We start from the raw sequence: 112,563 nt of genomic DNA on the forward strand, positions 1-112,563 counted from the left end.
CGCGCGCCGCGTCCGTTATGGGTGCAACCCGCTGCGCGTGATGCGTTCGACTTGATGAGCAGGTTGCATCAGGTAGTGCGCAGATATCGTTTGATGCGCGGCTAATGGCTATTGACAATCCAGCCACCTCGTTCTGGATCCCTCATATGATCTTCCAAGGATTTGGCCCGCTGTTGTGGGCCGGCACGGTCGAGACCGTGAAGCTTGCGGTGCTGTCGCTCGCCGCGTCGCTCATACTGGGCCTCGCGGGCGCGGCCGCGAAACTGTCGACCAACCGCGTGCTCAAGTCGATCGGCACGTTCTATACGACGCTGATCCGCGCGGTGCCCGATCTCGTGCTGATGCTGCTGCTGTTCTACGGGATCCAGATCCTGCTGAACAACGTGACCGACATGCTCGGCTGGGACCAGATCGACATCGACCCGTTCGTGGCCGGCGTGATCACGCTCGGCTTCATCTACGGCGCGTATTTCACCGAGACGTTCCGCGGCGCGTTCCTCGCGGTGCCGCGTGGCCAGCTCGAAGCAGGCTTCGCGTACGGGATGAGCGGCTGGCGCGTGTTCCACCGGATCCTGTTCCCGCAGATGATGCGTTTCGCGCTGCCGGGCATCGGCAACAACTGGCAGGTGCTCGTGAAGGCCACCGCGCTCGTGTCGATCATCGGCCTCGCCGATGTCGTGAAGGCGTCGCAGGACGCCGGCAAGAGCACGCTCGATTTCTTCTTCTTCACGCTCGCGGCAGGCGCGATCTACCTCGCGATCACGACGGTGTCGAACGTCGTGCTGCACCACCTCGAGAAGCGTTATTCCGTCGGCGTCCGGAGGCTTGCACTGTGATCGAACTCGTCAGCCAGTACTGGCAAAGCTATCTCTACACCGACGGCTACCGTTTCAGCGGCCTCGCGATCACGCTCTGGCTGCTGGTCGTGTCGATCGCGCTCGGCTTCGCGCTGGCCGTGCCGCTCGCGATCGCGCGCGCATCGTCGAACCGCTGGATCTCCGGCCCGGTGTGGCTCTATACGTACGTGTTCCGCGGCACGCCGCTCTACGTGCAGCTGCTGATGTGCTACACCGGCATCTACAGCCTGCAGGTCGTGCACAACCACGTGCTGCTCGACACGTTCTTCCGCAACGCGATGAACTGCACGCTGCTCGCGTTCGTGCTGAACGAATGCGCGTATGCGACCGAGATCTTCGCGGGCGCGATCAAGGCGACGTCGGCCGGCGAGATCGAGGCCGGCATGGCGTACGGGATGTCGCGCTTCAAGCTCTATACGCGCATCATCCTGCCGTCCGCGCTGCGTCGTTCGCTGCCGAGCTACAGCAACGAAGTGATCCTGATGCTGCACGCGACGACGCTCGCGTTCACGGCAACCGTGCCCGACATCCTGAAGGTCACGCGCGACGTCAATTCCGCGACGTACATGTCGTTCCAGGCCTACGGCATCGCGGCCGCGCTGTACGCCATCGTCGTGTTCACGCTCATCTGGGCGTTCCGCAAGCTCGAGACGCGCTGGCTCGCGTATCTCGCACCGCGCGGCCATTAATGCATTCGCAACGAAGGACCAAGCATGTACAAGCTCACCGTTGAAAATCTCCACAAGAAGTTCGGCGACAACGAGGTGTTGAAGGGCGTGTCGATGAAGGCGAAGGCCGGCGACGTGATCAGCATCATCGGCTCGAGCGGCTCCGGCAAGAGCACGTTCCTGCGCTGCATCAACTTCCTCGAGCAGCCGTGCTCGGGGCAGATCACGATCGGCAGCGAGCCGATCCAGACCACACGCGATCGCAACGGCGCGCTGCGCGTGGCCGACCAGAAGCAGCTGCAGCGGATGCGCACGAAGCTGTCGATGGTGTTCCAGCACTTCAACCTGTGGGCGCACATGACGGTGCTCGAGAACGTGATCGAGGCGCCGATGGCCGTGCTCGGGATCGGCAAGGAAGAGGCCGTCGCGCGGGCGCGCAAGTATCTGGAGAAAGTCGGCCTCGCGCCGCGTGTCGAAGGCATGTACCCGTCGCACCTGTCGGGCGGCCAGCAGCAGCGCGTCGCGATCGCGCGTGCGCTCGCGATGGAACCCGAGGTGATGCTGTTCGACGAGCCGACGTCGGCGCTCGACCCGGAACTCGTCGGTGAAGTGCTGAAGGTGATGCAGAAGCTCGCCGAGGAAGGCCGCACGATGGTCGTCGTCACGCACGAGATGGGCTTCGCGCGCAACGTGTCGAATCACGTGATCTTCCTGCATCAGGGGAAGATCGAGGAAGAAGGCGATCCGCAGGAGATTCTCGTCAATCCGAAGAGCGAGCGGCTCGGGCAATTCCTGTCGGGGCGATTGAAGTAAGTCGCAAGACCGCGTGCGGCGAACGGGCGGTCTCGATGCGCACGTCCGGCACGCGGTGGCTCGTCCGGTTCTTCCTGGTTGTCTCCCGGCGCGATCGGTCATCGCGCCGTTTCTCTTCCTGATCTCTCCTCGCGCGCGTTCGCCCGTGCCGGCGACGCCGCTTCATTCGAATTCCAGACTGTTGCGTTGCTGAAAGCATCGCAAGCATCTGCGTGTGCAACCGTCAGCTTCGCCGCCGTTGCGCGGGGCTTGCCGTCTGCATGGGAACCCGGATGCGGACAGGATCAGGGGCTCGTCCTGGCCGGCTCGACCGCGGGCGGTTTGGTCGTCCTGTTGATGATGAGTTCGCGCGTGAGGTTGTCCGACACATAGTGCGGGCCATCGAACAGATAGACTGGATAGCCCCGATAAGTCGCCAGCTGCTTGCCCAGTTCCTCGGCGCTGGCCGCACGAAATCCACCATGCTCGGCAGGCCGGAAGGCTTCGGCGATCATCCGCACACGTCGTTTTCCGAGGCGCGCGGCCAGCTCGTCGAGGTAGGTGCGCGCGACGTAGGGCTCGCGCGCATAGACGCCGCAGCCATCCTGGAAGAACACACCGACGTCCGCGGGCAGCCACGATGCGAGCCAGTCGGCCAGTGCCTTTCCGCCGATATTGGTCTGATCGTAGACGCTGACCCAAAGCGGATGCGGCAAGCGCTTCAGAATCTCGGCAAGTTTCGGCGCATCCTGCCAGGTCGGATCGATTTCGACCGGGAAGTAGTAACCGGTCACGTGCAGCGGGACGTGCACGCGCGCCACCTCCGCGGACTGGTCCGCAAGCGTCGACAGATGGCTGCGTGCGCGCCTTTCGTCCTGGTAGCCGGCCAGGCCCAGGATGACGTTCCTGGCCCACGGCTCGCGACCGATGCGCTCCCAGTCGGGAAGGTGTGCCGCGGAACGGATGCTGGTGTTCGGCACGTACGCGGTATCGTCGACGACGCTCCACTGGATCAGCAGATCGTGCACGCCGAGCATCTGCCAGTTTCCGACGGGATTCGTCGTCGTGTTGTCCACCTGCCAGACGATTCCGTCGGCATGCACGTCGTGCGCCGTCCAGCTACACGCGGCCATGATGAGCGATGCGCCGATGGCCGCGAGCGTCGTCGCGCGGGACGAGCGCGGCGGCGCCTGCGCGTGCCGGCGTAGCCGACCTGCGAGCCGAAGCCAGCCCATACGCCGTCGAATTCCGCGCAAGGCCAGGATGGCGTACGTGATCATCGCTGCCTCCCCGGAAGCACTCATGCGCATCATCGTAGCCGATCGGATGCAGGCGTGCGACCCGCCTTGCTGCTGCGGGTCGCACGAGGCTTTCTCCGGCGCATGTCACTTGGCGGTCGTGCCGTCCGCCCACGTATAGCCGAGGTTCGTAATGGCGGTCACGAGACTCTGGAAGTCCTTGAACGCCGGCAATTTGAGGTCGGGTTCGAGCCAGTACGGATGGAAGAAGAACGACGCGAAGCCATCCCGTACCGCCAGGCCATACTGCGCATTGGTGACGAGTTGCTGCCACGTGTACGCGATGCACGAGAACGGGTCGATATTGCAGATGTTGTACTGGATGCTGCCCAGGTTCTCCGGAATGATCCGCTCACCGTAGTAATCGGAGTTGATGATGTACGGGAAGAACTGCCCGGCCGAAAAGTCCTGGTTGGCCGCGCCCGTTCCGATTTGCGGATTGGTCGACGTGTAGTAGACGGCCCGCTGGAACGTGGTCGGGAACGTCAGCGCCGTGGCCGCCGCTGCGTTCGGCGACATCTGGTACTGCGGCGCGGCCCAGCCGACGACCTTGTAGCCGTTGTTCGTGAACTCGAGGAGGCCATTGGCCATTCTGCCTTCCGCCCATTGAACGGAGTCCTCATCGACAGGACGATTCTGCACCGCGAACCAGAACTCGTAGTCGCTGCCGCTGACCGCGTTCTGCAGGTTAGGTGTCGAGTCGTACTGGTGCGTATAGCCGTGCATGATGATCGAGCCGCCGCGCGCGATCGCATAGTTCAGCGCACTCTTGAGGCCCGTCGCCTGCGCGAGGTGGATCGTTTCCGGGACGCCGCCGTTGTAATACCCGTTCGGATCGGTATACAGCGGGATGGTCGCCATCGTGAACTTGATCTTCTTCGTGGACAGGTAATCCGTCAGCTGTTTCATCGAGCTCGTCGTCGTGTATGCGTCGAGATCCTCGAGACGAACGAGCGCGCGGTGATTCACCGGTGCATTGGTCTGCAGGATGTCGTGCAGGATGTCGCAGATCACCAGGTAGCGATCCGTCGGGCCGATGTACGAGAACGGCATGTCCGCGAAATACCAGAACTTGCCCGAGCGAACGATGTACGGCGTGGTGGCGCCGCTCTTGCTGTTCTTCATGGTGACGAGCACTTGCGCCTTGGTGGTGTCGACGACCTGGGTCAGTCCGACATCGGGGTCCGCATTGATGACGCCCGTCGATGCGTCATACGCGTAGTACTTGACCATCGACAGGTTCTTGTACGTGACCGTGTCGTAGAAGCCGGGATTCGGATTGCTCGACGAAGGCGGCGCGTTCATCCCGGCAAGGCCCAGGAAGTTGATCCCGTAGGTCTGGTTGAACGTGTAGGCCGTGTTCCATGCGAGCTGCCACAGGTTGTACTTGAACCAGACCACGGTCTTCGTGGCGGTCATCACGTCGCTCATGAACGCCGTCGGAATCGGATTGTTGTAGTAGTCGCCGACATAGAACGTGGCGTCGTGGCTGCCGATCATGCCCGCCGTGTAGTTCTGTATCGGTACCAGATCGACGGTCGTATTGAAGTGACCGAGCAGGTTCCTCAGCATGATGCTGTACATGAGGCCGAGCTTCGAATACGGGTCGTTGGCCGGGTTGTCGTACAGCACGAGCGTGTGTGCGGTGGTGGCCTGCGCGTGCGCCGTGCCCGGCAATGTCATTTGCGCGAGTCCGGCAAGCAGGGCTATGACGATCAAGATCTTTTTCATGGCCGTTTCTCCCTAGTCACGTTCCACGTTGCCGCCGTTTCTCTTGACGAGGCTCCTGTTGAACTTGGGGCGCCCCGTCTCCTTGTATGCCTTGTCCCAATCCTCTTCGGACATGCCGGGTTTCACGTTAGCGTGGGCCGAGCCGTTCGGTAATGGAGGGGGCTTGATCTTGCCGGGAGGCGCCATGTTCGTCTGCTGCGCACTCGCCTCCGGGGCCGTGCCGACGACGAGTGCAGGGATCAATGCGACGAGTAGCCCGACGGCGCTCAACCCGTTTCGAAAAGATTGATTGCGATGCGAAGGCATGATTTTCATCCTTTGATATGCAAATTGAGTTCATCTCGTTCACGAAACGAGCATGGCGAAGTGCCATTCAGTATTCAGAATCGGGGCGTTATGTCGTGTTTTTTCCGCTCTTGATACCGGATAAAAAACGCAGCCGGATAGTCGTGTTTTCAAGCTAGATCCGTACCATCGGCCGCAAATGAGCACCGGGCCGACACGCCGAAATCGGCACGTCACGGCGGTCTGAAATTTGTTTCGATAAACGTTTCACGCATGCAACGCAGCCGTTTTTTTCGCGAATTCACTCCGAAAAACGCGTCACGCTTGTTCGGACGATTCAGGGGAAACCGGTTGCGCGCTGTGCGCCGCAGCAATCGATCCGGTTGGCTTGAACATGCAATATCGATTCGGACACCAGATTTTTTGCGTTCGAAATTGATCCTTCCCGCCACTGGGAGCCGAGCCACGTAACGCCGCCCCGATCGCGGCAACCGGGGTGCGCCGGCCGACCGGTGTCAAGCCGCTTTCGGCGGATCGATCGACCGTGTTTCAGCGCTGAAACATTTGGACTGAATTTGATTCGGAAATTACGCGACGCCCGCGCCGGGGCGCCGAAGGCCAAAGGGTGGCGCGACGATGGCGCACGACTTGCTAGAAGAGCTGTGCGTGGAGAAGACGGTGCACGGGGCGCACTGCGCGGCGCCGGATCGGAAACGGCTGCAAGCGTTGGCGAATGCAGGGGCGAAGGCAAGCAAGCGGGGGAAACCGGCTGTCAAAAGTCATCCACTGAACACGTTGCATTCCTGGTGATGTTACGTGGTCGTATCAATAGCGCTCGATGTGTCACCGAGTCTTTTGAGAGCGACAGATGCCGATGCGGCGCTGGCAACGGAGTGGACGTGACGGGGTCGACGGGGACGGGAAGGGTTTCGTCTTACGTTGGTGCGCGGGAGAAGAAGCCGAACAACAGAAGAAAGCGGAAAAAGTGATGGATAATATGATATGGAGTGCATATTTATATGCGCTCAACATTGTCGCCATTGTGACCGCCATCGTCATCCTGGTCAGTACGCTGGATGACCTCACGCTGGACGCCTGTTACTGGTCATTCGAACTCGGGCGAATCTTGCGTCGCGAGAAATCGCAGACCGTCGATATCGGCATGCTGCGCGCGCTGGACGAGCGCCATCTGGCACTCATGGTGCCGGCGTGGAAAGAGTATGACGTGATCGCCAAGATGATCGAAAACACCCTGGCGACCCTAGAGTACGAGCGCTATGTCATCTTCGTTGGCACCTATCACAACGACGCCGAAACCACGGCGGAAGTCGAACGGATGGTCCGCCGGTATCCCGGCAGGGTGACGCGCGCAACGGTCATGAACGACGGGCCGACCTGCAAGGCCGACTGCCTGAACTGGATCATCGAAGCCATTCTTCGCTACGAAGAAGTCCATCATATCCAGTTTGCAGGCGTCGTCATGCACGACTGTGAAGACGTCATTCATCCGGTCGAACTCAAGTACCTCAATTATGCGGTAGCGGATAGCGACCTGGTCCAGCTCCCGGTTCTGTCATTGCCGCGAAAATGGAACGAGTTCGTCGCCGGCTGCTATCTCGACGATTTCAGCGAGACGCACCAGAAGGACGTACCGGTGCGAGCCCGCCTGACCGGCGTCGTGCCGGGCGCGGGCGTTGCATCGTGCTACAGCCGGCGTTCGATCGAGGCGGCGATGAAGGAGCGCGACGGCAGCCCGTTCAACACGAGTTCACTGACCGAAGATTATGACTTCAGCTTCCGGCTGAGAGACCTCGGCATGAAGGAAGTGTTTGCCCGCTTTCCGCTTTCGGACGTCGCGTGCGATGGCGGCGGGGAGCACGCGGAAGCTGGCGCCGACAATCGAAACCTGCTGGCCACGCGCGAATATTTTCCGAAGACGTTTCGCACCGCCTACCGGCAGCGCGCGCGCTGGATCCTCGGCATTGCCTTCCAGGGCTGGGAACAGCTTGGCTGGAAGGGCGACCTCCTCACCCGCTACATGTTCTTCCACGATCGCAAGGGCATCGTGACGTCGCTGTTTTCGGTGGTGGCCTATGCCGTGCTGCTCAACTTCGTGTTGCTTGCCGTCCTTCAGAAAACCGGCCACGTCATCCCCGCCGGCGCTCAGATCATGATGGCCAGTGCATGGGTGACGCCGCTGCTTTGGGTGAACACCGTCATGCTGTTTGCCCGCGCCGGACAGCGCTTCCACTTCGTCAGCAGGCTGAACGGCCCGCTCCAGGGGGTGCTGTCGATCCCCAGGATGTTCGTGAACAACATGATCAATTTCTGCGCGGTGAGTCGCGCGTGGCGAATCTATGTCGGCCACCTCGTGAGCGGCAGGCCGATCGCGTGGGACAAGACCAGTCACACCTATCTGTCGAACGAAGAACTCGGGAAGGCGCGGCTCAAGATCGGCGAGATCCTGGTCGGCTGGGGCGTGCTCTCTCTGGAACAGTTGCAGGCCGGGCTCGAGAAACAACTGACATGCGGCAGGCGGCTGGGCGAACTGTTGCTCGAATGCAGCGCGCTGTCCACCGAATCGCTGGCCGACGCGATCGCCGAGCAGGCGGAGCTCCCGCGCGTGAGCCTGGGCAACGTCGCGGTAGGCCACTTCGCGGATTCGCTGGCCTTCGAGCTGCAGTATGCGTATCGCGCCGTCCCGTTTTCGACCGCGGACGACGGGACGCTCAATATCGCGGTCGGGCGCCCGCTCTCGCAGGACGAACAGGACGTCGTGCGGCGCGGCGCCAGATCGAACGTCGCTTATTTCATCGCCTGCGATGCCGAGATTGCCGCCGAACTGGCGCGGCACTCGCGCTTCGTCGACATCGCCCGGCTGCGCGACGGCGATGACGCGACGCCGCAGGCATCTCCGGCAAAAAGGCCGTCGGGAGAACAGGCATGAAACGCTCGACACGTCCGATCGCGGCCGGCCTCACGCGCTGCGCACGGTTGAGCGCCCTGGCCATCGCCATGTCGCTCGTCTGGCAGGCGCCGGCATCCGCCGCCCAGCAGCTTTCAGCCAAGGCCTATCGGCTCGCCGACGGCGCATACAAGGCGATCAATGCCGGCGACCTGCCGCGCGCGGAAGTATACGCGTCGCGTGCCGTCAAGATGCAGCCGGGGAGCGAGCAGCTCGGGCTGCTGCTCGCGGATGTGTACCGGCGCGAAGGGAAGGTCGACGAAGCGGACGCGATGCTGGAATCGCTGAGCGTTCGTTTTCCGAAGAGCGCGGCGGTGCTGGCGCAGCATGGCTACCTGGCGCAGCGGCAGATGCGCTACGACGTTGCGTGCCGCGATTTCTCGGCCGCCGTCGCCACCGGAAAATGGAGCAACGAGCAGCAGCGCAACCTGCGTCTCGCATGGTCGGACAGCGCGCTCGCGGCGAATCTCCCGCATGAAGCCGGCATTGCACTGGCGCCGCTGGCCGATGAAAAGTCGGCCGTGGTCCAGGTGCGTATCGCGCAACTGAGCCTGCAGGCCGGTGATCGCGAAAGCGCCATCCGCATGGCGGATCTGGCGGTGAGCGACGCATCGACGGATGCGGAGCGCAACATGGCTGCGTCGATCGCGGCGCAGGCACGGCAAGTCGACCCGCCGCCGCAGACGCCGGTCGACGACAGCGCGCAGCAAAAGCTGCAGCAAGCCTATGACCTCTTGCGCGAACACAAGGATCGCGAGGCGCTCGACGCATTTCAGGAGGGTTTCGCCGGTGGCGCCGGCAACGCGATGAACTACGCGGATGCCGGCTATACCGCCAAGCGGATCGGATTGAACGAGGAGTCCGTCCAGATGTTCGAACACAGTCTCGACGCCGATGAAAACGAACATGCATTCGACACGCAGCGCAAGTTCGGCTATCGACGGGAAGTCGAACAGCTGGAGCGTACCTGGGGTTTCGTGCTGAGTGCGCCATACCAGTCGGCCGCATTCGGCCCGCAAGGCACCATCAGCGTGCTCCAGCCGGGTATCGAGGCGTACTGGCAGCCCCCGAAGATCGGCTATCAGAACGGCCGTATTCTCCAGTTCTTCGTGCGCGGATATGGCACGGCCTACGATGGCAACGGCAACGTGACCGGCATGCCGACGGTACAAGGGTCGGTGGGCATGCGCTACAAGCCGATACCCGATCAGAACGTAGTGGTGACCGCCGAGCGGCTGTTTCATGTCGGCAGCCTGTCGATGACGGACTGGCTGATGCGCCTGGGCTATTCGTCGGAGGCAGGCACCGATCTGCGGGTTACCGAACCGAGCTGGCGGAGCTGGCAGGCTTATGTCGAGGGTGCGTATTTCATCAAGGCGGGCCGCTACATCATCTATTCGGAGCTGCGCTACGGGCACACGTGGCGTTTGCCGATGCTGAGCAACCGGCTGACCGTCTACCCGCACGTCGCGGTGGCAGGCGATCACGATAATCGTCAGCCGAACAGGACGGCAATCGGTGCGGGGCCTGGCGTTCAGTTCAGATACTGGTTTCGCGAAGGCAGGTATACCGCGCCGGCAAGCTATCTCGACGTGACGGTGCAGTACCGTTTTCCATTGACGTCAGCGGCACGCGCACGTGGTCTCGTGGTACGCGCGACATTGTGGTTCTGAGTGACTACGCTGACGCTGGAACGACTCGCGGATGGGGCCCGATCAGTTGGGCGACTTCAGCGGGATGATGGTTTGACGCAACAACTGGAAGTAGGAGCTCGTCGAATACGGGAGCATCTGTTCGGCGTAGTTCCACCAGAAGAATCCGCCGATGAAACGCGGATCGTTCATGCTGTTGACCATCGGGTAATAGGTTTTGATCAGGTTCTGCTGTACCGACGTCGGCGCGGAGAGTTCCGACGTGCCGATTTCGCCGAAGCCGACCTTCGCGTTCGGGAAGATGCTTTCGAGCGCCGCGAAGTCGCTATTCCACGACGGATTCAGTCCCGGGCAATCCTGATACGGGTAGTAGCTGAACAACGCGTAGTCGGCCTGCTGGCGCACCGTTGCCGGCAGGAACGCCGTCGGCCAGGTCTTCCAGTAATCCTGCGGCTTCTCCCAGCAGTTGTTGCCCTTGCTGTCGTCGTTGTAGTACAGCGTGATCGCGGTCTTGCCGCCGTTCGATTTGACGATCGTGTTGGCCGCGGCGACCATCTGGCCGATCTGCTGCTCTTGCGAGTTGACCACGGTGTTCGTGCCGTTCGGATTGGGACGCAACCATTCGCCGTTGATTTCGTTGGCGATTTCCCACACGTCGACCGTGTTCTTCAGCTGCGACACGAGTTCCTGCGTTCGCGCCTTGTAGGTCGTGAGATTCGTCGGGAAATAGTAAGAATCGTAGACCTCGCCCATCACGTACGCGACGGCGTGCAGGCGCAGCAGCGGCGCGTAGTAGTCGGCGGCGGACGTGTCCGGATCGAACACGACACGCACGGTCGGTCGGTAAGGCAGGTTCTGCAGCGACGCGATGATCGCATCCAGCTTCGTCAGGTCGTCGAGCGTGACGCCGTAGACCGGATTCTTCAGCGGTTCGACCTGGGCACTGGCGGATTGGGACAGGGGCATCAGCCCGGCATAGGCAACGCATGCGGCAATTGCCGTTCGTGAGATAGATTTCGTCAGTTTAATCAAAACTTCATTCCATCCTAAGGTAAGAAGAAGCGCGATTTTAGACGAAAATAAAAGGTAATTATCGGATGATATTGAAAGTAAAGGGGCCGGATAACGCGCTGGGGGAAGTTGCGCCGGCAGGCGGCGGCAAGATAAAGACAGCATCCCGAAACAAATGCCGGTGACATCGGTCAGGCTGGCAGGCCGACCGAACGAGCAGGGAAAACCCTGTCGCCGCGCTGTTTTGCTTCCCGCGCATCGTCGTGCTGTCGGTCGGGTGGCGCGCGGTTGCGGATGCATCGCATGGCATCCTCCGGCGATGCGCGTTCGGCCGCAAACGTTTCACTTTGATTTTCGCTGAAAGCGAGTGTGAATTCCCTAAAGGATGCCGGTGCCGATGACGTTATACGGGTACGGGGATGACTGTCGATCGCATGCATGCGACATGCGACGCGCAGTCCGCAACAACCAGCGCAGCAGGGGAACCAACTTGAATCGTCAGCAATCGTGGACGCGTACGGCCGCGCCCGGCGAGATCATCTACTCGGAGGGCTTCGCCGGCGAGCCCGTCATCTTTCTGATCGCCGACGGCAAGGTCGAGCTGTCGACGCGCTGCGAAGACAAGCGCGTCGTCGTCGCGACGCTCGGGCGCGGCGAGTTTTTCGGCGAGTCGGCGCTGCTCGCGTCCGAGCCGCGCGCGCATACGGCGAAGGCGCTGTCGTTTTGTCAGCTCACGGTCGTGCCGGCCACGCTGCTCGACGAGGAAATCGAGCATGTGTCCGCTCTGCTTCGGCATATCGTGCGCACGATGATCCGGCGCGTAAAGCGCAAGGACGACCAGCTCGCGACCTATACGCACGCGGATTTCATGCCGGGCGTGCTGTCGTATGCGCATGTGCTGTCGCTGATGGCGGGCGCCGACACGCGCGGCGCGGACGACGCGTGGTCGCGCCGGCCAATGCAGGCACACGCGGCGGAGGTGTCGGTGCCGCTCGCGGACGTGATTCGCCGCTGCCGCGCGATCGCCGGCCATTCGCGCCCGCACGTGCTCGCGATGCTGCGCCGCATGGAGAAGCTCAATCTCGTCACGATCGAAGCCGCACCGGCCGACCATGCCGGCGGCACGGCCGATTACGCGGTTTCGTCGGATGCGCGCCAGGTCGTCACCTTCGACGCCGCGCGCGTGATCGATCGCGCGCAGCAGGTCGCCGATCATGATCTCGACCTGTCGATCAACAGCGAGCTGGAACTGATCGAGCTGGCCGATCTCGAGGCGCTGATCGGCGTCGACCGGACGCTGCTGCTCAACAAGCTGTCGCACGGCGAGATCGCCGACGAGGTGTTCGCGTTCCGCAAGTCGAAGGTGCTGGGCTACGTCGAGCAGAAAGGCGTCGCGTATTTCTCGCGGCGCAACCCGCGCGCCGGCGGTGCTGTGCATGCGCTCGAGGACATCGTGTGGATCGACCAGCGCACGCTGTTCGACGTGATCAGCGCATTCGATACGTACGATCTCGCGAAGTTGATCGGGAGCCTCGACGATCGCGCGGTGGCCGACAAGCTGTTTTCCGTGATGACGGAAGCGCGGCGCAACGAGGTGTCGTGGGTGATGCGCCGCGAGCTGAAGCTCGATCCGATCGAGATCGAGGAGATCGGGCGGCGCATGCTCGATGCCATTCGCGTTGCCAAGGCGCCGGCGGCATCCGCGCCGTTGACTTCATCCGACGCTTAACGCGCGACCCGACGGAGACGCATATGGACCTGTTGACCCTGGCCGGCGTGGTGCTCGGCGGCGCGGCCATCGTGTTCGGCTTCGCACTGGAAGGCGGACATTTCCCGATGCTGTTCCAGTTCGAGGCGCTCGTCATCGTGCTCGGCGGTACGCTCGGCGCGGTGATGATCCAGAACACGTGGGCGCGGTTCTTCGATGCGGTGAAGCAGTTGCGGCTCGCGTTCGTGCGGGCGCAGGAAGTCGACCGCAAGCACCTGACCGACCTGCTCGAGTGGGGCGATCGCGCGAAGCTCGACGGGTTGCTCGCGTTCGAATCGATGGACGTGAGCGGCATTCATCCGTTCGCGCGGCGCGGGCTGGAACTGCTCGCCAACGGCGTGTCGACCGCCGTGCTCGAGGACGCGCTGCAGCGCGAGCTCGACGCATACGAGCGCAGCCGGCTCGCGGCCGCGCGCGTGTGGCAGCAGGCCGGCGGCTATGCGCCGACGTTCGGCATTCTCGGCTCGGTGCTCGGGCTGGTCCAGGTGACGAGCCATATTCTCGAACCGGCGCAACTCGGGCCAGGCATCGCGGTCGCGTTCATTGCGACGCTCTACGGCCTCGCGTTCGCGAATCTCGTGTTTCTGCCGCTCTATGGCAAGCTGCGCGCGCAGATCGACAGCGAACTGCGCTTTCGTAAGCTGTATCTCGACGGCCTGCTCGCGATCTCGCGCAAGGAATCGCCGCATACGATCGAAACGCGGCTGACCGGCGACGTGCGCGGCCGCGCGGCGGAGTCGCTCGCATGACGCACCGGGAGTGTCGACATGACGGCTCGAACTGACGGCGCGCGGGCGGGCTCGGCCGCAGCCGGGCGCGACGACGATGAAGCCGAAGGCACGCAGTCCGGGCGCTGGCTGATTTCCTATGCGGATCTCATCACGACGCTGATGGTGCTGTTTCTCGCGCTGTACGTGCTGCAGCTCGCGAAATACAACGCGCTCGATGCCCGCTACCAGACGCTCGCGCGGCACGACGGCGGCGCGGCGAGCGCGACCGATTCCGCGACGCCCGCGCGCGCGCCGGCATGGCTGGCATCGCTCGATGCGCTGAAGACGAACGGCCGCATCTCGCTGGTGCGGGCGCCGCACGGCATCGAGATCGGCATCGACGCGAAGATCCTGTTCAACGTCGGCGATGCGCGCCTGCTGCCCGACGCGGCGCCGGTGCTGAGCCAGATCGCGCGGGCGCTGAGCGAGCATGCGACCGGGGACATTCTCGTCGAAGGGCATACCGACAGCGTGCCGATCGCGAACGCGAAATACGAATCGAACTGGGAGCTGTCGTCGGCGCGGGCGGGCAGCGTCGTGCGCTATCTGGCCGATCGCGGCGTCGCGCCGCACCGGCTCGCGGCGATCGGGCGGGCCGATACGCAGCCGCTCGTCGCGGGCGACGATGTGGCCGCGCGGGCGCGCAACCGGCGGGTGACGATCTTCGTCGCGTATTGAGCGTGCGTTCGTTCGCAGGCGAGCAAGCCGGGTTCGTCGTCGATATATCGGATCCGGTATGACTGGCATGTGAACTCGGCGATGCGATTCCGCGCGCGCCTGCCGATAACCCGAACTGGCTCGGGTCGAGCGGTTATCGGGGGTTTCCCATGCATTTCTGGCGCAAGCTGTCCATTCAGAACAAGCTGATTTTCAGCATGACGAGTTGCCTGCTCGTGTTCGTCGCGATTTCGAGCGGGTTGAGCATTCGTCTGATCGGCGACGCCGTGCGCGATCGCGTCGTCCGCGACGAGCTGCCGACCGCCGTGAACGGCATCCGCGCCGACGTGCAGCGGCAGATGGCCGGGCCGATCGCAGCCTCCCGCCTCCTCGCGCGCGATGCGTTCCTGCTGCAATGGGAAGCCGACGGCGAGCCCGACGCCGGCACGCGCAATTGGGTCCAGCTAGCGAAGAGCGTGAAGGACGAGCAGAAGGCTGCGTCCGTGCAGTGGGTGTCGGTGAAGAGCGGCAACTACTACAACGAAGCCGGCCTGCAGCGAAAAGTCGGCGACAAGGATCAGTGGCTGACGAACTTCCTCGCGTCGGGCAAGACCTACGACGTGAACATGGATCGCGAGGTCACGCTCGGCGGCTACATGATGTTCATCAACAGCCGCGTGGAGCTCGACGGCACGCCGATCGGCGCGGCCGGCATGAGCCTGTCCGTCGATGCGCTCGCGAAGGGGATCGCCGCGTACCGGATCGGCGAGACCGGGTTCGCGTATCTCGTGCGGCCGGACGGCGCGATCATGATGCATCGCGATACGTCGCTGATCGACGGCAAGCATTTCCTGAAGGACGAGCCGGGCCTGCCGGACGACGCATCGTCGACGCTGCTCGCCGGCAAGCCGTATGCGTACCTGAGCTACAACGGCGACGGCGGTGCGCGCTTCATCGCGACGTCGTTCATTCCGGAGCTGAATGCGTACGTGGTCGTCGAAGTGCCGCAGGCCGAACTGCTCGGCCCGGTGACGCGCGCGATTCGCAGCGCGGCGCTGGTCGCCGCGGTGGCGGGCCTCGGCGTCGCGCTGGTCGTGATCTGGCTGGTCGGGCGCGCGATTGCCGCGCCGATCCGCCGCGCGGCGACGCTCTTGTCGGAGATCGCGAGCGGCCAGGGCGACCTGACGCGCCGGATGACGGTCGAGGGCCAGGACGAGATCGGTCAATTGTCGGACGCGTTCAATCGCTTCGTGTCGTCGTTGTCGACGCTCGTGCACCGGATCCGCGCGGCGTCCGCGTCGATCGCGACCGGGTCCGCGCAGATCGCGTCGGGCAATGCGGATCTCAGCGAGCGCACCGAAGGGCAGTCGAGCAACCTCGAGCGGACGGCTTCGTCGATGGAGGAAATCACGGCGGTCGTGCGCAACAACACCGAAACCGCGACGACGGCCGCGAAGCTGATCACCGGCGCATCCGATACCGCGACGCGCGGCGGGCAGGTCGTCGGCGAAGTCGTGACCACGATGGAGCAGATCAGCGACGCGTCGCAACGGATCTCCGAGATCATCGTGATGATCGACAGCATCTCGTTCCAGACCAACATCCTCGCGCTGAATGCCGCGGTCGAAGCGGCACGGGCCGGCGAGCAGGGGCGCGGGTTTGCGGTCGTCGCGTCGGAGGTACGGAACCTCGCGCAGCGCAGCGCGCAGGCGGCGAAGGAGATCAAGGCGCTGATCGAGCACAGCGCGGGCACGGTGAACACCGGGTCGCGACTCGTCAGCGAGGCCGGGAAGGTGATGCGCGATGTCGTGTCGCAGGTGCAGGGCGTCAGCGCGATGATGAGCGAGATCGCCGAGGCGAGCCTGGAGCAGAGCGCGGGCATCGACCAGATCGGCGACGCGGTGCAGTCGCTGGACCAGATGACGCAGCAGAATGCGGCGCTGGTCGAGGAAAGCGCGGCGGCCGCGGAAAGCCTCAAGCAGCAGGCGGCGGAACTGACGCTATTGGTATCGGCGTTCAAGGTAGACGAATGAAGCGCGCGCGACGTTAAAATGACGCGTTTCTGAGGGACGGCTGCCGCGGGTGACGGCAGCCGTTTTCGCTGTCGGCGCGGGATTCGGTAACGTCATAAAAATGAAGCGCATATCAAGACTGAAGGTCGGGGTGGGGGCAGTGGTGGTCGCGGCGGTGCTCGTCGCGGTCGGGGCAAAGGTGATCGCATCGCCGGCGGATTCGTATCTGGCCTATCGGAAGAAGGCCGCGGCAGCCGTCGCGGCGGCGCGGACGGAGGATCAGGCGGGCGTCGACAAGCAGTACACGGCCGACGTGAATGCCCGGCTCGTGAAGCTGATCGGCACGGTCCGGGCGAGAGGGTTTGTCGCGAAGGCGGAGGGCACCGTGCAGAGCGTCGGCCCCGTCGACGGGATGCCGCCGGGGCCGGACGGGTTGGCCTTCAAGTCGGTCGACGGGAAGATGAACCTCGTCGTGACGACGGTTCCGCTGCTGAAGGCCTGGGCGAGTACGGCGGATGCGGGTATCAAGCCGACCGACGACGTCGCCGCGATGTTCGACAACGAAACGCTTTATACGAACGTATTCAGCGATGACGCCGCGGCGTTTCGCTTCGCCGAGTTGCCCGTCAAGCGGCAGCCGGCCGACGGCGTCGTGAAGGCGTTGCTGCTGGGCGAAAGCCAGGACGGCGTGCCGGACGGGCCGAATACGCTGGCCGTGTCGGTCCGGCAGGGCGAACGGGTTTATATCCTGTGGAAAAGCGTGACACTGCGCCCGATCGCGGCGTGCGGCGCGCCGCGCGTGCCCGAGGATGCGCGGCAGGCGTGTTTCGCCAAACAGGTGGTGTCCCAGCGGATCTACCCGCGGCTGATCGCGCAGGCGCAATCGATGGCAGATGCCGTGGTCCGGTAGCGGACGGGTAGTGGATGGCGGCGGGCGTCGATCGCACGGCGCGATTCGACGGTGATGGATGGCGGTTCGCGTCGGACGAATGACGGACGGCGACATCGCGCGTCGCCGTCCGTCGGGATGCCGTCAGACGATAGTCTTCAAGGCGAACGCAACGCCTGCAATCCCAGCGTGAGCGCATTGCACGGTATCTCCGCGGCGCCCAGCGAAAAGCTCGTCATGTTTGCGCTCGCGCCTGGCGTGTGCATCAGTGCGTGAACGATCCGCTCGCTTGCATGGCCGTCGCCATATGGATTGCTCGCGCGCGACATTTCGTCATACGCGCTGTCGCTCTCGAACAGCCGCGACGCCTCCCAGACGATCCGCTCCGGGTCCGTGCCGACGAGCCGCGCGGTGCCGGCCTGGATCGCCTCGGGCCGCTCGGTCGTCTCGCGCGTGACGAGCACCGGCTTGCCGAGCGCCGGCCCTTCTTCCTGGATGCCACCCGAGTCGGTGATGATGAAGTGCGCGCGCGACATCAGGAATACGAACGAAAGATATTCCTGGGGCTCGATCAGGTAGATGTTCGGCACGCTGCCGAGCAGCGCGCGCGCCGGCTCGCGCACGTTCGGATTCAGGTGCAGCGGATAGACGAACTGCACATCGCGATAGCGGTTCGCGAGCGTGCAGAGCGCCTCGCAGAAGTGGCGGAACGGCTCGCCGAAGCTCTCGCGACGATGGCCCGTGATCAGCACCACGCGGCGCGACGGATCGAGAAACGGAAAGTGCGCGGCGACCTTGTCGTTGAGCGCGGTATCGTGATCGAGCATCCGTTTGACGTCGTGCAGCGCATCGATCACGGTGTTGCCCGTCATCACGACTGCGCCCACCGGCACGCCTTCGCTGAACAGGTTGTCGCGCGCCTGGCCGGTCGGCGCGAAATGCCATGACGACACCGCGTCGGTCACGCGGCGATTCAATTCCTCGGGCCACGGCGACCAGATGTCGCCGCTGCGCAGGCCCGCTTCCACGTGCCCGACCGGCAGATAGCGATAGAACGCCGCGAGACTGACGGCCAGCGTCGTCGTCGTGTCACCGTGCACCAGGACAACATCCGGATGCAAATCTTCGAAGACTATCCCGATCGCCTGAAGAATGCCGGTTGTCACGTCGGTCAGCGTCTGGCTCTGGCGCATCAGATTGAGATCGTAGTCGGGCTTGATGTCGAACAGCGTGAGGACCTGATCCAGCATTTCCCGATGCTGGGCGGTGACACATACCCGGGCGTCGACATCCCTGCGCGCCTTCAGCGCGCGGACGAGCGGCGCCATCTTGATGGCTTCCGGCCGAGTCCCAAACACAAGCAAGATCTTTTTCATCGTTGTCCTCGTTGAGCTTCTTCGCGCCGGAAAGCCCGGCACCTGGCGCCAACCATGGTTGCAGGCGACACGTCCCGCCCCTGCATGCGGGTCGTGCCGGCCGGCGCCGGCCGCGCGACATGCAGCGGTGTTGCGGGGCGGGCGCACCGTTTTTGTCCGCGCGGTCTCCGCCACGCAATCGTCGGACTACGGACGTAGCCTCGAATCTCGTCAATCACGTCATGAGCGTTCCTCGTTGTGTCGATCGCCACGTCGGTCGGGTTGCATACGTCACCGCCTCGCGACGCACCCGCACTTGTTCCTGCTACCGGTAGAGCAATATTCAAACCAGCGGCCCTGTGAGCGGGCCCGAGTGCCGGCCCGGGTCGCTTCGCACATGCGGATTGCCGAGGAACGTTTCACAATTGCTACGAGCACGAGATCGGCGCTCTGCCGCGACGCGGATAAACATCTGACCGTTCGCGCCGTCGATCCGGTCACGTCATTCGAAGCACGGCGACTTGCATCGCGCGCCGGCTATCGATCGAATTGCATGAGCCGTTCCGGCCACTTTGAATCGTTTCGGCATGCGAATTTTGTATGGACAATGCGCGGGACATCGTCGATTTTCCTGCACTGCTTCGACACGAATGATTGTCCTGATGCATCGCGTCGCGCGCAGCGTCCGGATCGGCCGGTGCGAAACGTTGCGCATCTGTAACGCAAGCCTGGAATGGACCGTCCATATCCGCACGACCGCTGGTCGACGTGCGCCGCGAAGCGCACAGGTATGTGCCGAACCGGGGGCCATGCAGCGACTTTCCGCAGCGATTGGCTTTCCGAAATGATGTTGCGCGGGTGTTGCGCGAGGTCCTCGTATTTTGTAGGCAGAAGATCCCCGCTGGAGGGCGAACGCTGATTCGCCGGTGAATCAAAAAACGCGATCCGTGTGTGGAGTGTGTCGATCGGGTACTCACCGGCCCTTGCACCACGGGGCGGGGCGATCCATGGCTCACCCCTTGCTTGTTTCCGGAGGGACACGCGTGTCTCCACGCGTTTGAGCGACGACGGAAGGACGGGAGTACCAATCCAGGCGAATCCGGAAGGCGACGCGAAACGTGCCGGTCTGGCTGGTGCGCAGACCGTGCCTGATTGCATGTCGCGGCCGGTTGCCGACGCTGTGCAGTGTGTTGGTCATGACGCCGATGTCGATCCGCTCGGGGTCGCCAAATGCGGGTTCACGATGGCGGAGATCGCGGTGACCGGATCGCGCCGACACGACGGCGCCGGTCCATGAATGGAAAAAGGGAGGGAGACGTGTCATGTGTGGCATCGTCGGCGCGGCCGCACAACAGGACATCGTTCCGATTCCGACTCCGGTTCACCCGAACCAAGGTGAACCGAGCCACACCGTCGATACGTTCGCCGGGCGCGACGCGGCCAACGCCGCGTCCGGCGATGATTGCGCAGGACTGCCGCGCAGGAGCCCCCGATCATGAAACGGCCCGCGCTTTTCCCGGCCGCACGCGCGTGCGTGGCGGCTACCGTCAGGCGGTGCCACGCGTGGCGCGTTGCCTGTTGCGTCGCCGCGTGTTGCTCCGTGCTGCACGCGGGCGCCGCCGAACTCCAGCTAAACGGGCTGTATCAACGCACGGACGGCGCGATCACCGTGCGCCTGAACGGTGTCGGCATCGATCCTTATTTCGCCGCGAAGGCCCTGCTGGCTGCCGCCGACACGCAGATGGACGCCCGTCAGGCGGCACTCGCGTGGGTCGCATGGATGTTGCCGCGCCAGCGTCCGGACGGCGGCTTCAACCGCTACTGCGTAAAGGCCGGAATGATCAGCCCGTGCGCGGAAGCCGACGCGGACGACGCGATGATGGCGACCTGGATCGAGCTGCTGTCGCGCTTCGCGCCGCCCGACGGAATGCCAGCCGCGTGGGAACTCAGCCTGAGACGCGCAGGCGAGCGCCTGGATTCGCTGCTCGACAAGGCGACCGGCGTCTACCAGATTTCGTCGTCGCTGCATGTCGCGCTGCTGATGGACAACGTCGAGGTACATAGCGCGTTCCAGGCGCTCGCCGCGTATTACGTACGTCGCGCCGAATACGCGCGCGCGGCTCCGTGGAGCCAGCGCGCCGACCGGCTCTCGGCGGCGATCCTCAAGGTGTTCTGGCGCGGCGCGCAATCGGGTTTTCGTGCCAGCACGCAACGGATCAGCGATGCGAGCTTCTATCCGGCGAAAGTCGCGCAGATCTTCCCGATCCTGTCCGGCATCCAGGTGCCCGACCAGTCGAACGAGACGATCTACGCGCAGTGGATGCAGAAGTACGGCAAGACCTGGATGCAGCTCGCCGGCTCCGATTTTCCATGGGGGCTGATCGCGCTGGTCGCATTCAAGATGAACGACTGGAGCACCGTCGCCTGCTGGTATGCACGATCGGGCCCGTATCGACACGGCACGCACTGGAACGTAATGGAGGAGGCGCTTTACCTGGCATTTGAAAGCCGGACGGTCGATCCGCTCGCACCCGCCAAATGCGGGTTCACGACGGCGTCGGCAACGGTGACCGGATCGCGCTGACGCAACGGCGCACGGTTCATGATTCAACAAAGGGAAGGAGACGTGTCATGTGTGGCATCGTCGGCGCAGTCGCGCAACGGAACATCGTTCCGATTCTGATTGAAGGTTTGCGTCGCCTCGAATATCGCGGCTACGATTCATGCGGCGTGGCGACCGTCGTCGACGGCCAGGCGCGCCGCGAACGCAGTGTGTCGCGCGTCGCCGATCTCGACGCGCACGTGCGCAGCGCCGGGTTGTCCGGCAGCACCGGCATCGCGCATACCCGCTGGGCGACGCATGGCGCGCCCGCAACCTGCAACGCCCATCCGATCTTCTCGCGCGACGAAATCGCGCTCGTGCACAACGGCATCATCGAGAATCACGAAACGTTGCGCAAGCAACTGTCTGACGAACACTACGAATTCGACGGGCAGACCGACACCGAGGTCGTCGCTCACCTCATCCACAGCAAGTATCGCGGCGACCTGCTCGCCGCCGTGCGTGATGCGACGTCGCAACTGCACGGCGCGTACGCGATCGCGGTGTTCAGCAAGCACGAGCCGCAGCGGCTGATCGGCGCGCGCGCCGGCTCGCCGCTGGTGGTCGGTCTGAAGGACGACGAGTGCTTTCTTGCGTCCGACGCGCTCGCCCTGGCCGGCATCACCGACCGCTTCATCTTTCTCGAGGAAGGCGACATCGTCGAACTGACGCCGGGCGGCGTGCGGGTCCTCACGCGCGGCGGCACGCCGGTCGACCGCCCGATCCAGACCGTTGCATCGACGCAAGGTGTGGTCGAACTCGGGCCGTACCGGCATTTCATGCAGAAGGAAATCTTCGAGCAACCGCAGGCCGTGGCCGCGACCATCCCCGATGCGGGGCTGTTCGATCCGGCTGCATTCGGACCGGATGCGGCGCGGGCGTTCGAGCAGATCGACAACGTGCTGATCCTCGCCTGCGGCACGAGCCACTATTCCGGCCTGACTGCCCGCCGCTGGCTCGAGACGATCGCGCGCCTGCCCGCGCAGGTCGAGATCGCGAGCGAATACCGTTACAGCGACGCGCTCGCGCTGCCGAATACGCTGGTGGTCAGCGTGTCGCAATCCGGCGAGACCGCCGACACGCTCGCCGCGCTCAAGTACGCGCAGGCGCTCGGTCATATCGACACGCTCGCAATCTGCAACGTGCCGACCAGCGCGATGATGCGTCAGGCCGGCCTGCGGTTCCTGACGCGCGCCGGCCCGGAAATCGGTGTCGCGTCGACCAAGGCATTCACGACGCAGCTCGTCGCGCTGTTCATACTCGCGGTGACGCTTGGCCGGCTGCGCGGCTACGTCGACGACGCGCAACTCGCGCGTTATACGACGCAGCTGCGGCGGCTGCCCAGCGCGCTCGAGGACGTGCTTGCGCTGGAGCCGCAGATCGAGGGCTGGGCCGCGGAGTTCTCGCAGCACGAGAATGCGCTGTTTCTCGGGCGCGGGCTGCATTACCCGATCGCGCTTGAAGGCGCGCTGAAGCTGAAGGAGATCTCGTATATCCACGCGGAAGCGTATCCGGCCGGCGAGCTGAAGCACGGCCCGCTCGCGCTCGTCACGCATGCGATGCCGGTCGCGACGATCGCGCCGAACGACGCGCTGCTCGAGAAGCTCAAGTCGAACATGCAGGAAGTGCGGGCGCGCGGCGGGCAGCTTTACGTGTTCGCCGATGCCGATACGCGGATCGACAACGGCGAAGGTGTGTCGGTGCTGCGGATGCCGGATTACTACGGGCTGTTGTCGCCGATCCTGCACGTCGTGCCGCTGCAGTTGCTCGCCTATCACGCGGCATGCCTGCGCGGTGCGGATATCGACAAGCCGAGGAACCTGGCGAAATCGGTGACGGTGGAATGACGGGAAGGGGGCGGGGGCCGGTCGGCGGTTGCCGGCCGGCCCCCGCAAGCGATCAACGCAACGCCGCCCGGGCCTTCACGATTTTTCCTCGCTGCAACACGTACGCGACGCTTTCGCCGTTCCCCGCGACGACGCCGATATCGTCGAGCGGGTTCCCGTCGAGCACGACGACGTCCGCGATCGCACCCGCGGCGATCACGCCCAATTGCCCCGGCATGTTGACGATCTCGGCCGCCACCGTCGTCGCCGACCTGAGCGCCGCGAGATTGCCCAGCACGTCGGCCCGGATACGGAACTCTCCGCACTGAAACGCGTGCATTTCGCCGAGCAGGTCGGAGCCGAAGCCCATCTTCACGCCGGCGTTCGCATAGATCTCGAGCGACTCGCGCCCCTTCTGCTGCACGGAAGCCACCTTGGCCACCGAATCCGCCGGCATCCCGAACTGCGCACCGTGTTGGGCAAGCGCGTCGTACGTGACGAGCGTGGGCACGACAAACGCGCCGCGCTCGTGCATGAGCTTTGCGGCCGCCTCGTCGACGAGATTGCCGTGCTCGATCGTCCGCACGCCGCACCGCACCGCGCGCGCAATCGCTCGCCCCGTGTACGCATGTGCCATCACGTAAGTATTGGCGGCGTCGGCTTCATCGACGATCGCGCGAATCTCGTCTTCCGAATACTGCGTGTTCGCGATCGGGTCGGTCGGCGAGGCCACCCCGCCCGACGCCATGATCTTGATCTGCGTCGCGCCTTTCTGGATCTCTTCGCGCACGGCGAGCCGCACGCCGTCGACGCCATCGACGACCCGCGCGATCGCCCCCGTGCGAAAGCAGCACGAACACGGCTCCAGCACGTCCCCGCGCGGCCGGAAATCGCCGTGCCCGCCGGTTTGCGACAGCGCCTTGCCGGACGGAAAGATGCGCGGCCCCGAAACCAGCCCGGTCTCGACCGCCTGCATCAGGCTCCAGTCCGCGCCGCCCGCGTCCCGCACGCTGGTAAATCCGCGCGCCAGCATCGCATCGAGAATCGGCAGCGACCGAATTGCCGCGAGAATGTTCGGCTGCGTCGCGTTGGCGCCCAGGTTCGCATTGGAGGCGAGCACATGCACGTGGCAATCGATGAACCCGGGCATCACGGTCTTGCCGCGCACGTCGATCACGCGCGCATTCGGAAAATCCACGGGTCGATCGGTGACTTCGACGATGCGCTCGCCGTCGATCACGACGTGGTGATGGTCGAGGAGCACGCCCCGTTCGAGGTCGAGCACGTTGCCGCCGTGAAGCACGGTGATGGTCATTGGGGAGGTATCCTTATCGAGTCGTTGACGCATTGCGCCGCGCGTCCTTCACGAAGCGCGTGCCGACGAGGCTGACCGCCGCCGCGACGGTCACGTAGAGCGCGGGCGCCATGTTGCTGCCCGTGCGGGCGATGAGCCACGTAATGAGGAACGGTGCGAACCCGCCGAAGATCGTGACCGCGAAGTTGTACGCGACCGATAACCCGGTCGACAGCACCTTGGTCGGGAACAGTTCGGCAAACGCCGCGAGAATCGGCCCCGTATAGGTGGCGATCAGCACGCCGAACACGGCCTGGAACACGATCAGCGAAGCGAAGCCGGGCGCATGGTTGATCCACGCGAACATCGGCCACGCGAGTACCAGAATTGCGAGCGCCGAGCCTGAGAGGAACACGCGCCGGCCCCACGCGTCGGCGAGCTTGCCGACGATCGGCGAGCAGCACATGATCATCAGGCCACCGGCCATGCCGGCCGCGAAGCCGGTCGACTGCGGCAGGTGCAGCGTGCGCACCGAATAGGTCGGCATGTAGAACAGCAGCACGTACGTGCAGACCGTCCACAGAATCACCATCGAGAAGCTGGCGAACGTCTCGCGCGGGTAGGTCGACAGCACTTCCTTCAGCGGCGAGCTTTCCTTCACCTGCGCTTCGACGGCGCTGAACGCGGGCGTTTCGTCGAGATGGCTGCGGATGAAGTAGCCGACCGGCCCGACGACGATCCCGAGCAGGAACGGCAGCCGCCAGCCCCAGCTGTGCAGTGCCTGCGCATCGAGGGACGTCGTGACGAACGTGCCGGTCGCGGCGCCGAGCAGTACCGCGAAGCCGATGCTCGACTGGATCCAGCTCGAGTAGTACGCGCGCTTCTCCGGCGGCGCGTATTCGGTGAGGAAGGCGGTGGCGCCGCCCATCTCGCCGCCGGCCGAGAAGCCTTGCAGCAGCCGCGCGACGACGATCAGCAGCGGCGCGGCGATGCCGGCCTGCTCGTAGGTCGGCGCGAGCCCGATCAGCGCGGTGCCGAACGCCATCAGCAGGATCGTCAGCGACAGCGCGGCCTTGCGACCGACCTTGTCCGCATAGAAGCCGAGCACGATGCCGCCTACCGGCCGCATGAAGAAGCCGACGCCGAACGTCGCGACGGTGAGCAGCACCGACGTCAGTTCGTTGCCGGTCGGGAAGAACAGCTTCGCGATGATCACCGCGAAGAAGCTGTACACGGTGAAGTCGAACCATTCGAGGCCGTTGCCGATCACGGTCGCGACGATGGCGCGGCGGCGCTGCTGCGCGGCCGCATCGACGGAATGCGCGGCGCGCGGGGAAAGCGTTCCTTGCATGGTCTCTTCCTTTGTCGGATGACGGGACGGGTGCCCCGCGTGAAGCCCATGTTAAGGACAGCCGGATTTTTTTATGAAACGAAAGATTTGCATGCACGCATGCGCACAGCGCATGCATCGCATTCACTGCGCGGTCTGCCGGTCCGCCTGCTCGAACAGCCAGCGCGAGAACAGTCGTGCCGCCTGGTTCTGCGCGCGGTCGTTCGGCGAGATCACGTAGTAGCCGCCGCCGTGGCTCGCGGATGCCTCCGTCACGCGCACGAGCAGGCCGGCCTCGAGGCACGCGTCGATCATGTAGCGCCAGCCGAGCGACACGCCCTGGCCGAGGATGGTCATCTGTACGATCTGCGGATACGAGTTGATCGTGATGTCCTGGGGCTGCGCCTTCTGCCGGTCGATGTCATTCATGTCGAACCATTCGGACCACGACATCCACTGGCGCTGGCCGTCCTCGAGGCGCAGCAGCGTCTCGTTCGCGAGGTCGGCCGCGCACAGCGTGCGGCCGGCCAGGTAACCCGGCGCGCAGACCGGGAAGACTTCCTCGTCGAACAGGCGGCGCGCGGTATATTCGGCCGGCGCTTGCTGGCGCACGTAGTAGACGCCGACGTCGAATTCCGCGGGCGACATCGACGCCAGGCCGTCGCGCACGATCACGCGCAGCTTGATGTTCGGATATGCGGCGCGGAACGCCGGCAGGCGCGGCGTGAGCCACAGCAGTGCGACGCCGGACGAGCAGGCGATCGTCAGTTCGAGATCGCCGTACGGCTTCATCACGTCGTGCGTGGCTTCCGCGCATAGCGTGAGCAGATGATGGACCTGCGCCGCATATTGCTCGCCGGCGATCGTCAGCCGCAGCGAGCGGTGTTCGCGGACGAACAGCGAGCGGCCGAGGAATTCCTCGAGCTGCTGGATCTGGCGGCTGATCGCACTTTGCGTCAGGTGCAGTTCGACGGCGGCCTTCGTGAAGCTCGCATGCCGCACGGCGGCTTCGAACGCGACGAGGCACTGAAGGGGCGGCAGGGGCGTGATGCGCATGGCGGGCGTGAGGGTCGAGGTCGCTGCCGACATGATACGGGCGCACGAGCCGGAAATCGCATGCCGGAACGATGCTGCCGGGCCTTATTCGTGCGAAGATTGAGCGACTTCCACCTGCATTCCATCGAGGCCGTCGTGATCCGATCGAACCCCGAGGGCAACCCGCAAGCCGGCCATCCGCCGTGGATGCCCGTCGCGCTGGACGAGCTGGGCATCCGCCGCTTCCCGCCCGGCAGCATCAATCCGCGCATCGTCGAATACAACAACCACACGAATCTCGTCGGCTACGACGACAAGATTTCGTGGTGCTCGTCGTTCGTCAACTGGTGCATGACGCATGCCGGCATCCGCGGCACGGGGTCGGCGCTCGCGCGCTCATGGCTCGAATGGGGACGCCCGCTGGAGCGTCCGGAGTACGGCTGTATCGCGATCCTGACGCGCGACGACCCCGCAAGCTGGAAGGGGCACGTCGGGTTCTATCTGCGTCACGACGACGACCATGTGCACCTGTTCGGCGGCAATCAGCTGGAAGAGGTGCGCGAACTTGCGTACCCGGTGAGCGAGGTGATCGGATACCGCTGGCCCGACGCCGGCTGATCGCGCCGCACGCGGGCGCCCTGTACACACGGACAATGGAGCCGGCGTCGAATGGCGGCCGCAGTCAGTCCTTCGCGGCAGCGACGGCCACGGCCTCCGTCTCATCCGACGCCGCGTTCCTGCTCCACCCACCCCCGAGCGACCGATACAACGCGACCGCCGCCAGCGCATGCTCGCGCTTGACCTGGTTGAGCGCATCCGAGTCCCGCAGATACACCTCCTGCGCCGACAGCACGTCGAGAAAATCCGTCGCACCGCCCTTGTAGAGCTGGTTTGCCAGCCCGAGCGCCTTGTCCGATGCCGCGAGCGCGCTGTCGAGCCGTCGCGTCGCTTCATCGCTGCTGACGAGGTTCGCACGCGCATCCTCGACTTCCCGCAGTGCTTGCAGCATGGTCTGCCGCAACCCGAGTTCCGACTCGCGCATCCGGCTTTCGCTTTGCGTGATGTCGGCCGTGATCCGCCCGGCATTGAAGATCGGGCTCGTCGCGCTCAACGCCGCGCTGAACAGGTTGTCGGTCAGCGTCGGCAAGCCGAGGTACGACGCGGCAAGAATCCCGTCCGTCAGGTTCAGCGAGAACTTCGGATAACGCTCGGCCTTCGCGACACCCACCTGCGCCGCGCGCCGTTCGACCTGCGCGTAAGCGGTGAGCACATCGGGCCGCCGCAGCAGCGCCTGCGAAGGCAGCGTGGCGGGCGACCCGGCCGGCGGTGCCGGAATCGCGCCGGCCTGCGCGAGCACGAGCCGATCGATCGACTCGGGCGTGCGGCCCGAATACACGGCGATCAGGTTGAGCTGATGCGCGATCTGCGCCTGCGTCGGCGGAATCCGCGCTTCGAGCGCGTCGAGCTGGTTCTGCGCGCGCGTGACGTCGAGTTCCGTCGACAGCCCGAATGCCTGCCGCTTGCGCGTGAGTTCGAGCGCACGTCGACGAATTGCCGCGTTATCCTGAAGGATCTTCAGTTCCTGCTGCGCCCAGCGCAGGTCGACGTACGCGGAGGCCGCATCGGCCGCGAGCGCGAGCCGCATCGCGTCTTCCGCGTGCTGTTGCCCGACCAGCCCGGCCTGCGCGGCCAGCAGGTCGAGCCGTTGCCCGCCGAACACGTCCGGCGACCAGCTCAGCGCGAGCCCGGCGCCGGCCTGCCGCACGTAGCCGAGCGGCGGTGGCGTGTTCTGGCGTGCGTCGGCGGCATGCGCGGTCGCGTCGAGTTCGGGCAGCAGCACCGCCCGCTTCTGCACGGTCAGCGCCTGCGCCTGCTTCACGCGTTCGGCGGCGGCCTGCAGATCGAGGTTGCCGTCGAGCACGGTCGCGATCAGCCGGTCGAGCACGGGATCGTGGAACTGTGCCCACCACGCGGCGGCGTCGATGTCCGCGCGCGGCACGTCGGTGTCCCATGCGGCGGGTGCGAGCGCTTGAACGGAATCGTGCAGCGCGGGATGCTGTGCGGGCTGCACCGCGCAGCCGGCGGCGAATGCGCTGACGGCCAGCGCGGCGAGTAGCTTTTTCATGACGAGTGTCTCGGCTTCAGTGCGCGTCCGGCGGCGGCGCGTTCAGGGTGATGGGGCGGGAAAACGCGACGGCGATCAGCGCCACCACGAAGCACAGCGACAGCGCGTAGTACGCATCCGCATAGGTGAGCGTCAGCGCTTCGCGATAGATCAGGCGGTGCAGGTTCGCGAGGCCGGCCTGCGCGGTATCCAGCGTGTTGCCGGCCACCGAGGTCCAGTACGCGGCCTGGCGATCGAGCAGCGACGCGACCTGAGGCTCGCCGGCGCTCACGTGCTCGTTCAGGCGCAGGTAGTGGAAGTTCAGCCGGTCGTTGAGCATCGTCGCGCTCACCGCGATGCCGATCGCGCCGCCGAGGTTGCGCATCAGGTTGAACAGGCCGCTCGCCGATTTCAGCCGCGACTGCGGCAGCGAACCGAGTGCCATCGTCACGATCGGCGGCACGCTGAACTGCTGGCCGATGCCGCGCAGCGCCTGCGGCAGCAGCAGTTCGCGCCAGCCCCAGTCGTGCGTGATCGGCGTGTACAGGTAGCAGCCGAGGCCGAAGCAGACGAGCCCGAACACGAGCAGTGCGCGCATGCTGAAGTGGCGCGCGGCGAACGCATACGCGCAGAGCGCGAGCAGCTGGAACGCACCGACCGACAGCAATGCGATGCCGATCTGCAGCGAGCTGAATGCACGCACCTGCGACAGGAACAGCGGTGTGAGGAACACCGTCACGAAGATCCCGATGCCCGTCACGAACGACAGCAGGCTGCCGATCCCGAAGTTGCGCACGGCGAGCGCGCGCAGGTCGACGACCGGATCATCCGCGGTCAGCGCATGCACGATGAACAGGAAGCCGCAGATACCGGAGATCCACGCGCAGACGACGATCGCGTCGTCGCCGAACCAGTTCTTGCGCGGGCCTTCCTCGAGCACGTACTCGAGGCAGCCGAGGAAGCCCGACATCAGCGCGATGCCGAGGTAGTCGCCGCGCTTGACGAGGCTCGGGTCCGGCGTGTCGATGTGCACGTAGCGCGGCACCAGCACGGCCACGACGATGCCCGGCACGAGGTTCAGGTAGAACAGCCAGTGCCACGACCATTGATCGGTGATCCAGCCGCCGATCACAGGCCCGATCGCTGGCGCGAGCGATGCGAGCGCGCCGATCGTCGTCGACGCGATCAGCCGCTGCTTGCCCGGGAACAGCACGAACGCGGTGGTGAACACGGTCGGGATCATCGCGGCGCCGAGCGCGCCCTGCAGCCCGCGAAACAGGATCATCGAGTTGATGTCCCACGCGAGCCCGCACAGCATGCTCGTGATCGTGAAGCCGACGGCCGATGCGACGAACAGCCAGCGCGTCGACATCACCTTCGACAGCCAGCCCGACATCGGGATCACGATGATCTCGGCGATCAGGTAGGCGGTCTGCACCCACGACAGCTCGTCCTGGCTGGCGGACAGGCCGCCGCCGATGTCGCGCAGCGACGATGCGACGATCTGGATGTCGAGCGTCGCCATGAAGAAGCCGACGCACATCAGCGCAAACGCGAACACGCGCTGCTTCGTCGGTTGCGACGCGGGGTCGCCGGAAAACGCGGTGGTCATCGTCGGCTCCCGTTCAGTTCGCGCGGCCGGTGTGCACGGTTACGACCGCGGACAGGCCGGGGCGCAGCACGTGCTCGATGCCCGGCTGCGGATCGAGATGCACGCGCACCGGCACGCGCTGGACGATCTTCGTGAAGTTGCCGGTCGCGTTCTCGGGCGGCAGCACGCTGAAGGTCGCGCCGGTCGCCGGCGCGAGACTGTCGACGCGGCCGTGGAGGCGCGTGCTCGACGCATCGAGCGACACGTCGACGCGATCGCCCGCGTGCATCTTGCGAAGCTGGTCCTCCTTGAAGTTCGCATCGATCCATAGCCCCGACGCGGGCACGACCGTCAGCAGCGGCACGCCGACGTTCGCGAGCATCCCGACGCGGCCCGTGCGGTTGCCGACGTAGCCGTCGACCGGCGAGCGGATCGTCGTGTATTCGACGTTCAGCGCCGCGACGCGTTGCGCGGCGAGTGCCGTGTTCACGCGGGCCCGCGCATCGGCGAGCTGCGCGCCGAGCACGTCGAGCTGCCGCTTCGATGCGAGCAGCGCGGCGTCGCTGCGTGCGACGGCGGCATCCGCTTTCGAATAGTCGGCATCCGCACGTTCGACGATCTGGTTCGACACCGCATCGGATTTGACGAGCTCGCGGTAGCGCACGCGGTCGGATGACGCGCGCGTGAGCTCGGCCGACGATGCATTCCTGTCCGCGGCATGCTGACCGATCACCGCGTACTGCAGTTGCTGCTTCGCTTCGAGTTCGGACACCGCGGAGCGCGCGCTGTCGACTTCCGCGGCGGCTTGCGCGAGCTTCGCATCGTAGTCGCGCGCGTCGAGCTGCACGAGCACGTCGCCGGCCTTCACGCGCTGGTTGTCGGTCACGAGGATCTTGTCGACGAAGCCGTTCACCTTGGGCGCGAGCACCGTGACGTCGCCGCCGACATACGCGTCGTCGGTGCTTTCCTGGAAGCGCAGCACGAACAGCCAGTCGAGCGCGGCAGCGGCCACCACGACGATCACCGCGCCCACCGCGATGCGCATCCACGGCACGCGGCGCTGCCTGGCCGGCCGGTCGATTGTGGCTGCCTCGCGGGAGGCAGCGGCTGGGGTCGTTTCCATCGATTCACCTATGTATATGCACTAACTGAGGCGACCGACGATGCGTCGCCGATCGGGGAAGGGGTTAGCGTTCCGGCAGGTTGTGCGTGATCCGGAACAATTCGTCTCTGAGGCGGGCCGCCCGGGCCGGCCCGAATTGCTGCTCGAACGCCTCCTGCGCGGCGAGCCAGTGCACATGCGCGTCGGCGATCTTCGTTTCGCCGTGTGCGGTTAGCGCGAACGTCCGGCGGCGGCAACGCGGCTCGATCCGGCCCGTCACGAGCGCCGCGCCGACCAGCGGCTTGAGTGCGCGCAAGAGCGCCGTGCGCTCGATCACCAGCACCGCCGATAGCGTCGCCATCGTCAGGCCCGGGCGCTCGCGCAGCAGCGCGAGAATGCTGTACTGCGACGGCGTGACGCCCGCCCGCGACAGGTAGCGCTCGTAGAACTGCGAGATTCGCCGGGCGGCTTGCCGAACCGCGAAGCAATCGTCATCGGTAAGCATGGTCGTGTGCATGTGCACATGTTAGGCGGCAATGCGGGGCGAAGCGAGCGGCGGGGCAGGATCAGATTGGTGTCGTGGCTGTACCAATCGGCGGCAGAACGGCGCGTTCCGTGCCGGATCAGGCCGCGGCCGGAACGATCCAGCCTTCGCGGTCGCAATACGCGGCCGTGTAGTCGATGAACGCCTTGACCTTCGCGGGCAGCAGCGCGCGGTTCGCGTAGGCGAGCTTGATCTCCACGAACGCGTCGACGAGATCGGCGCCTTCGAGCAACTGCACGAGCGCGCCCGACGCGAGTTCGGCCTCGACGAGCGTTCTCGGCACGACGCCGATGCCGAAGTCGTGCATCACCATTTCACGGTTGAAGACGGGGCTGTTCGACGAGATGTCGAAGCTCAGCGGCACGGTCAGCAGGTCGCCGTCGACGCGGAACGACAGCGCGGGCCGGCGCAGCGACGGCGACATCGGTACGAATGCATGATCGGCGAGGGCGGCCGGCGTGTCGGGGCGCGCGTGCGCGCGCAGGTACGCCGGGGTCGCGACGATCACCACGGGAATGCGTTCGACCAGCCGCACGACGGTCGTCTCGCTCGTCAGCATGTACGGCACGACGATGCCGATGTCGTAGCCTTCGCCGACGAGGTCGACCGGGCGCTCGGTCAGCGTGACGTCGAGGCGCACCTTCGGATGCGCGGCCTTGAAGCCGGCGATCAGCGGCACGAGCCGGTTCAGCGCGGCCGTCGTATGCGCGACGAGGCGCAGCAGCCCTTCGGGCTCGCGCGTGTGCGACTGTGCCTGCGCTTCCAGCGAGTCGAGTTCGTCGAGCACGGCCGCGCAGCGTTCGTAGATGCGTTCGGCGGTTTCGGTCAGCGAGACCTGGCGCGTGGTCCGGTGCAGCAGACGGCTCCCGAAGCGCGCCTCCAGATCCGCGACCGCCCGCGACACGACCGGCCGCGCGAGGCCGTGCATGTCGGCGGCGCGCGTGAAGCTGCGCGTTTCCACCACCGACCGGAAGATCCGCAGCTTGTCGATGTAGTCCATGTCCGTCTCCTCGGGGCGATGGCGGGGCGCCCGATGCACGCGACCGGCCCGGCCATGTTACGGCGCAGTGTACATTGACTTTATGCATATGCACATATAAATTGCCGATCATGAACGATATCCAGATGGCCCAGGCCTGCAATTGCCTCGCGCTGCGTCAGGCGGCGCGCTTCGTCACGCAACTCTACGAGCGGCATCTGGCCCCGGTTGGCGTCACGCCCGCGCAGTTCTCGATCATGGCGAACCTGTCGCGCCGGCCCGGCCTGGTGATGAGCGAACTTGCCGATAGACTGGTGATGGATCGCACGACGCTGTTGCGCGCGCTGAAGCCGCTGCAGCGCGACGGATTCGTCGCCGCGGCCGCGTCCGAGCATGACGCGCGCGCGCATGCGCTCAGCCTGACGAAGCTCGGCGAGCGTACCTACGCGCAGGCGAAAGTCGCGTGGCAGGCCGCGCAGGACGAGTTCGAGACGCAATTCGGCCGCAGCCGGGCCAAGGCGCTGCGCGACGAACTCTTCAGCCTGACGGCGCAGCGATAGGCGCAATGCGCGCGGTAGTATGACGAAAGCGATCCGGATCCACCGGACGAGACACGAGGAGCACCCCCATGCTGCAGTTGAGCGAGCGTGACGACGCGATGTTGCGCGGCGCATTCGGCGACGGCGTCGCGCGCGCGATGCGGATCGTCGCGCGCACGGCCGAGGTCATGTCGGCGCCGCACTTGATCGACATCACGTCCGCGCATATCGACGGTTGTCTTTACCACGGCCGGACGAGCCTCGACTTCGTCGAGTATTTCGTCGATACCGGCGCGCAAGTCGCGGTGCCGACCACCCTGAACGTCGGGTCGCTCGACCTGATCCATCCCGAGCTGTATCACGGCGACCGCACGATCCAGCGCGACGCGCAGCGCCTGATGGATGCGCACCTGCAACTCGGCTGCGAATCGAGCTTCACGTGCGCGCCGTATCAGCTGAAGCATCGTCCGCGCGTCGGCGAGCAGATCGCGTGGGCCGAATCCAATGCGATCGTGTTCGCGAATTCGGTGCTCGGTGCGCGCACCAGCCGCTACGGCGACTTTCTCGACCTGGCCGCCGCGATTACCGGACGCGCGCCGTATGCGGGCCTGCACGTCGAATCGAATCGCGCGGCGCGGATCGTGTTCAACGCGCCGGACTTCGGCAACCGGTCGTCGCGCGACATCTATTTCGCGGCGCTCGGGTTGCTGATCGGCAGGATCGCGGGCGCGATCGTGCCGGCGATCGTCGGATTGCCCGTCGACACCACCGAAGACGAACTCAAGGCGCTCGGCGCGGCCGCCGCATCGAGCGGGGCCGTCGCGCTGTTTCATGCGGTGGGCGTCACGCCCGAGGCGCCGACGCTCGATGCCGCATTGCACGGGCAGGCGGCGCAGCGAACGGTCGAGGTCGCGATGGCCGATCTCGACGAGATCCGCCGCACGCTGAATCATGGCGCGGCCGGCGATGCGCTCGTCGCGGTCGCACTCGGCACGCCGCATTTCTCGCTGGCCGAATTCCGCACGCTCGACGCGCTGCTCGATCAGTTCGACGGCAAGCCGACGTGCGATTTCTACGTGAACACGAGCCGCTTCATTCTGTGGGAGCTGGGCGAGCTCGGGCTCGCGGACAAGTTCGACGCGCGCGGCATCCAGATCGTCGTCGACACCTGCACGTACATCACGCCGGTGATGAAACAGCTGTCGGGCCTGGTGATGACGAACTCGGGGAAGTGGGCGTCGTATGCGCCCGCGAACATTGGCGTCACGGTGGCGTACGGCAGCATGCGCGAGTGCGTGCGCTCCGCGTTCGAAGGAAGGGTGCGATTCGATGACTGAAGCAACGATCGGGAAACTGACGGGCGACACGCTCGTGCAGGGCAGCGTGTGCGCGAACACGATCGTGCTCGACAAGCCGCTCAGCTTCTGGGGCGGCTACGACTCGGGCGCGGGGCGGATCGTCGATCGCGGGCATCCGCAGGCCGGCGCGAGCCTGGCCGGCCGGATCATGGTGATGCCGCACGCGAAGGGTTCGAGCTCGAGCAGCAGCGTGCTCGCGGAAGCAGTGCGCAACGGCACGGGGCCGATCGGGATCGTGCTGAAGGAGCGGGACCTGATCATCTCGATCGGTGCGATCGTGGCTGCCGAACTGTATGGGATTGCGGTGCCGGTGGTGTGCGTGACGGACGACGTGTATGACGCGATCGTCGCCGCGACCGGCGAGGTGCGGATCGAGGCGGGCGGCGGGGACGGTGGCGCGCGGATTGACGTCGGCGGCTGAAGCGTCTCGCCCATGCCGGCTCAGATGAAGCGGATGCGCGGCGTATCCTCCGGCGCGAGCGAGAGCGCGTTCCTGGCGGCATTCATCTCGCGTTTGCCGCCCGGTTGCTTGAGCCGTCGAATTTCGGGCCACACGATCAGACCGAACACCGAGCGCAGGATCGTACTCGCCACGAAGAAGCCGATCACGGCTGCACCGAACCACGCAAATATGTCGAGCATGCCGTCGGTACTGCGTTGCACGGCGGACAGGATGCCGGTGACGAGCGTCAGGCAGATCAGCGCGCCGATCGTCACGGCTACATCGGTTCGGGCGCCGGCGACCCGCGCGGGGCGAACGAGATACACCGAGCCGTCGGTGACGTTGCGGATTCCGTAGATTGCCAGGCTATCGAGGCCTTCGGCATAGGCGACATTCAGCTGATCGCCCGCGACGAGGAAGAGGTTGCGCGTCCCGCTTGTCCTGAGCGTAAGCGGCGCGTCGAACGCGTCGAGCCGAAGAGCGATCTCCTCGATGCTTTGCGTGGTCCAGCCGAGGTTATTGCTCCAGACCTTCGTATTGATCGTTTTCTGGCTGACCGACATGACGCTGCCGGACGCAATCCGCATGGAGCGATCGGTCATGCGTTGCTCCGTTCGATCGTGAAACGGGACGGCTGGCATTGCCACTGTTCCCTGGCTTCGCGCCGCTGCGGCCGGAACACCCATTCGGACAGGCCGGCAATCGCGAGCAGCGTGCCCAGCATGCTGATGATGCTCGCGAACACGGTCAGTGCGAGGACGAGCGCCCAGCCCGATTTGAACGCGGCGCCGCCGATCAACAGGCTCAGGATGAACACGCACGACGCCCAGGTGAGCAGCGACAGGTTGCGGTCTTTCTGGGCGAATGCATCGTAGGGCGCGATCGCCAGATCGTGGCTTCTGATCCATGCGATCCGGCGACGGCCGCGGTCGTCGAAGACGCATGCGCGTACGGCCATGCCGGGCTTCAACCGATCCACCTGCTTGAACGCTTCGGCGTCGACGTCGCCGGCCGCGATGAAGTAGCAAACATCCTGCATCGTCAGGCGATAAAGCGGCACCTGCTTGATGTCGGTCTTGACGCGGATGAGGTTCGTATCGATACGGTCGATCCTCGCGTCGATCAGCGTGGTGTGATTGCGCATGATTGGAAGAGGGCGTCAGCCGACATCGCGTTGGTGTGGCATTCATCATACCGATGAATGCGCGGGCGAGCGCATCTCCCGCGTTTCCGCATCATTCGCGCGCCGTTCCCGCCGCTGCTTCCCGATACGCACTCGGCGTTTGCCCGGCCCAGCGCCGGAACGCCCGCGTGAAATTCGCCGGGTCGGTGAATTGCAGCCGCTCGGCGATCGTCTTCAGGTCGAGGTCCGATGCAGCGAGCAACTGCTTCGCGTCGCGAAACCGCGCTTCGTCGAGCAGTTGCCGATAGCTCGACCCGGCGTCCTCGAGCCGGCGCCGCAACGTGCGCGTCGACACGAGCAGTGCGTCGGCGAGCGCCTCCGGGCTCGAATAGTCGCCGGCCGTGCGCGCCAGTTCGGCACGCACGCGCTCGACGAGATCGCCTTCCTCCTGGCGCACCTGCGCATACTCGCGCTCGACCTGCACGAGCGCCTGCCGATGCGCGACTTCGTCGGCGAGCGGCAGCGGCCAGTCGAGCACGTCGCGTGCGATCCACAGCGCATTCGCCGGGCAGCCGAATTCGACCGGCGGCAACTGGTCGCGGTAACGCGCGAAATAATCGGGCTCCGGCCACGTGAAGCGCAGCGCAATCGGCGGCGACGCGCGTCCGGACCATTGCGAGACGTTCTGCGCGAGCCCGGTCAACACGAACTCGAACATCACGTGATGCTGCAGCACGGCGCTTGCCTGCACGCCGTGCAGTTCGAGCGTCGCGCCACGTTCGTCCTCCGCGTAGATCAGCCGATATTGACGGTTGCGCATCCGGAAGTAGCGCTGCGTGACGACCAGCGCGTCGCGGATGTCCCGCGCGGTCAGCGTCGCATAGCCGAGGAAGCCGTGCACGGTCGGCTTCAGCAGCAGGCCGAACGCGAGGCCGATGCCCGGGTCGCCGCCGATCTCGATCGCGTTGAGCACGAGCCGGCCCCATTGCGACGGCGCGACGCGCGCGTCCGGTTCGGCCAACACCGCGTCGCGCAGCCCGGTGCCCGCGCGCACCGCGGCCAGATCGACGCCGCGTGCGGCCAGCGCCTGCAGCAGCAGGCGCGTATAGGCGACCGGAATCGTCGGCCGGCGTAGCCCGAGGCGGTCCTTGCGTGGCGGGGAGGTCATGTCGTTTTGGCCGGAAATGACAAGCATTATGGCTGTTTGCCCCCTCACGTTCAAGGCGGCGCGCGGCCTACGATGGCATTCATCGCTCAACCGCGGAACGATCATGACGACCCCCTTTCCCCACCTGCTCGCACCGCTCGACCTCGGCTTCACCACGCTGAAGAATCGCGTGCTGATGGGTTCGATGCACACGGGCCTCGAAGACAGCCGCAAGACGCTGCCGCGGCTCGCCGACTATTTCGCCGAACGCGCGCGCGGCGGCGTCGGCCTGATCGTGACCGGCGGCTTCGCGCCGAACGTGGCCGGCTGGACCAAGCCGTTCGGCGGCACGCTGATGACGTCGGCCGGCGCGCGGCGGCATCGCGTGGTCACCGACGCCGTGCATGCGGACGATGGCAAGATCGCGCTGCAGATCCTGCATACCGGCCGCTACGGCTACCACCCGTTCGCGGTCGCGCCGTCGAAGATCAAGTCGCCCATTTCTCCGTTCGCGCCGCATGAACTCGGCGCGCGCGGCGTCGAGCGTCAGATCCGCGCGTTCGTCCGCTGCGCGCAGCTCGCGCGCGAGGCCGGCTACGACGGCGTCGAGATCATGGGCTCCGAGGGCTACCTGATCAACCAGTTCATCTCGATGCATACGAACAAGCGCACCGACCAGTGGGGCGGTTCATACGAGAACCGGATCCGCCTGCCGATCGAGATCGTCGAGCGCACGCGCGACGCGGTCGGGCGCGATTTCATCCTGATCTACCGGCTGTCGATGCTCGACCTGATTCCGGACGGCAGCGACTGGAGCGAGACCGTGCAGCTCGCGAAGGCCGTCGAGCGCGCGGGCGCAACCATCATCAACACGGGGATCGGCTGGCACGAGGCGCGCGTGCCGACGATCGCGACGTCGGTGCCGCGCGGCGCGTTCGCGTGGGTGACGAAGAAAATGAAGGGCGAGGTCGGTATCCCGCTCGTGACGACCAACCGGATCAACCGGCCCGAAGTGGCCGAGCAGATTCTCGCGGACGGCTGCGCGGACATGGTGTCGATGGCGCGCCCGCTGCTCGCGGATGCCGAGTTCGTCGTCAAGGCCGCACAGGGCCGCGCCGACGAGATCAACACCTGCATCGGCTGCAACCAGGCGTGCCTCGACCACGCGTTCAAGAACCAGATCGCGTCGTGCCTGCTGAACCCGCGTGCCTGCCACGAGACGGAGCTGGTCTACACGCGCGTGCAGCAGCCGAAGCGCATCGCGGTCGTGGGTGCGGGCCCGGCCGGGCTCGCGTGCTCGACCGTGCTCGCGCAGCGCGGCCACCACGTCGACCTGTTCGACGCGGCGCCGGAGATCGGCGGCCAGTTCAACATGGCGAAGCGGATTCCGGGCAAGGAGGAGTTCGACGAAGCGCTGCGTTACTTCGGCCGCCAGGTCGAGCTGACCGGCGTGAACCTGCACCTGAACCGCCGCGTCGACGCGAGCGACCTGATCGCGGGCGGCTACGACGAGATCGTGCTCGCGACCGGCGTGGCGCCGCGCGACCCGAAGATTCCCGGGCAGGACGGGCCGAACGTGCTCAGCTATATCGACGTGCTCGCCGGCAGGCAGCCGGTTGGCCGGCGTGTCGCGGTGGTCGGCGCGGGCGGCATCGGCTTCGATGTCGCCGAGTATCTGGTGCAGGACGGCGAGTCGCCGACGCTCGATCTGGAAGAATGGAAAGCGGAGTGGGGCGTGACCGATCCGGCCGCGACGCGCGGCGGCGTGACGCGCGCGCGGGTCGCGGCGCCGGTGCGCGAAGTGACGCTGCTGCAGCGCAAGGCCGCGCCGCTCGGCAAGGGGCTCGGCAAGACGACCGGCTGGATTCACCGCGCGACGCTGAAGATGAAGCAGGTGAAGATGATCGGCGGCGTGAACTACGAATCGATCGACGCGCGCGGGTTGCACGTGTCGTACGGCGAGCAGCGTACCGATCACGAACTGATCGAAGCCGACACGATCGTGCTGTGCACGGGGCAGGAACCGCAGCGCGCGCTGCTTGCGCCGCTTCAGGCGGCCGGACGCTCGGTGCATCTGATCGGCGGCGCGGAACTGGCGGCCGAACTCGATGCGAAGCGTGCGATCGATCAGGGCTCGCGGCTTGCCGCTCGGCTGTAACGGGCAGGCGTTCCGGGTTTCGAGACGGCGTGCGTCGCGCGGCAGCGCGCTGCGTGCGCGACGGCTCCCGACTTTCCGGCCGATGTGTTGCGGCATCCCGCAACACGCCGGTTGCGTGGACCGGATGTACCGCGGCGCCATGCAACATGGCGACGCGATTCCGGCAGACCGCCATCTGCCACCGGCACGCGTGCCTTAGGCCGCTTCGGCCCGCTCTTCCTCTTCCGCTTCCAGCATTGCCTTGACGATCAGGTAGACGGCCGGCAGGTCGTCGTCGTCGCGGCGCCAGTCGACCGGCTCCTCGACGTCCGCGGCGACCAGCCGGCTGTCGCGCAGGCGGATGAACGCGTCGACGACCGTCGGATCGTTGCGGCTCAGGAAACCGGTATTCGAGAACGCGAGTTCCTCGACGTTCAGCAGCGCCTGCCAGCTCATCGTGCGGACGGCGGCCGGATGAGTGCGGCGCCGCAGGCCGAGCGCGCGTTGCGCAGGGCCGCCGACGACACGCTGAAGATCGACGACCGCCCGCTGCGCGGCACGCTCGAAGTGGACGGGGTTGAAGCCGGGTTGCTCGGGATCGAATGCGGATGACTGGAACATGGTCGCCTCACAGAAGTCCGTCCGTCATGGGTGACGGAATTCGGGTCAAATGGTGCAAAAGCACTGTAAATATATACAGTGTTCGAGGCGGTTTCAAGTGCTGAATGCACGTGTGTTCGTCGCAACCGGTTCGAGCGCGGCGGTGAGGGTGGTCGAAGCGTGCGTCGAGTCGTTCCCGCGCGCGGCTTACACCGACGCGGCGATCGTCTCCCGCAGCCATCGATGCGCCGGATCGCGATGCACGCGTTCGTGCCACAGCATCGACATCTCGTAGCCGGGGACCTCGACGGGCGCCTCCACGACGCGCAACGCGGGCGTATTGCGCACCAGCCGCTCGGGCAGCATTGCCACGAGGTCGGTGGCGGCGACGGCCGACATCACGAACAGGAAATGCGGAACCGACAGCACGACACGCCGCGCGGCGCCCGCTTTCGCGAGCGCTTCGTCCGTCACGCCGAAGAAGCCGCCGCCGTCGGGCGACACGATCACGTGTTCCAGCGCGCCGAACTGCGCGAGCGTAGGGCGTCGCTTCAGTTTCGGATGACCGGCGCGGCCGACGAGCACGTATCGCTCGACGAACAGCGGCAGGCGCCGCATTCCTTCCGGCGAGCCGTCGGTCGTATGGAAAGCCAGGTCGATGCCGTTTCGCTCCGCATCCTGCTCGATGCGCGGCGGCGCGAGTTCGACGACGGCGAGCCGCGTAGCGGGGGCGGCCGAACGCAGCGCGTTCAGTGCAGGCAGGACGATCGTCGATTCGCCATAGTCGGTCGCGGCCACGCGCCATGTGTTCGTCGCGGTTGCCGGATCGAACGGCGTGGCCGTCAGCACCGCGCGTTCGATCGCATCGAGCGCGTCCCGCAGCGGCTCGCGCAGCGTTTCCGCGCGCGCGGTCGGCCGCATCCCGCGCGGCCCCGGCAGCAGCAGCGGATCGCCGAACAGCTCGCGCAATTTCTGCAATTGCACGCTGACCGACGGCTGCGACATGTTCAGCTTTTCAGCCGCCCGCGTGACGTTGTGCTCGGCGAGCAGCACGTCCAGCGTGACCAGCAGGTTCAGGTCCAGCCGTCTGAGATTGTTCATGACTATACCTGGGATATCTAGAATTCATTTCCAATATACCTTTGGCGACGGCATCCTGCAGTCATTCAATCAACGGAGCAATGAACATGAACGTGCTGATCGTCTATGCCCATCCCGAGCCGCGCTCGTTGAACGGCGCGTTGCGGGACTTCGCGGTCGAGCATCTCGAAGCGGCCGGCCACGCCGTGCAGGTGACCGATCTGTATGCGATGAACTGGAAGGCCGCGTTCGACGCGCACGACGTGACGGACGGTGCGCCCGACGCACGCTTCGATCCCGCGCTCGATTCGAAGCGTGCATTCGAGACGGGCACGCAGCGCGACGACATCGTGCGCGAACAGGCCAAGCTGAAGTGGGCCGATGCAGTGATCCTGCAGTTCCCGCTGTGGTGGTTCTCGATGCCGGCGATCATGAAGGGCTGGGTCGAGCGCGTGTATGCGTACGGTTTCGCGTACGGCGTGGGCGAGCATTCCGACCAGCATTGGGGCGACCGTTACGGCGAAGGCTCGCTTGCGGGCAAGCGTGCGATGGTGATCGTCACGACCGGCGGCTGGGAGTCGCACTACAGTGCGCGCGGCATCAACGGGCCGATAGACGACGTGCTGTTCCCGATCCAGCACGGGATCCTGTATTACCCGGGGTTCGACGTGCTGCCGCCGTTCGTGATCTACCGGACGGGGCGGATGAACGACGTGCGTTTCGACGAAACGCGTGCGGCACTCGGCAAGCGTCTCGACGAACTGTGGACCGCTCAACCGATTCCGTTCCGGCGGCAGAATGCGGGAGACTACGAGATTCCGGCGCTGACGTTGAAGGCGGGAATCGCGCCCGAGAAGGTGGGGTTTGCGGCGCATCTGGCGCACGGGCAGTGACGGTGTGCGATCACGACCAGTCGATGCGACGTTCGACGCGCAGGCGCCCCGGCGGTTCGAAGTAGGTGCCGAAGCGCACAAGCCCGGCGTTCTTCAGGTGGCATGTCATCTCGAAGCTGACCAGGATTCCGGGATCGCGGTTGTCGACGATTCCGATGTCGATCGAACGAATGCGCGGCTCGTATTTCAGCAGCGTGGCTTCCATCTGCTGCTTGAGCAAATGCGCCGACGCGGGCAATGCCTTGTAGATGTTCGTGAGGTCGGGCAACCCGTATCCGCCGACGGAAGATCGTTTCCAGTGGCGCGTGCTGTCGCATCTCGCGCCGAATTTCCTGTCGATGATGAACGCAGAGGTGTTGCGTGGCGCTTTGGCGCTGTACGACTGGACGAACGAGGAACTGAACCGGAGGCGGCTTGCCGGCATCCTGCATGTATCGCAGGAATTGATCGAGGAAGTGTCGGGCGGGGCGGTCGAGCGTGGCGTGCTGATCGAGGTCACGCTCGATGCGCATGCGTTCTCGGGCGAGGGCGACGTGATGCTGTTCGGCGAGCTGCTGCATCGGTTCTTCGGCGCATATGCGGAGATCAATCTGTTCACGAAGCTGGCGATCGTCAGCCTGCCGTCCCGGTCGCGGACGGCGTGGCCGCGCAGCAAGGCACAGCGGGCACCGTTATGAGCGCGTCGATGGGTCGGATGAGTGCTGAAGCAGGCGAGTCGAAGGAGTTGCCGACCGTGGCGGTGAGGCTGTTCGAGCGGGCGCCGAAGATGACTTTCATGCAGTTCTGTCGTCTTCTGGAGGCGTGCATGCCTGAACGTCCCGGGTTTGGCACGCGCGACACGCTGGAACACGAGCCGGTGCGGTTCCGGCCGCGTCCGCGGTTGGGGTTTCCGGCCGGTGAGGTGGCCGCAGTCGAATTCGACGACGAGCATATCGATGTGCCGCCGACCGTGCGCACGACCTTCATGGGTCTCTATGGCGTCGATGCAGCCATGCCGTCGCACCTGATCGACGAGATCGTGTTGCGAGAGGAAGGGCATGAGGCGGTCGAGGCGTTTCTCGATCCGTTCAACCACCGGGCGGCGACGCTGCTGTATCGCGCATGGAAGAAGTACCGCTATCCGGAGCGCTTTCGGGCCGGCGGCGTCGACGATTATTCGCAGAGCCTGTTGTGTCTGGCGGGATTTGGATGGGGCGACAAGCCTTTGCGGGCGGGCTTGCCGGATTCGCGGATGCTCGCGTTGCTAGGGCTGCTGATTCAGCGTACGCGCACGTCGGAAGGGCTGGCCGGCGTGGTGGCACTCGCCGCGCCGGGGGCCGATGTTCGTGTCGACGAGTTCTGGGCGGTGACGACGAGTAGCGGTCGACCGAAACCGTTGACGTCGGCGAAGCCGGATGAGGATGTGCTGTCGGACGGGAAGCGCAAAGGGCTCGGTGGCGGGTATGTGCTCGGCAGGCGTCTTGCGTATCGCAGCCGGGCGGTGCGTTTGACGTTGCGACCTGCCGATGCGAAGCAGGCCCAGGATCTGTTACCGGGCGGATGGTTGCATCGAGAGGTGATGGCATTTATCCAGCTGTATGTCGGCATCAAGGCCGACGTGCATTTGCGGATGAACGTGTCGACACGGTTCGTGCCACCCCCGACCGTCGGCGTTGAACGTGCGGCTCCCGCGCCGCGTCTCGGCTGGACGACGGTGTTGCCGTCAGTCGATGAACGCCTGATCGACATCGCGCTCGGTGTGTACGAGGCGTTTCCCATGGCGCAACCCAACCCGCAATTCGCGCCGCGCACAATCTGATTCCGGAGTCTTCATGTTCTATCGAATGAGTGCGGCGACTGCTGCCGCCGTATTGCTGCTGTCGGGGTGTGGTGCTTGGCAGTCGGTATCGGATGCGTCGTCGAATGCATACCGCGCAGTGTTCTTCAAGCAGGTCAAGGTGCTTGATGTCGACCTGACCGCACGCGCGGCGCTGAACCCGGACGACGCGGGACGATCGGCGTCGGTTGTCGTTCGCGTCTACCAGTTGAAGGATCGCAAGATGTTCGATGCGGCATCGTACGACGATCTGTTGAAGAGCGATCGGACTGTGCTGGCCCAGGATATGCAAGCCGACATGTCGACGGTTGTGAACCCCGGGGCTTCTTCCAGCTTGTCGCAACCGCTGCAGCGCGAGACGGAGTATGTGGCGGTCGTTGCGTTGTATCGCGTTCCCGGCGTCGCCGGAGACTGGAAAAGAGTCGTCGAGAAAAAGAAGCTCGATCCGGATAAGCCGCTACGTATTGGATTGATGTCGAATGGACTTCAGATGACGGGAGACATCCCCAAGTGAGTGCGGCCACGTCAGCTTCTCGCGAAAGCCGAGGCGGGAAATGGCGGGAAATGGCGGGGAAGCGGCGACCCATGCGCCGGATAACCGGCAGCACGGGTCGCACGGAAATCACCGATCGTCGTCCCGAATGGAAGAAGGATGCCGACACAGCGCCCGCACCTCCATCTCCATATACGGAAACAACGGCAGCTGACTCAACAGGTCATGCAGCTGCTGCACGCTTTCGACATCGAAGATACTGACGTTCGCATACTGCCCCGCGATCCGCCACAGATGTCGCCAGACGCCTTCGTTCATCAGCCGCTGGCACATCGCCTTTTCTTCGGCCTTCAGCGTGGCCGCCTTGACCGGATCCATGTCCGCCGGCAGACGGACGGTCATCTCCACATGAAACAGCATTCTGCACTCCTTGCGTTGTCGATTCGTCGAACGGGACGGCCGCTCAGGCCCGCGCACGCGCCCGCTCGACTTCGCTCGCCGGCACGTCCTGCTTGTCCTCGAGCAGCGAGAAATCGAAGTCGATCAGCGCGAACTGCCCGTCGACGCCATACGGCTTGCCTTCCGCGCCCTCGGCCTGCTTGACCTTCGGGATCAGCCCTTCGCGGGTCGCGAATGCGAAGTCGTCCCAGATGTGCGGATCGCCTTCGATGTTGATCTGCGTCGTCAGCTTACGATATCCGTCCGCCGAAACGAAGAAGTGGATGTGCGCCGGACGATGGCCGTGGCGGCCGAGCTGGTCGAGCAACTGCTCGGTCTTGCTGCCCGGCGGCACGCTGTAGCCGACCGGCAGCACGCTGCGAAAGCTGTAGCGGCCCTCGGCATCGGTGCGGATCGAGCGGCGCAGGTTGAACGCGGGTTGCGACTGATCGAAGTACGAGTAGCAGCCGAGATGGTTCGCGTGCCATACCTCGACGAGCGCATTCGCGATCGGCGCGCCGTCCTGGCCGAGCACCTGGCCGCGCATGATCAGCGTCTGGCCCGGATCGGTGCCGTCGTCGAGACGCGCATGGCCGACCGATTCCGGTGCGCCCGCGACATACAGCGGCCCTTCGATCGTGCGCGGCGTGCCGCCCTGGAAGCCGGCCTTCTCCTCGGCCTCGTCCATCCGCACGTCGAGGAAGCGCTCGAGGCCGAGGCCTGCGGCGATCAGCCCGAATTCGCGGCCGGCTTCGTTCAGGTAGTTGAGCGCGGTCCAGAACTCGCTCGGCTGCACGTCGAAATCCTCGATCGTGTAGCAGAGGTCCTTCACGATCCGGTTGACGATCGCGCGCACGCGCGGGTTGCCGGGCTTTTCCGCGGCGTCGTCGAAGGTCTTCAGCAGGGCGTCGATGGCTTGCTTGTTCATCTGTGTCTCCGGTTTCGGTTGTCGTGTCGTGTGGGTCAGCGGGCGTCGCGTCGCATCCGTTCGATGCGGGCCCAGTCGAAGGTGATGCCGAGGCCGGGCGCAGCCGGCAGGTGCAGCTTGAAATCCTGGTAACGCAGCGGCTCGACGAGAATCTCCTCGGTGAGCAGCAGCGGGCCGAACAGCTCGGTGCCCCATTTCAGCGAGCCGAACGTGCTGAACAGCTGCGCGGACGCCATCGTGCCGGCCGCGCCTTCGAGCATCGTGCCGCCGTACAGGTCGATGCCGGCAGCCGATGCGATCGATGCGACGCTCGCCGCGCCGAGCAGGCCGCCCGATTGCGCGATCTTCACCGCGAACACGTCGGCCGCGCGGTCCTGCGCGAGGGCGAACGCATCGACGGGGCCGTTCAGCGCTTCGTCGGCCATGATCGGAATCCGCGCGAGCTGCGTGAGGCGTTTCAGCCCCGCGCGATTGGTCGCCGCGATCGGTTGTTCGACGAGGCTCACGCCGGCGTCCGCGAGTCGTGCGCCGGCCCGGATCGCATCGGTTTCGGTCCATGCCTGGTTCACGTCGACGCGCACGTCGCCGCGCTCGCCGAGCGCGCGCTTGATCGCGATCACGTGCGCGACGTCGTCGTCGACGGCGTTCGATCCGATCTTCAGCTTGAAGGCGCGATGGCGACGCGCTTCCAGCATCGCCTCGGCTTCCGCGATGTCGCGCTGCGTGTCGCCGCTCGCGAGCGTCCATGCAACGTCGACCGCATCGGTCGTTCGGCCGCCGAACAGCTCGGACAGCGGCACGCCGAGGCGGCGCGCCTGCGCGTCGAACAGCGCGGTTTCGATCGCGCACTTCGCGAACCGGTTGCCCTGGAACAGCTTGCGGGCACGTGCCATCGCGGCGCCCGGACGCGTCGCATCCATGCCTTGCAGCAGCGGCGCGAAGTAGGTGTCGATGTTGACCTTGATGCTCTCGGGGCTCTCCTCGCCATACGCGAGACCGCCGATCGTGGACGCTTCGCCGACCCCTTCAATACCGTCCGTGCATCGAACACGGACCAGCACGAGGGTCTGGCAATTCATCGTGGCGACCGACAGTTTGTGGGGCCTGATCGTCGGCACGTCGACGAGCAGCGTCTCGATGCGTTCGATGGTGGCGGCAGTTGCTATCATGCGATTCCTCCTGTTGGTGCACATGGTAGGAATTCCCGCCCGGCGTCGTCCAACACTCTTTCCGACTACTTCCATACCTTTGAGGCATGAAATGGAATTGCGCCAGCTCCGGTACTTCATCGCCGTCGCGGAAGAAATGAACATCACGCGAGCGGCGGAGCGGCTGCACATGACGCAGCCGCCGCTGAGCCGCCAGCTCCAGGCGGTCGAGGACGAGGTCGGGTTGGCGCTGTTCGAGCGCGGCGCGCGGCCGTTGAAGCTGACCGACGCGGGCCGCGTGTTCTATGCGCAGGCGAAGCGCGTCGTCGACCAGGCCGACGAGCTCGGCCCGCTGACGCGGCGGCTCGCGCAACTGTCGAAGCGGATCGTGATCGGCTTCGTGCCGTCGACGCTCTATGGCGCGCTGCCGGACGTGATCCGCGCGTTTCGCGAGGCGCAGCCGGACGTCGAGCTGTCGCTGATCGAAATGTTCACGCTCGAACAGCTCGGTGCGCTCAAGGGCGGGCGGATCGACGTAGGATTCGGCCGCCTGCGTTTCGACGACGACCAGCTCGTGCGCGAGGCGCTGATCGAGGAAAAGCTGATCGCGGCGCTGCCGGTCGGGCATCCGCTCGCGGATCCGGACCGGCCGCTGACGCTCGCGGACATCGCGAACGAGACGCTGATCGTCTATCCGAGCACGCCGCGGCCGAGCTTCGCGGACCAGCAGCTGTCCGCACTGCGCGACGGCGCGCTCGTGCCGGCGGCCGTGCACGAGGTGCGGGAATTGCAGACGGCGCTCGGGCTCGTTGCCGCGCAGGTGGGCGTGTCGCTGGTGCCGGAAAGCGTGGAGGGCGTGCGCGTGAAGGGCGTCGTCTACCGGCGGCTGCCGGAACCCACGGCGACATCGCCGATCATCATGAGTCGCCGGCTGCACGGCGAAAGCGCCGCGACGACCGCGTTCTGTGCGATCGCGCGGGAGATGATCGTGCCGGCGGTGTAAGGGCGGGATCGTTTGCGTATCAATTGCAACTAACGGTCAGTTTTGGCGCATCAAGCCGAATCAGCCCGCCGGCCCCCGCCTACCGCTTGCCGTCGAGCGTCTCCGACGGTGATTCGCCGAACTTTTCCCGATACGCGATCGCGAAGCGCCCGAGGTGCGTGAACCCGCAATCGAGTGCGATATCGGCGATCCGTCGCTCGGACACCGACCCGCGCAGCAACTCCCGCGCATGTTCGAGCCGCGTCGCGCGCAGGTATTGCATCGGGCTCATCCCGCGGAACTGCAGGAAGGCGTCGCGCAGCGTCCGCTCCGGCACGTTGGCGGCCTGGACGATATCGGCGAGCTGCAGCGGCTGCGCGTAGTGTGCGTTGACGAACTCCTGCGCGCGCCGCACGAAGCCGGGCGCCGGATCGTGGCGTGTGCTCAGTACCGACGGCGGGTGGCCTTCGATCAGCAGGTCGATCAGCAGGTGCTCGAGCTGCGACGCGACGCGCGGGTTGGCGTTCGCGCGTTCGAGCAGCTCGGGCGAGCGGGCGACGAGCATCAACTGCTGGCGCCACGCGGCGAGCGCGGCGTCGCTGATGTGCAGCACAGGGTCGAGCGTCGCGCGCGGGTCGCCGGTCAGCGAGCCGACGGTGGCCGCGTCGATGCGCAGCACGAACTGCTCGCAGTCGGCGGACAGCACCGCGTCGAAGCGCTCGCCGGGCGCGCACAGCACGCCCGTCTGCCCGTCGACGCCGAGCCGGCGTCCCATCGCGTGGACTTCTGCCTGCCCGGACAGGCAGAACATCAGCAGGTAATACCCGTCGACGGCGTCGACCTGCACGCGCATCGCGTCGCCGAATGCAATGGTGCCGATGCCGAGCCCGCCGAGCCGCACGAAATCCATGTGCGATGCGCCTTGCACGCGGCCGCTCGGCAGCAGCGCGTGCGGCTGCATCACGCGCGAGATTCGCTCGCGCGTCTCGTCGAGATCGCGGGATTCGAACAGCCGGTGCGCGCGCAGCGCATGCGGCTCGAACGACGTTGGGGACATGGGCATCGGCCTTGGTGTGGACGCGCGCTTCGATCCGACGAATGGGTCGCGATCGTGCGCGGGGTCGCGTGTGTCGCCATGCTAGCGCAGAAATCCGCCGAAAGTGGATATTGCGCCGCCGCAATCGCACTTTCCGGATAGACGCCGAATATTAGCTTTTCAAAAATCATCTCCATGCAATCAACGAAATGGAACCACAAGGAGTCCGACATGGAGCAGACAGAATCGCCCGTCGTATTCGCCACGCGTGACGACGCGTCAGATGTGCGTTTTCCGCACGACGACGGCTCGCGCGTACCGTACAAGGTGTTCAGTTCGCGCGCGGTCTACGATCGCGAGCAGGAACGCATTTTCCGCGGGCCGACATGGAACTTCGTCGCGCTGGAAGCGGAAATCCCGAACGCCGGCGACTTCAAGAGCACGTTCGTCGGCGACACGCCGGTGGTCGTCACGCGCACCGAGGACGGCACGCTGTCCGCGTGGGTGAACCGCTGCGCGCACCGCGGCGCACAAGTCTGCCGCAAGTCGCGCGGCAACGCGAGTTCGCACACGTGCGTGTACCACCAGTGGAGCTTCGACAACGAGGGCAACCTGCTCGGCGTGCCGTTCCGGCGCGGCCAGAAGGGGATGACCGGGATGCCGGCCGACTTCGACCCGAAGCAGCACGGGCTGCGCAAGCTGCGCGTCGACAGTTATCGCGGGCTCGTGTTCGCCACCTTCAGCGATGAAGTGATGCCGCTGCCGGATTATCTCGGCGAGCAGATGCGGCCGTGGATCGACCGGATCTTCCACAAGCCGATCGAGTATCTCGGCTGCACGCGCCAGTATTCGAAGTCGAACTGGAAGCTGTACATGGAGAACGTGAAGGATCCGTATCACGCGAGCATGCTGCACCTGTTCCATACGACCTTCAACATCTTCCGCGTCGGGATGAAGGCGCGCTCGATTCCGGATGCGAACCACGGGCTGCACAGCATCATCACGGTGACGAAGACGGGTGACGACACGTCGGCTGCGTACAAGCAGCAGAACATCCGCTCGTTCGACGAGGGCTTCCATCTGGAAGACGAGTCGATCCTCGATCTCGTGTCGGAATACGACGAGGACTGCACGAACCATATCCAGCCGATCTTCCCGCAGCTCGTGATCCAGCAGATCCACAACACGCTGGTCGCGCGGCAGATCCTGCCGAAGGGCCCGGACAACTTCGAGCTGATCTTCCACTTCTTCGGCTACGCGGACGACACGCCCGAACTGCGCGCGCTGCGCATCAAGCAGGCGAACCTGGTCGGGCCGGCCGGCTACATCTCGATGGAAGACACCGAGGCGACCGAACTCGTGCAGCGCGGCACGGTGCGCGACGCCGATGCGACGTCGGTGATCGAGATGTCGCGCGGCAATCCGGACCAGCAGGACACGGTGATCACCGAAAGCCTGATCCGCAAGTTCTGGGTCGGCTACCAGAAGCTGATGGGCTATTGAAGCGGGAGCGCGGAATGATGGAAAACCTGACGGAAGACATGAAGACGTGGTTCGAGATTTACATGCTCCAGAACCGCTACATCGGCCACCTCGACAACGACCGGCTCGAACACTGGCCGGAGATGTTCACCGAGGACTGCACGTACGAGATCGTGCCGAAGGAGAACGCGGATCTCGGGCTGCCGGTCGGAATCGTCCACTGCACGAACCAGCGGATGCTGCGCGACCGCGTGGTATCGCTGCGGCACGCGAACATCTTCGAAGAGCACACGTACCGGCACATGACGTCGGGTCTCACGATCGTCGCGCAGCGCGACGGCGAGATCGACACCGAGAGCAACTACGTGGTCGTGCAGACGCGCAGCAACGGCGAATCGAACGTGTACCAGGCCGGCAAGTACTACGACACGGTCGTGCGCACGCCGGAGGGGCTGCGCTACAAGACCAAGCGCGTGATCTACGACACGTCGCGCGTGCAGACGCTGCTCGCGACGCCGATCTGATACGGAAGCAAGGAACCGACATGACCGAAGCAACGCTGGCCGAGTGGCATCCGCTCGGCGCATTCGACGAATTCTCCGAAGACGAACCGGTGGCGCGCGTCGCCGGCCAGAAGCCGATCGCGGTGTTCCGGATCGGCGACGAACTGTTCGCGATGCACGACCTCTGTTCGCATGGCCACGCACGCCTGTCCGAAGGCTATGTGGAAGACGGCTGCGTCGAGTGCCCGCTGCATCAGGGGTTGATCGACATTCGCACGGGTGCGCCGAAGTGCGCGCCGATTACCGAGCCGGTGCGGACTTATCCGATCCGGATCGTCGACGGGCAGGTGGAAGTCAATGTCGACTGACCCGTTCGTGATCGTCGGCGCCGGCCACGCAGCGCGGCGCACGGCCGAGGCGTTGCGCGCGGGTAACGCCGATGCGCGCATCGTGATGATCGGCGCGGAGCGCGAGCTGCCGTACGACCGGCCCGCGCTGTCGAAGGACGCGCTGCTGAGCGACGGCGGTGAGCAGCGCGCGTTCGTGCGCGATGCCGCATGGTACGACGCGCAGCGCATCGAGCTGCGGCTCGGCACGCGGGTCGATGCGATCGAACGCGATGCGCAGCGTGTGCGGCTCGACGACGGCGCGACATTGCCGTACGCACGGCTCGTGCTCGCGACGGGGTCGCGGGTGCGTGCATTCGGCGGTCCGGTCGACGAAGGCGTGGTTCCGCACTACGTGCGCACCGTGGCCGATGCGCGAGCGTTGCGGGCGCGGCTCGCGCCGGGGCGTCGCGTGGCGGTGCTCGGCGGCGGCTTCATCGGTCTGGAAGTGGCGGCTGCGGCGCGCCAGGTCGGCTGCGACGTGACGGTGATCGACCCGGCGGCGCGTTTGCTGCAGCGTGCGCTGCCGGAAGTCGTCGGCGCCCATGCGCGGCAACTGCATGACGCGCGCGGCGTGAACTTTCAGATGACGACGCTGCCGCGCGCGATTCGCCGTGCTCCGGGCGGTGGCGCGATCGTCGAGACCGATCGCGGCGACGTGCCGGCCGATATCGTCGTGGTCGGGATCGGCGTCGTACCCAACGTCGAACTCGCGCAGGCAGCCGGCCTCGAGGTCGACAACGGGATCCGTGTCGATGCGGGTTGCCGCACGGCCGATCGCGCGATCTTCGCGGCGGGCGAGGTGACGATGCACTTCAATCCGCTGCTCGGGCGTCACGTGCGGATCGAGTCGTGGCAGGTCGCGGAAAACCAGCCGGCCGTCGCGGCCGCGAACCTGCTCGGCGCGGACGAAACCTATGCCGAACTGCCGTGGCTGTGGTCCGATCAGTACGACTGCAACCTGCAGATGCTCGGGCTGTTCGGCAGCGAGCGGGCGACCGTCGTGCGCGGCGATCCGGCGGGCGGGCCGTTCACGGTGTTCGGGCTGGACGACGACGGGAAGATCGTGGCGGTGGCCGCGGTGAACCTCGGGCGCGACATCGGTGCGTCGCGGCGGCTGATCGCGGCGGGGGCTGTACCCGATCCGGTGAAACTCGCCGATCCGGCGGTGAACCTGAAGACGTTCCTCTGACGCAGCGCGCGAACGCGGCCCGCGTGGCCGTGTTCGCGCCGGCGCCTGGCGGCGAATGGCCGGAAGTGGAAGCAACCCCGTGCCGCGCGACATTCCCGGCTCGCGCAATGCGTGCGGGTTTGTCGCGGGCAGGCGTTCGGTGCATATTAGCGGCATTGCCGTTTCACCGGTCGCCCATGACGCCAGACAAAGCCCTCGAACTGAAGCGCAGCAAGCGCCGCGCGCTATGGCTGCTGCTGGCCGCCGTCGCGGTGTTCGTCACGACGATCCTGCTGCCGCGCGGCCCGTGGGTCGATGGTTTCAAGGCGGTGGCCGAGGCCGCGATGGTCGGCGCGCTTGCCGACTGGTTCGCGGTCGTCGCGCTGTTCCGACGCGTGCCGATTTCGTTCGTGTCGCGCCATACCGAGATCATCCCGAAGAGCAAGGACAAGATCGCCGACAACCTCGCGGTGTTCGTGCGCGAGAAATTCCTCGGCCCCGACGCGCTCGCCGCGCAGATTCGCCAGCACGACCCTGCGCAGAAGCTCGGTGCATGGCTCGGCGAACCGGCGAACACCGACGCGCTCGGCGGCTACGTGACGAAGCTGATGAGCTTCGCGCTCGACATGACCGACGATGCGCGGATCCAGTCGTTCGTCCACGATGCGTTCCGCGCGGTGATCGACCGGATCGACCTGTCGCAATCGGCCGGCGCGATCCTCGACACGCTGACGAAGGACGGCCGGCACCAGACGCTGCTCGACGATGCGATCGAGCAGGTGGTCGACGTGCTCGACAAGGAGGAGAACCGCGAGGTGATCGCCGGCTTCATCGTCGAATGGCTGAAGACGCAATATCCGAAGGTCGAGAAGATCATGCCGACGCAGTGGTTCGGCGAGAACGGTGCGCGCATGCTGGCGAGCGCGGTGAGCCGCGTGCTCGAGGGCGTGGCGGCCGATCCCGAACACGAGCTGCGGCAGCGCTTCGACCGCACGGTCGTGCGGCTGACCGAACGATTGAAGCATGATCCGGCATTCATCGCGAAGGGCGACGAGATCAAGCGCTACATCCGCGACGGCGACGCGTTCAACGACTATGTGCGCGATCTGTGGGGCCAGTTGCGTGCGTGGCTGAAGGCCGATCTCGCGCGCCCGGATTCGGCGCTGCACCGGCAGGCCGCGACGCTCGGCGGCTGGCTTGGCGCGCGGCTCTCGGAAAGCCCGGCACTGCGCGCGTCGCTGAACGAGCATATCGAGAGGGCCGTGCACGAGATGGCGCCGGATTTCGCGGATTTCCTGATGCGTCACATTCGCGACACGGTGCGCAACTGGGATGCGCGCGACATGTCGCGGCAGATCGAGCTGAACATCGGCAAGGACCTGCAGTACATCCGCATCAACGGCACGCTGGTCGGCGGGCTGATCGGGCTCGGGCTGTATCTGGTGTCGCTGGTGCCGCGCTGGGCGGGCGGATGGCTGCATTGACGCGGCCGCGGCCCTCGCGCGGATGGCGGGTGCGCCGCCGCGCGCCGCCGAATTACGCGTGCGCCTTCGCGCCGTGCAGTTGCAGGCCGAGCGCCTTGATCACTTTCAGGATCGTGGCGAAGCTCGGATTGCCGTCGTGCGACAACGCCTTGTACAGCCCTTCGCGCGACAGGCCCGCGTCGCGCGCGACCTGCGACATGCCGCGCGCGCGGGCGATCATCCCGAGCGCATGTGCGATGAAGGTCGGGTCGTCGCCGGCTTCCTGCAGACAGGCCTCGAAGTAGTCGGCCATGTCGTCGTCGGTTTTCAGGTGTTCGGCCGAATCCCATGGCCGGGTCTTGATCTTGTCCATCGGTCACTCCAGGTCGAGCCGCTCGAGCATCGCGTGCGCGGCGCGGATGTCCGCCTGTTGCGTCGACTTGTCGCCGCCGCAGAGCAGGATCACCCATATCGTTGCGCGCCTGACGTAATAGACGCGATAGCCGGGCCCGTGGTCGATACGCATTTCGACGACGGGGGAGCCGGCGGATTTCCAGTCGCCCGGATTGCCCATCGACAGGCGGTCGATGCGCGCCTGGATGCGCCGCCGGGCGACGCGATCCGGCAGGCCGGCAAACCACGCGTCGAAGACGTCGGTGGTCCGGATACTGTACGTAGGCGCACTGTAGGGCACGGATTGCAGTATGTCAACCATGGTTCACAGATTCGATGAGTGGCATTCGGTAGCCGCCACAGTAGGGCCGCGCGCGCCGTTTGACGTTGAATTGGCCGTCAGGCCGATCCTGTCGCGAGGCCGGGCCCGGCCATTCGGTCGAACTCGGGATCGCGCGAATCCGTCTACAATCAAAAACGTCCTTGCCGTCCGCGCGCGCTTGCCGCGCGTGGGCGGATCCGTTTGTCCTCCTGCATCAGGGGGCACCGCCACGCATCGCGTGGCGGGCAGTGCCGTGGTCAGTGTCCAGTAGGTAAAGCGTCCGCGTGCCGTAGGCCGGCGCGCGTTCTGAACGTCGCGCGCTCGTAAGCCGGGCAGGCGGCATCAACCGAGAGTCCCCATGAAAGCATCGGATCTGTTCGTGAAGGCGCTGGAAGCCGAAGGCGTCGAGTATGTGTTCGGCATTCCCGGCGAGGAAAACCTCGATCTGCTCGAATCGCTGCGGCGATCGAAGATCAAGCTCGTGCTGACCCGGCATGAGCAGGCGGCCGGGTTCATGGCCGCCACCTACGGCCGCCTGACGGGCCGAACCGGCGTGTGTCTCGCGACGCTCGGGCCGGGCGCGACCAACTTCGTGACGGCCGCCGCGTATGCGCAGCTCGGCGGCATGCCGATGCTGATGATCACCGGGCAGAAGCCGATCAAGTCCAGCAAGCAGGGCCACTTCCAGATCGTCGACGTCGTCGACATGATGCAGCCGCTCACGAAGTTCACGCGGCAGATCGTGTCGATCGGCAACATCCCGTCGGCGGTGCGCGAGGCGTTTCGCCGCGCGGAAGAAGAGCGCCCGGGCGCCGCGCACCTCGAGTTGCCGGAGGACATCGCGCACGAGGAGGGCGACGGCAAGCCGATCCCGCGCAGCTACAGCCGGCGGCCGGTGGCCGAGGAGAAGGCGGTCGCGCATGCGATCGACGCGATCCAGGCCGCGCGTCATCCGCTGCTGATGATCGGTGCGGGTGGCAACCGCAAGACGACCTGCAAGATGCTGCTCGAATTCGTCGACAAGACGGGCATCCCGTTCTTCACGACGCAGATGGGCAAGGGCGTGATCGACGAGACGCATCCGCTGTGGCTCGGCAACGCGACGCTGTCCGACGGCGACTTCGTGCACCGTGCGATCGAGCATGCCGACTGCATCATCAACGTCGGGCACGACGTGATCGAGAAGCCGCCGTTCTTCATGCGCGCGGACGACAAGACCGTGATCCACGTGAACTTCCTCGGCGCGCAGGTCGATCCCGTCTATTTCCCTCAGATCGAGGTGGTCGGCGACATCGCGAACGCGGTGTGGCAGATGAAGGAAGCGGTGACGCCGCAGCCGCACTGGGATTTCGAGCGCTTCGCGATGATCAAGGAGCATTTCGACGCGCATCTGCAGAAGGGCCAGCACGACCCGCGCTTCCCGATGTATCCGGTGCGGATCGTGAACGACCTGTACAACGCGCTGCCGGTCGACGGGATCGTCTGTCTCGACAACGGGATGTACAAGATCTGGTTCGCGCGCTACTGGCGTGCCCACGAACCGAACTCGCTGCTGCTCGACAACGCGCTCGCGTCGATGGGCGCGGGCCTGCCGTCGGCGATCGCGACGAAGATCGTGCATCCGCAGCGCAAGGTGATCGCCGTGTGCGGCGACGGCGGCTTCATGATGAATTCTCAGGAACTCGAAACGGCGGTGCGGCTGAAGCTCGACATCGTCGTGATGATCCTGCGCGACGATGCGTTCGGGATGATCCGCTGGAAGCAGGAGAACATGAATTTCCCCGATTTCGCGATGACGCTGAAGAATCCCGATTTCGTGTCGTATGCGCAGAGCTACGGTGCGCACGGGCATCGCGTCGAATCGGCCGACGATCTCGAGCCGCTGCTGCGCGACTGCTTCGCGACGCCGGGCGTGCACGTGATCGACGTGCCGATCGACTATTCGGACAACGAGCGCGTGCTCAACCGCGAAATCAAGCGCCTGTCGGCGCAACTCTGAATCCGCAGTTCCCCGGAAGGAGCGTTCCATGTTGAAGGATACCTATCCGTACTACCTGGCCAACGAAGCCGTCTACGCGAACACCGATCTCGACGTGACCGACAAGTTCACCGGCAAGGTCGCCACGCGCGTCGCGCTCGCCGACGCGAAGGCGATCGATGCGGCCATCGGCGCGGCGGTCGACGCGGCGAAGCCGATGCGCGAGTTGCCGGCCTACAAGCGGCAGGCGGTGCTCGACCACTGCGTCGCGCGCTTTCGCGAGCGTTTCGACGAGCTGGCCGAGGCGCTGTGCATCGAGGCCGGCAAACCGATCAACGATTCGAAGGGCGAAGTGACGCGGTTGATCGATACGTTCCGCGTCGCGTCCGAGGAGTCGGTGCGCATCGACGGCGAAGTGATCAACCTCGAGATCTCGGCGCGCGCGCAAGGCTATACCGGCTATACGCGGCGCGTGCCGATAGGCCCGTGCTCGTTCATCTCGCCGTTCAACTTCCCGCTGAACCTCGCCGCGCACAAGGTCGCGCCCGCGCTGGCCGCGGGCTGTCCGTTCGTGCTGAAGCCCGCGAGCCGCACGCCGATCGGCGCGCTGATCATCGGCGAGGTGCTCGCGGAAACCGACCTGCCGAAGGGCGCGTTCTCGGTGCTGCCCGCGCATCGCGACGGCGCCGATCTGTTCACGACCGACGAGCGCTTCAAGCTGCTGTCGTTCACGGGCTCGCCAGCCGTGGGCTGGGCGCTGAAGGAGAAGGCCGGCAAGAAGAAGGTCGTGCTGGAGCTCGGCGGCAACGCGGCGGCGATCGTCGACGCGGATCAGCGCGACCAGCTCGACTACGTGGTCGATCGTCTCGCGTTCGGCGCGTATTACCAGTCCGGCCAGAGCTGTATCGGCGTGCAGCGGATCCTCGTGCATGCGGATCTGTACGACGCGCTGCGCGACAAGCTGATCGCGAAGACGCGGTCGCTGAAGATGGGTGATCCGAAGGATCCGTCGACATTCGTCGGCCCGATGATCTCCGAATCCGAATCGCGCCGGTTGTCCGGCTGGATGGATGCGGCCGTCGCGGCGGGCGCGAAGATCGTTGCGGGCGGCAAGGTCGACGGCGCGATGTTCGAGGCGACGCTGCTGGAAAACGTCGGCCGCGAGCAGGACCTGTACCGCAAGGAGGCATTCGGCCCGGTCGCGATCCTCGAGAAGTTCGACCGCTTCGACGACGCGCTCGCGCGCGTGAACGACAGCGACTTCGGGCTGCAGGCCGGCGTGTTCACCGATTCGCTCGCGCATGCGCAGCGTGCGTGGGACGAGCTGGAGGTGGGCGGCGTTGTGATCAACGACGTGCCGTCGTTCCGCGTCGACAACATGCCGTACGGCGGCGTGAAGGATTCGGGGCTCGGCCGCGAAGGGATCCGCTACGCGATCGAGGACATGACCGAGCCGCGGCTGATGGTCGTGCGGCGCCGCTAGCGCGATCTCAGGCGGCATGATGGCACGCGGGCGGGCGATCGCGCCGGCCCGCGTGCCGTTTTCGTTTCGGCGCACGCCGACGGGCACGGCGACTTCCCGCCGTGCGCGATCGAGGCGAAACCGTGCGCCGCGCCTGCCGAACGCGCTCGACTGCAAGCGTCGCATCGTGATGTAATCGCGCGAAATGGCCAACCGGGGTACGACACCGGTTGGCGTGCGCATTCATTCTTCACGAGGTCGATTCATGTCCCCCGTCTCGGCATTCAAGCTGGTTCTGTTGTCATTCCTCGCGATCGTCGCGCTCGAATGCATCGCCAAGCGGTTGCGGTTGCCGCCCGCGGCCGCGCTGCTGATCGGCGGCATCGGCATCGCGTTCATTCCCGGCCTGCCGCCGATCAACCTCGATCCGGAACTCGTGCTGCTCGTGTTCCTGCCGCCGCCGCTGATGGACGGCGCGTATTTCTCCGTGTGGGAGGAGTTCAAGCACAACGTCGGCGGCATCCTGATGCTCGCGATCGGCGCGGTGGTGTTTACGACGTTCGCGGTCGGCTTCGCCGTGCACTGGGTCGTGCCGTCGCTGCCGTGGGCCGCATGCTTCGCGCTCGGCGCGATCGTGTCGCCGCCCGACGCGGTGGCCGCGAAGGCGGTGCTCGAACGCGTCGCGCTGCCGCGTCGGCTGATGGTGCTGCTCGAAGGGGAAAGCCTGCTGAACGACGCGGCCGGCCTGGTGCTGTTTCGCTTCGCGGTCGCCGCCGCGCTGACGGGCGCGTTCAGCCTCGAGCACGCGGTCGTGCGCTTCGCGGAACTCGGGCTCGGCGGCGTCGTGGTCGGTTTCCTGGTCGGCAAGCTCGTCGTGTGGTTCCTGAAACTGCTCGACGACGACTATCTGGTGATTACCGTCGCGGTGATCGCAGGCTGGATCGCGTACATCGCGGGCGAGATGGTCGAGGTGTCGGGCGTGATCTCGACGGTGACGGCCGGCATGATCGTCGGCTGGCATCAGCACGAGGTGTTTTCGGCGGCCGTGCGCACGCGTGGCACCGCGTTCTGGCAGGTCATCGTGTTCCTGCTCGAGGCGATGGTGTTCGTGCTGATCGGGCTGTCGCTGCGCGGCGCGATACACCGGCTCGGCGGCTTCGAGCAGGTGCTCGCCACGATGGTGCCGCCGGTACTCGCGGTGCTGGCGGCGGTGATCGTGTCGCGTTTCGTGTGGGTCTATGCGGTCGAGGTGCTGAAGGTGCCGGTGCGCGGGATCGTCGGGCGCGGTATTCCGCCCGACTGGAAGGCCGCGACGATCATGAGCTGGGCCGGGATGCGCGGGGTCGTGACGCTGGCGATCGCGCTGTCGTTGCCGGAGGCGATGCCGGGCCGCGACGTGATCCTGGTCGCGTCGTTCGCGGTGATCCTCGTCACCGTGCTGCTGCAGGGCACGACCATCGGGCCGCTGATCCGGCTGCTGCGCCTGCCGCAGCAGGAGGAGCGCGCCGCGAATCACCTGACCGAGCCGATGGCGTGGGCGCATATCGAGGCGGCGCAGCTCGCGGCGATCCAGCCGCTGGTGCGCGACGAGCGCGGCAACGTGATTCACCCGCGCCTGCTGGAGCAATACACGTATCGCGCGGAGCTGACCGAGCGGGCGAAGAACGCGCCTGCGTATCCGGCGGAGGTCCGCACCGCGCACTACGACGTCGTGCTGGCCGCGATCAAGGCAGGACGTGTGGAATTGTTGCGCCTGCATCGTTCGGGTCGCATCCACGACGAGATGCTGCATATGCTCGAGCGCGATCTCGACCTGCAGGAAGTGTCCGCGCAGCACGCACGCGGATAACCGGCCGCGCGGGCCGGCCTGCGCGCACGGCCGTCGCTGCCGTGCTTGCCGGTTCCGGCCGGCTGCATCCCGTGCATTCGCGTCGCGGCCGATTCGGTCGCGGCGCGCTATTTCCCCCCTCCGTCCCTCCGATTCCACCGCGTCGGAATCCGGCCCCGATACGTTCGACGCGCGAGACTTGCAGCGCATGCAAACCTCGCGGCGCCGACTTCGCAAACGTTCTCGTCTTTCGCTTCCGGAAATGATCAGATTTATCTGAATCCCGCTCTTTCACCCTATTTGGCAAAACTAAACCGGAAGGAGATAGATGCTGTGTTCTAATTTAATTTAGAATCAGCCAGTTATCTTTATTGAGAGAAAGCACGCGGAGGTAATGCGACCGTCGTCGGGGAAAATCGACGCTCGGATCCCCGTGAGGCAATGCTGATAGGCCAGATCGGCAACAATAGGCGGATTTCTCAACCGCTAAATTAAGATAGCGTCCAAGTCGGATAAACAACTCCCATGAAAGAATCAATTGGAGATTTGGCGTTTGAAACGGTATTTATGAAAGAATCGAGCGGTGAAAATGCGCCGGATTGTCTCGAGTCGGGGCTATCGGTTCTGCTCGTTGACGATCAGCCGTTCGTCGGCGAGGTGATCCGCCGCGCGCTGCGCGGCGAGCACGATATCGATCTGCATGTGTGCACCGACGCACACCGGGCGATGGCGGTCGCGCGCGACGTGAAGCCGACGGTCATCCTGCAGGATCTCGTGATGCCGGACATCGACGGCCTCGACCTCGTCCGCGCGTGGCGCGCCCACGCCGATACCGCACGCGTGCCGATCATCGTGCTGTCGGCGAAGGAGGAGCCGATCGTCAAGCGCGAGGCGTTCATCGCCGGCGCGAACGACTATCTCGTGAAGCTCCCGGACGCGATGGAGCTGACCGCGCGCATCCGCTATCACTCGAATTCGTACCTGATGTCGCGGCAGCGCGACGAAGCGCTGGATTTCCTGTCGCACGACATGCGCTCGCCGCAGACGTCGATTCTCGCGCTGCTCGAGGTCTACCGGAGCGAGCACGGCGACATGCCGCCGATCATGGAGCGCATTGCCGGCCACGCCCGGCGCGCGCTCGCGCTCGCCGACGGCTTCATCCACCTGACTCGCGCACGCTCGGAGCGCCGCGCGCACGAGGTCCTGAGTCTCAACGAGATCGTGCTCGACGCCGTCGATCAGCTGTGGGAGAAGGCGGCTGGATTCGGCAGCCGGGTCGTGGCCCACGTGCCCGACGCCGAGTGCGTGACGATGGGCGACCGCTTGATGCTCACGCGCGCGGTCGTGAACCTGATCGACAACGCGCTGAAATACGGTCCGCCCGGCACGGACGTGCACTGCACGCTGAGCGACGACGGCGGTGCGTGGCTGATCGGCGTCGAGGATGCCGGCAATGGCATCGCGCCCGAGCAGCGCACGGCCGCGACCGAGTCGTTCGTGCGGCTCGAATCCGCGCACGGCGCGGCACGCAGCGGCTTCGGCCTCGGGCTTGCGTTCGTCCGTGCGACGGCCGCGCGGCATCGCGGCCAGATCCTGATGCGCAATACGGCGCGCGGCTTCATGGTTGCGCTTGTGCTGCCGGCACAGGCGGAGCGATGATTTCGCGGCGCGGCCCGCCGGTGCCGTGCCGCCCGCAGACTCCGATGCGCTCGTGGCGCGCCGTGCGGCGCGCAGGCGGGCGCGGTTTTTTTTCAACGCTGACTTTAGAAAGCCCATAACGAACATGGCCACCGTGACGCCCCGCGCGACCAATGAAAGCCTGCATCCGACGATCGGCGCTGGCCGGCTGACGCTCGGCAACCGCATCCTGCTCAGCTTCGGTGTGTTGTTCGTGCTGATGCTGGTGACCGCCGGCGTGTCCTACCAGCGTTTGCGTGCGATCAACGCCGAAGCGGTCAGCATCGAACGCGACTCGCTGCCCGGCGTCTATCTCGCGGCGTCGCTGCGCGGGGCGATCAACGAATCGTTCACGCAGCTGCAGCAGGCGACCTTCGTCGATACCGATCCCGAGCTCGTGCAGCGCGATTTCGCGAAGATCGCCGAGGCGCTCAAGGAAGTCGAGTCGTTGTCGCTCGACTACCAGAACACGACGTTCCGCGATGACGATCGCCAGCGCTTCGCGACGTTCCGCGGCTCCTTCGACCGCTACCTGCCGCTGCTGAACGAGGCGGTGCAGAAGAGCCACGTGTCGCGCGAAGAGGCCATCGCCGCTTATGCGAAGCTGCAGCCGTCGTGGGCCGAGGTCGTGCGCAACGCGAATATCCTGGTGCAGGAGAACCGCAAGTTCGCCGACCAATCCGCGAAGCTGATCCGCGAATCCGTGCAGGACACCGAGGTCGTCCTCGCAACTGCGCTGGCGATCGTGCTGCTGTCCGCGCTCGGGCTGGGCTACGGGCTGTACCGTTCCGTTACCGTGCCGATGGCGCGGCTCGTGGAAGTGCACGACGTGATGCGCACCGGCAACCTGACGCGCCGCCTCGACCTGCGTCGCCGCGACGAATTCGGCACGCTCGAAACGGGCTTCAACCGGATGGCCGACGAACTGACCGAGCTCGTCTCGCGCGCGCAGCAGTCGTCGCTGCAGGTGACGACGTCGGTGGCCGAAATCGCGGCGACGTCGCGCGAGCAGCAGGCGACCGCCAACGAAACCGCGGCGACGACGACCGAGATCGGTGCGACGTCGCGCGAGATCTTCGCGACGTCGCGCGACCTGCTGCGCACGATGAACGAGGTGGCCGGCGTGGCCGAGCAGTCGGCGACGCTCGCGGGCGTGAGCCAGGGCGGGCTCACGCGGATGGGCGAGACGATGCGCAGCGTGATGGACGCGGCCGGCTCGGTGAACGCGAAGCTCGCGATCCTCAACGAGAAGGCGCTGAACATCAACCAGGTCGTCGCGACGATCACCAAGGTGGCCGACCAGACCAACCTGCTGTCGCTGAATGCGGCGATCGAGGCCGAGAAGGCCGGCGAGTACGGCCGCGGCTTCGCGGTCGTCGCGACCGAGATCCGCCGCCTCGCCGACCAGACGGCGGTCGCGACCTACGACATCGAGCAGACGGTGAAGGAGATCCAGTCGGCCGTGTCGGCGGGCGTGATGGGGATGGACAAGTTCTCCGAGGAAGTGCGCCGCGGGATGCTCGACGTGCAGCAGGTCGGCGGCCAGCTGTCGCAGATCATCGCCGAGGTGCAGACGCTCGCGCCGCGCTTCCAGATGGTCAACGAAGGGATGCAGACGCAGGCGAACGGTGCCGAGCAGATCACGCAGGCGCTGTCGCAGCTGTCGGAAGCCGCGCAGCAGACGGCCGAATCGCTGCGCCAGTCGTCGCAGGCGATCGACGACCTGACGCTCGTCGCGAACCAGTTGCGCACCAGCGTGTCGCGCTTCAAGGTCGACGCGTGACGCGCGCCGAATCGCACGGCTGCGCGCATGCGCTGTTCCTGATGTTCGAGCTCGACGGCGAGCGCTATGCGCTCGACGCGGCCGACATCGACGAGGTGTTGCCGCTCGCGACCGCCAAGGCCGTGCCCGGTGCGCCCGAATGGATCGCCGGGCTGCTGATGCGCGGCGGTCAGCCGGTGCCCGTGATCGACGTGCCGATGCTGGCGCTCGGGCGGCGCGCGCATGCGCTGCGTTCGACGCGGCTCGTGATGGTTCGCTACCGCGTCGAGCAGCTCGACCGCGAGCGTGTGATCGGCCTGATCGTCGAGCGCGCGACGCAGACGCTGCGGATCGATCGCACGGCGTTCCATGCCAGCGGCGTGTCGACCGCGCGCACGCGCTGGCTCGGGCGCGTCGCGAACACGCCCGACGGGATCGTGCAGCAGGTCTCGGTATCGGACCTGATCGACGACGTTGCGCGCCTGTATCTGTTCGACGGCCAGCCGGGCCACGGAGGGGAGTCCGCATGAAAGCGTCCGATTCGCGATTTCGCGGCTGGCTGCTGCGCGAGACCGGCATCGACCCCGATTCGCTCGGCAACGATTTCCTGAGCCGCGCGCTGACGGAGCGCGTGCATGCGCTGCACGGCGACGGCGAGCGGCTGCCGTCGGCGGCGCGGCCGCCCGTCACGCCGGAAGCGCTCGACGCATACTGGCAGCAGCTCAACGCGTCGGCCGACGAACGGCGCGCGCTGATCGAACTGTTCGTCGTGCCGGAGACGTGGTTCTTCCGCGATCGCGAGGCCTTCGCGACGCTCGCGCGGCTCGCGGCCGAGCGGCTGGCCGCGACGCCCGGGCGCGTGATCCGCGTGCTGAGCGCACCGTGCTCGACCGGCGAGGAGCCGTATTCGGCGGCGATGGCGCTGCTCGACGCCGGGCTCGATCCGGCCAGCTTCACGATCGATGCGATCGACCTGAGCGTACGCGCGATCGAGCACGCGCGGCTCGGCTGCTACGGGCGCAACGCATTTCGCGGCACGGCGACCGAGTTCCGCACCCGCTACTTCACGCCGGCCGCCGACGGCTGGCTGCTCGACGAGCGCGTGCGCGAATGCGTGCAGTTTCGCCAGGCGAACCTGGTCGAACCGGGCGCCGCTACGGGCATCCGCTACGATTTCGTGTTCTGCCGCAACGTGCTGATCTATTTCGGCCGCGACGCGCAGGATCGCGTGATCGGCACGCTCGAAAGCTGGCTCGCCGACGACGGGATGCTGTTCGTCGGTCCGGCCGAAACGGGTGTCGCGATGCGGCACGGGATGCGCTCGGCGCGCGTGCCGCTGGCGTTTGCGTTTCATCGCATGCATGGCGGTGCGGCGGTGGACGCGGCGATGAACGGTTACGCGGCGCGGCATGCGGCGCCGATGCCCGCGGCCGCGCCGTACCGGCGCGCGGAGCGCTTCACGGTGGCACCGCCGGCCGCGGCGCGCCCGCTGGTGGCCGTCGCGCCGTCGACATGGGGCGGTACCGCGTCTTCGCCGGCGCCGCTCGCGCCGGACGAGCGCCCGACGGCGTTCGAGCCGACGGCCGACATGCGCGCAGACTCGCTGGCCAATGCGACCCAAGCAGCCCAAGCAGCCCAAGCAGCCCAAGCAGCCCACGCGACCCACGCGACCCACGCGACGCAGGCACCGCTCGCCGCCGCCGACGCGCCGACGCTCGAGGAAGCGCAGGCGCTGGCCAACGCTGGTGCATTCGACGAGGCCGAGCGCGTGCTCGCGCAGTTCTCCGCGCACGCCGGGCCGCACGCGGACGCGTTCTACCTGAACGGACTGATCGCGGATGCGCGCGGGCGGGTCGCGGAAGCGGGCGATTTCTACCGCAAGGCGCTGTATCTGCGGCCGACGCACCACGAGGCGCTGACGCATCTCGCAACCTTGCTCGACGTCGGCGGCGATGGTGCCGGCGCGCAATGGCTGCTCGAGCGTGCGCGGCGCTCGGCCGGATAATGAGAGTACGGGTTGGGAGCCGACATCGGGATGACCGAGGAACGAATGAACCGCGACGCCGTTGTCGCTGACGACACGACGATCGGCGTCGACGATTGCTGGAACCGGATCGGCACGCGCGGCGACCGCTCGTGCGAGCGGCTGGCCGACTGCCTGCGCTGCCTGAATTGCCCGGTCTATGCGTATCACGCGGCAAAACTGCTCGAACGCCCGCTCGGCGTCGCCGAGATGGCCGACGCCACGCAGCGGATCAGCGCGTTCGACGCGACCCGCGCGCACGGCGGCGACGATACGCGTCAGGCGGCGCTGGCGTTTCGCGTCGCCGACGAATGGCTCGCGCTGCCGATCGGCGTGCTGCGTGAGATCGCCGGCACGCGTCCGATCCATTCGCTACCGCATCGCCGCCATTCGGCCGTGCGCGGCGTGGTCAACATTCGCGGCACGCTGCGCATCGCGATCTCGATCGGCGCGCTGCTCGGACTCGAAGCGGGCAACGTCGGCCATGCCGGCGCGGACGGCCGGTTCACGCGGCTGCTGGTTGCCGCGCACCAGGGCGATCCGGTGGTGTTCCCGGTCGACGAAGTCGAGGGCGTGCTGCGCTTCGGCGCATCCGAATGGGTACCCGTGCCGGCGACGGTCGGGCGTGCAAGCGCCGGCGTGTCGCGCGGCGTGCTGTCGTGGCGCGGCAAGTCGGTGGGGCTGCTCGACGACGATCGGCTGTTCGACGCCGTCACACGGAGCATGCGATGAGCGGCGATGACGATCTGAGCCACCTGTCGCTGCTCGAGCTGTATCGCGAGGAGACGCGCACGCAGACCCAGTCGCTGTCCGAATGCCTGCTCGCGCTCGAATCGGGCGAACCCGACTCCGTCGCGCTCGAGGCATGCATGCGCGCCGCGCATTCGCTGAAGGGTGCCGCACGCATCGTCGGCGTGCCGCTCGGCGTCGACATCGCGGGGCGGATGGAAGAATGCTTCGTCGCGGCGCAGGCCGGCACGATCGCGCTGACGGCTACGCATGTCGACGTGCTGCTTGCCGGCGTCGACCTGCTGGTGCGCGTCGCCGATCCGCAGGCGCCGCCCGTGTCGTCGGCGGAGATCGACGCGTTTGCGCTGGCGCTGACGGGGGCCGACGGCATGCCCGCGATGCCGGCACCGGCCTTCGCGCCGCCGCCGGCGCTGCCGTCCGTCGCGCCGTTTCGCGAACACGACGGTGCCGCGAACGAGCCCGTAGGGGCCAGTGCCGCAGTGCCGCCGCTCGCCGTGTCGGCGGCCGTGCCCGATCCGGTCCCGGCTGGCCGCGCGGCTGGCGCGGGTGCGATGCGCCGCGTGCGGGCCGATACGCTGAACCGGCTGCTGAGCCTGTCCGGCGAGTCGCTCGTCGAATCGCGCTGGCTCAAGCCGTTCGCGGAATCGATGCTGCGCGTGAAGCGCGCGCAGCGCGACGCGGCCCGCTCGCTCGATCTGTTATACGAACGGTTCGCCGACGATCTCGATGCGGGCGTGCTCGCGTCGATGAACGAAGTGCGGCACATGCTCAACGACCTGCAGCGTTCGCTCGCCGAGCGCATGGACGAGTTCGACCGTTTCGAGCGCCGCAGCACGCATATCGCGGAGCAGCTGTACGACGAGGCACTGCAGTGCCGGATGCGGCCGTTCGGCGACGCGACGCGTGCGTATCCGCGCATCGTCCGCGATCTCGCGCGCTCGCTCGGCAAGCAGGTGCGCTTCTCGATCGTCGGCGAAGGCACGCAGGTCGACCGCGACATCCTCGACCTGCTCGACGCGCCGCTCGGCCATCTGCTGCGCAACGCGATCGATCACGGCGTCGAATCGCCCGACGCGCGCCGCGCGCGCGGCAAGCCGGACGAGGCGAGCGTGACGCTGGAGGCGCGTCACAGCGCCGGCTCGCTGCTCGTCAGCGTGATCGACGACGGGCCGGGCGTCGACATGGACGCGCTGCGCGCGGCGGTCGTGCGCCAGCGCCTGACCGACGACGAGACGGCCGCGCGGCTGTCCGATCCCGAGCTGCTCGAATTCCTGCTGCTGCCGGGCTTCTCGATGCGCGACGCCGTGACCGACGTGTCGGGGCGCGGCGTCGGCCTCGACGCGGTGCAGGAGATGGTGCGCGGCGTGCGCGGCGCGGTGCGCATCTTCAACGAGCCCGGTGCGGGCATGCGCTTCGTGCTGCAACTGCCGCTCACGCTGTCGGTGATCCGCAGCCTGCTGGTCGAGGTCGGCGGCGAGCCGTACGCGTTCCCGCTCGCGCACGTGCGCCGCACGCTCGAACTCTCGCATGACGACATCGACGTGCTCGAAGGCCAGCCGCATTTTCCGTTCGACGGCCGGCGTGCGGGCCTCGTCGCCGCGCATCAGCTGCTCGATGCCGGCGAGCCCGACGCCGCGCGCACGAGCACGGCGGTCGTGGTCGTCGGCGGCGAGCCCGAGCTGTACGGCGTCGCCGTCGACCGCTTCCTCGGCGAGCGGATGCTCGTCGTGCAGCCGCTCGACAGCCGCCTGAACAAGATCCAGAACATCGCGGCCGGTGCGTTGCTCGAGAACGGCGACCCGGTGCTGATCGTCGATGTAGAGGACCTGATCCGCTCCGTCGACAAGCTCGTGCGCGGCGGCCAGCTCGCGAAGCTCACGCGCGATCCGCAGCTCGCGCGTGCCGACCGGCGCCGCCGCGTGCTCGTCGTCGACGATTCGCTGACGGTGCGCGAGCTCGAACGCAAGTTGCTGGAAAAGCGCGGCTACGACGTGACCGTCGCTGTCGACGGGATGGACGGCTGGAACGCGGTGCGCAGCGACGCGTTCGACCTGGTCGTCACCGACGTCGACATGCCGCGCATGGACGGGATCGAACTCGTCACGCTGATCAAGAACGATCCGATGCTCAGGCGCTTGCCGGTGATGATCGTGTCGTACAAGGATCGCGACGAGGATCGCCGGCGCGGGCTCGATGCCGGCGCCGACTACTACCTCGCGAAGAGCAGTTTCCACGACGAAGCGCTGCTCGATGCGGTGCATGACTTGATCGGGGATGCGCGCGGATGAACATCGGCATCGTCAACGATCTGCCGCTTGCCGTCGAGGCGCTGCGCCGCGTGATCGCGCTGCGTACCGATCACCGCGTGCTGTGGGTGGCGACCGACGGCGACGAGGCCGTGGATTTCTGCGTCGCGCATCCGCCCGACCTCGTGCTGATGGATCTCGTGATGCCGAAGCTCGACGGCGTGGCCGCGACGCGGCAGATCATGGCGCGTGCCCCGTGCGCGATCCTGATCGTGACCGCGAGCGTCAGCGCGAACACGTCGTCGGTCTACGAGGCGATGGGCGCCGGCGCGCTCGACGCGGTCGACACGCCGTCGCTCGCGCTCGGCCTGCCGTCGGATGCGGCACCGCAGCCGCTGCTCGCGAAGATCGACCAGATCGGCCGGCTGCTCGAAAGCCGGACCGCGACGCTCGTGCCGTCCGCGCCGGCGCTCGCGCGCGGCCAGCCGACGCTGATCGCGATCGGCGCGTCCGCGGGCGGGCCGACCGCGCTCACCGCGCTGCTGCGCGCGCTGCCGGCCGATTTTCCGGCCGCGCTCGTGATCGTGCAGCACGTGGACCAGGCGTTCGCGCTCGGCATGGCGGATTGGCTCGACGGCTATACGCGGCTGCCCGTGCGCGTCGCGCGGCAGGGCAGCGTGCCGCAGGCGGGCGAGGTGCTGCTCGCGGCGACCAACGATCACCTGTGCCTGTCGCCGCGCGGCGTGCTCGGCTATACGCGGCATCCGGCCGAGACGCCGTACCGGCCGTCGATCGACGTGTTCTTCAACAGCGTCGCCGACGGCTGGGAGGGCGATGCGCTTGGCGTGCTGCTGACCGGGATGGGGCGCGACGGCGCGCTCGGGCTGAAGGCGATGCGCGCGAAGGGTTGCTACACGATCGCGCAGGACGAGGCGACGAGCGCCGTCTACGGGATGCCGAAGGCGGCCGCGGCGATCGGCGCGGCGTCCGCGATCCTGCCGCTCGAGCGGATCGCGCCCCAGCTGATCTCGCGCGTGAAGCGCATGCCGCTCGACTGACGGTGCGCGGCGGGCCGGCCGGCCCGCCGGCCCGCATTGCGTGCGACGCGCGGCGTCGCGTACAATTGCCGCCTGCGGAGATGGCATGCCTCCCTGCGGCCGAGCCCGGCGCGTTGCGCGGTTTGGCCCTCAACCGCCGGTTTGCCCGGCTGATGATGCCTGCGTGTTCCTGGGTTGTCAGGAGGTCGCAGGCCGTCCATGCGGTATTCTGCCGCCCAGGTTTTGATGTCCTGTCGAAACTGGAAATCATGTTTTTCTCGACTTCTGCCGATTTTTTCGCGACCGTGCGCTACGTGTGCCGCTGGCTCGCACTCTCGGCCTTGCTCGGCGCGCTGGCCGGCACGGCTTCCGCGCTGTTCCTGATCGCGCTCGACTGGGCGACCGGCACGCGCGTCGCGCATCCGTGGCTGCTGTGGGGGCTGCCGGCCGCCGGCTTCGCGACCGGCTGGGTCTACCACCGGTTCGGCCAGTCGGTCGCGCGCGGCAACAACCTGCTGATCGACGAGATTCACGACCCGAAGGCGCTCGTGCCGAAGCGCATGGCGCCGCTCGTGCTCGTCGCGACCGTCGTCACGCACCTGTTCGGCGGGTCGGCTGGCCGCGAGGGGACGGCCGTGCAGATGGGCGGCGCGCTCGCCGATCGCGTCACGCACCTGTTCCGGCTCGATCGCGAGCATCGGCGCGTGCTGCTGATGGGCGGCATCGCAGCCGGGTTCTCGTCGGTGTTCGGCACGCCGCTCGCGGGCGCCGTGTTCGGGCTCGAAGTGCTCGCGATCGGCCGCGTACGCTACGACGCGCTGCTGACCTGCGTCGCGTCGGCGATCGTCGCGGATGTCGTGTGCCGTGCGTGGGGCGTGCATCACACCGTTTATGCGATTCCGTTCGTGCCGGCCGTCTCGGCGACGGGGCTGGCCGCGACGGTCGCCGCGGGCATCGCGTTCGGCGTCGTCGGCCGGCTGTTCGCGTTCGCGACGCACGCGCTGACCGCGTGGTTCCGCCGCGTCGTCCGCTACGCGCCGCTGCAGCCGGTGCTCGGCGGTGCGATGGTGGCCGTGGCGGCCACCGTGCTGAACGTGCCGCAGTATCTCGGTCTCGGGATTCCGACGATCGAGGCCGCATTTCACGGGCCGCTGCCGGTTTACGATTTCGCGGGCAAGTTCGCGTTTACGGTCGTCACGCTCGCGTCGGGATTCAAGGGCGGCGAAGTGACGCCGCTGTTCTACATCGGCGCGACGCTCGGCAATGCGCTCGGCCAGGTGCTTGCGCTGCCGGTGCCGGTGCTCGCGGGGCTCGGCTTCGTCGCGGTGTTCGCGGGTGCGGCCAATACGCCGATCGCGTCGACGATCATGGCGATCGAACTGTTCGGCGCGGATGTCGGCGTGTATGCGATCGTGGCTTGCGTGGTCGCGTATCTGTTTTCCGGACACGCAGGGATTTACCGGTCGCAGCGGGTGGCGGTGGGGAAGGGCGTACAGGTGGAGCCGGAGTGACGTCGGCGTACGGGGCGGCCGGCCCGGGCGGGTCGACCGAAACCGATGCCCGGTGATCCCGCCGATCACCGGGAACAGGGTGTCCGTTACTGCTTCGGCAGCCGCGCGACGTTTCGCGCGAGCAGTTCCTCGATGTCGATGCCCTTCTCGGCGAGCAACGTCGTGACGACGCCCGTCAATTCCCCGAGCGTTTCCTTGACCGATTCCCGGATCGTATCCACGACGACCTGGGTGCTGCGCTCGATCTCGATATTGACCTTGTCGTTGACGCCCTTCGCATCGAAGGTGGTGGCGCGGCGCGTTTCGGGGATCAGCCAGACTTCGAACCAGCCTTCGTCGCGATTGACGTCCGACACGGTGAGGCTGCAGCCGTTGATCGCGATATAGCCCTTCGCGAACACATAGCGCTTGAAATCGGCCGGCACGCCGATGCGGATCATCCGGTTGTGTTCGGACGATGCGATGTGCAGGATGGTCCCCATGAAGTCGACGTGACCGGACAGCGGATGTCCGCCGATCTCCGCGCCGTCCTTCGCAGCCCGTTCCACGTTGACGCGGGCGCCGGTCGTCAGGTCGGCCAGCGTGGTGATTCTCAGGCTCGGCAACATCACGTCGAAGTCGATCAGCACCGGGGAGTGGATGGTTGTCACCGTCAGGCAGACGCCGTCGACCGACACGCTCGCGCCGATCTCGATGTCGGCGGTAAATCCGTCGGGGAATTCGATGCTGAACGTTCTCAGCTCGCCGTGATCCTTGATCGCCGCGATGACGCCAACACCCTGAACAATGCCTGTAAACATGATCTGCCTTTCGTCGCAAATTGCCTGGCCCGTATGATAAGTGATCCCGGCGGGCGGCGTTGCGGGCGGGGCTTCGGGGCGCAAGCGACGGCCGTGGCACCGTGTTCGAACGTCGCCGGTGTTCCCCGCGGCTCCGCCATTTCGTGACAGGAAAGGCCGTGCATCGGCACGGCCTCGATCCGAGCCCGAACACCGGCCAGGCCTGGCCCGGCGCGTGCAACCGTCTCGCCGGGCCACGTCGCGTCAGGTCCGCATCACACCGCAGCCGGCTCTCCCAGCGGCCCGGCATCACCGTCCGCCATGCGCCGCGGCGAATCGATCAAGCCCTTCGCCAGCTCCAGCGCCTGCCGCTCGAACAGCCGGCGATACATCCCGCCGTCGATGCGGATCAGCGCGTCGTGGCTGCCTTCCTCGATCACCTTGCCGCGATCGAGCACGAGCAGGCGGTCGAGCGCGCGCACCGTCGACAGCCGGTGCGCGACGACGAGCGTCGTGCGGCCGACCATCAGCCGCTCCATCGCCTGCTGGATCAGCACCTCGCTTTCGCTGTCGAGGCTCGACGTTGCTTCGTCGAGAATCAGGATCGGCGCGTCCGCGAGGAACGCGCGCGCGATCGCGACGCGCTGGCGTTCGCCGCCCGACAGCTTGATCCCGCGCTCGCCGACGAGCGTGTCATAGCCGTCCGGCAGCGCGACGATGAAGTCGTGCGCGCTGGCCAGACGCGCGGCGCGCTCGATCTCCGCGCGGCTCGCATCGGGACGGGCATACGCGATGTTCTCCGCAAGCGTGCGGTGGAACAGCACGGGCTCCTGCTGGACGATCGCGATCTGGCTGCGCAGCGAATCCTGCCGCACCTGCGCGATGTCCTGGCCGTCGATCGTGATGCGGCCGCCCGACACGTCGTACAGGCGCTGGATCAGCTTGATGAACGTCGTCTTGCCCGAACCGGAATGGCCGACGAGGCCCACGCGTTCGCCGGGCGCGATGCGCATCGAGAAGTCGTCGTACAGCGGTACCGGATGATTGCCGTAGCGGAACGTCACGTGCTCGAAGCGGATCTCGCCTTGCCCGATCCGGATCGTCTGCGCGCCGGGACGATCGTCGATGCCGAGCGGCTGGCGCTCGAGCGCGACGAGCTCTTCCATGTCGTTGACCGAACGCTGCAGGTTGCGGATGTGCATGCCGACGTCGCGCAGGTAGCCCTGCAGCATGAAGAACATCGTCAGCGAGAACGCGATGTCGCCGACGCTCGCTTCGTCGTTCGCCCACAGCCGCAGCGCGACGCCGATCATCGCCGCCTGCATCGCAACGAGCATCGCACCCTGCAGCCCGCCGTTGAACGTGCCGCGCACCCACGTGCGGCGCGTGCGCTGACGCCACTTGCCGATCACGCGCGCGAGCCGCGCTTCCTCGCGCGTTTCCGCGCCGAATGCCTTGACGACCGCATTGCAGCTCACTGCGTCCGCGAGTGCGCCGCCCATGCGCGTGTCCCACATGTTGCCGAGCCGCGCGGCCGGCGCGACGATGCCGAGCGACACGGCGACCGTCACCGAGATGTACAGCAGCGAACCCGCGCCGACCACGAGCCCCATCACCGGCCAGTGCGTGCCGAGCAGCACGGTTGCGCCGACGAGCATGGTGATCGACGGCAGCAGCGCGATCAGCACCGTGTCGTTCAGCAGGTCGAGCGCCCAGATGCCGCGCGTGATCTTGCGCACGGTCGACCCCGCGAAGCTGTTCGCATGCCAGTCGGTCGAGAAGCGCTGCACGCGATGGAACGATGCGGCGGCGATTTCGCTCATCATCTTCAGCGTGAGCGTGATGATGTTCAGGTAGACGCCTTGCCGCAGCAACGTCGCGCCGATGCCGAGCGCGGCCAGCGCGCCGAATGCGGTGACGGCCGAATGCCACGCGGCGTCGCGGTTCGTCAGGCCGGCCGACAGCGCATCGACGAGGCGCCCGGCGAACAGCGGCGTGAGCACGTCGGCCAGCGCGCCGAGCAGCGCCAGTGCCGCGATCGCCGCGATGCGCACCGGCTGCTTGCGCCAGTAGCGGAACGTGAAGCCGAAGACGGCCTGGAATGCCTGGCCGCCCAGATGGGTGGTTTTTCTGGTCATGTATCGTTGCCCGGCGCATCGCGCGACGGGACTTTCCGGTTCGGAGAACGTCGAAAACGCAACAGCCGGGCCGCACGGACGACGCGGGCGAAACGAAACGGGCTGTCGGGAAGATGCGCGGGCCGGCGGGTCAGTGAAGCACTCGGGAGCCGGCGCGGACGACGGGCTGGATCAGCCGCGTCGTGGGACCACGTTCGGGAAGGTTGCTGGCATTCGGAACATCTGCACCTCCTCGAAGTGAACGGTTGAAAGGACGCCGAAAAGACGTGAAGGGATTTTATCAGCAGTGCCGGACGCGCCGCAATGTCTGACGAATGCGGCGTTGCAGCGTCGATACGGTTAGTATTCCGGGTTTCGGCCCTTTTTCGTGTGCGTTCCGCGATGTGGCGGCGCACGGGTTAGCGGGCCCCATCGATTACACTTTGCGGTTGCGTGCCGGCCGCTGCGGCCCCGCAGATTCACCACGATACATTTCTGAGGAAACGATGAGCGACGTTCAGCAAGGCATCCTGGCTCCGATCGACACGGCGGCCCGATACCTCACTTTCACGATTTCGAACAACGGCAATGTCGCGGCGGCGCTGACGGCGTTGCGCGAGCTCGTCGACGGGCGCGACACGGTCGCGGGCTTCGGACATGCGCTGGCCGCGCACCTCGGGCACCCGGTGCCGGGCCTCACCGAATACCCGGCGTTCGCGGTGAACGACCGCACGCTGCCGATTACGCCGGCCGACGTATGGGTCTGGCTGCGCGGCGACGATCGCGGCGAACTCGTGCTGCGCGCGCGGGCGATCGAGCGGGCGCTCGCGCCGGCATTCGCGCTGCAGGACGCGGTCGACGGGTTCCGCTATTCGAACGATCGCGACCTGTCGGGTTACGAGGACGGCACCGAGAACCCGAGCGGCGACGATGCGCTGGCCGCGGCGATCGTCACGGGCCAGGGTGCGGGACTCGACGGGTCGAGCTTCGTCGCGGTTCAGCAATGGCTGCACGACTTCGACCAGATGGAGCGCATTGCGTCGGGGGACATGGATAACATCATCGGCCGCCGCCGCTCGGACAACGAGGAACTCGACGATGCGCCGGAGTTCGCGCACGTGAAGCGCACCGCGCAGGAGAGCTTCGAGCCGGAGGCGTTCATGCTGCGCCGTTCGTCGCCGTGGTCCGATGCGCGCCGCGCGGGGCTCTACTTCGTCGCGTTCGGTTGTTCGTTCCGCGCGTTCGACGTGCAGATGCGCCGGATGAGCGGCGCGGACGACGGCATCGTCGACGGCCTGTTCCGCTTCACGCGGCCGCTGACGGGCGCGTATTTCTGGTGCCCGCCGGTGAAGGACGGCAAGCTGGATCTTTCCGCGCTCGGACTCTAGGCCCCTGCGGCATAGGCAAACGGGCGGGCCGCGCATCGTGCGCGGTCCGCCCGTTTTGCTTGTTGCGCGTCGATCGTGTGCGGAGCAGTGCGGTGCGACGCTCGCCGGGCGTCACACACCCGGCACGTAGCGCGTCAGTTCAGCGTCGTTTCGATGCGCGTGCCGCGCTTGATGAACAGCGTCACCGGCGTTTTCTCGCAGATTTCCGCGAGACGCTGGCGCTGCGCGTCGTCGAGCGGGCCGTCGAGCGTCACGACGCGGCGCACGTACTGCTGACCTTCGCGATCGGCATGCAGTTCGGCGTGCACGTCGATGCGCACGGCCGGCCACGTCTTGCGCTGCATATACATGCGCAGTGTCGCGGCCGTGCACTGTGCGAGGCCGGCCAGCACGAACTCGAACGGCGCCGGCCCGAGGCCCTGGCCGCCTTCGCGCGGCGCTTCGTCGCCGGTCAGCGCATGCGTGCCGGCCTGCAGCTGGACGACGTAGTCGGGCGCGTCGGCGGCGAGGGTGGCGGCGGCGTGGATGAGCGGCATGGCAAGTCTCCGGTAAGCGGGAAAGAGGGGCCGCGATGATGCGCGGCGTGCGAGCCGTCAGCATACCGTCCTGGCTGAAACCGCGGGCGCAGTGAGCGTCGACGAGCGTCGATGGGATCAGCCGGCGACGCCGGCAGTCCTGCGTACGAGCGTGGCGACGCGTTCGCGCACCCACTGGTGCGCGCGGTCGGTCTCGCGCGATTCGTGCCAGTACGCGAGTAGCGGAAACGGCTTGAGCCGCAGCGGCAGCGGCTGCACGGCGATCGGCAGCAACGCCGCCATGCGCAGCGCATACGTGCGCGGCAGCGTCAGCAGCAGGTCGCCCGCCGCCGCGATCTGGCAGGCGGCGAAGTAATGCTGGCACACGAGCTGGATGTGCCGGAAGCGTCCGTCGTTGCCGAGCAGCACGTCGAGCGATTGCGGTTCGCCGAGCGACGACACCGCGATATGCCGCGCGGCGAAATAGTCGCTGCGTCGCAGCGGGTCGCTCATCAGCGGATGATCGTGTCGCATCGCGACGACGAGCGAATCGTCGAGCAGGTGTTCGGTCGAGATGCGCGGGCCGGTTTGCACGCGCCGATCGACGGCGAGATCGAGATTGCCCGACGCGAGTTCGCGTTCGATGTCGTGCACCGCGATGCGGCGGCTCACGAATCGCAGGCCGGGCGCTTCGTCGGCGAACGCGGCGGCGATCTGCGGCAGCGCGATCGATTCGAGCACGTCGCGAATGCCGACCGCGATGCTCAGGTCGAGCGTCGCCGGGTCGAATGCAGCCGGGTCGCGCGCGGTGCGCTGCAGTCCGGCGAGATGAAGCTGCACGTCCGCGATGATCGCGCGCGTGCGTTCGGTCGGCACGACGCGGTTGCCCTGGCGGACGAACAGCGGATCGTCGAAATGCGCGCGCAGCCGGTTGAGCGCATGCGTGACGGCCGGCTGCGTCAGGTGCAGCGCGCGGGCGGCTGCACCGATGCCGCCGTGCACGTAGACGGCGTCGAGCACGCGGAACAGGTTCAGGTCGAGACGATGATCGGCGGGCACGGACGAAGTCGGCGTGGTGGACGGTGGAGCGATTCTAATGGATGCGCGGACAACGGAACGCCAGGGCGCGCGTGCGTTCGTTTGCATCGGCGTTGCCGCGAACATCGCCCATATCGGGAATGCCGCGCACGTCGCGCGTCCGCACGTCGCACGCGTATTTCGGCGCGGGATGCGATCGGCCGGCGAAAGCCTGTAGAAATCCGCCATCATGCTGTCACTGTCGGCCATTTCGCGCCAAGGACAGCGCCCGACAGCACCCGTTCGGCTAAGATGCCGTCGCTTCATATTTCGAGATAGCCGTCCTGTCGCACCTGTTCAAACCCAATATAAGCCTGACAGTTCGACGGTATTAGAAGAAGTCGAAACAGTCCGGGGGCTTGGCCAGTGGAAGCAGCAGATCAGAGATGGGTCGTTGTCTATTTGAGTTCGGGGTTTTCCTTGGCCCAGGCCGCGCGTCTCGGCGAGGCCTTCAACCTGGCGAATCGCCTGCACGCGTTCAGTGCGGGTTACCAACTGAAGTACGTATCCGAAAGCGGGGGATTGCTGCAGTCGTCGTCCGGCGTGAAGATCGCCGCCGATGCGCTCGGCGACGAGCACGGCCATCGCGCGCTCGCGTTCTTTCATCTTCACGGTGAGCGCGCGTCGGTCAACTGGAGCGATGCATTGCGGCGGCGCCTGACCGACATTCGCCGGCATGCGCGATGGATTGTCGATGCGACGGACCTGTCGACGCTCGCGGCGTCGCAGCGGCAGGCGGATGCCGGTCACCCGCGAACGGATCGCGCCCGCCGTGCGGCGGCAACGATCGAACTGCAGGGCGGGGAGGCCGACGTGTTCGCGGCCGTGCTCGACATGTTTCGTGCCGATCTCGGCGACAGCGCCGCGCAGGAGATCGCCGGCAACCTGATGCAGCCGGTCGAGCAACGCTACGCGCAGTCGATGTGGGCGTTTCGCGAACTGAGCGCGAGCCCGTCGATCCGGATGTCGGCGCAGCAACTGCGCGCGCAGAGCGCGAACCGCATCTCGATCGCGGAAGTCGCGCGGACGGCCGCGATGAGCGAGCGCAATTTCCTGCGGCGCTTCAAGAAGGAAATCGGCGTGACACCGACCGAGTTCGTGCAGCACGTGCGGCTCGAGCGCGCCTGCCACATGCTGATCCACACGACACTGCCGGCCGACAAGGTCGCGCGGCGCACGGGCTTCGGCAGCGGCGAGCGTCTGGCGAAGCTGTTTCGCCAGCGTCTCCAGGTGTCGCCGACCGAATTTCGCATCGCCGAGCGAGAGCGGATCCTGACGAACGGCGCCGGGGCGCCCGACCCGCAGCCGGCGCCGCAGCAGCCTGCGAAAGCCGATGGCGACCAGGCGAGCCTGGGCATGTGCACCGATACACGGGAGAAAGTAGGGCGGATGACCGTAAAATCATCGTGTCGCGATCACGATCCCCGGTTTCCATGCCCTTGCTTCCCACTACCGCCACCGCCCCCTTCTGCCCGTCGGAAGTAAAGGGCAGCATCACGATCGACGCCGGCGCGTCGCGCTGGATGAAGCTCAAGCGCTTCTTCGGCCCGGGTCTGCTGGTCGCGATCGGCTATATGGATCCCGGCAACTGGGCCACCGACATCCAGGCCGGCTCGCAATTCGGCTATTCACTGCTGTGGGTCGTCGCGTTCTCGAGCCTCGCCGCGATCTTCCTGCAGATGCTCGCCGCGCGGCTCGGCCTCGTCGCGGGCAAGGATCTCGCGCAGGCCAGCTACGACCGTTACGGCCCCTTTGGCCGCGTCGTGCAGTGGGTGACCGCCGAGGTGTCGATCATCGCGTGCGACATCGCCGAAGTGCTCGGCTGCGCGCTCGCGTTCAAGCTGCTGCTCGGCGTGCCGCTCGCGTGGGGGATCGTGCTGACCGCGCTCGACACGGTGATCGTCCTTGGGCTGCAGGGCAAGGGCGTCCGGCAGATCGAGGCGATCGTGCTCGGGCTGATCGCGACGATGGCGTTCTGCTTCGTCGCGCAGGTCGCGATCACGCCCCCCGACTGGCATGCGGTCGCGAAGGGGCTCGTGCCGGGCAACCCCGGCCACGACAGCAAGGACGCGATCGTACTCGCGCTCGGCATCGTCGGCGCGACGATCATGCCGCACAACCTGTATCTGCATTCGTCGGTCGTACAGACGCGCCATGTCGTCGGCGGCGCGCGCGGCCTGGTTCGCGACACGCTCGCGCTGGTGCGGATCGATACCTGCGTATCGCTGTTCGTCGCCATGCTCGTCAACGCGGCGATCCTGGTCGTCGCGGGCGCGGCGTTCCATGCGACCGGCCAGCACAACGTCACCGACATCGAACAGGCGTACCGGCTGATCACGCCGATCGCGGGCGGCGCTGCCGCGCTGCTGTTCGGCATCGCGCTGCTCGCGTCCGGGCAGAGCTCGACGCTGACCGGCACGATCGCCGGCCAGGTGATCATGGACGGCTTCCTGCATACGAAGATCCCGTGCTACCAGCGCCGGCTGATCACGCGCGGGCTCGCGCTCGTGCCCGCGCTGATCGGCGTGCTGTGGCTCGGCGAAAATTCCGTCGGGCAACTGCTCGTCTGGAGCCAGGTGCTGCTGAGCCTGCAACTGCCGTTCGCGATGTGGCCGCTGATCAGGTCGGTCAGCGATCGCAACACGATGGGCGAGCATGCGATCGGCCGCAAGATGCAGGTCGCCGCATGGGCGCTGTTCGGCGTCATCACCGGCACGAACCTGCTGCTGATTACGGGTGTCGCGGGCTGATACAGCCTGTCACAGGCTGATACAGGCACGTCGCACGCTTGCGTTAAACTGCGACCTTTTGCTAGCCGTTCGACGTCCGTTATGTGGAGTGAAATCAGCAACATCGGCGACGCCGCATTGACCCTGCCGGTCGCGCTAACCTGCGCGGCCTGGCTCGCGATGTCCAACTGGCGGCTCGCGGTGCGCTGGATCGTGCTGCTCGCGGCCGGCATGAGCCTCGTCGGGGCGACCAAGATCCTCTATGCGGGCTGCGGTGTCGAGATTCCGCAGTTCGATTTCCGCGTGATCAGCGGCCATACGATGCTGTCGACGTCCGTGTGGACCGTCGCGTTGTCGATGCTGTGGCAGGCGTTTCGTCCGGGCAATGCGCCGGGCGTGGCGGCCGGCCTCGCCGTCGGCGCGGCGACGGCCGTCGCGCGCGTGTTCGACCATTCGCATACGATTCCCGAAGTCGTGGTCGGCTGGCTGCTCGGCGCGCTGGTCGCGCTGGTGTTCCTGCGCACCTACGCCAAGGTGCACAAGCGTTCGTTCTCGCCGCGCATCGCGGCCGTCTGCCTGCTTCTCGTGTCCGGCATCGCGTACGGGCATCGCGCGCCGTTCCAGCAGATGATCGACACGCATTCCCCGCAAGTCTGCGCGTTCATGCGCGCGTCCGGCGACGGGTTCTGACGGCGGTTTGTTCCGGGGCATCGGTGCCCCGGTGTCGAATGCGGTCGTCGCGCGACGGCTGCTCCCGTGTCTCGCTCCATTCGTTCCCGATCATTGGCAAAAGCCGGCATCCGGCGTTCGTCGAACCGGTATCCGCGGTAATCGGCCGCGCCGCGCCGCGCCGTTCCATTCCGCCGGCCGCGGATGCGAAGGTCATCAGGTGTGTCTATGACCGGGCATTACGAATATTCATTTCATCGATTGGCGGCAATCGCGTACGCTGGCGTTCGTTCGATCGGGGCCGGCAGCGGCAGCCTGCCCGATTTGTCCGACGCGGCACGGCCGGCTCGCTATACTCGCGCAAACTGCGCGGCCGTCGGCCGGCGCGCGGCAACCGCCGTCACGGCACCGGTCCGCCACGACGATTCACGATAGGAGCAGGTTCCATGACAGTCGTTTCCTCGCGCCTCGCAGGCAAGTGCGCGTACATCACGGGCGCCGCCGGCGGCCTCGGCCGCGCGATCGCGCGCCGGATGGTCGAGCAGGGCGCGCGCGTGTTCCTGACCGACATCGCCGACGCGGCCGTGCTCGATGCGTTCGCGCATGAGCTCAACGCAGGGCACGCGGCGCCGGTCGCGTTCGCGGCCACGCAGGACGTGCGCGACGAGGCGCGCTGGCAGGCGCTGCTCGTGCAGGCGGTCGACGCGATGGGCGGGCTGTCGGTGCTCGTCAACAACGCAGGTGTCGGGTCGATCGGCTCGCCCGCGCAGATCGAGCTCGACGAATGGCGGCGCGTGATGGCGATCAACGTCGAGAGCATCGTGCTCGGCTGCAAGCATGCGCTGTCGTATCTGGCCGAGAGCAGTCCCGCTTCGATCATCAACATCTCGTCGGTAGCCGCGTTCAAGGTCGAGCCGGATTTCACCGCGTACAACGCGTCGAAGGCCGCGGTCGCGTCGCTGACGAAGTCGGTCGCGATCGATTGCGCGCGCCGCGAGCTCGACGTGCGCTGCAACTCGATTCATCCGGCGTTCATTCGCACGGGGATCGTCGAGCCGCTGTTCCAGTCGCTCGGCGAACGCGATGCGACGCGCAAGCTCGCGCGCGGCATTCCGCTGCGCCGGCTTGGCGAGCCGGACGACGTCGCGCATGCGGCCGTCTATCTGGCGTCCGACGAGAGCCGTTTCGTGACCGCCGCCGAACTCGTGATCGACGGCGGCATGTGCGCGGTCTGACGCGCATCGACGACAACAACCGGAGGAGAACACCGTGTCGACACTCGTGAACCGCCAACTGCTGCTGAAGACGCGCCCGGAAGGGCGGGTTGGCCGCGAACATTTTTCGCTCGTCGAAACACCCGTGCCGGCGCTTGCCGACGGCGAAGTGCTCGTGCGTGTGCTGTATCTGTCGATGGACCCGACCAACCGCGTGTGGATGAGCGACGTGCCGCAATACCTGCCGCCCGTCGCGATCGGCGAAGTGATGCGCGCGCTCGGCATCGGGCGCGTGGTCGCGTCGCGCCATGCGGGTTTTGCGCAAGGCGATCTCGTGCAGGGGCTCGTCGGCTGGCAGGACTATGCGGTTCTCGCGGCCGACCAGGCTGCGCAGCTCGTGAAGCTGCCCGCGCAGTCGGGCCTGCCGCTGCCGACGCTGCTCGGCGCGTGCGGGATGAGCGGCCTGACCGCGTATTACGGGCTGACCGACATCGCACCGGTGCAGCCGGGCGAGACGCTCGTCGTGTCGGCGGCGGCCGGGTCGGTCGGCTCGATCGCCGGCCAGATCGGCAAGATCCACGGCGCACGGGTGGTCGGTATCGCGGGCGGCGCGGACAAGTGCCGCTACCTGACCGAGACGCTCGGCTTCGACGTGGCCGTCGACTACAAAGCCGACGATTTTCGCGAGCAGCTGAAGGCGGCGACGCCGGACGGCGTGCACGTGAACTTCGAGAACGTCGGCGGCGAAGTGATGCGTGCGGTGCTGTCGCGGATGGTGATCGGCGGGCGCGTCGCGCTGTGCGGCGTGATCTCGAACTACAACAGCGGCCGCGCGGCGGATGACGTCGGCGTGCTGATCTCGAAGCGAATCACGATGCGCGGTTTCCTGATCCTCGACTACCGCAAGAGCCGCGAAGCGGTGCAGACGCTTGCCGGATGGCTGCGCGACGGCCGCCTCAAGGCCGAGGAAACCGTGGCCGACGGGCTCGAAAACGCGCCCGACGTGCTGAACCGCCTGTTCGACGGCGATCATCGCGGCAAGCTCGTGCTGCGCGTCGATCCCGACGCATGAGCCGCAGCGCTCGCACGCGCTGAGTTCGAACAGACGGACATCGATTTAGGACGTGTCCCATATATTGTTTCGGTCGCTCTCTTTAAAGTAACCGCAAGCAAACGGCGGCGTGACATGCGCGTCACGCCGCCGTTTTTATTTGAGCGGCGAGAAGGGGGGAACATGCGAACGAAGGCAACGCAGGCGGCATCGGCGGTGGTGCGCGATCGAACGATGCGGCGCGTGTGCGACAGGCTGCGGATCGTCGCAGCGGGTGTCGGCATCGCGTGCGCGATGTCGGGTGCCGGCACGACCGGGCATGCGAACGCGAACGCGGACGGCATCGTGCGATTCACCGGTGCGCTCGTCGATCTGTACGACGTGACATTCGATGCGCCGCCGATCGAAGCGGCAAACAGCGCGATGGCCGCGACGCTCCGGTTCGATGCACACGGCCGGCGCTTGGCCGGAGCGCAGGTGGCGCTGGTCGGGCCGGACGGCCGGCCGCCTGCGCAGTCCGCGGGGGCGGACGTTCGCGCAACATGGCGCGATGCGCGCGACGATCGAAGCGTGCCGCTGGTATCGGGCCGCGCGCATCGTATCGGTCCGTATGGCGGCGTGATGGCGGTGGCAGGACCGGAAATGACGACGGGCGCCGTGGCGCCCGTCGTGATCAGGATCCGTCATCCGTGACGCGCAGCGTCATTCCCCCTGTTCGGAGCGTGCGTAGATGTCCCAGCTCGCCATGAACAGCGCGGCGACGAGCGGCCCGATCACGAAGCCGTTGATCCCGAACAGTGCCATTCCGCCGAGCGTCGAGATCAGCACGACCCAGTCGGGCATCTTCGTGTCCTTGCCGACGAGGATCGGGCGCAGCAGGTTGTCGACGAGGCCGATCACGCCGACGCAGAACGCGACGAGGATCACGCATTTCCAGATATCGCCGATCGCGAGGAAGTAGAGCGCGGCGGGCACCCATACGAGGCTCGCGCCGATCGCCGGCAGCAGCGACAGGAACGCCATCAGCGCGCCCCACAGCACGACGCCCTCGATCCCGAGGATCCAGAAGATCAGGCCGCCGAGCGCGCCCTGCACGAGCGCGACCGCGATGTTGCCTTTCACGGTTGCGCGCACGACCGTCGTGAACTTCGCGAGCAGCAGGTTCTTGTGCTCTTCGTCGAGCGGCAGCGCGCGGCGCACGCGGCGGCCGATCTCGCCGCCGTCGCGCAGCAGGAAGAACACCATGTACAGCATCACGCCGAAGCTGACGACGAACTGGAACGTGTTCTGGCCGATGCTGAGCGCCTGGGTGGCCGCGAACTGGCTGATCTGCGCGGCGCCGTCGGTCAGCTTCTTCTGGATGCCGGGGATGTTGGTCAGCCCGTATTTCTGCAGCAGGTTCTGGATCGACGTCGGCAGCGCGTGAATGATGTCATGGAAGTACTGCGAATAATTCGGCTGCGCGCTCTTCAGTTCCTGGTACACGTATGCGATTTCCTGCACGAGCGTCGCCGTGACGAACACGAGCGGCAGGATCACGATCAGGATGATCAGCGACATCGTCACGAGCGCGGCGAGGTTGCGCCGCTTGCCGAAGCGCGCGGCAAGCCAGCGTTGCACCGGCTGGAACAGGATCGCGAGAATGGTGCCCCAGAAGACGGCGCCGGAGAACGGCGCGAGTATCCAGCATAGTCCGACGGTGACCGCGAACAGCAGGAAATAGAAGAATTTTTGGTGATCGTGTCCGCTATCCATGGATGGTTCGCGCAGATTGATGCCTGGTTTGATTGAATCTCGTTGCCTCGGGCGCGATCGGCGCGCGAACGTCAAGGGTTCGTGGCGAAGCGCGCAGCAGGGCGGCCCGATCGGCAGTATGCCCGCAAAGGTGTCGCCATCATAGCCGCTGCGCGCGGCGCACGCGAAAACGCCGCGGCCGGGGCCGCGGCGTTGCGGGGGAGGCCGACGTGACGGTGCCGCGCCGGATCGTCAGATGTGCAGCCTGGTGACCTTGGTGCCGTTCACCGACAGGTCGCCCATCAGGCCCGCGTTGGTCAGCACCAGTACCTCGACCGGTGCGGTGGCCGTGTTGGAGTCGACCGCGCCGTTCGCACCGACCTTCACGACCGCGACGGAGGCGTCGGCACCGGCCGACCAGCCTTCGGACTTGCGGAACGAGTCGAGCGCATCCTGCGTCATGAACAGGAACACGATCGCCTTCGATTGCGCACCGGCCTGCAGGCCGACCGACAGCGACGACGTGTTGTAGTAGCCGACGGTGCTGCCGCCGACGCGCAGTGCGCCGTTGCCGGACTGGCCGCCGACGATGAAGCCGGCCTGCAGCACGTTCGGGAACACCAGCACGCCGCGCGACTTCGCGACGAGTTCACGCGAGCCCGGCACCGTCGAATAGAGGCGCGACAGCGTCGCGTTCACGCTCGCGTCGATCGACTCGCGTTTGGACGCGCTGGTTGATGCGTTCTCGGGTTTGTCAGGCGTGGTGGTGCAACCGGCAAGTGCGAGACTGCCGAGCATGACGGCGGCGGCGGCTTTCAGGGCGAGGGACTTCTGCATGGCGATTCTCCTTCGTTGTCGGGTTGAGGACGGACGGTGCCGGCAGCGGGGCGGCCGGCACCGTTCAACGGCGGGAAAGGAGCAGGCCGGCGACGAACGCGAGGCCCGCGACGACGCCCGCGGTCTGCCACGGGTTGTCGTGCACGGCTTGCGACACGCGTTCGGCCGAATCGCGCAGCCGGGCGGCCGCGGTGCCCGACGCGTAGTCGAGCGTGCTGCGTGCTTCGTCGAGCCGCGCTTGCACGCGCTTGCGCAGCGCGGCGATATCGCCGTCGCCATCGTTCTTCAGCAGGTCTTCCAGTTCATCGACCAGCCCGCGCAGATCGTCGGACACGTCCGCATGCAGGTCGCGGACGGCCGAGCGCGTCGTGCGTCCCACGCGCCGGCCGGTGCGACGGATGTCGGACAGGCCGCGGTCCAGCTTGTGTTCGATCGAGTCGGTGAGCGCCATGGTGTTTATCCTCCTTCGATTTGATTTGCAGGCCAATTTGAAGATAAGACGAATCCCAGCAACCAGTGTGATTCACATCAGCCAATTGAGTTTCGAGACAAATTTTCAATTCGTCGGCAAGCTTCCCGGGAAGCCCCGCGCGACGGGGCAGGGCGGCGGTTGAAAAAATTTCGCGCTTCGAGCGAAGCAACATGAACGGGCCGTTGCACGACGAGAAAGCCCGGTAAATATGGCGTCGCCCGGTGCGTCAGGTAAATAGTGCCGTTGCACGCGTTGTGCTGATGCAATTGCACTAATTGCCATTTTTTTGTCGAGCAGGGTTTGTGCCCGCGACGGCTCAGGTGGCGTCTCCCTCCAGCGCAAGGTCGATGACGACGGGATCGTGGTCCGACGAACGGTACGCATCGGGCGCGTAATAGGCAGCCTGTTGTGCCGGGGTTTTGTAATCGGGCACGGATTGCAGTGCAATCGGTTCATCGGCGTTGATGTGCCACGCATGTACGGCCCTCACGCGGGCAGCGAGCGGCGACGTGGCGAGTGCGTGATCGAGGTTGCCCGCTTCGCCGCGAAATACATAGCTGTAGCCGGCATGGCCGACGAAGCGGGCGACGAGGTTCGCGTAGCCGCGCGATTCGAGCGCGCGCAGCGGATCCTCCTTCGCGTAGCTGTTCAGGTCGCCGATCAGCAGCACGCCGTCGGCCGCGGCGCCGGTCGGCGACGTGGCGAGCCACGCCGCGACGCGCTCGGCCGCCCGCGTGCGCGTCGCATTCCAGCAGCCCTGACCGTCCGACTGGTCGAGATCCGGGCCGGCGGCGTGCGGGCAGTTCTTTGACTTGAGGTGGTTGACCGCGACCGTGAACGCGCGGGTGCCGCCCTTGCGGCGGAATGTCTGCGCGAGCGGCGGGCGATTCCGGCCGCTGAGCGCGACGGTCGCGGCCCGCCCGACGGGTTCGATCGTCCGGCTGTCATACAGCAGCGCGACCGCGATCGCATCGCGGCCAAGCCGGGCTGTGCCGGGGTCGACCGCGCGCCAGCTGTCGCCGAGCCGCGTCGCGAGCCGTTGCACGGCGCTCGCGGAGCCGTGGCCGTTGTTCGCGATTTCCATCAGGCCGATCACGTCGGCGCGCAGCGCACGCAGCGCGGCCACGATCTTTGCCTCCTGCCGCGCGAAGGCGGCGGGCGACTTCGCGCCGCGATTGGCCGGATCGTCGAAGCCGCCGCCCGTGCCGTCGCCGTTGAAGTAGTTGAATACGTTGAACGACGCGACCCGCACGTCGGCTTGCGGATGCCGTGCCGGCGCATCGGTACGCGGATTCGAAGCGGCGTCGAAGACCGGCGCCGCGGACGGTACGGGCTGCAGTCGCCACGTGCCGTAGCGCTTCTCGAGCACGCCTTCGATGCCGCGCACCGTGTAGCCGGCGCGCAGCGTATTGGCGGCGCTCAACGCAGGCGGCGGATAGCGGATAGTTGCGGGGTTCACGCGGCGCGAACCGTCGTCGAGCACGATGCGATTGCGGGCGTTGGCTGCCGCCTGCGCAGCGGCTTCGGCCGGCGCCACCACGTGAGTCGGCATGTACAGGCGGCCGTGGCTGAGTACGATGCTGCCGTAGCGGCCGAGCTCGTAGGTATCGCTGACCGTCAGCGTTTGCGGGAAGCGCACCCGCATGCCCTCATGTGCGGCGAATACGGACTCGTTGTCGACCGGTAGCGCGAGCGTTGCCGGCGTGACGGTCTGCCCGCGCGCGCACACCGTCACGTGGCCCGACAGCGCGAGTTGCGTCCGGCCGTATTTCTGCTCGATCCTGCCGGTGATGTGCACGCGCTCGCCAGGCAGGACACGCGCATTCGGCGCATGGATGAACAGGCCTTCCGGGACGCCCGGCCGGTGCCGTCGCTGCGCGTCCGCCTGCTGGACGAAGAAGCCGCCGAAGCCGTCGGTGCCGGCGAATGCCGCGGTGACGACCGCTTCGATCGACGTGGTGCCCCCGGCCAGTGGCGACCGGCCGCCGGGATGCCGGATGTCGGCGATTGCCGTGGTGGCGCCGCCGCAGCCCGCACTGACCGGCTGCGCGGCGGCGGGCGCAGCGGAAAAGACGAGCGACGCGGCAAGCGCGAGCGGCGGTAGCAGGCGTGACATGGAGCGGTTCACAGGAAGAAAATTCGAAGGTTCGGGAAAGCATCTTGACGGCAAAATCGCGTGCTGCGATCGAATTGGCCATCAGGCCAGTGCCGAACGGCCAACGATGACGGCAGGGCCATCCGGGACTGTTACGCTTTGCACCTGACGTGTCATTCCGGCCTGCGTTCAGAACGCTTGAGCGCACGCCCCCCACAGGAGAGTTCCATGGCCTACATGCTGTTGATTGTCGAACCGACCGGCCAGCGCGCCGAACGCACGCTCGAAGACGGGCAGGCGCTTTACGCGCGGATGGTCGATTTCGCCGAGACGCTGAAAGCGCGCGGCGTGCTGCGCGGCGTCGAGTCGCTGGAGCGCTCGGAACGCGCGACGCGCGTGCAGGTGCGCAACGGGGAGACGCGCCTCGTCGACGGCCCGTTCGCCGAGGCGAAGGAAATGGTCGGCGGCTTCTTCATCGTCGACGTCGCCACCCGCGACGAAGCGATCGAGATCGCGCGCCAGTGTCCGGCCGCGCAATGGTGCACGGTCGAAGTGCGTGCGGTTGGCCCGTGCTTCCTGTGACGGCTAAATCTCGGTGTTTACCCTGATTCGTCGCGTGGAAGGTCGATCCGTCAGCCTGCCGCCCGTCGTCAGGGTAAGGCGCCGATGAACGGACGCCCCTTTCCACCGACGACAGGGAGTGAACGATGCGATTCATGATCATGATCCGGGCGAACGCCGTCAGCGAATCCGACGCATTGCCGGACAACCGGCTGGTCGAGGCGATGACGGTCTATCACGAGGAACTGGCCAGGGCCGGCGTGCTGCTCGATGCGAACGGCCTGCGGCCGAGCGCGCGCGGCTGGCGCGTGCGGTACACCGGCGGCAAGGGCACGGTGGTCGACGGCCCGTTCGCGGAGACGAAGGAACTGATTGCCGGCTATACGCTGATCCAGGTGCGTTCACGCGACGAGGCGCTCGAATGGACGCGCCGGTTCCCCGCGCCGTTCGGCGCGGAGATGGACTGCGAGATCGAGGTGCGCCCGTTGTTCGAACTCGACGACCTCACGCCCAGCGACGCCGTCGAGCGGTTCCGCGAACTCCATGTCGGCCGCACCGGCGCCTGAATGTCCACCTGAACCCAACCTCGCCGGGAGCACCCGACATGCACAAGATGGTCTTCATCAACCTGCCCGTGGTCGACCTGCCGCGCTCGAAGGCGTTCTACCAGGCGCTCGGCTTCGAGGTCGTGCCTGCCTATACCAACGATCAGGCCGCCTGCCTGAAGATCAGCGACACGATCTTCGCGATGCTGCTCGTGCGGCCGTTCTTCCAGACCTTCACCGACAAGACGATTGTCGATCCGGCGACGCACGTGCAGGTGTTGTCGTGCCTGTCGTGCGAAAGCCCCGCCGAAGTCGACGAAGTCGTCGCGAAGGCACGTGCGGCCGGTGGCACCACGCCGCGTCCGCCGATGGAATACCCGGGCATGTACGGCCACAGCTTCGCCGATCCGGACGGCCACGCATGGGAGCTGATGTACGTGGCGCAGGACGCGGGGCAGGGGCCTGCGTCGTGACGCGCGAGGCGACCCATCGTGCGATCGAGGCCGTCTGGCGAATCGAGGCGCCGAAGATCATTGCGCGCGCCGCGCGCGTGGTGCGCGATGTCGGCGTGGCCGAGGAACTCGCGCAGGACACGCTCGTTGCGGCGCTCGAGCACTGGCCCGTCGACGGCGTGCCCGACAACCCGGCCGCTTGGCTGATGACGGCCGTGAAGCGGCGCGCGCTCGACCGGGTGCGGCAGGAGTCGCTGCATGCCGCGAAGCGCGACCAGCTCGGGCACGAAATGGACGCGCTCGAAGCGCATGTCGTGCCCGACATCGCGGACGCGCTCGCCGATGCGCGCGACGACGATATCGGCGACGACCTGCTGCGGCTGATCTTCACGTCGTGCCATCCGGTGCTGTCGACCGATGCGCGCGTCGCGTTGACGTTGCGGCTGCTCGGCGGGCTGACCACGAGCGAGATCGCGCGCGCGTTCCTGTCGCCCGAGCCGACGATCGCGCAGCGCATCGTGCGCGCGAAACGCACGCTTGCGGCGGCGCGCGTGCCGTTCGAGGTGCCGTCCGCCGACGCGCGGCCCGCGCGGCTCGCGTCGGTGCTCGAAGTGATCTACCTGGTGTTCAACGAAGGCCATGCGGCGACCGCCGGCGACGACTGGACACGCCCGGCGTTGTGCGACGAGGCGCTGCGTCTCGGTCGCGTGCTGGCCGGGCTCGTGCCGGACGAAAGCGAAGTGCTCGGGCTCGTCGCGCTGATGGAACTGCAGGCGTCGCGCATGCATGCGCGGACCGATGCGCAGGGGCGACCCGTGCTGCTGCTCGACCAGGACCGCAGCCGCTGGGATCCGCTGCTGATCCGGCGCGGCCTCGCGGCCCTCGATCGGGCGACGAAGCTCGGCGGCGTGCGCGGCCCGTATGCGCTGCAGGCCGCGCTGGCGGCGTGCCATGCACGCGCGCGGCAGGCGTCGGAAACGGACTGGGCGCAGATCGTCGCGCTGTACGACGCGCTCGCCGAAGTCGCGCCGTCACCGGTCGTCGAGCTGAACCGCGCGGTGGCGGTGGGGATGGCGTTCGGGCCCGCCGCGGCGCTGGAAATCGTCGACGTGCTGCGCGACGATCCGGCGCTTGCGCGCTATCACTGGCTGCCGAGCGTGCGTGGCGACCTGCTCGTGAAACTCGGCCGCGCCGACGAGGCGAAGGCCGAGTTCCGCCGCGCGGCGGAATTGACCCGCAACGAGCGCGAAAGGGAATTGCTGCTGAAGCGTGCGACGGATGCGTGACGCATGACGGGCGACGACGGTGTGCGCACGCCGGGCGTCGCGTCGCACGCTGAGCCCCAAGCCCCAAGCCCCAAGCCCCAAGCCCCAAGCCCCAGCCGAAACGTTCAACCGTCATCCCCTCCACCCAGCCATCCAGCGAATCCGCGTCCACGAACCGTCCCCAAATCTGTTCCCCGGCTATCGCGCGGATTAAAAAAGCCTATTGGGGGATGCGAACGTCAGCGCCTAGATTAAAAGGCACGACGCGCGCGCCCGGCGCACGCATCGTTCCCCACATACATCATCGGCCCGGCTTCGCACGCGGCCGCGCCGACTCGAACGGAGGCGCAAATGGCTCAACTCAAGGGCAGCAAGACCGAAGAGAATCTGAAGTTCGCATTCGCGGGCGAATCGCAAGCGAACCGGCGCTATCTGTATTTCGCTTCGAAGGCCGATGTCGAAGGCCAGAACGACGTCGCCGCGCTGTTCCGCTCGACTGCCGAAGGCGAAACGGGCCATGCGCACGGTCACCTCGAATACCTCGAAGCAGTCGGCGATCCGGCGACGGGTTTGCCGTTTGGCTCGTCGCGGCTGAACCTCGAATCGGCGATCGCCGGCGAGACGCACGAATACACCGACATGTATCCGGGCATGGCGAAGACGGCGCGCGACGAAGGCTTCGACGAAATCGCGAACTGGTTCGAGACGCTCGCGAAGGCCGAACGCAGCCACGCTAACCGCTATACGAAGGCGCTGGACGCACTCGTCGACTGACGCGGGCCCGTCAAGGCCGCACGGCCCGGCCGGGCATTGCCCGCGGCCGGCCGTGCGTTGATCGCCGCCCGCACTGCGCGGGCGGCGCGTCCGCGCGCATGCGCGCCACGCTGGAGCGCCCCATGCCCCACAAGGAAGGCAGTCTCGAAGCCCCGACCCGGCATCCGCTCGACTGGCAGTCCGAAGCGTTTTACGACCAGACCGCGATCGACGCGGAAATGACGCGCGTGTTCGACATCTGCGCCGGGTGCCGCCGCTGCGTATCGCTGTGCGGCGCGTTTCCGACGCTGTTCGATCTCGTCGACGACACGCCGATGGGTGACATCGAGGAAGTGCCGAAGGACGCATTCGGCAAGGTCGTCGACCAGTGCTACCTGTGCGACCTTTGCTACATGACGAAATGTCCGTACGTGCCGCCGCACGCATGGAACGTCGATTTCCCTCACCTGATGCTGCGCGCGAAGGCCGCGCGCTACCAGCGCGGCGAAGCGCCGCTGCGCGACAAGGTGTTGTCGAACACCGATGCGCTTGGCCATTTCGCGGGGATTCCGATCGTCACGCAGACGGTGAACGCGGTGAACCGCACGCCGCCTGCGCGCCACGCGCTCGAGGCGGCGCTCGGCGTCGATCGCAACGCATGGCTGCCGGAGTTCGCGCCGCGCAAGTTCCGGCGTGCCGCGAAGCGCTCGGACGGCCCGCCGGTACGCGACGGCGAACGCACGCCAGGGAAGGTCGCGATCTACGCGACGTGCTACGTGAACTTCAACGAGCCGGGCATCGGCCACGACCTGCTCGCGATCCTCGCGCACAACGAGATCCCGTACGAGCTCGTCACGCGCGAAGCCTGCTGCGGGATGCCGCTGCTCGAGCAGGGCAATCTCGCGGGCGTCGCCGCGAAGAAGGCTGTGAACATACCGGTGCTGGAGCGCTATGCGCGCGAAGGCTATGCGCTGATCGGTGCGATCCCGAGCTGCGTGCTGATGTACAAGAGCGAACTGCCGCTGATGTTCCCCGGCGACGAAGCCGTGCGCGCGGTGGCCGACGCATTCTGGGATCCGTTCGAATACGTGATCGCGCGGCATCGCGACGGTTTGCTGAAGACCGATTTCAAGCAGGGCCTCGGCACCGTGTCGTATCACGTGCCGTGCCACGCGCGCGTGCAGAACATTGGCCGCAAGACGGCCGACACGTTGTCGCTCGTACCCGATACGCGCGTGAACGTCGTCGAGCGCTGTTCGGGGCACGCGGGCACGTTCGGCGTGAAGAAGGCCTTCCATGCGGACGCGATGCGGATCGGCGCACCCGTGTTCAAGGCGATGGCCGAGCCGAAGCCGGATTTCGTGTCGTCGGACTGCGCGCTCGCCGGCCATCACATCGTGCAGGGCATCGACGAGAAGGGGCTGCCTGCCGCGCCGCTCGCGCATCCGCTGACGCTGCTGCGCCGCGCGTACGGGATCTGACGCGGCTGCCCGGCAAAGACATCGACGACATTCGAGGACATCCCATGACGCTCACCCGCGACTCGCTGCTGACGCTCGAAGCGTACGCGAAGATCCGCAAGACCGAACACGCACGGCTCGTCGCGTACAAGCGCCGGCGCGCGGTGGCGCTTGGCAACCATCTGCGCTTGCTGTTCGAGGACGAGACCACGATTCGCTACCAGATCCAGGAGATGCTGCACATCGAGAAGATCTTCGACGAGGCGGGCATCGACGGCGAACTGGAAGCCTATCTGCCGCTCGTGCCCGACGGCACCAACCTGAAGGCGACGCTACAGATCGAATATGAGCACGAGGCCGAACGGCGGGCGGCACTCGCGCGACTGATCGGCGTCGAGGATCGTGTGTACCTGCAGGTCGACGGGCATCCCGATGTGTATGCGATCGCCGACGAGGATCTCGATCGCGACAACGCGGAGAAGACCTCGGCCGTGCATTTCGTGCGCTTCGAATTGAACGGGGCGGTGCGTGCGGCGCTCAAGGATGGCGCGACGCTGTCGATCGGCTGCGACCACCCGGCCTATACGGTGGCGCCGCAACGCGTGGATGCGGACGTGGCCGCGTCGCTGGCCGGCGATCTGCGCTGACGCACGGTCGCGCGTGGGTCGCGCGTGGCCGTGTGCATCGCCCGTTTGGCACGTCGTTCCGACCCGAATCGCCCTCTTGCGGCCTGCTTGATCGTGCGATCGGCCGCCCATCTCCCGAGGATGTAACAAACCTGTCTGCGCTTGCATGTCGGGAAACAATGTGCATTGCACGCCGGATCGCTTTCATCACTCGCAGAGAAACAATAAAAAGATTGTGCACGGAGATAATTAGGTTCAGCGGAATTTGAACGATTTACCGATCCGTGAATATCTTGTTACGAAATTTTCCCTGATTTACCGATTTTGGACGGCAATTCACGCGATTGTTGCCGGCAAGGGTCGGAACGCGTCGGCGCGCCTGCGGACGGGCCTTGGCCGCACCCCGCGGAGCCCCGCCGGACGGGGCTTCCCAGCAACGCGCATAACGATCGCTTAAAAAAATTCAAGCGTAAATGGATTGCGCATCCATGGCAGGTTGTTTCAGTGCGTAACATTAAGTCATTGTCATATTGAGACAAACCCTGAGGATGGTATGCTTCGTGCACAAAAATTCCCACATTGGAGTGAGACCGTGATTTGTGCGCCATTGCCGGGAATGGCGGCACCGTGAAAGTGCGGTGCCGCGCCGGCATGCACAACAATCGGATAACCATAATGTGCAACCGGGGCGCCCCGTGACGCGATGCGTGACGGTGGCGCCGACAATCGCAGCCCCGGCCTGGCTGCGTGGAGAGATCTACTATGTTCTTCGATGAGCTTAACGATGAAGAGTGGTTTCGTCTTTCAACGCTGATCGCCGATGAACCCATCCGGCTGAACCGTCGAGGTCGTCCGCGTGCCGAACCGCGCGTTGTCGCCAACGCGGTTCTCTGGATCCTGACGACCGGTGAAGCGTGGTCCAAACTGCCCGGGCGCTATCCGTCCGGGCCGACGTGCCGCCGCCGCTACGAGGAGTGGCTCGCGAACGGCACGCTGCTGCAGATGATCGACGTGCTGACCCAGTTCAGCGGGCGCACGTTCGCGTACGTGCCGCCGCCGCCCGTGCCGGTCGCGCCGGCGTGCCGTGCGGAACCCGTGCCCGACAACGACCGTCTGCGCGGCGTGTTCTGGCAGAACCCCGAGTCGTGGCAACTGCCGGTCGCGCAGGCAAACGTTTGGGAGGGCGAGGGCGCGACGCTGGCTGCGATGTCGAGCGACGACGCGGACGAACCGTCCGGCGTGTCGTTCGCGGTACCCGGCGCGCAGCCCGCTGGGCTGCGCCATGGGCGTCCGTCCGCCGCGAGCTTTGCCTCGGCCGAACCGCAAGTCGACGAGTATCGCGGCTACACGGTCTACGGCAGCGCGCAGCCGGTGCAGAACCTGATGTACCGCGCGTGGGCCGAGATCACGCAGGACGACCGGCGCGTCGAGCGCTCGGGCCTGATCGGCCCGCGCTTCACCGACGCGGAAGAGGCGGAGCAGTACGCGCTCGACTGGGCGCGCCAGTGGATCGATCGTCATGGTGCGAGCGACGAGCCGGCGCGTGCGCCGCAAAGCGAAGTGCTGGCCGGCCTGTCCGCGCTGGCGCGTGCCGAGTCGGACATCAAGCGTTTCATCGCCGAGCGTCGCGCGGGTGCGCTGTCCGAGGGCCGCAACGACCCGGTGCAGTCGGATCGCCGCGAGTATGCGTACCGCGTAGGTTGATCGTCAGCCATACGAAAACGCGCGGGTTGTCGTGTGTCACGGCACCCGCGCGTTATTTTTTGTTTCTCGCATGCCCGTGATGCCGGGCGCACCGTCGAGACGGCGCGCTCGGCATGCACTGCGTCACTGGCGTCCGTAGGTATCGTCGTAGCGGACGATGTCGTCCTCGCCGAGATACGCGCCCGACTGCACTTCGATCAGCTCGAGCGGCATCTTGCCCGGGTTCTCGAGGCGGTGCGACACACCGAGCGGGATGTACGTCGATTCGTTCTCGGACAGCAGGAACGTTTCGTCGCCGCGCGTGATGCGCGCGGTGCCGCGCACGACGATCCAGTGCTCGGCGCGGTGGTGGTGCATCTGCAGCGACAGTCGCGCGCCCGGCTTCACGACGATGCGCTTTACCTGGAAGCGCTCGCCCATGTCGACCGAGTCGTAGTGGCCCCACGGGCGGTGGACCTTGCGGTGATCGGTCGCTTCCGCGCCGCGTTCGGCCTTGATGCGTCCGACGATCTTCTTCACGTCCTGCACGCGGGACTTGTCGGCGACGAGCACGGCATCGGGCGTTTCGACCACGACGAGATTCTGCGTGCCGACGCACGCGATGAGCCGGCTTTCCGAATGCGCGAAGGTCGATTCGGCGTTTTCGAACAGCACGCGGCCGCGGCCGACGTTCTCGGCATCGTCCTTCGGCAGGATCTGCCAGATCGCGTCCCACGAGCCGACGTCCGACCAGCCCGCGTCGAGCGGCACGACGACGCTTTCGCACAGCTGCGGCAGGTTCGCGAGCGGCTCCATCACCGCGTAGTCGATCGAGTTCGACGGCGACGCGGCAAACGCGTCGCGATCGACGCGGAAGAAGTCGCCGTCTTCCTTGCCGCGTGCGACGGCCTGTTCGCAGGCTGCGTAGATTTCGGGTTCGAGCTGGCGGATCGCGTTCAGCCACACTGACGCGCGCACGATGAAGATCCCGCTGTTCCACCAGTATTCGCCCGACGCGACGTACTGCTGCGCGAGCTCGAGATGCGGCTTCTCGACGAAGCGGTCGAGGCGGCGCACGTCGAGGCTGCCGGTGGCGGCGTCGCCGAGCGGCGCGCCAACGCGGATGTAGCCGTAGCCCGTTTCGGCCCGGCCCGGCACGATGCCCATCGTCGCGATCTTGCCCTGGGCCGCGCAGTGCACGCCGGCCGCGACGGCCGCATGAAAGCGCGGCTGGTCGGCCACTGCGTGGTCGGCCGGCATCACGGTCATCACGGCATCGCCGCCGCGCGCGACGATCCGCAGCGCGGCGAGCGTCAGCGCGGGCGCGGTGTCGCGGCCGAGCGGCTCGAGCATGATCGATGCACGCTTGCCGGTCAGGCGCAGTTGTTCGGCGGTCGTGAAGCGGTGATCCTCGCCGCACACGATCAGCACGTCGTCGTTCAGCGGATGGCCGGTCGCGAGGCCGTCGAGTCGCAACGCGGTGGATTGCAGCAGCGAATGATCGCCGAGCAGGCCGATCAGCTGCTTTGGATAGTGTTCGCGCGACATCGGCCACAGACGTGTGCCCGAACCGCCGGCAAGGATCACCGGCTGCACCGCGACGCGCGTACCGGCGTCGGTTGCGGCGGAAGAAGAAGGGCGCGTATCGGCTGCCACGGCCGGAGCATTCATGATGACACTCTCCTCGATTGAAGTCAGTGCCTGTTTGTAGCATGAAGTAAATCGACAATAAAACCGGGCTCTTTGCGAGATATTCGTCGAGCATTCCGTCACGCGCGTATCCGGGAAATTTTTACGCGCTAGCATCGGATGCAAATAAAAAAATAAAAAATAATTCCGCCAATCAGGCTGATGTCCCGTCCTGCAAGGGGTTGGCGGCAGTCGTAAAGTTTTCGAAAAAATCCCGATTCGCGCTCGATTCGGGAAAACGTGCCGATTTAATTCAAGAATGTCGCGGCAAGAATTTCCGATTATTTTTCGAAATACTTGTGCGCTTGAGGAGAGATTTTCTTACCGCTTCAATAGCGTCATGCAACGTTTGAATCGAATGTGCGGCACGGGCTGCGCAAGGAGCTGTTCGGCAAACGCCTGTTCAAAGAGGAAGCAGACATGTTGAGCGTGCTGGCGAGAGTCATCGATATCGCGATGGTCGTGTTGGGGGCGTTGATCGCCGCCACGCTGCACGGCGGCAGCATCTGGCTCAACGACCTGCAGCGCACGACGGTGTTGTTCGACTGCCTGCTGGTCGTCGTGCTCTTTCCGGCGGTCGGCATCTATCAGTCGTGGCGCGGCAAGCGTCTCGTCGGGCTGGTAGGGCGCGTTGCGTTCGCGTGGCTGGTGGTCGAGCTCGCGGGCATCCTGATGAGCTTCAGCTTTCACCAGTCGGGCGACCTGTCGCGGCTGTGGCTGGGTTGCTGGGCGCTCGCGACGATGGCGCTGCTCGCCGGCTCGAAGGCCTGCGTTCACGTCGTGCTGCGACAGCTGCGGCGCGGCGGCTACAACCTGAAGGCGGTCGCGATCGTCGGCGGTACGCCGGCCGCGCGGCGGCTGATCGCGCAGATGCGGGCGCGTCCGGAAGCAGGCTTCAACCCGGTATGCGTCTACGACGAAAGCGAAGTGCCGGGCGAAGTCGCGCTCGACGACGTGCGCATCGAGCGGCAGTTCGAATCGCTGGTGTGGCTGGTGCGCAGCCGCGCGATCAGCGAGCTGTGGCTCACGCTGCCGATCACGGAGGAGCGCCGGATTCACCAGATCGTGACGGTGTTCCGCCACGACTTCGTGAATATCCGTTTCATTCCGGACGTGCGCACGCTGTCGTTCTTCAACCAGGAAGTGGTCGAGGTGCTCGGCGTGCCGGCGATCAACCTCGCGGCATCGCCGATCACCGACGTGCGGATCCTGCCGAAGTTCGTGTTCGACCGGCTGTTCGCGCTGGCGGCGCTGACGGCTCTCGCGCCCGTGATGGTGCTGATCGCCTGCCTGATCAAGTTCACGTCGCGCGGGCCGGTGTTCTTCCGCCAGAAGCGCAAGGGGATCGACGGGCACGAGTTCGAGATCTACAAATTTCGCTCGATGAAGGTGCATCAGGAAGTCGCGGGGCAGGTCACGCAGGCGACGAAGAACGATATGCGCGTGACGCCGGTCGGCCGCTTCCTGCGCCGCACGAGCCTCGACGAACTGCCGCAGTTCATCAACGTGCTGAAGGGCGAGATGTCGGTCGTCGGCCCGCGGCCCCATGCGCTCGCGCACGACGACATCTACAAGGATCTGGTGAAGGGCTACATGTTCCGCTACCGGATCAAGCCGGGCATCACCGGGTGGGCGCAGATCAACGGCTTTCGCGGCGAAACCGATCAGATCGAGAAGATGATGGGACGCGTGAAGCTCGATCTGTACTACATGCAGAACTGGTCGTTCTGGCTCGACATCAAGATCGTCGTGCTGACACTCTGGAAAGGCTTCACCGGCAGCAACGCTTACTAGGCGCTCCTGAACCTGTCGCTGCGCGCCAGGCTCCCCGAGGGGGGACTTCCTGCGGGGCGGAGAACTTGGGGTGGCCCGGCGTTCTCTCGAGACGCGGCCCCGCGCAGAGACTTCCGTTTTACGAATTTCGAATCATTGGTCACGAGGTCCGACACATCATGAATCTGACTATCATCGGCAGCGGTTACGTAGGACTTGTCACCGGCGCGTGTCTCGCCGACATCGGGCACGACGTGTTCTGCCTCGACGTCGATCAGGCGAAGATCGACGTCCTGAACAACGGCGGCGTGCCGATCCACGAGCCGGGCCTCAAGGAAGTCATCGCGCGCAACCGCGCGGCCGGCCGCCTGCGCTTCTCGACCGATATCGAGGCTGCGGTCGCGCATGGCGACGTGCAGTTCATCGCGGTCGGCACGCCGCCCGACGAGGACGGCTCGGCCGACCTGCAGTACGTGCTCGCGGCGGCGCGCAACATCGGCCGCACCATGAAGGGCTTCAAGGTGATCGTCGACAAGTCGACGGTGCCGGTCGGCACGGCCGAGCGCGTGCGCGCGGCGGTGGCCGAGGAACTCGCGAAGCGCGGCGACGACGACCAGATGTTCTCGGTCGTGTCGAATCCGGAATTCCTGAAGGAAGGCGCGGCGGTCGACGATTTCACGCGGCCGGACCGCATCGTGATCGGCTGCGACGACGACGTGCCGGGCGAGCGCGCGCGCGAGCTGATGAAGAAGCTCTATGCGCCGTTCAACCGCAACCACGAACGCACGCTGTATATGGACGTGCGCTCGGCCGAATTCACGAAATACGCGGCGAACGCGATGCTCGCGACGCGCATTTCGTTCATGAACGAACTCGCGAACCTGGCCGACCGCTTCGGCGCGGACATCGAAGCGGTGCGCCGCGGGATCGGTTCCGATCCGCGCATCGGCTATCACTTCCTGTACGCGGGTTGCGGCTACGGCGGCTCGTGCTTCCCGAAGGACGTCGAGGCGCTGATCCGCACGGCCGACGAGCATGGCCAGTCGCTGCAGATCCTGAAGGCCGTGTCGTCGGTCAACGCGACGCAAAAGCGCGTGCTTGCCGACAAGATCGTCGCGCGCTTCGGCGAGGACCTGACCGGCCGCACGTTCGCGATCTGGGGCCTGGCATTCAAGCCGAACACCGACGACATGCGCGAAGCGCCCAGCCGCGAGCTGATCGCCGAGCTGCTGTCGCGCGGCGCGCGCATCGCCGCGTACGATCCGGTCGCGCAGCAGGAAGCGCGCCGCGTGCTCGCACTCGATCTCGCCGATCACCCGAGCTGGCTCGAACGCCTCACCTTCGTCGACGACGAGGCGCAGGCCGCGCGCGATGCCGATGCGCTCGTGATCGTCACCGAATGGAAGGCGTTCAAGAGCCCGGATTTCGTCGCGCTCGGTCGGCAGTGGAAGTCGCCGGTGATCTTCGACGGCCGCAACCTGTACGAGCCGGAGATGATGAGCGAGCAGGGCATCGAATATCACCCGATCGGCCGCCCCGGCTCGCGGCAGGCCGTCGCCGCCCGCGTGCCGGGCGCCGCCCGCGCGAACGCGTAAGCCGCGCGTCACCGCTCCCCGTTACCCGATTCGAGACGCCATGTTCCGGAACATCCTGATTGTCTGTCACGCGAACGTCTGCCGCAGCCCGGCGGCGGAAATGCTGTTCAAGTCGCACGCCGCGTCGCGCGGCGGCCCGCGCGTGACGTTCCACTCGGCCGGCGTGCGTGCGAACGACGGCGACGGCATCGATCCGGTGATGCGGCAACTGCTGGCCGAGCGCGGCGTCGACGCAACGACGCACCGCTCGCGGCGGCTGTCGCGCCGGATCGTGCGCGACGCCGACCTGATTCTCGTCAGCGAGCGCGAACAGATCAAGGCCGTCGAATCGGTCGATCCGTTCGCGCGCGGCAAGGTCCACCTGCTGGGCAAGTGGGAGGACGCCGAGATCGCGGATCCGCATGGCGGCCCCGAGGCCGACTATCGCGAGAGCTACTCATTGATCGAACGTCTGGTTCAAGGATGGCTGCAAAAACTATGCTGAAACGTCCCATGCGCCCGCTGGCGCTTGCCGTCGCAATGACGACATTCCTGTCGGCCTGCGCGACCGCGCCCGGCAACTATCTCGACTCGTCGAACCTGAAGGACGAAGGCCGGCAAGGCCAGGCCGAAACCTATCCGGTTCATTACATCGACGCGAAGCTGGTGATGGATCAGCTGCAGAAGCAGCAGGTCGAGCACCCGCTGCCGCCGGGTCGCTACACCGATCCGTCTCAGTACGTGTACCGAGTCGGCCCGCAGGACATCCTCGGCGTCACGGTGTGGGATCACCCCGAGCTGACGACGCCGCAGGGCCAGTCGTTCTCGAGCGGCGGCAACACGACGCAGTCGGTCGCGGGTGCGTTGCAGCAGCCGTATACGACCGCGCTGCCGGGCCAGGCCGATCCGTACGGCCAGACCGTGGCCGCCGACGGCACGATCTTCTTCCCGTTCGTCGGCCGCATCAAGGTGGCGGGCAAGACGGTCGCGCAGATCCGCGAGCAGATGGCCACCACGCTGGCACGCTACGTGAAGAATCCGCAGCTCGACGTGCGCGTGTTGTCGTTCCGAAGCCAGAAGGTGCAGGTGACGGGCGAGGTGAAGCAGCCGGGCCCGCTCGCGGTGAGCGACGTGCCGCTGACGCTCGTCGACGCGATCTCGCGCTCGGGCGGCTCGACCAACGAGGCCGACCTGCAGCGCGTGCGCCTGACGCGCGACGGCAAGCTCTACACGCTCGACGCGAACGGCGTGCTCGATCGCGGCGAAGTGAAGCAGAACGTGATGCTGCAGCCGGGCGACATCATCAACGTGCCGGACCGCAGCGACAGCCGCGTGTTCATCATGGGCGAGGTCAAGACGCCGGTCACCGTGCCGATGCTCAAGGGCAAGCTGACCCTCGCCGATGCGCTGACGTCCGGCGGCGGCATCCTCGACACCGATGCGAACCCGCGCAAGATCTACGTGATGCGCGGGATGCATGACAACCCGACGAAGCCGGAAGTGTTCCGTCTCGACATGACGCAGCCGGACGCGCTGATGCTGTCGAGCCGCTTCCCGCTCCAGCCGCTCGACGTCGTCTACGTCAGCACGGCCAGCTCGGTGCAGTTCAACCGTGTGCTGCAGCAGGTGTTGCCGACGATCCAGACGATCTTCTTCATGCGGCAAATCACGCGCTGATAGCCCGCCGGGGCGGCGCCTGCCCCCCGGCACCACTCAAGCGGGAACGAATGGTGAACACGCAAGCGAAACACTCCTACGCGGATCTGACCGCGAAAACCGAGGAAGAAGACGTCGTCCTCGGCCAGCTGCTCCAGGTGCTCATGGACGACATCTGGCTGCTGATCGGCATCGCGGTGACCGTCATCGCGCTCGCCGGCCTCTACTGCTATGTCGCGAAGCCGGTGTATCAGGCCGACGTGCACGTGCGGGTCGAGGGCAACGACAACACGTCGCAGGCGCTCACCCAGACGCAGACGGGCGCGATGATCAACAGCGGTCCGCAGCAGGCGCCGACCGATGCGGAAATCGAGATCATCAAGAGCCGCGGCGTCGTCGCGCCGGTCGTCGAGCAGTTCAAGCTGAACTTCTCGGTCGCGCCGAAGACGATGCCGCTGATCGGCAGCCTGGCCGCGCGCGTCGCGACGCCGGGCGAGCCGTCGCGCGCCTGGTTCGGCCTGAGGTCGTACGCATGGGGGGGTGAAGTCGCCAACGTCGATACGATCAACGTCGTGCCCGCGCTCGAGGGCAAGAAGATGACGCTGACGGCCGGCCCGGACGGCACCTACACGCTGGTCGACCAGAACGGCCGCCGCCTGCTGTCGGGCCGTGTCGGCGAATCGGAGCAGGGCGGCGGCGTCACGCTGCTCGTGCAGAAGCTCGTCGCGCGTCCGGGCACGCAGTTCACCGTGGTCCGCTACAACGATCTCGACGCGATCACCGGCTTCCAGTCGGGCATCCAGGTGAGCGAGCAGGGCAAGCAGACGGGCGTCGTGCAGATTTCGCTCCAAGGCAAGGATCCGGACCAGACCGCCGCGATCGCGAACGCGCTCGCGCAGTCGTACCTGAACCAGCACGTGATCGCGAAGCAGGCCGAAGCGACCAAGATGCTCGACTTCCTGAAGGGCGAGGAACCGCGCCTGAAGGCCGACCTCGAGCGTGCGGAAGCCGCGCTGACGCAGTACCAGCGCACGTCCGGCTCGATCAACGCGAGCGACGAGGCGAAGGTCTACCTCGAGGGCAGCGTGCAGTACGAGCAGCAGATCGCCGCACAGCGCCTGCAGCTCGCGTCGCTCGCGCAGCGCTTCACCGACTCGCACCCGATGGTGATCGCCGCGAAGCAGCAGCTCGCGGAACTGCAGGGCGAGAAGGACAAGTTCAGCAATCGCTTCCGCAGCCTGCCGGCGACCGAAGTGAAGGCCGTCCAGCTCCAGCGCGACGCGAAGGTCGCCGAGGACATCTACGTGCTGCTGCTGAACCGCGTGCAGGAACTCTCGGTGCAGAAGGCCGGCACGGGCGGCAACATCCACCTCATCGATTCGGCGCTGCGCCCGGGCGATCCGGTCAAGCCGAAGAAGGTGCTGATCCTGTCGGCCGCCGTGTTCCTGGGCCTGATCCTCGGCACCGGCGTCGTGTTCCTGCGCCGCAACTTGTTCCAGGGCATCGAGGATCCGGACCGCATCGAGCGCACGTTCAACCTGCCGCTGTACGGGCTGGTGCCGCAAAGCGCCGAGCAGGTGAAGCTCGATGCGATGGCCGAGAAGGGCGGCGGCCGCGCGCGGCCGATCCTTGCGAGCCTGCGGCCGAAGGACCTGAGCGTCGAAAGCATGCGCAGCCTGCGCACCGCGATGCAGTTCGCGATGATGGACGCGAAGAACCGCGTGGTCGTGCTGACCGGCCCGACCCCGGGCATCGGCAAGAGCTTCCTGACCGTCAACCTCGCGGTGCTGCTCGCGCATTCGGGCAAGCGCGTGCTGCTGATCGACGCCGACATGCGCCGCGGGATGCTCGACCGCTACTTCGGTCTCACCGCGCAGCCCGGCCTGTCCGAGCTGCTGAGCGACCAGTCTTCGCTTGAAGGCGCGATCCGCGAGACGCCGGTGCAGGGCCTGTCGTTCATCTCGGGCGGCACGCGTCCGCCGAACCCGTCGGAACTGCTGATGTCGACGCGTCTGCCGCAATACCTCGAAGGGCTCGGCAAGCGCTACGACGTCGTGCTGATCGACTCGCCGCCGGTGCTGGCGGTGACCGACGCGACCATCATCGGCCGCATGGCCGGCGCGACCTTCCTGGTGCTGCGCTCGGGCATGCATACCGAGGGCGAGATCGCCGACGCGATCAAGCGCCTGCGCACCGCGGGCGTCGATCTGGAGGGCGGGATCTTCAACGGCGTGCCGCCGAAGGCGCGCGGCTACGGCCGCGGCTATGCGGCCGTCCACGAATACCTGAGCGCCTGACCGCATTGCACGAAACCGGGTCGGCGTGCGCAGCACCGGCCCGGCCGACTGGAGAACCCTCAATGAAAATTTCCGTGCTCGTTCCGACTTACCGGCGTCCCGCCGACCTCGCGCGCTGCCTGCTGGCGCTGCAGCGCCAGCAGCGGCTGCCCGACGAGGTGATCGTCGTCGCGCGCCCGGAGGACGATGCCACGCACGAGCGCCTCGCCGATCCGTCGGTGGGCGGCGCGCTGCCGCTGCGGATCGTGCCGGTCGACGTGCCGGGGCAGGTCGCGGCGCTGAACAAGGGGCTCGACTCGGCGAGCGGTGACATCGTCGCGATCACCGACGACGATGCGGCACCGCGCGCCGACTGGCTCGCGCGCGTCGAAGCCGCGTTCCTGGACGATCCGCGCGTCGGTGCGGTCGGCGGCCGCGACTGGGTGCACGAGAAGGGCCGCGTGCTCGACGAGTCGCGCGAACTCGTCGGCCAGCTCACGCTGTCCGGCAAGATCATCGGCAACCATCACCTGGGCGTCGGCGGCGCACGCGAAGTCGACATGCTGAAAGGCGCGAACATGAGCTACCGCCGCGCCGCGATCGAGCGGCTGCGCTTCGACACGCGGCTGCGCGGCGCCGGTGCGCAGGTGCACAACGACATGGCGTTCAGCATGCACGTGCAGCGCGAAGGCTGGAAGCTCGTCTACGACCCGGCGATCGCGGTCGATCATTTTCCGGCCGAGCGTTTCGACGACGACCGGCGCGATGCCGCATCGCTGAATGCGATCAGCAACGGCGCATACAACCTGCACCTGATCCTGCGCGAGCATCTGCCGCTGGTGCGGCGCGAGATCGCGTGGTGGTGGTGGACGCTGGTCGGCACGCGCGTCTATCCGGGCCTCGCGCACGTGCTGCTGTCGCTGCATGGCGCGCAGCGCGACCGCGTGCGCGAGCACTGGCGCGCGGTGCGCCGCGGTGCCCGCGATGCGCGCCGCGCGAACCTTGCCCCCCACCGTGCGGCGATGCCGCCGGTGACGTCTTGAACGGGCCGCGCGCATCGCGCACGGCTATCCCCGGAGGGCTTGCATGACTACGACGAAAGTTCACGTCCACCTGTTTTACGGCGCCGATCCGCGTACCTACCGGAAAGGCGAGAACATCGGCTGCCTGTACGGCTATCACCACGCCGAATCCGACGAATTCCGGCTGACCTATTCGCAGGACCGGCGCGAGAACCGCGTCGCGAGCCTCGCGCGCCGTGCGCTGAAGGCGGCGCTCGGCTTCGACGTCGTGCACGCCTGGCGCAATCGCGCCGCGCTGCTGGGCACCGATGTGATCTGGACGCATACCGAGCAGGAGCACCTCGCCGCCGCGCTGATCCTGAAACTCGCCGGCGCGCAGGGTAAGCGTCCGCTGCTGCTCGCGCAGAGCGTGTGGCTGTTCGACAAGTGGAACACGTTCGGCGGCGCGCGCCGCTGGCTGTATCGCAAGCTGCTCGCGCGCGCCGACGCGCTGACGACGCTCGCCCGCGACAACGCCGAGCTGTGCCGCCGCTTTCTCGGGCGCGACGCGGAGTTCGTGTACTACGGGCTGAACACGCAGGACTTTCCGCCGGCCGAGCCGCAGCAGTGGCAGCCGAACCGGCCGCTGCGGATCGCCGCGATCGGCAACGACCGCGACCGCGACTGGCGCACGTTCCTTGCCGCGTTCGGCGGCGACGAGCGCTACGACGTGCGGCTCGCGACGCGGCGCCGCGTGCCGCGCGAGTGGCATGCGCCGAACGTGAAGATCGGCTCGGCATCGGGCCTCGCGAAGCAGCACGAGCTGTACGCGTGGGCCGACGTGATCGTCGTGCCGCTGCGGCCGAACTTCCACGCGTCGGGTATCACGGTGATGCTCGAGGCGGCAGCCGTCGGCAAGCCGATGATCGTGTCCGACGTCGGCGGGCTCAGCGACTACTTCCCGCACGATACGGCTGCCTATGTGCCGGCATTCGACGCGCAGGCGATGCGTCAGGCCGCCGATCGCTTCGTGGCCGATCCGGTCGCCGCGCTGGATTGCGCGCGGGCCGCCGCCGCGTGCCTGCGCGAGCGCGACCTGACCACGCAGGCGTTCGCCGAGCAGCACGTGCGGATCACGCGCGACATGCTGCGCGGGCGTCGCACGCCGGCGGCCGCCGGTCTCGCGATGCCGCTCGCGGATTCGCGTCCGTCGTCGCGGTGAGAGCGGATCGATGAGTACGATTGCCGCCGAACGCGCACCGTCGCGCAACCGCAGCTGGCTACCCGAGCCGAAGCACTGGGTCGGGCAGGCCGGGCTGTGGACGTTTACCGCCGCGCTGATCGCCATTCACCAGGGCAAGGTGCTGACGCTCGCGTTTCCGGTGCTGGCCATCGCGGTCGGCATCTGGCTGTATTTCAAGAGCCCGGCGCGCTACGTCGGCTTCATGTGGTGGGTGTGGTTCCTGAGCCCCGAGGTGCGGCGTCTGGCCGACTGGTCGAAGGGCGCGTTCACGCCGACGAGCCTGATCCAGGTCGCGCCGCTCGCCGTGACGATGATCGCCGGGTTCGGGCTGCTCAGGCATTACCGCGTGCTCGCCCAGCGGCGCGGGATTCCCGTGCTGCTGATGCTGTTCGGGCTGGCATACGCGTATCTGGTCGGGATCATGTCGAGCGGCGTGATGGCCGCGACCTACGATCTCGCGAACTGGGTGTACCCGGTGCTGATCGGCTTTCACATCATGGTGAACGCGCGCGACTATCCCGAGTACCGCGACGTGCTGTTGTCCACGTTCATGTGGGGCATGCTCGTGATGGGCGTGTACGGCGTCGTGCAGTATTTCGTGATGCCGCAGTGGGACGTGCTGTGGATGATCGGCTCGGACATGGGTTCGCAGGGCGAGCCGGTGCCGTACGGCGTGCGGGTATTCAGCACGATGAACTCGTCGGGGCCGTTCGCGTTCGCGATCATGGGCGCGCTGGTGTTCGTGTTCGCGGCACCGCAGAAGGTCCGCTGGTTCGCGGGCGCCGCGGGCTTCGTGTCGTTCGCGCTGTGTCTCGTGCGCTCGACCTGGGGTGGCTGGGTGATCGCGCTCGCGATCCAGCTCGTGCAGTCGAGCAACCGCGTGCGGATGCGGATCCTGATCAGTGGCGTCGTGCTGGTCGGGCTCTGCGTGCCGCTCCTGACCGTCGGGCCGGTGGCCGACCGGCTGGGCCAGCGTCTCCAGTCGATCACGAACCTGAAGGACGACCGCAGCTACGACGACCGCAACAAGTTCTACGCGACCTTCGCGCAAACGGCGTTCACCGACGTCGCCGGCGAAGGGATGGGCGCGACCGGCGCGTCCACCAAGTTGTCGAGCGACAGCGGCGAGCTCGGCAAGTACGGCAGCTTCGACAGCGGCGTGATGAACGTGCCGTTCGTGCTCGGCTGGCCTGGCACGCTGCTGTACCTGTCGGGCGTCGTCATGCTGCTCGCCCGCACGCTGCGCGCGGCGTTCAAGCTGCGCAAGGACAAGTTCGTCGGCGCATGCCTGAGCCTGTGCCTGTCGGTGTTCGCGATGCTCGTGTTCACGAACTCGCTGATCGGCACGGGCGGCCTGCTGCTGTTCACGGCCATTTTTTCAATACTATCCGCGGCGCACTGGCAGAAGGCGCAGCGCCTGCTGGCCGCCGCGCGTTCACGGGGAGGCGACCATTGAGAATCGCGATCGTCACGCACGTCGTGCGACATAACGACGGGCAGGGCCGCGTCAATTACGAAATCGCGCGCGCGGCGCTGGCCGAAAACTACGAGGTCACACTGGTCGCGTCGCACGTCGCGCCTGAACTGCTGGCCGACCCGCGCGTGCGCTGGGTGCCGGTGAAGGTCGGACGCTTCTGGCCGTCGAATCTCGTCAAGCAGCAGGTGTTCGCGCTGAAGAGCGCATGGTGGCTGCGCGCGCATCGCAGCGAATACGACGTGCTGCACGTCAACGGCTTCATCTCGTGGATCCGCGCCGACGTGAATACCGCGCACTTCGTGCACGGCGGCTGGTTCAAGAGCCCGTACTACCCGTTCGGTCTGACGAAGGGGCTGTGGTCGGCCTATCAGTACGTCTATACGCGCGTGAATACCGCGCTGGAACGCTGGGCGTACCGGCGTTCGCGCGCGATCACGGCCGTGTCGCAGAAGGTGGCCGACGAGATCGCCGGGCTCGGCATCGACAGCCGTAAGATCAGCGTGATCTACAACGGCGTCGACGGCAGCGCGTTCGCGGGCGCACAGGCCGATCGCGCGGCGTTCAAGCTGCCGGACGACGCGTTCCTGTTGTTGTTCGTCGGCGACCTGCGCACGCCGCGCAAGAACCTCGGCACCGTGCTGAAGGCGCTGACGAAGCTGCCGGCAAACGTTCATCTCGCGGTGGCCGGCTATCTGCCCGGCAGCCCGTATCCGGACGAGGCGCGCGCGCTCGGCATCGCATCGCGTGTGCATTTCCTCGGGCTCGTGAAGAACATGCCGACGCTGATGCGCTCGGTCGACGCCTACGTGTTTCCGTCGCGCTACGAAGCGATGAGCCTGTCGCTGCTGGAAGCGATGGCGGCCGGGCTGCCGGTCGTCACCGCGCGCACCGCCGGCGGCGCGGAAATCATCACGCGCGACTGCGGGATCGTGCTGGAGGATCCGGACGATCCGGCCGCGCTCGCGCAGGCGATCGGCTCGCTCGCGGCGTCGCGCGACACCTGTCGCGCGATGGGCGACGCGGCCCGCGAACTGATGACCCGTTTCGGCTGGGCCCACATGGGCGCCCAGTACGTCGCGCTCTACCGGCGCATCGGCCAACCCACGCAGCCGTCCGCCTTCGAGCGGGTCGAGCATGCGGTCACGCAGGAGCAATCGTGATGTCCCAATCTTCCCGGCCGATCAAATCGTTGCAGATCGGCATGCACTGGTTCCCCGAACGCGCGGGCGGCCTCGACCGGATGTACTACTCGCTCGTCGGCGCGCTGCCCGGTGCGGGCGTCGAGGTGCGCGGGCTCGTCGCGGGCTCGCCGAAGGTCGCCGACGATACGGGTGGCGCGATCCAGGGCTTCGGGCCCGCGTCGCAGCCGCTCGCGCGCCGGATGCTTGCCGCGCGTCGGGCACTGCGCGACGAGATTCGCAGCGAGCGGCCGGACGTGATTTCGTCGCACTTCGCGCTGTACACGTTCCCGGGACTCGACGTGACGCGCGGGATTCCGCAGGTGTCGCACTTCCAGGGGCCGTGGGCCGACGAAAGCCAGGTCGAGGGCGCCGCGTCGCTCGGGCAGCGCGCGAAGCGCTATCTCGAACAGGCCGTCTATACGCGCTCGTCGCGGCTGATCGTGCTGTCGCAGGCGTTCGGCCAGATCCTGACGAACCGCTACGGGATCGATCCGTCGCGCGTGCGCGTGATTCCGGGCTGCGTCGACACCGCGCAGTTCGATACGCCGCTCACGCCGGCCGAGGCACGGCACAAGCTGCAACTGCCGCAGGACCGGCCGATCGTGCTGGCCGTGCGCCGGCTCGTGCGGCGCATGGGGCTGGAGGACCTGGTCGACGCGATCGGTCTCGTCAAGCACCGTCACCCGGACGTGCTGCTGCTGATCGCCGGCAAGGGAAAGATCGGTGAAGAGCTGCAGCAGCGCATCGACGCGGCCGGACTGCAGGACAACGTGAAACTGCTCGGCTTCGTGCCGGACAACCATCTCGCGGCGCTGTACCGCGCGGCAACGGTCAGCGTCGTGCCGACGGTCGCGCTTGAGGGTTTCGGGCTGATCACCGTCGAATCGCTTGCGTCCGGCACGCCGGTGCTGGTTACGCCGGTCGGCGGGCTGCCCGAGGCGGTCGCCGGGCTGTCCAACGATCTCGTGCTGCCGTCGACCGGCGCGGATGCGATCGCGGAAGGGCTCGGCGCGGCACTGTCCGGCGCGATCAAGCTGCCGGACGAAGCCGCGTGCAAGCGCTATGCACGTGATCACTTCGACAACGCGGTGATCGCGCGACGCGTCGCCGGCGTGTACGAAGAGGCGATCCGGGCGGCGGGGTAAGCGAACGCCGCACACCGCCGCGACATTCGAGCCGGCGCGCGTGCGTGCGTCCGGTTCGCAGGCCGGTCGCCCGCGCCGGTCGCCCGATTCGGGCGAGCCGGCTTTTTGTCGTTCTCAGCCGGACCCGTCGTGATTCGCTTGCCGTTTTCGGCATGCGTCATGCACGCCCGAGCGTCACGGCCCGCACGCGGCGAGCCGCATTCGGTGCTGGTCGAACGCAAGACGGGCCGCGCGATCCGCAAGCTCGCGCTGCGGCACGACGACGGCCGGCCGCTGAAGGCGGCGGAGACGGTCGTGCGGAAAGTGGGTGACGACGAGGGCGGGACACGGAGGTGAGTGCCGGATCGTCGCGCGATACAAGGGCTGCGTCGGCTCCGTTGCGCGGTTTCGCCTGCTCGGTCGCGTGCCCGGTAGCGGCCGACCGCGGTGGTCAATCGGCTGCGGGCATTGCCGGGCGCGCCCCGGACGCGCTGCGATGAGCATCCGGCCTGACGAGCATCGCGAGCAACGCAGCCGCGACCAGCAGCCCGACCGACACGCCTGTCTCGACATGCAGGCCCTCGACGATCTGCCATGCGGCACCTCCACCCGCGAGCGCACCGAACGCGGCCACGCCCATCGCGCCGCCAGCCTGTCGTGCGGTGTTCAGCACGGCCGACGCGATACCCGCGCGCTCGTGCTCGACCGACGCAAGCAAGGCCGTCGTCATGGCCGGCACCGCGAATCCCATGCCCGACGGAATCAGCAGGAACGGCACGAGCAGCAGCGGCAGCGGCGTCGATGCATCGACAAAATGCAGCGATCCGTAGCCGAGCGCGGCGACCAGTGCGCCCGCGAGCATCGGCGTGCGCGGGCCGTACCGCGCGACCGCGCGTCCGCTTGCGAGGTTCGACAGCAGGAACCCGCCTGTCAGCGGCAGGAACGCGAGCCCCGCCTGTAACGCGGATTCGCCGCGCACGCGCTGCAGGTAGAGCGCGAGCACGAAGACGGTGCCGTAGTACGTGAGGTTCACGCAGATCCCGAACAGGATAGCCGCGCTGAACGTGCGGCGGCGGAACAGCGACAGCGGCAGCATCGGCGTCGCAGTGCGCGATTCGACCGCGACGAGTGCGAGCGCGGCCAGCGCCGCGAGCGCGAAGCCGCCGGCGACGACCGGGTGCGCGAAGCCGAGCGGCCGCCATTCGATCACGGCGGCGGTCAGCGCGGTCAGCATCGCGATCGCGATGAACTGTCCGCGCAGGTCGAGCGAGCGGATCGAATGCGTTGGCGCGGCCGGCTCAGCTTGCTCGCGGCGCGCGGGCACCCACGCGAACGTGACCGCCAGCCCCGCCGCACACAGCGGCAGGTTCACGAGAAAGATGCCGCGCCAGCCCCACGCGGCGATCAGCAGGCCGCCCACGACCGGGCCGGCCGCGATCGAGACCGAGCCCGCCGCTGTCCACCAGCCGACGGCTCGTGCGCGCAGGCGTGGATCGTGCCGGCACGCGTCGTCGAGCAGCGCAAGCGAATTCGGCAGCATTGCCGCGGCACCGACGCCTTGCAGCGCGCGGGCCGCGATCAGCATCGCCGGCGCGACGGCGCCGCCGCATGCAAGTGACGCGAGCGCGAACAGCACGAGGCCGGCGACGTACATGCGGCGCGCGCCGAAGCGATCGCCCAGTGCGCCGCCCGACAGCATCAGCACCGCGAACGCGAGCGTATACGCATCGACGACCCACTGCAGGCCGGCGACGGCCAGATGAAGATCGCCGGCCAGGTGCGCGAGCGCGATGTTCACGATCGTCACGTCGAGCTGCGTGACGACGAAGCCGATACTGACGGTCGCGACGATGCGCGCGAGCGCGGGCGGAAAGGCGGGGGAGGAAGTGCTCGTGTCCATGTCCGCATCGTAGGGCGCGACGGACGGGCGATGTTTCAGTCAGGCGTGAAGCGTCGATACCACCGCGATGCCGGAACGGATCGGGCGAGCGGCGGACTCACCGAATCATTGCGCTGCTTTCCGACGGGCTGGCCGGGTGTGCCGGAAGCGCTCAGTGCCGTTCGCCGCGCCAGCGCCCCGGCGCGACGCCGAAGCGCTTCGTGAACGCATGCGTGAAGGTGCTCTGGTCGGCGAAGCCGACCATGCCGGCGATGTCGACGAGCGGATGGCGGCCGTCGGCGAGCAGCACGACGGCGGCATCGAGCCGCAGCCGCTGCAGATAGCGATGCGGGGTTTCGCCGAACGCGTCGACGAACAGTTGATGAAACCGGCGCAT

At 66.6% G+C, this 112,563-nt stretch carries 98 protein-coding genes, 3 pseudogenes and 1 riboswitch (1 of these 102 running past the window's edge); of the genes and pseudogenes, 65 read left to right on the forward strand and 36 right to left on the reverse strand.

The window, feature by feature from the left end:
- The first annotated feature begins 146 nt into the window (after window positions 1-146).
- From AC1Z3W_RS04415 to AC1Z3W_RS04425, 3 genes are read left to right on the forward strand one after another with little or no spacing between them, the layout of a single operon-like run.
- Window positions 147-836 carry an ABC transporter permease gene (locus AC1Z3W_RS04415; protein ID WP_057925764.1) on the forward strand — a complete coding sequence of 230 codons (690 nt, stop codon included), beginning with the start codon at window positions 147-149 and terminating at the stop codon, window positions 834-836.
- Window positions 833-1,546 carry an ABC transporter permease gene (locus AC1Z3W_RS04420; protein WP_057925763.1) on the forward strand — a complete coding sequence of 238 codons (714 nt, stop codon included), beginning with the start codon at window positions 833-835 and terminating at the stop codon, window positions 1,544-1,546. The genes AC1Z3W_RS04415 and AC1Z3W_RS04420 overlap by 4 nt, the downstream gene beginning before the upstream one ends.
- Before the next feature lie 24 nt (window positions 1,547-1,570).
- The gene (locus AC1Z3W_RS04425; protein ID WP_057925762.1) at window positions 1,571-2,338 is read left to right on the forward strand and encodes an ABC transporter ATP-binding protein; all 768 of its coding nucleotides are present in this window, start codon (window positions 1,571-1,573) and stop codon (window positions 2,336-2,338) included.
- Between the two features lie 284 nt (window positions 2,339-2,622).
- Here the strand turns inward: AC1Z3W_RS04425 and AC1Z3W_RS04430 are convergent, their stop codons facing one another.
- The 3 genes from AC1Z3W_RS04430 to AC1Z3W_RS04440 all read right to left on the reverse strand — a co-directional run bounded on the left by AC1Z3W_RS04430 (window position 2,623) and on the right by AC1Z3W_RS04440 (window position 5,661).
- Entirely contained in the window at window positions 2,623-3,597 is a 975-nt protein-coding gene (locus AC1Z3W_RS04430; RefSeq protein ID WP_124832516.1) for an alpha-amylase family protein, read from the reverse strand.
- Between the two features lie 105 nt (window positions 3,598-3,702).
- Entirely contained in the window at window positions 3,703-5,346 is a 1,644-nt protein-coding gene (locus AC1Z3W_RS04435; protein WP_057925760.1) for a DUF2334 domain-containing protein, read from the reverse strand.
- Window positions 5,347-5,358: 12 nt separating this feature from the next.
- Complete coding sequence (locus AC1Z3W_RS04440; protein ID WP_483507120.1) at window positions 5,359-5,661, reverse strand: hypothetical protein; 303 nt, start codon at window positions 5,659-5,661, stop codon at window positions 5,359-5,361.
- A gap of 958 nt (window positions 5,662-6,619) precedes the next feature.
- Here AC1Z3W_RS04440 and AC1Z3W_RS04445 point away from each other — a divergent pair.
- Window positions 6,620-8,578: a glycosyl transferase family protein gene (locus tag AC1Z3W_RS04445; protein WP_483507121.1), complete on the forward strand. Its 1,959-nt coding sequence runs from the start codon at window positions 6,620-6,622 to the stop codon at window positions 8,576-8,578.
- Entirely contained in the window at window positions 8,575-10,269 is a 1,695-nt protein-coding gene (locus tag AC1Z3W_RS04450; protein WP_483507122.1) for an NfrA family protein, read from the forward strand. Before AC1Z3W_RS04445 ends, AC1Z3W_RS04450 begins: the two co-directional genes overlap by 4 nt.
- A 42-nt stretch (window positions 10,270-10,311) precedes the next feature.
- On the opposite strand, the gene AC1Z3W_RS04455 is transcribed toward AC1Z3W_RS04450, so the two are convergent.
- On the reverse strand, window positions 10,312-11,214 hold the full coding sequence (locus AC1Z3W_RS04455; RefSeq protein ID WP_057925757.1) for a hypothetical protein: 903 nt from the start codon (window positions 11,212-11,214) through the stop codon (window positions 10,312-10,314).
- 535 nt (window positions 11,215-11,749) lie between these two features.
- Here AC1Z3W_RS04455 and AC1Z3W_RS04460 point away from each other — a divergent pair.
- The 5 genes from AC1Z3W_RS04460 (at window position 11,750) to AC1Z3W_RS04480 (ending at window position 17,376) form a co-directional block, all read left to right on the forward strand.
- The gene (locus AC1Z3W_RS04460) at window positions 11,750-12,988 is read left to right on the forward strand and encodes a Crp/Fnr family transcriptional regulator (RefSeq protein ID WP_483507123.1); all 1,239 of its coding nucleotides are present in this window, start codon (window positions 11,750-11,752) and stop codon (window positions 12,986-12,988) included.
- A 23-nt stretch (window positions 12,989-13,011) separates the two neighbouring features.
- Complete coding sequence (locus tag AC1Z3W_RS04465; protein ID WP_057925756.1) at window positions 13,012-13,776, forward strand: flagellar motor protein; 765 nt, start codon at window positions 13,012-13,014, stop codon at window positions 13,774-13,776.
- 18 nt (window positions 13,777-13,794) lie between these two features.
- Window positions 13,795-14,475 (forward strand): OmpA/MotB family protein, encoded by a 681-nt coding sequence (locus tag AC1Z3W_RS04470; protein WP_483507124.1) that lies wholly within the window; start codon window positions 13,795-13,797, stop codon window positions 14,473-14,475.
- Between the two features lie 149 nt (window positions 14,476-14,624).
- Window positions 14,625-16,487, forward strand: a complete 1,863-nt coding sequence (locus AC1Z3W_RS04475; protein ID WP_124832511.1) for a methyl-accepting chemotaxis protein — start codon at window positions 14,625-14,627, stop codon at window positions 16,485-16,487.
- A gap of 100 nt (window positions 16,488-16,587) precedes the next feature.
- Window positions 16,588-17,376 (forward strand): hypothetical protein, encoded by a 789-nt coding sequence (locus AC1Z3W_RS04480; protein ID WP_483507125.1) that lies wholly within the window; start codon window positions 16,588-16,590, stop codon window positions 17,374-17,376.
- Between the two features lie 137 nt (window positions 17,377-17,513).
- Here the strand turns inward: AC1Z3W_RS04480 and wecB are convergent, their stop codons facing one another.
- On the reverse strand, window positions 17,514-18,731 hold the full coding sequence (gene wecB, locus AC1Z3W_RS04485) for a non-hydrolyzing UDP-N-acetylglucosamine 2-epimerase (protein WP_057925752.1): 1,218 nt from the start codon (window positions 18,729-18,731) through the stop codon (window positions 17,514-17,516).
- Window positions 18,732-20,205: 1,474 nt separating this feature from the next.
- Here wecB and AC1Z3W_RS04490 point away from each other — a divergent pair.
- The gene (locus AC1Z3W_RS04490) at window positions 20,206-21,294 is read left to right on the forward strand and encodes a hypothetical protein (protein WP_124832509.1); all 1,089 of its coding nucleotides are present in this window, start codon (window positions 20,206-20,208) and stop codon (window positions 21,292-21,294) included.
- A gap of 47 nt (window positions 21,295-21,341) precedes the next feature.
- Window positions 21,342-23,159 (forward strand): glutamine--fructose-6-phosphate transaminase (isomerizing), encoded by a 1,818-nt coding sequence (gene glmS, locus AC1Z3W_RS04495; RefSeq protein ID WP_124832508.1) that lies wholly within the window; start codon window positions 21,342-21,344, stop codon window positions 23,157-23,159.
- Window positions 23,160-23,211: 52 nt separating this feature from the next.
- On the opposite strand, the gene AC1Z3W_RS04500 is transcribed toward glmS, so the two are convergent.
- The 3 genes from AC1Z3W_RS04500 to AC1Z3W_RS04510 all read right to left on the reverse strand — a co-directional run bounded on the left by AC1Z3W_RS04500 (window position 23,212) and on the right by AC1Z3W_RS04510 (window position 26,818).
- Window positions 23,212-24,453 (reverse strand): metal-dependent hydrolase family protein, encoded by a 1,242-nt coding sequence (locus tag AC1Z3W_RS04500; protein WP_057925749.1) that lies wholly within the window; start codon window positions 24,451-24,453, stop codon window positions 23,212-23,214.
- Window positions 24,454-24,466: 13 nt separating this feature from the next.
- Window positions 24,467-25,783 (reverse strand): MFS transporter, encoded by a 1,317-nt coding sequence (locus AC1Z3W_RS04505; protein WP_483507126.1) that lies wholly within the window; start codon window positions 25,781-25,783, stop codon window positions 24,467-24,469.
- A gap of 123 nt (window positions 25,784-25,906) precedes the next feature.
- Window positions 25,907-26,818 carry a LysR substrate-binding domain-containing protein gene (locus AC1Z3W_RS04510; RefSeq protein ID WP_057925747.1) on the reverse strand — a complete coding sequence of 304 codons (912 nt, stop codon included), beginning with the start codon at window positions 26,816-26,818 and terminating at the stop codon, window positions 25,907-25,909.
- A 186-nt stretch (window positions 26,819-27,004) separates the two neighbouring features.
- Between AC1Z3W_RS04510 and AC1Z3W_RS04515 the strand changes: the two genes are divergently transcribed.
- On the forward strand, window positions 27,005-27,415 hold the full coding sequence (locus tag AC1Z3W_RS04515; RefSeq protein ID WP_057925965.1) for a TIGR02594 family protein: 411 nt from the start codon (window positions 27,005-27,007) through the stop codon (window positions 27,413-27,415).
- A 64-nt stretch (window positions 27,416-27,479) separates the two neighbouring features.
- Here the strand turns inward: AC1Z3W_RS04515 and AC1Z3W_RS04520 are convergent, their stop codons facing one another.
- The 5 genes from AC1Z3W_RS04520 to AC1Z3W_RS04540 all read right to left on the reverse strand — a co-directional run bounded on the left by AC1Z3W_RS04520 (window position 27,480) and on the right by AC1Z3W_RS04540 (window position 33,138).
- Complete coding sequence (locus AC1Z3W_RS04520; RefSeq protein ID WP_483507127.1) at window positions 27,480-28,922, reverse strand: efflux transporter outer membrane subunit; 1,443 nt, start codon at window positions 28,920-28,922, stop codon at window positions 27,480-27,482.
- A 16-nt stretch (window positions 28,923-28,938) separates the two neighbouring features.
- On the reverse strand, window positions 28,939-30,513 hold the full coding sequence (locus AC1Z3W_RS04525; RefSeq protein WP_057925745.1) for a DHA2 family efflux MFS transporter permease subunit: 1,575 nt from the start codon (window positions 30,511-30,513) through the stop codon (window positions 28,939-28,941).
- A gap of 13 nt (window positions 30,514-30,526) precedes the next feature.
- Window positions 30,527-31,615 (reverse strand): HlyD family secretion protein, encoded by a 1,089-nt coding sequence (locus tag AC1Z3W_RS04530; protein ID WP_483507128.1) that lies wholly within the window; start codon window positions 31,613-31,615, stop codon window positions 30,527-30,529.
- Between the two features lie 64 nt (window positions 31,616-31,679).
- On the reverse strand, window positions 31,680-32,111 hold the full coding sequence (locus AC1Z3W_RS04535) for a MarR family winged helix-turn-helix transcriptional regulator (protein ID WP_175826610.1): 432 nt from the start codon (window positions 32,109-32,111) through the stop codon (window positions 31,680-31,682).
- A gap of 106 nt (window positions 32,112-32,217) precedes the next feature.
- Window positions 32,218-33,138 (reverse strand): LysR family transcriptional regulator, encoded by a 921-nt coding sequence (locus AC1Z3W_RS04540; RefSeq protein WP_057925742.1) that lies wholly within the window; start codon window positions 33,136-33,138, stop codon window positions 32,218-32,220.
- 110 nt (window positions 33,139-33,248) lie between these two features.
- Here AC1Z3W_RS04540 and AC1Z3W_RS04545 point away from each other — a divergent pair, with 110 nt between their 5' ends.
- The 3 genes from AC1Z3W_RS04545 to AC1Z3W_RS04555 all read left to right on the forward strand — a co-directional run bounded on the left by AC1Z3W_RS04545 (window position 33,249) and on the right by AC1Z3W_RS04555 (window position 35,435).
- Complete coding sequence (locus tag AC1Z3W_RS04545; RefSeq protein WP_124832501.1) at window positions 33,249-33,677, forward strand: MarR family winged helix-turn-helix transcriptional regulator; 429 nt, start codon at window positions 33,249-33,251, stop codon at window positions 33,675-33,677.
- Window positions 33,678-33,745: 68 nt separating this feature from the next.
- The gene (locus AC1Z3W_RS04550) at window positions 33,746-34,993 is read left to right on the forward strand and encodes an aconitase X (RefSeq protein WP_483507129.1); all 1,248 of its coding nucleotides are present in this window, start codon (window positions 33,746-33,748) and stop codon (window positions 34,991-34,993) included.
- Window positions 34,986-35,435, forward strand: coding sequence for an aconitase X swivel domain-containing protein (locus AC1Z3W_RS04555; RefSeq protein ID WP_057925740.1), 450 nt, complete (start codon window positions 34,986-34,988; stop codon window positions 35,433-35,435). Before AC1Z3W_RS04550 ends, AC1Z3W_RS04555 begins: the two co-directional genes overlap by 8 nt.
- A gap of 20 nt (window positions 35,436-35,455) precedes the next feature.
- Here AC1Z3W_RS04555 and AC1Z3W_RS04560 read toward each other — a convergent pair whose 3' ends face one another.
- From AC1Z3W_RS04560 to AC1Z3W_RS04570, 3 genes are all read right to left on the reverse strand, one after another.
- Window positions 35,456-36,142, reverse strand: coding sequence for a hypothetical protein (locus tag AC1Z3W_RS04560; protein ID WP_242431789.1), 687 nt, complete (start codon window positions 36,140-36,142; stop codon window positions 35,456-35,458).
- Window positions 36,055-36,600 (reverse strand): hypothetical protein, encoded by a 546-nt coding sequence (locus AC1Z3W_RS04565; RefSeq protein WP_057925739.1) that lies wholly within the window; start codon window positions 36,598-36,600, stop codon window positions 36,055-36,057. The genes AC1Z3W_RS04560 and AC1Z3W_RS04565 overlap by 88 nt, the downstream gene beginning before the upstream one ends.
- Before the next feature lie 91 nt (window positions 36,601-36,691).
- Window positions 36,692-37,774, reverse strand: a complete 1,083-nt coding sequence (locus tag AC1Z3W_RS04570) for an AraC family transcriptional regulator (RefSeq protein WP_483507130.1) — start codon at window positions 37,772-37,774, stop codon at window positions 36,692-36,694.
- 76 nt (window positions 37,775-37,850) lie between these two features.
- On the opposite strand from AC1Z3W_RS04570, the gene AC1Z3W_RS04575 reads away from it, so the two are divergent.
- Window positions 37,851-39,884, forward strand: coding sequence for a 2,4-dienoyl-CoA reductase FMN-binding domain-containing protein (locus AC1Z3W_RS04575; RefSeq protein WP_483507131.1), 2,034 nt, complete (start codon window positions 37,851-37,853; stop codon window positions 39,882-39,884).
- Between the two features lie 195 nt (window positions 39,885-40,079).
- Here the strand turns inward: AC1Z3W_RS04575 and AC1Z3W_RS04580 are convergent, their stop codons facing one another.
- Both AC1Z3W_RS04580 and AC1Z3W_RS04585 read right to left on the reverse strand, forming a co-directional pair.
- On the reverse strand, window positions 40,080-40,484 hold the full coding sequence (locus tag AC1Z3W_RS04580; RefSeq protein WP_057925736.1) for a DUF2471 family protein: 405 nt from the start codon (window positions 40,482-40,484) through the stop codon (window positions 40,080-40,082).
- A gap of 186 nt (window positions 40,485-40,670) precedes the next feature.
- Window positions 40,671-41,564 (reverse strand): LysR family transcriptional regulator, encoded by an 894-nt coding sequence (locus tag AC1Z3W_RS04585; RefSeq protein WP_057925735.1) that lies wholly within the window; start codon window positions 41,562-41,564, stop codon window positions 40,671-40,673.
- Between the two features lie 86 nt (window positions 41,565-41,650).
- Here AC1Z3W_RS04585 and AC1Z3W_RS04590 point away from each other — a divergent pair, with 86 nt between their 5' ends.
- On the forward strand, window positions 41,651-42,436 hold the full coding sequence (locus AC1Z3W_RS04590) for an NAD(P)H-dependent oxidoreductase (RefSeq protein ID WP_124832496.1): 786 nt from the start codon (window positions 41,651-41,653) through the stop codon (window positions 42,434-42,436).
- Between the two features lie 10 nt (window positions 42,437-42,446).
- Here the strand turns inward: AC1Z3W_RS04590 and AC1Z3W_RS04595 are convergent.
- Window positions 42,447-42,713, reverse strand: a pseudogene (locus AC1Z3W_RS04595) (type VI secretion system baseplate subunit TssE); the annotation flags it as partial.
- Between AC1Z3W_RS04595 and AC1Z3W_RS04600 the strand changes: the two are divergent.
- The 3 genes and pseudogenes from AC1Z3W_RS04600 to tssJ all read left to right on the forward strand — a co-directional run.
- A pseudogene (locus AC1Z3W_RS04600) lies at window positions 42,709-43,113 on the forward strand (type VI secretion system baseplate subunit TssF); the annotation flags it as partial. The pseudogenes AC1Z3W_RS04595 and AC1Z3W_RS04600 overlap by 5 nt on opposite strands.
- On the forward strand, window positions 43,110-44,234 hold the full coding sequence (gene tssG / locus AC1Z3W_RS04605) for a type VI secretion system baseplate subunit TssG (protein WP_124832495.1): 1,125 nt from the start codon (window positions 43,110-43,112) through the stop codon (window positions 44,232-44,234). The pseudogene AC1Z3W_RS04600 and the gene tssG, both read left to right, overlap by 4 nt.
- A 13-nt stretch (window positions 44,235-44,247) precedes the next feature.
- Window positions 44,248-44,766, forward strand: coding sequence for a type VI secretion system lipoprotein TssJ (gene tssJ / locus AC1Z3W_RS04610; protein WP_124832494.1), 519 nt, complete (start codon window positions 44,248-44,250; stop codon window positions 44,764-44,766).
- A 108-nt stretch (window positions 44,767-44,874) separates the two neighbouring features.
- Here tssJ and catC read toward each other — a convergent pair whose 3' ends face one another.
- The 3 genes from catC to AC1Z3W_RS04625 are packed head-to-tail and all read right to left on the reverse strand — an operon-like array spanning window position 44,875 to window position 47,280.
- Window positions 44,875-45,165, reverse strand: a complete 291-nt coding sequence (gene catC, locus AC1Z3W_RS04615; protein ID WP_059237400.1) for a muconolactone Delta-isomerase — start codon at window positions 45,163-45,165, stop codon at window positions 44,875-44,877.
- A gap of 43 nt (window positions 45,166-45,208) precedes the next feature.
- A complete protein-coding gene (gene catA / locus AC1Z3W_RS04620) occupies window positions 45,209-46,111 on the reverse strand; it encodes a catechol 1,2-dioxygenase (protein WP_124832493.1) in 903 nt (300 codons plus the stop codon).
- A gap of 35 nt (window positions 46,112-46,146) precedes the next feature.
- The gene (locus tag AC1Z3W_RS04625) at window positions 46,147-47,280 is read right to left on the reverse strand and encodes a muconate/chloromuconate family cycloisomerase (RefSeq protein WP_483507132.1); all 1,134 of its coding nucleotides are present in this window, start codon (window positions 47,278-47,280) and stop codon (window positions 46,147-46,149) included.
- 91 nt (window positions 47,281-47,371) lie between these two features.
- On the opposite strand from AC1Z3W_RS04625, the gene AC1Z3W_RS04630 reads away from it, so the two are divergent.
- The gene (locus tag AC1Z3W_RS04630; RefSeq protein WP_057924109.1) at window positions 47,372-48,262 is read left to right on the forward strand and encodes a LysR family transcriptional regulator; all 891 of its coding nucleotides are present in this window, start codon (window positions 47,372-47,374) and stop codon (window positions 48,260-48,262) included.
- A 79-nt stretch (window positions 48,263-48,341) separates the two neighbouring features.
- On the opposite strand, the gene andR is transcribed toward AC1Z3W_RS04630, so the two are convergent.
- Window positions 48,342-49,298, reverse strand: a complete 957-nt coding sequence (gene andR / locus AC1Z3W_RS04635; RefSeq protein WP_124832491.1) for an anthranilate 1,2-dioxygenase regulatory protein AndR — start codon at window positions 49,296-49,298, stop codon at window positions 48,342-48,344.
- A gap of 210 nt (window positions 49,299-49,508) precedes the next feature.
- On the opposite strand from andR, the gene andAc reads away from it, so the two are divergent.
- The 5 genes from andAc to AC1Z3W_RS04660 all read left to right on the forward strand — a co-directional run bounded on the left by andAc (window position 49,509) and on the right by AC1Z3W_RS04660 (window position 54,303).
- Entirely contained in the window at window positions 49,509-50,780 is a 1,272-nt protein-coding gene (andAc, locus tag AC1Z3W_RS04640; protein ID WP_124832490.1) for an anthranilate 1,2-dioxygenase large subunit AndAc, read from the forward strand.
- A 14-nt stretch (window positions 50,781-50,794) separates the two neighbouring features.
- Window positions 50,795-51,283: an anthranilate 1,2-dioxygenase small subunit AndAd gene (andAd, locus tag AC1Z3W_RS04645; RefSeq protein ID WP_057924106.1), complete on the forward strand. Its 489-nt coding sequence runs from the start codon at window positions 50,795-50,797 to the stop codon at window positions 51,281-51,283.
- A gap of 20 nt (window positions 51,284-51,303) precedes the next feature.
- Complete coding sequence (andAb, locus tag AC1Z3W_RS04650; protein WP_057924105.1) at window positions 51,304-51,630, forward strand: anthranilate 1,2-dioxygenase ferredoxin subunit AndAb; 327 nt, start codon at window positions 51,304-51,306, stop codon at window positions 51,628-51,630.
- Window positions 51,620-52,840 carry an anthranilate 1,2-dioxygenase system ferredoxin--NAD(+) reductase gene (gene andAa, locus AC1Z3W_RS04655; RefSeq protein WP_483507133.1) on the forward strand — a complete coding sequence of 407 codons (1,221 nt, stop codon included), beginning with the start codon at window positions 51,620-51,622 and terminating at the stop codon, window positions 52,838-52,840. The genes andAb and andAa overlap by 11 nt, the downstream gene beginning before the upstream one ends.
- A 176-nt stretch (window positions 52,841-53,016) precedes the next feature.
- Window positions 53,017-54,303, forward strand: a complete 1,287-nt coding sequence (locus AC1Z3W_RS04660) for a DUF445 domain-containing protein (RefSeq protein ID WP_483507134.1) — start codon at window positions 53,017-53,019, stop codon at window positions 54,301-54,303.
- Between the two features lie 52 nt (window positions 54,304-54,355).
- Here AC1Z3W_RS04660 and AC1Z3W_RS04665 read toward each other — a convergent pair whose 3' ends face one another.
- Window positions 54,356-54,655 (reverse strand): addiction module antidote protein, encoded by a 300-nt coding sequence (locus AC1Z3W_RS04665; RefSeq protein WP_483507135.1) that lies wholly within the window; start codon window positions 54,653-54,655, stop codon window positions 54,356-54,358.
- A 3-nt stretch (window positions 54,656-54,658) separates the two neighbouring features.
- Window positions 54,659-54,997, reverse strand: a complete 339-nt coding sequence (locus AC1Z3W_RS04670) for a type II toxin-antitoxin system RelE/ParE family toxin (protein ID WP_057924101.1) — start codon at window positions 54,995-54,997, stop codon at window positions 54,659-54,661.
- A 358-nt stretch (window positions 54,998-55,355) separates the two neighbouring features.
- Between AC1Z3W_RS04670 and AC1Z3W_RS04675 the strand changes: the two genes are divergently transcribed.
- From AC1Z3W_RS04675 to AC1Z3W_RS04725, 11 genes are all read left to right on the forward strand, one after another.
- Entirely contained in the window at window positions 55,356-56,996 is a 1,641-nt protein-coding gene (locus AC1Z3W_RS04675) for an acetolactate synthase large subunit (RefSeq protein WP_057924100.1), read from the forward strand.
- A 28-nt stretch (window positions 56,997-57,024) separates the two neighbouring features.
- Window positions 57,025-58,458, forward strand: coding sequence for an aldehyde dehydrogenase family protein (locus AC1Z3W_RS04680; RefSeq protein ID WP_483507136.1), 1,434 nt, complete (start codon window positions 57,025-57,027; stop codon window positions 58,456-58,458).
- 244 nt (window positions 58,459-58,702) lie between these two features.
- Entirely contained in the window at window positions 58,703-60,286 is a 1,584-nt protein-coding gene (locus AC1Z3W_RS04685) for a Na+/H+ antiporter (protein ID WP_483507137.1), read from the forward strand.
- Window positions 60,287-60,790: 504 nt separating this feature from the next.
- Window positions 60,791-61,924 carry a hybrid sensor histidine kinase/response regulator gene (locus AC1Z3W_RS04690; RefSeq protein ID WP_175826598.1) on the forward strand — a complete coding sequence of 378 codons (1,134 nt, stop codon included), beginning with the start codon at window positions 60,791-60,793 and terminating at the stop codon, window positions 61,922-61,924.
- Window positions 61,925-62,048: 124 nt separating this feature from the next.
- On the forward strand, window positions 62,049-63,725 hold the full coding sequence (locus tag AC1Z3W_RS04695) for a methyl-accepting chemotaxis protein (protein ID WP_483507138.1): 1,677 nt from the start codon (window positions 62,049-62,051) through the stop codon (window positions 63,723-63,725).
- Complete coding sequence (locus AC1Z3W_RS04700) at window positions 63,722-64,234, forward strand: chemotaxis protein CheW (protein ID WP_124832485.1); 513 nt, start codon at window positions 63,722-63,724, stop codon at window positions 64,232-64,234. The genes AC1Z3W_RS04695 and AC1Z3W_RS04700 overlap by 4 nt, the downstream gene beginning before the upstream one ends.
- A complete protein-coding gene (locus AC1Z3W_RS04705) occupies window positions 64,231-65,709 on the forward strand; it encodes a CheR family methyltransferase (RefSeq protein ID WP_483507139.1) in 1,479 nt (492 codons plus the stop codon). Before AC1Z3W_RS04700 ends, AC1Z3W_RS04705 begins: the two co-directional genes overlap by 4 nt.
- A 45-nt stretch (window positions 65,710-65,754) precedes the next feature.
- Complete coding sequence (locus AC1Z3W_RS04710; RefSeq protein ID WP_483507827.1) at window positions 65,755-66,459, forward strand: chemotaxis protein CheW; 705 nt, start codon at window positions 65,755-65,757, stop codon at window positions 66,457-66,459.
- Window positions 66,456-68,765 carry a hybrid sensor histidine kinase/response regulator gene (locus tag AC1Z3W_RS04715; RefSeq protein WP_124832483.1) on the forward strand — a complete coding sequence of 770 codons (2,310 nt, stop codon included), beginning with the start codon at window positions 66,456-66,458 and terminating at the stop codon, window positions 68,763-68,765. The genes AC1Z3W_RS04710 and AC1Z3W_RS04715 overlap by 4 nt, the downstream gene beginning before the upstream one ends.
- Window positions 68,762-69,781, forward strand: coding sequence for a chemotaxis response regulator protein-glutamate methylesterase (gene cheB, locus AC1Z3W_RS04720; RefSeq protein WP_057924092.1), 1,020 nt, complete (start codon window positions 68,762-68,764; stop codon window positions 69,779-69,781). Before AC1Z3W_RS04715 ends, cheB begins: the two co-directional genes overlap by 4 nt.
- A gap of 67 nt (window positions 69,782-69,848) precedes the next feature.
- Window positions 69,849-69,950, forward strand: a riboswitch (Fluoride riboswitch).
- A gap of 79 nt (window positions 69,951-70,029) precedes the next feature.
- Window positions 70,030-71,271, forward strand: coding sequence for a voltage-gated chloride channel family protein (locus AC1Z3W_RS04725; protein WP_057924091.1), 1,242 nt, complete (start codon window positions 70,030-70,032; stop codon window positions 71,269-71,271).
- Window positions 71,272-71,357: 86 nt separating this feature from the next.
- Here AC1Z3W_RS04725 and AC1Z3W_RS04730 read toward each other — a convergent pair whose 3' ends face one another.
- Both AC1Z3W_RS04730 and AC1Z3W_RS04735 read right to left on the reverse strand, forming a co-directional pair.
- Window positions 71,358-72,071, reverse strand: coding sequence for a riboflavin synthase (locus AC1Z3W_RS04730; RefSeq protein ID WP_057924090.1), 714 nt, complete (start codon window positions 72,069-72,071; stop codon window positions 71,358-71,360).
- A gap of 254 nt (window positions 72,072-72,325) precedes the next feature.
- The gene (locus tag AC1Z3W_RS04735) at window positions 72,326-74,188 is read right to left on the reverse strand and encodes an ABC transporter ATP-binding protein (RefSeq protein ID WP_483507140.1); all 1,863 of its coding nucleotides are present in this window, start codon (window positions 74,186-74,188) and stop codon (window positions 72,326-72,328) included.
- Between the two features lie 485 nt (window positions 74,189-74,673).
- Here AC1Z3W_RS04735 and AC1Z3W_RS04740 point away from each other — a divergent pair, with 485 nt between their 5' ends.
- The gene (locus tag AC1Z3W_RS04740; RefSeq protein WP_057924088.1) at window positions 74,674-75,555 is read left to right on the forward strand and encodes a Dyp-type peroxidase; all 882 of its coding nucleotides are present in this window, start codon (window positions 74,674-74,676) and stop codon (window positions 75,553-75,555) included.
- A 134-nt stretch (window positions 75,556-75,689) separates the two neighbouring features.
- On the opposite strand, the gene AC1Z3W_RS04745 is transcribed toward AC1Z3W_RS04740, so the two are convergent.
- The gene (locus tag AC1Z3W_RS04745) at window positions 75,690-76,091 is read right to left on the reverse strand and encodes an OsmC family protein (RefSeq protein ID WP_124832482.1); all 402 of its coding nucleotides are present in this window, start codon (window positions 76,089-76,091) and stop codon (window positions 75,690-75,692) included.
- Between the two features lie 117 nt (window positions 76,092-76,208).
- On the reverse strand, window positions 76,209-77,129 hold the full coding sequence (locus AC1Z3W_RS04750) for a LysR family transcriptional regulator (RefSeq protein WP_483507141.1): 921 nt from the start codon (window positions 77,127-77,129) through the stop codon (window positions 76,209-76,211).
- A gap of 438 nt (window positions 77,130-77,567) precedes the next feature.
- Here AC1Z3W_RS04750 and AC1Z3W_RS04755 point away from each other — a divergent pair, with 438 nt between their 5' ends.
- The 6 genes from AC1Z3W_RS04755 (at window position 77,568) to AC1Z3W_RS04780 (ending at window position 83,503) form a co-directional block, all read left to right on the forward strand.
- Entirely contained in the window at window positions 77,568-78,632 is a 1,065-nt protein-coding gene (locus AC1Z3W_RS04755) for a helix-turn-helix domain-containing protein (RefSeq protein ID WP_483507142.1), read from the forward strand.
- Complete coding sequence (locus AC1Z3W_RS04760) at window positions 78,581-79,897, forward strand: Nramp family divalent metal transporter (RefSeq protein ID WP_483507143.1); 1,317 nt, start codon at window positions 78,581-78,583, stop codon at window positions 79,895-79,897. The genes AC1Z3W_RS04755 and AC1Z3W_RS04760 overlap by 52 nt, the downstream gene beginning before the upstream one ends.
- A gap of 81 nt (window positions 79,898-79,978) precedes the next feature.
- Window positions 79,979-80,566, forward strand: coding sequence for a phosphatase PAP2 family protein (locus AC1Z3W_RS04765; protein ID WP_057924083.1), 588 nt, complete (start codon window positions 79,979-79,981; stop codon window positions 80,564-80,566).
- Between the two features lie 425 nt (window positions 80,567-80,991).
- Complete coding sequence (locus tag AC1Z3W_RS04770; RefSeq protein WP_057924082.1) at window positions 80,992-81,780, forward strand: SDR family oxidoreductase; 789 nt, start codon at window positions 80,992-80,994, stop codon at window positions 81,778-81,780.
- A gap of 34 nt (window positions 81,781-81,814) precedes the next feature.
- Window positions 81,815-82,831, forward strand: a complete 1,017-nt coding sequence (locus AC1Z3W_RS04775) for an NADP-dependent oxidoreductase (RefSeq protein WP_057924081.1) — start codon at window positions 81,815-81,817, stop codon at window positions 82,829-82,831.
- Window positions 82,832-82,993: 162 nt separating this feature from the next.
- Window positions 82,994-83,503 carry a thioesterase gene (locus AC1Z3W_RS04780; protein ID WP_483507144.1) on the forward strand — a complete coding sequence of 170 codons (510 nt, stop codon included), beginning with the start codon at window positions 82,994-82,996 and terminating at the stop codon, window positions 83,501-83,503.
- A gap of 9 nt (window positions 83,504-83,512) precedes the next feature.
- On the opposite strand, the gene AC1Z3W_RS04785 is transcribed toward AC1Z3W_RS04780, so the two are convergent.
- From AC1Z3W_RS04785 to AC1Z3W_RS04795, 3 genes are all read right to left on the reverse strand, one after another.
- Window positions 83,513-84,565 carry an AI-2E family transporter gene (locus tag AC1Z3W_RS04785; RefSeq protein WP_124832478.1) on the reverse strand — a complete coding sequence of 351 codons (1,053 nt, stop codon included), beginning with the start codon at window positions 84,563-84,565 and terminating at the stop codon, window positions 83,513-83,515.
- A 231-nt stretch (window positions 84,566-84,796) separates the two neighbouring features.
- A complete protein-coding gene (locus AC1Z3W_RS04790; protein ID WP_057924079.1) occupies window positions 84,797-85,381 on the reverse strand; it encodes a BPSL1445 family SYLF domain-containing lipoprotein in 585 nt (194 codons plus the stop codon).
- Between the two features lie 64 nt (window positions 85,382-85,445).
- A complete protein-coding gene (locus tag AC1Z3W_RS04795) occupies window positions 85,446-85,832 on the reverse strand; it encodes an ElaB/YgaM/YqjD family protein (protein ID WP_057924078.1) in 387 nt (128 codons plus the stop codon).
- Between AC1Z3W_RS04795 and AC1Z3W_RS04800 the strand changes: the two genes are divergently transcribed.
- Window positions 85,831-85,995, forward strand: coding sequence for a hypothetical protein (locus AC1Z3W_RS04800; protein ID WP_175824389.1), 165 nt, complete (start codon window positions 85,831-85,833; stop codon window positions 85,993-85,995). The two genes, AC1Z3W_RS04795 and AC1Z3W_RS04800, sit on opposite strands and share 2 nt — an antisense overlap.
- A 174-nt stretch (window positions 85,996-86,169) precedes the next feature.
- On the opposite strand, the gene AC1Z3W_RS04805 is transcribed toward AC1Z3W_RS04800, so the two are convergent.
- Window positions 86,170-87,969, reverse strand: coding sequence for an ExeM/NucH family extracellular endonuclease (locus tag AC1Z3W_RS04805; protein WP_483507145.1), 1,800 nt, complete (start codon window positions 87,967-87,969; stop codon window positions 86,170-86,172).
- A gap of 207 nt (window positions 87,970-88,176) precedes the next feature.
- Here AC1Z3W_RS04805 and AC1Z3W_RS04810 point away from each other — a divergent pair, with 207 nt between their 5' ends.
- The 8 genes from AC1Z3W_RS04810 (at window position 88,177) to AC1Z3W_RS04845 (ending at window position 95,314) form a co-directional block, all read left to right on the forward strand.
- Entirely contained in the window at window positions 88,177-88,530 is a 354-nt protein-coding gene (locus tag AC1Z3W_RS04810) for a YciI family protein (protein ID WP_057924076.1), read from the forward strand.
- Window positions 88,531-88,655: 125 nt separating this feature from the next.
- Window positions 88,656-89,075 (forward strand): YciI family protein, encoded by a 420-nt coding sequence (locus AC1Z3W_RS04815; RefSeq protein ID WP_057924075.1) that lies wholly within the window; start codon window positions 88,656-88,658, stop codon window positions 89,073-89,075.
- Window positions 89,076-89,113: 38 nt separating this feature from the next.
- Window positions 89,114-89,527, forward strand: a complete 414-nt coding sequence (locus AC1Z3W_RS04820; protein WP_057924074.1) for a VOC family protein — start codon at window positions 89,114-89,116, stop codon at window positions 89,525-89,527.
- Complete coding sequence (locus AC1Z3W_RS04825) at window positions 89,524-90,792, forward strand: RNA polymerase sigma factor (protein WP_175824865.1); 1,269 nt, start codon at window positions 89,524-89,526, stop codon at window positions 90,790-90,792. Before AC1Z3W_RS04820 ends, AC1Z3W_RS04825 begins: the two co-directional genes overlap by 4 nt.
- 330 nt (window positions 90,793-91,122) lie before the next feature.
- Window positions 91,123-91,545, forward strand: coding sequence for a rubrerythrin family protein (locus AC1Z3W_RS04830; protein WP_014900079.1), 423 nt, complete (start codon window positions 91,123-91,125; stop codon window positions 91,543-91,545).
- Between the two features lie 122 nt (window positions 91,546-91,667).
- A complete protein-coding gene (locus AC1Z3W_RS04835; protein WP_175824390.1) occupies window positions 91,668-93,005 on the forward strand; it encodes a heterodisulfide reductase-related iron-sulfur binding cluster in 1,338 nt (445 codons plus the stop codon).
- 44 nt (window positions 93,006-93,049) lie between these two features.
- Window positions 93,050-93,631, forward strand: a complete 582-nt coding sequence (locus AC1Z3W_RS04840) for a DUF3501 family protein (protein WP_124832474.1) — start codon at window positions 93,050-93,052, stop codon at window positions 93,629-93,631.
- Window positions 93,632-94,372: 741 nt separating this feature from the next.
- Window positions 94,373-95,314 carry a transposase gene (locus AC1Z3W_RS04845; RefSeq protein ID WP_057924071.1) on the forward strand — a complete coding sequence of 314 codons (942 nt, stop codon included), beginning with the start codon at window positions 94,373-94,375 and terminating at the stop codon, window positions 95,312-95,314.
- A 123-nt stretch (window positions 95,315-95,437) separates the two neighbouring features.
- On the opposite strand, the gene AC1Z3W_RS04850 is transcribed toward AC1Z3W_RS04845, so the two are convergent.
- Window positions 95,438-96,964 (reverse strand): mannose-1-phosphate guanylyltransferase/mannose-6-phosphate isomerase, encoded by a 1,527-nt coding sequence (locus tag AC1Z3W_RS04850; protein WP_057924070.1) that lies wholly within the window; start codon window positions 96,962-96,964, stop codon window positions 95,438-95,440.
- Between the two features lie 438 nt (window positions 96,965-97,402).
- Between AC1Z3W_RS04850 and AC1Z3W_RS04855 the strand changes: the two genes are divergently transcribed.
- From AC1Z3W_RS04855 to AC1Z3W_RS04905, 11 genes and pseudogenes are all read left to right on the forward strand, one after another.
- On the forward strand, window positions 97,403-98,776 hold the full coding sequence (locus AC1Z3W_RS04855; protein WP_057924161.1) for an undecaprenyl-phosphate glucose phosphotransferase: 1,374 nt from the start codon (window positions 97,403-97,405) through the stop codon (window positions 98,774-98,776).
- Between the two features lie 158 nt (window positions 98,777-98,934).
- Window positions 98,935-100,350 carry a UDP-glucose dehydrogenase family protein gene (locus tag AC1Z3W_RS04860; protein ID WP_057924069.1) on the forward strand — a complete coding sequence of 472 codons (1,416 nt, stop codon included), beginning with the start codon at window positions 98,935-98,937 and terminating at the stop codon, window positions 100,348-100,350.
- A gap of 40 nt (window positions 100,351-100,390) precedes the next feature.
- Window positions 100,391-100,834 (forward strand): low molecular weight protein-tyrosine-phosphatase, encoded by a 444-nt coding sequence (locus AC1Z3W_RS04865; RefSeq protein WP_057924068.1) that lies wholly within the window; start codon window positions 100,391-100,393, stop codon window positions 100,832-100,834.
- Window positions 100,828-102,006 (forward strand): polysaccharide biosynthesis/export family protein, encoded by a 1,179-nt coding sequence (locus AC1Z3W_RS04870; RefSeq protein WP_057924067.1) that lies wholly within the window; start codon window positions 100,828-100,830, stop codon window positions 102,004-102,006. Before AC1Z3W_RS04865 ends, AC1Z3W_RS04870 begins: the two co-directional genes overlap by 7 nt.
- Window positions 102,007-102,056: 50 nt before the next feature.
- Entirely contained in the window at window positions 102,057-104,282 is a 2,226-nt protein-coding gene (locus AC1Z3W_RS04875) for a polysaccharide biosynthesis tyrosine autokinase (protein ID WP_057924066.1), read from the forward strand.
- A gap of 62 nt (window positions 104,283-104,344) precedes the next feature.
- Window positions 104,345-105,304, forward strand: coding sequence for a glycosyltransferase family 2 protein (locus tag AC1Z3W_RS04880; RefSeq protein ID WP_057924065.1), 960 nt, complete (start codon window positions 104,345-104,347; stop codon window positions 105,302-105,304).
- A 43-nt stretch (window positions 105,305-105,347) separates the two neighbouring features.
- Window positions 105,348-106,484 (forward strand): glycosyltransferase family 4 protein, encoded by a 1,137-nt coding sequence (locus AC1Z3W_RS04885; protein WP_057924064.1) that lies wholly within the window; start codon window positions 105,348-105,350, stop codon window positions 106,482-106,484.
- A gap of 10 nt (window positions 106,485-106,494) precedes the next feature.
- Complete coding sequence (locus AC1Z3W_RS04890; RefSeq protein WP_057924063.1) at window positions 106,495-107,961, forward strand: O-antigen ligase family protein; 1,467 nt, start codon at window positions 106,495-106,497, stop codon at window positions 107,959-107,961.
- Window positions 107,958-109,142 carry a glycosyltransferase family 4 protein gene (locus AC1Z3W_RS04895; protein WP_057924062.1) on the forward strand — a complete coding sequence of 395 codons (1,185 nt, stop codon included), beginning with the start codon at window positions 107,958-107,960 and terminating at the stop codon, window positions 109,140-109,142. The genes AC1Z3W_RS04890 and AC1Z3W_RS04895 overlap by 4 nt, the downstream gene beginning before the upstream one ends.
- Entirely contained in the window at window positions 109,142-110,308 is a 1,167-nt protein-coding gene (locus tag AC1Z3W_RS04900; protein ID WP_057924061.1) for a glycosyltransferase family 4 protein, read from the forward strand. Before AC1Z3W_RS04895 ends, AC1Z3W_RS04900 begins: the two co-directional genes overlap by 1 nt.
- 183 nt (window positions 110,309-110,491) lie before the next feature.
- Window positions 110,492-110,644, forward strand: a pseudogene (locus AC1Z3W_RS04905) (winged helix-turn-helix transcriptional regulator); the annotation flags it as partial.
- Between the two features lie 94 nt (window positions 110,645-110,738).
- Here the strand turns inward: AC1Z3W_RS04905 and AC1Z3W_RS04910 are convergent.
- Both AC1Z3W_RS04910 and AC1Z3W_RS04915 read right to left on the reverse strand, forming a co-directional pair.
- Complete coding sequence (locus AC1Z3W_RS04910; RefSeq protein ID WP_483507146.1) at window positions 110,739-112,187, reverse strand: MFS transporter; 1,449 nt, start codon at window positions 112,185-112,187, stop codon at window positions 110,739-110,741.
- Between the two features lie 151 nt (window positions 112,188-112,338).
- Window positions 112,339-112,563, reverse strand: the 3' end of a protein-coding gene (locus tag AC1Z3W_RS04915) for an AraC family transcriptional regulator (RefSeq protein ID WP_124832470.1). It continues 549 nt past the right edge of the window; only the last 225 of its 774 coding nucleotides appear in the window; the start codon falls outside the window, past its right edge; its stop codon occupies window positions 112,339-112,341.

Source organism: Burkholderia sp. 10_S31 (assembly GCF_056930375.1).

What these genes read in the sequence shown, in the direction of transcription:
- AC1Z3W_RS04820 (WP_057924074.1), top strand. Translation starts at nt 89,114, where the DNA reads ATGCACAAGATGGTCTTCATCAACCTGCCCGTGGTCGACCTGCCGCGC.
- AC1Z3W_RS04795 (WP_057924078.1), bottom strand. Translation starts at nt 85,832, where the DNA reads ATGGCGCTCACCGACTCGATCGAACACAAGCTGGACCGCGGCCTGTCC.
- AC1Z3W_RS04870 (WP_057924067.1), top strand. Translation starts at nt 100,828, where the DNA reads ATGCTGAAACGTCCCATGCGCCCGCTGGCGCTTGCCGTCGCAATGACG.
- AC1Z3W_RS04630 (WP_057924109.1), top strand. Translation starts at nt 47,372, where the DNA reads ATGGAATTGCGCCAGCTCCGGTACTTCATCGCCGTCGCGGAAGAAATG.
- AC1Z3W_RS04850 (WP_057924070.1), bottom strand. Translation starts at nt 96,964, where the DNA reads ATGAATGCTCCGGCCGTGGCAGCCGATACGCGCCCTTCTTCTTCCGCC.
- AC1Z3W_RS04585 (WP_057925735.1), bottom strand. Translation starts at nt 41,564, where the DNA reads ATGAACAATCTCAGACGGCTGGACCTGAACCTGCTGGTCACGCTGGAC.
- AC1Z3W_RS04670 (WP_057924101.1), bottom strand. Translation starts at nt 54,997, where the DNA reads ATGGTTGACATACTGCAATCCGTGCCCTACAGTGCGCCTACGTACAGT.
- AC1Z3W_RS04565 (WP_057925739.1), bottom strand. Translation starts at nt 36,600, where the DNA reads ATGCGCAATCACACCACGCTGATCGACGCGAGGATCGACCGTATCGAT.
- AC1Z3W_RS04785 (WP_124832478.1), bottom strand. Translation starts at nt 84,565, where the DNA reads ATGGATAGCGGACACGATCACCAAAAATTCTTCTATTTCCTGCTGTTC.
- AC1Z3W_RS04715 (WP_124832483.1), top strand. Translation starts at nt 66,456, where the DNA reads ATGAGCGGCGATGACGATCTGAGCCACCTGTCGCTGCTCGAGCTGTAT.
- AC1Z3W_RS04885 (WP_057924064.1), top strand. Translation starts at nt 105,348, where the DNA reads ATGACTACGACGAAAGTTCACGTCCACCTGTTTTACGGCGCCGATCCG.
- andAc (WP_124832490.1), top strand. Translation starts at nt 49,509, where the DNA reads ATGGAGCAGACAGAATCGCCCGTCGTATTCGCCACGCGTGACGACGCG.
- AC1Z3W_RS04910 (WP_483507146.1), bottom strand. Translation starts at nt 112,187, where the DNA reads ATGGACACGAGCACTTCCTCCCCCGCCTTTCCGCCCGCGCTCGCGCGC.
- AC1Z3W_RS04860 (WP_057924069.1), top strand. Translation starts at nt 98,935, where the DNA reads ATGAATCTGACTATCATCGGCAGCGGTTACGTAGGACTTGTCACCGGC.
- AC1Z3W_RS04660 (WP_483507134.1), top strand. Translation starts at nt 53,017, where the DNA reads ATGACGCCAGACAAAGCCCTCGAACTGAAGCGCAGCAAGCGCCGCGCG.
- AC1Z3W_RS04890 (WP_057924063.1), top strand. Translation starts at nt 106,495, where the DNA reads ATGAGTACGATTGCCGCCGAACGCGCACCGTCGCGCAACCGCAGCTGG.
- AC1Z3W_RS04530 (WP_483507128.1), bottom strand. Translation starts at nt 31,615, where the DNA reads ATGGAAACGACCCCAGCCGCTGCCTCCCGCGAGGCAGCCACAATCGAC.
- AC1Z3W_RS04865 (WP_057924068.1), top strand. Translation starts at nt 100,391, where the DNA reads ATGTTCCGGAACATCCTGATTGTCTGTCACGCGAACGTCTGCCGCAGC.
- AC1Z3W_RS04440 (WP_483507120.1), bottom strand. Translation starts at nt 5,661, where the DNA reads ATGAAAATCATGCCTTCGCATCGCAATCAATCTTTTCGAAACGGGTTG.
- AC1Z3W_RS04450 (WP_483507122.1), top strand. Translation starts at nt 8,575, where the DNA reads ATGAAACGCTCGACACGTCCGATCGCGGCCGGCCTCACGCGCTGCGCA.
- AC1Z3W_RS04580 (WP_057925736.1), bottom strand. Translation starts at nt 40,484, where the DNA reads ATGTTCCAGTCATCCGCATTCGATCCCGAGCAACCCGGCTTCAACCCC.
- andAd (WP_057924106.1), top strand. Translation starts at nt 50,795, where the DNA reads ATGATGGAAAACCTGACGGAAGACATGAAGACGTGGTTCGAGATTTAC.
- AC1Z3W_RS04685 (WP_483507137.1), top strand. Translation starts at nt 58,703, where the DNA reads ATGTCCCCCGTCTCGGCATTCAAGCTGGTTCTGTTGTCATTCCTCGCG.
- AC1Z3W_RS04445 (WP_483507121.1), top strand. Translation starts at nt 6,620, where the DNA reads ATGGATAATATGATATGGAGTGCATATTTATATGCGCTCAACATTGTC.
- AC1Z3W_RS04855 (WP_057924161.1), top strand. Translation starts at nt 97,403, where the DNA reads ATGTTGAGCGTGCTGGCGAGAGTCATCGATATCGCGATGGTCGTGTTG.
- AC1Z3W_RS04800 (WP_175824389.1), top strand. Translation starts at nt 85,831, where the DNA reads ATGGTGTTTATCCTCCTTCGATTTGATTTGCAGGCCAATTTGAAGATA.
- AC1Z3W_RS04490 (WP_124832509.1), top strand. Translation starts at nt 20,206, where the DNA reads ATGAAACGGCCCGCGCTTTTCCCGGCCGCACGCGCGTGCGTGGCGGCT.
- AC1Z3W_RS04625 (WP_483507132.1), bottom strand. Translation starts at nt 47,280, where the DNA reads ATGATAGCAACTGCCGCCACCATCGAACGCATCGAGACGCTGCTCGTC.
- AC1Z3W_RS04575 (WP_483507131.1), top strand. Translation starts at nt 37,851, where the DNA reads ATGACGACCCCCTTTCCCCACCTGCTCGCACCGCTCGACCTCGGCTTC.
- AC1Z3W_RS04805 (WP_483507145.1), bottom strand. Translation starts at nt 87,969, where the DNA reads ATGTCACGCCTGCTACCGCCGCTCGCGCTTGCCGCGTCGCTCGTCTTT.
- AC1Z3W_RS04505 (WP_483507126.1), bottom strand. Translation starts at nt 25,783, where the DNA reads ATGCAAGGAACGCTTTCCCCGCGCGCCGCGCATTCCGTCGATGCGGCC.
- AC1Z3W_RS04455 (WP_057925757.1), bottom strand. Translation starts at nt 11,214, where the DNA reads ATGCCCCTGTCCCAATCCGCCAGTGCCCAGGTCGAACCGCTGAAGAAT.
- andR (WP_124832491.1), bottom strand. Translation starts at nt 49,298, where the DNA reads ATGTCCCCAACGTCGTTCGAGCCGCATGCGCTGCGCGCGCACCGGCTG.
- AC1Z3W_RS04415 (WP_057925764.1), top strand. Translation starts at nt 147, where the DNA reads ATGATCTTCCAAGGATTTGGCCCGCTGTTGTGGGCCGGCACGGTCGAG.
- AC1Z3W_RS04545 (WP_124832501.1), top strand. Translation starts at nt 33,249, where the DNA reads ATGAACGATATCCAGATGGCCCAGGCCTGCAATTGCCTCGCGCTGCGT.
- AC1Z3W_RS04435 (WP_057925760.1), bottom strand. Translation starts at nt 5,346, where the DNA reads ATGAAAAAGATCTTGATCGTCATAGCCCTGCTTGCCGGACTCGCGCAA.
- AC1Z3W_RS04550 (WP_483507129.1), top strand. Translation starts at nt 33,746, where the DNA reads ATGCTGCAGTTGAGCGAGCGTGACGACGCGATGTTGCGCGGCGCATTC.
- AC1Z3W_RS04520 (WP_483507127.1), bottom strand. Translation starts at nt 28,922, where the DNA reads ATGAAAAAGCTACTCGCCGCGCTGGCCGTCAGCGCATTCGCCGCCGGC.
- AC1Z3W_RS04510 (WP_057925747.1), bottom strand. Translation starts at nt 26,818, where the DNA reads ATGCGCATCACGCCCCTGCCGCCCCTTCAGTGCCTCGTCGCGTTCGAA.
- AC1Z3W_RS04725 (WP_057924091.1), top strand. Translation starts at nt 70,030, where the DNA reads ATGTTTTTCTCGACTTCTGCCGATTTTTTCGCGACCGTGCGCTACGTG.
- AC1Z3W_RS04735 (WP_483507140.1), bottom strand. Translation starts at nt 74,188, where the DNA reads ATGACCAGAAAAACCACCCATCTGGGCGGCCAGGCATTCCAGGCCGTC.
- AC1Z3W_RS04765 (WP_057924083.1), top strand. Translation starts at nt 79,979, where the DNA reads ATGTGGAGTGAAATCAGCAACATCGGCGACGCCGCATTGACCCTGCCG.
- AC1Z3W_RS04470 (WP_483507124.1), top strand. Translation starts at nt 13,795, where the DNA reads ATGACGGCTCGAACTGACGGCGCGCGGGCGGGCTCGGCCGCAGCCGGG.
- AC1Z3W_RS04690 (WP_175826598.1), top strand. Translation starts at nt 60,791, where the DNA reads ATGAAAGAATCAATTGGAGATTTGGCGTTTGAAACGGTATTTATGAAA.
- AC1Z3W_RS04835 (WP_175824390.1), top strand. Translation starts at nt 91,668, where the DNA reads ATGCCCCACAAGGAAGGCAGTCTCGAAGCCCCGACCCGGCATCCGCTC.
- AC1Z3W_RS04740 (WP_057924088.1), top strand. Translation starts at nt 74,674, where the DNA reads ATGAGCGACGTTCAGCAAGGCATCCTGGCTCCGATCGACACGGCGGCC.
- AC1Z3W_RS04540 (WP_057925742.1), bottom strand. Translation starts at nt 33,138, where the DNA reads ATGGACTACATCGACAAGCTGCGGATCTTCCGGTCGGTGGTGGAAACG.
- AC1Z3W_RS04730 (WP_057924090.1), bottom strand. Translation starts at nt 72,071, where the DNA reads ATGTTTACAGGCATTGTTCAGGGTGTTGGCGTCATCGCGGCGATCAAG.
- AC1Z3W_RS04525 (WP_057925745.1), bottom strand. Translation starts at nt 30,513, where the DNA reads ATGACCACCGCGTTTTCCGGCGACCCCGCGTCGCAACCGACGAAGCAG.
- glmS (WP_124832508.1), top strand. Translation starts at nt 21,342, where the DNA reads ATGTGTGGCATCGTCGGCGCAGTCGCGCAACGGAACATCGTTCCGATT.
- AC1Z3W_RS04710 (WP_483507827.1), top strand. Translation starts at nt 65,755, where the DNA reads ATGAACCGCGACGCCGTTGTCGCTGACGACACGACGATCGGCGTCGAC.
- AC1Z3W_RS04875 (WP_057924066.1), top strand. Translation starts at nt 102,057, where the DNA reads ATGGTGAACACGCAAGCGAAACACTCCTACGCGGATCTGACCGCGAAA.
- AC1Z3W_RS04760 (WP_483507143.1), top strand. Translation starts at nt 78,581, where the DNA reads ATGCCCTTGCTTCCCACTACCGCCACCGCCCCCTTCTGCCCGTCGGAA.
- AC1Z3W_RS04830 (WP_014900079.1), top strand. Translation starts at nt 91,123, where the DNA reads ATGGCTCAACTCAAGGGCAGCAAGACCGAAGAGAATCTGAAGTTCGCA.
- AC1Z3W_RS04535 (WP_175826610.1), bottom strand. Translation starts at nt 32,111, where the DNA reads ATGCACACGACCATGCTTACCGATGACGATTGCTTCGCGGTTCGGCAA.
- AC1Z3W_RS04810 (WP_057924076.1), top strand. Translation starts at nt 88,177, where the DNA reads ATGGCCTACATGCTGTTGATTGTCGAACCGACCGGCCAGCGCGCCGAA.
- AC1Z3W_RS04790 (WP_057924079.1), bottom strand. Translation starts at nt 85,381, where the DNA reads ATGCAGAAGTCCCTCGCCCTGAAAGCCGCCGCCGCCGTCATGCTCGGC.
- AC1Z3W_RS04845 (WP_057924071.1), top strand. Translation starts at nt 94,373, where the DNA reads ATGTTCTTCGATGAGCTTAACGATGAAGAGTGGTTTCGTCTTTCAACG.
- AC1Z3W_RS04680 (WP_483507136.1), top strand. Translation starts at nt 57,025, where the DNA reads ATGTTGAAGGATACCTATCCGTACTACCTGGCCAACGAAGCCGTCTAC.
- AC1Z3W_RS04745 (WP_124832482.1), bottom strand. Translation starts at nt 76,091, where the DNA reads ATGCCGCTCATCCACGCCGCCGCCACCCTCGCCGCCGACGCGCCCGAC.
- catA (WP_124832493.1), bottom strand. Translation starts at nt 46,111, where the DNA reads ATGAACAAGCAAGCCATCGACGCCCTGCTGAAGACCTTCGACGACGCC.
- AC1Z3W_RS04675 (WP_057924100.1), top strand. Translation starts at nt 55,356, where the DNA reads ATGAAAGCATCGGATCTGTTCGTGAAGGCGCTGGAAGCCGAAGGCGTC.
- AC1Z3W_RS04500 (WP_057925749.1), bottom strand. Translation starts at nt 24,453, where the DNA reads ATGACCATCACCGTGCTTCACGGCGGCAACGTGCTCGACCTCGAACGG.
- AC1Z3W_RS04560 (WP_242431789.1), bottom strand. Translation starts at nt 36,142, where the DNA reads ATGGGTGTTCCGGCCGCAGCGGCGCGAAGCCAGGGAACAGTGGCAATG.
- catC (WP_059237400.1), bottom strand. Translation starts at nt 45,165, where the DNA reads ATGCTGTTTCATGTGGAGATGACCGTCCGTCTGCCGGCGGACATGGAT.
- AC1Z3W_RS04780 (WP_483507144.1), top strand. Translation starts at nt 82,994, where the DNA reads ATGCGAACGAAGGCAACGCAGGCGGCATCGGCGGTGGTGCGCGATCGA.
- AC1Z3W_RS04590 (WP_124832496.1), top strand. Translation starts at nt 41,651, where the DNA reads ATGAACGTGCTGATCGTCTATGCCCATCCCGAGCCGCGCTCGTTGAAC.
- AC1Z3W_RS04465 (WP_057925756.1), top strand. Translation starts at nt 13,012, where the DNA reads ATGGACCTGTTGACCCTGGCCGGCGTGGTGCTCGGCGGCGCGGCCATC.
- AC1Z3W_RS04695 (WP_483507138.1), top strand. Translation starts at nt 62,049, where the DNA reads ATGGCCACCGTGACGCCCCGCGCGACCAATGAAAGCCTGCATCCGACG.
- AC1Z3W_RS04705 (WP_483507139.1), top strand. Translation starts at nt 64,231, where the DNA reads ATGAAAGCGTCCGATTCGCGATTTCGCGGCTGGCTGCTGCGCGAGACC.
- andAa (WP_483507133.1), top strand. Translation starts at nt 51,620, where the DNA reads ATGTCGACTGACCCGTTCGTGATCGTCGGCGCCGGCCACGCAGCGCGG.
- AC1Z3W_RS04840 (WP_124832474.1), top strand. Translation starts at nt 93,050, where the DNA reads ATGACGCTCACCCGCGACTCGCTGCTGACGCTCGAAGCGTACGCGAAG.
- AC1Z3W_RS04570 (WP_483507130.1), bottom strand. Translation starts at nt 37,774, where the DNA reads ATGCTTGTCATTTCCGGCCAAAACGACATGACCTCCCCGCCACGCAAG.
- AC1Z3W_RS04770 (WP_057924082.1), top strand. Translation starts at nt 80,992, where the DNA reads ATGACAGTCGTTTCCTCGCGCCTCGCAGGCAAGTGCGCGTACATCACG.
- AC1Z3W_RS04815 (WP_057924075.1), top strand. Translation starts at nt 88,656, where the DNA reads ATGCGATTCATGATCATGATCCGGGCGAACGCCGTCAGCGAATCCGAC.
- AC1Z3W_RS04555 (WP_057925740.1), top strand. Translation starts at nt 34,986, where the DNA reads ATGACTGAAGCAACGATCGGGAAACTGACGGGCGACACGCTCGTGCAG.
- AC1Z3W_RS04475 (WP_124832511.1), top strand. Translation starts at nt 14,625, where the DNA reads ATGCATTTCTGGCGCAAGCTGTCCATTCAGAACAAGCTGATTTTCAGC.
- AC1Z3W_RS04425 (WP_057925762.1), top strand. Translation starts at nt 1,571, where the DNA reads ATGTACAAGCTCACCGTTGAAAATCTCCACAAGAAGTTCGGCGACAAC.
- AC1Z3W_RS04480 (WP_483507125.1), top strand. Translation starts at nt 16,588, where the DNA reads ATGAAGCGCATATCAAGACTGAAGGTCGGGGTGGGGGCAGTGGTGGTC.
- tssG (WP_124832495.1), top strand. Translation starts at nt 43,110, where the DNA reads ATGAGCGCGTCGATGGGTCGGATGAGTGCTGAAGCAGGCGAGTCGAAG.
- AC1Z3W_RS04430 (WP_124832516.1), bottom strand. Translation starts at nt 3,597, where the DNA reads ATGATCACGTACGCCATCCTGGCCTTGCGCGGAATTCGACGGCGTATG.
- andAb (WP_057924105.1), top strand. Translation starts at nt 51,304, where the DNA reads ATGACCGAAGCAACGCTGGCCGAGTGGCATCCGCTCGGCGCATTCGAC.
- AC1Z3W_RS04880 (WP_057924065.1), top strand. Translation starts at nt 104,345, where the DNA reads ATGAAAATTTCCGTGCTCGTTCCGACTTACCGGCGTCCCGCCGACCTC.
- wecB (WP_057925752.1), bottom strand. Translation starts at nt 18,731, where the DNA reads ATGAAAAAGATCTTGCTTGTGTTTGGGACTCGGCCGGAAGCCATCAAG.
- AC1Z3W_RS04515 (WP_057925965.1), top strand. Translation starts at nt 27,005, where the DNA reads ATGCCCGTCGCGCTGGACGAGCTGGGCATCCGCCGCTTCCCGCCCGGC.
- tssJ (WP_124832494.1), top strand. Translation starts at nt 44,248, where the DNA reads ATGTTCTATCGAATGAGTGCGGCGACTGCTGCCGCCGTATTGCTGCTG.
- AC1Z3W_RS04665 (WP_483507135.1), bottom strand. Translation starts at nt 54,655, where the DNA reads ATGGACAAGATCAAGACCCGGCCATGGGATTCGGCCGAACACCTGAAA.
- cheB (WP_057924092.1), top strand. Translation starts at nt 68,762, where the DNA reads ATGAACATCGGCATCGTCAACGATCTGCCGCTTGCCGTCGAGGCGCTG.
- AC1Z3W_RS04900 (WP_057924061.1), top strand. Translation starts at nt 109,142, where the DNA reads ATGTCCCAATCTTCCCGGCCGATCAAATCGTTGCAGATCGGCATGCAC.